The 109,855-nt window shown below is 55.3% G+C and carries 100 protein-coding genes, 1 tRNA gene and 1 riboswitch (1 of these 102 running past the window's edge); of the genes, 42 read left to right on the plus strand and 59 right to left on the minus strand.

The genetic code is table 11. The features are described from left to right. Window positions 1-244, plus strand: partial view of an FRG domain-containing protein gene (locus USG84_RS16980; RefSeq protein ID WP_129318373.1) — the 3' portion only. It extends 539 nt beyond the left edge of the window; only the last 244 of its 783 coding nucleotides appear in the window; its start codon lies beyond the left edge, outside the window; its stop codon occupies window positions 242-244. 248 nt (window positions 245-492) lie between these two features. Here USG84_RS16980 and USG84_RS16985 read toward each other — a convergent pair. Continuing rightward, window positions 493-568, minus strand: a tRNA-Ile gene (locus USG84_RS16985). A gap of 125 nt (window positions 569-693) precedes the next feature. Here USG84_RS16985 and mug point away from each other — a divergent pair. Continuing rightward, window positions 694-1,200, plus strand: a complete 507-nt coding sequence (gene mug, locus USG84_RS16990; protein ID WP_151414041.1) for a G/U mismatch-specific DNA glycosylase — start codon at window positions 694-696, stop codon at window positions 1,198-1,200. 102 nt (window positions 1,201-1,302) lie between these two features. On the opposite strand, the gene rpoD is transcribed toward mug, so the two are convergent. The 3 genes from rpoD to rpsU form a co-directional block, all read right to left on the minus strand. Continuing rightward, window positions 1,303-3,147 (minus strand): RNA polymerase sigma factor RpoD, encoded by a 1,845-nt coding sequence (gene rpoD / locus USG84_RS16995; RefSeq protein WP_028014473.1) that lies wholly within the window; start codon window positions 3,145-3,147, stop codon window positions 1,303-1,305. 150 nt (window positions 3,148-3,297) lie between these two features. Further along, the gene (gene dnaG, locus USG84_RS17000) at window positions 3,298-5,043 is read right to left on the minus strand and encodes a DNA primase (RefSeq protein WP_061097018.1); all 1,746 of its coding nucleotides are present in this window, start codon (window positions 5,041-5,043) and stop codon (window positions 3,298-3,300) included. A gap of 115 nt (window positions 5,044-5,158) precedes the next feature. Beyond that, on the minus strand, window positions 5,159-5,374 hold the full coding sequence (rpsU, locus tag USG84_RS17005) for a 30S ribosomal protein S21 (protein WP_001144069.1): 216 nt from the start codon (window positions 5,372-5,374) through the stop codon (window positions 5,159-5,161). A gap of 236 nt (window positions 5,375-5,610) precedes the next feature. Here rpsU and tsaD point away from each other — a divergent pair, with 236 nt between their 5' ends. Further along, entirely contained in the window at window positions 5,611-6,624 is a 1,014-nt protein-coding gene (gene tsaD, locus USG84_RS17010; protein WP_024906472.1) for a tRNA (adenosine(37)-N6)-threonylcarbamoyltransferase complex transferase subunit TsaD, read from the plus strand. A gap of 48 nt (window positions 6,625-6,672) precedes the next feature. On the opposite strand, the gene ureG is transcribed toward tsaD, so the two are convergent. The 9 genes from ureG to USG84_RS17055 form a co-directional block, all read right to left on the minus strand. Next, a complete protein-coding gene (ureG, locus tag USG84_RS17015) occupies window positions 6,673-7,290 on the minus strand; it encodes an urease accessory protein UreG (RefSeq protein ID WP_014071813.1) in 618 nt (205 codons plus the stop codon). A gap of 9 nt (window positions 7,291-7,299) precedes the next feature. Beyond that, a complete protein-coding gene (locus USG84_RS17020) occupies window positions 7,300-7,974 on the minus strand; it encodes an urease accessory protein UreF (protein ID WP_151414042.1) in 675 nt (224 codons plus the stop codon). Beyond that, window positions 7,974-8,513, minus strand: coding sequence for a HupE/UreJ family protein (locus USG84_RS17025; RefSeq protein ID WP_080328244.1), 540 nt, complete (start codon window positions 8,511-8,513; stop codon window positions 7,974-7,976). The genes USG84_RS17020 and USG84_RS17025 overlap by 1 nt, the downstream gene beginning before the upstream one ends. A gap of 9 nt (window positions 8,514-8,522) precedes the next feature. Beyond that, window positions 8,523-8,981 (minus strand): urease accessory protein UreE, encoded by a 459-nt coding sequence (gene ureE, locus USG84_RS17030; RefSeq protein WP_253543309.1) that lies wholly within the window; start codon window positions 8,979-8,981, stop codon window positions 8,523-8,525. A 9-nt stretch (window positions 8,982-8,990) separates the two neighbouring features. Further along, complete coding sequence (gene ureC, locus USG84_RS17035; protein ID WP_253543308.1) at window positions 8,991-10,694, minus strand: urease subunit alpha; 1,704 nt, start codon at window positions 10,692-10,694, stop codon at window positions 8,991-8,993. Beyond that, window positions 10,687-11,001 (minus strand): urease subunit beta, encoded by a 315-nt coding sequence (locus USG84_RS17040; protein ID WP_061097024.1) that lies wholly within the window; start codon window positions 10,999-11,001, stop codon window positions 10,687-10,689. The genes ureC and USG84_RS17040 overlap by 8 nt, the downstream gene beginning before the upstream one ends. A 10-nt stretch (window positions 11,002-11,011) precedes the next feature. Next, window positions 11,012-11,314, minus strand: coding sequence for an urease subunit gamma (locus USG84_RS17045; protein ID WP_023309221.1), 303 nt, complete (start codon window positions 11,312-11,314; stop codon window positions 11,012-11,014). A 10-nt stretch (window positions 11,315-11,324) separates the two neighbouring features. After that, entirely contained in the window at window positions 11,325-12,152 is an 828-nt protein-coding gene (locus tag USG84_RS17050) for an urease accessory protein UreD (protein WP_253543307.1), read from the minus strand. A 137-nt stretch (window positions 12,153-12,289) separates the two neighbouring features. Then, the gene (locus USG84_RS17055; RefSeq protein WP_061097026.1) at window positions 12,290-13,303 is read right to left on the minus strand and encodes an alpha/beta hydrolase; all 1,014 of its coding nucleotides are present in this window, start codon (window positions 13,301-13,303) and stop codon (window positions 12,290-12,292) included. Between the two features lie 143 nt (window positions 13,304-13,446). Between USG84_RS17055 and USG84_RS17060 the strand changes: the two genes are divergently transcribed. After that, complete coding sequence (locus tag USG84_RS17060; RefSeq protein ID WP_151414043.1) at window positions 13,447-13,869, plus strand: MarR family winged helix-turn-helix transcriptional regulator; 423 nt, start codon at window positions 13,447-13,449, stop codon at window positions 13,867-13,869. A gap of 41 nt (window positions 13,870-13,910) precedes the next feature. Here USG84_RS17060 and USG84_RS17065 read toward each other — a convergent pair whose 3' ends face one another. Both USG84_RS17065 and plsY read right to left on the minus strand, forming a co-directional pair. Next, window positions 13,911-15,377, minus strand: coding sequence for an MFS transporter (locus tag USG84_RS17065; RefSeq protein ID WP_151414044.1), 1,467 nt, complete (start codon window positions 15,375-15,377; stop codon window positions 13,911-13,913). A gap of 92 nt (window positions 15,378-15,469) precedes the next feature. Next, window positions 15,470-16,084: a glycerol-3-phosphate 1-O-acyltransferase PlsY gene (gene plsY / locus USG84_RS17070; protein ID WP_061097029.1), complete on the minus strand. Its 615-nt coding sequence runs from the start codon at window positions 16,082-16,084 to the stop codon at window positions 15,470-15,472. Window positions 16,085-16,191: 107 nt separating this feature from the next. Between plsY and folB the strand changes: the two genes are divergently transcribed. Together folB and bacA are read left to right on the plus strand one after the other, a co-directional pair. Then, window positions 16,192-16,560: a bifunctional dihydroneopterin aldolase/7,8-dihydroneopterin epimerase gene (gene folB, locus USG84_RS17075; protein ID WP_028014460.1), complete on the plus strand. Its 369-nt coding sequence runs from the start codon at window positions 16,192-16,194 to the stop codon at window positions 16,558-16,560. A 106-nt stretch (window positions 16,561-16,666) separates the two neighbouring features. Then, entirely contained in the window at window positions 16,667-17,488 is an 822-nt protein-coding gene (gene bacA, locus USG84_RS17080; RefSeq protein ID WP_028014459.1) for an undecaprenyl-diphosphate phosphatase, read from the plus strand. Window positions 17,489-17,501: 13 nt separating this feature from the next. Here the strand turns inward: bacA and USG84_RS17085 are convergent, their stop codons facing one another. Continuing rightward, window positions 17,502-18,743: a multifunctional CCA addition/repair protein gene (locus USG84_RS17085; protein WP_320738386.1), complete on the minus strand. Its 1,242-nt coding sequence runs from the start codon at window positions 18,741-18,743 to the stop codon at window positions 17,502-17,504. Between the two features lie 60 nt (window positions 18,744-18,803). Beyond that, window positions 18,804-19,424, minus strand: coding sequence for a TIGR04211 family SH3 domain-containing protein (locus USG84_RS17090; protein WP_028014457.1), 621 nt, complete (start codon window positions 19,422-19,424; stop codon window positions 18,804-18,806). A 229-nt stretch (window positions 19,425-19,653) separates the two neighbouring features. Between USG84_RS17090 and USG84_RS17095 the strand changes: the two genes are divergently transcribed. From USG84_RS17095 to hldE, 3 genes are read left to right on the plus strand one after another with little or no spacing between them, the layout of a single operon-like run. Next, window positions 19,654-20,955 (plus strand): inorganic triphosphatase, encoded by a 1,302-nt coding sequence (locus USG84_RS17095; RefSeq protein ID WP_151414045.1) that lies wholly within the window; start codon window positions 19,654-19,656, stop codon window positions 20,953-20,955. 21 nt (window positions 20,956-20,976) lie between these two features. Beyond that, a complete protein-coding gene (gene glnE, locus USG84_RS17100) occupies window positions 20,977-23,832 on the plus strand; it encodes a bifunctional [glutamate--ammonia ligase]-adenylyl-L-tyrosine phosphorylase/[glutamate--ammonia-ligase] adenylyltransferase (protein ID WP_253543306.1) in 2,856 nt (951 codons plus the stop codon). Window positions 23,833-23,872: 40 nt separating this feature from the next. Beyond that, window positions 23,873-25,303 carry a bifunctional D-glycero-beta-D-manno-heptose-7-phosphate kinase/D-glycero-beta-D-manno-heptose 1-phosphate adenylyltransferase HldE gene (hldE, locus tag USG84_RS17105; RefSeq protein ID WP_003862540.1) on the plus strand — a complete coding sequence of 477 codons (1,431 nt, stop codon included), beginning with the start codon at window positions 23,873-23,875 and terminating at the stop codon, window positions 25,301-25,303. Window positions 25,304-25,380: 77 nt separating this feature from the next. On the opposite strand, the gene ubiK is transcribed toward hldE, so the two are convergent. Next, window positions 25,381-25,677, minus strand: coding sequence for a ubiquinone biosynthesis accessory factor UbiK (gene ubiK, locus USG84_RS17110; RefSeq protein WP_045371366.1), 297 nt, complete (start codon window positions 25,675-25,677; stop codon window positions 25,381-25,383). Between the two features lie 121 nt (window positions 25,678-25,798). After that, window positions 25,799-25,949, plus strand: a riboswitch (FMN riboswitch). A 105-nt stretch (window positions 25,950-26,054) separates the two neighbouring features. Between ubiK and ribB the strand changes: the two genes are divergently transcribed. Next, on the plus strand, window positions 26,055-26,708 hold the full coding sequence (ribB, locus tag USG84_RS17115) for a 3,4-dihydroxy-2-butanone-4-phosphate synthase (protein WP_253543305.1): 654 nt from the start codon (window positions 26,055-26,057) through the stop codon (window positions 26,706-26,708). 44 nt (window positions 26,709-26,752) lie between these two features. On the opposite strand, the gene USG84_RS17120 is transcribed toward ribB, so the two are convergent. The 5 genes from USG84_RS17120 to zupT form a co-directional block, all read right to left on the minus strand. Continuing rightward, window positions 26,753-27,814 carry a type 1 fimbrial protein gene (locus tag USG84_RS17120; protein ID WP_151414046.1) on the minus strand — a complete coding sequence of 354 codons (1,062 nt, stop codon included), beginning with the start codon at window positions 27,812-27,814 and terminating at the stop codon, window positions 26,753-26,755. Then, on the minus strand, window positions 27,798-28,559 hold the full coding sequence (locus USG84_RS17125; protein ID WP_320738393.1) for a molecular chaperone: 762 nt from the start codon (window positions 28,557-28,559) through the stop codon (window positions 27,798-27,800). The genes USG84_RS17120 and USG84_RS17125 overlap by 17 nt, the downstream gene beginning before the upstream one ends. A gap of 9 nt (window positions 28,560-28,568) precedes the next feature. Beyond that, entirely contained in the window at window positions 28,569-31,010 is a 2,442-nt protein-coding gene (locus tag USG84_RS17130; protein ID WP_414146791.1) for a fimbria/pilus outer membrane usher protein, read from the minus strand. A 70-nt stretch (window positions 31,011-31,080) separates the two neighbouring features. Then, window positions 31,081-31,641: a fimbrial protein gene (locus USG84_RS17135; protein WP_151414047.1), complete on the minus strand. Its 561-nt coding sequence runs from the start codon at window positions 31,639-31,641 to the stop codon at window positions 31,081-31,083. Between the two features lie 334 nt (window positions 31,642-31,975). Next, window positions 31,976-32,749, minus strand: coding sequence for a zinc transporter ZupT (gene zupT / locus USG84_RS17140; RefSeq protein ID WP_061097039.1), 774 nt, complete (start codon window positions 32,747-32,749; stop codon window positions 31,976-31,978). Between the two features lie 130 nt (window positions 32,750-32,879). Between zupT and ygiD the strand changes: the two genes are divergently transcribed. Next, the gene (gene ygiD / locus USG84_RS17145) at window positions 32,880-33,668 is read left to right on the plus strand and encodes a 4,5-DOPA dioxygenase extradiol (RefSeq protein ID WP_151414048.1); all 789 of its coding nucleotides are present in this window, start codon (window positions 32,880-32,882) and stop codon (window positions 33,666-33,668) included. Window positions 33,669-33,749: 81 nt separating this feature from the next. On the opposite strand, the gene USG84_RS17150 is transcribed toward ygiD, so the two are convergent. The 3 genes from USG84_RS17150 to tolC all read right to left on the minus strand — a co-directional run bounded on the left by USG84_RS17150 (window position 33,750) and on the right by tolC (window position 37,218). Beyond that, window positions 33,750-34,910 (minus strand): glutathionylspermidine synthase family protein, encoded by a 1,161-nt coding sequence (locus tag USG84_RS17150; protein WP_151414049.1) that lies wholly within the window; start codon window positions 34,908-34,910, stop codon window positions 33,750-33,752. 2 nt (window positions 34,911-34,912) lie between these two features. Then, window positions 34,913-35,578: a DUF1190 family protein gene (locus USG84_RS17155; RefSeq protein ID WP_049000611.1), complete on the minus strand. Its 666-nt coding sequence runs from the start codon at window positions 35,576-35,578 to the stop codon at window positions 34,913-34,915. A 161-nt stretch (window positions 35,579-35,739) separates the two neighbouring features. Continuing rightward, window positions 35,740-37,218, minus strand: a complete 1,479-nt coding sequence (gene tolC, locus USG84_RS17160) for an outer membrane channel protein TolC (protein ID WP_151414050.1) — start codon at window positions 37,216-37,218, stop codon at window positions 35,740-35,742. Window positions 37,219-37,422: 204 nt separating this feature from the next. Here tolC and nudF point away from each other — a divergent pair, with 204 nt between their 5' ends. The 5 genes from nudF to parE are packed head-to-tail and all read left to right on the plus strand — an operon-like array spanning window position 37,423 to window position 41,831. Then, complete coding sequence (nudF, locus tag USG84_RS17165; RefSeq protein ID WP_028014443.1) at window positions 37,423-38,055, plus strand: ADP-ribose diphosphatase; 633 nt, start codon at window positions 37,423-37,425, stop codon at window positions 38,053-38,055. Continuing rightward, window positions 38,052-38,474 carry a DUF1249 family protein gene (locus USG84_RS17170; protein ID WP_061097042.1) on the plus strand — a complete coding sequence of 141 codons (423 nt, stop codon included), beginning with the start codon at window positions 38,052-38,054 and terminating at the stop codon, window positions 38,472-38,474. Before nudF ends, USG84_RS17170 begins: the two co-directional genes overlap by 4 nt. A 27-nt stretch (window positions 38,475-38,501) precedes the next feature. After that, on the plus strand, window positions 38,502-39,329 hold the full coding sequence (cpdA, locus tag USG84_RS17175; RefSeq protein ID WP_151414051.1) for a 3',5'-cyclic-AMP phosphodiesterase: 828 nt from the start codon (window positions 38,502-38,504) through the stop codon (window positions 39,327-39,329). Further along, window positions 39,329-39,910, plus strand: a complete 582-nt coding sequence (gene yqiA / locus USG84_RS17180; RefSeq protein WP_151414052.1) for an esterase YqiA — start codon at window positions 39,329-39,331, stop codon at window positions 39,908-39,910. The genes cpdA and yqiA overlap by 1 nt, the downstream gene beginning before the upstream one ends. 28 nt (window positions 39,911-39,938) lie before the next feature. Beyond that, a complete protein-coding gene (gene parE, locus USG84_RS17185; protein ID WP_028014439.1) occupies window positions 39,939-41,831 on the plus strand; it encodes a DNA topoisomerase IV subunit B in 1,893 nt (630 codons plus the stop codon). Window positions 41,832-41,909: 78 nt separating this feature from the next. On the opposite strand, the gene USG84_RS17190 is transcribed toward parE, so the two are convergent. Further along, the gene (locus tag USG84_RS17190) at window positions 41,910-44,048 is read right to left on the minus strand and encodes a TonB-dependent siderophore receptor (protein WP_320738388.1); all 2,139 of its coding nucleotides are present in this window, start codon (window positions 44,046-44,048) and stop codon (window positions 41,910-41,912) included. 384 nt (window positions 44,049-44,432) lie between these two features. Between USG84_RS17190 and USG84_RS17195 the strand changes: the two genes are divergently transcribed. Genes USG84_RS17195 through USG84_RS17215 form a run of 5 tightly spaced genes read left to right on the plus strand, consistent with a single transcriptional unit; the run spans window position 44,433 to window position 49,094 of the window. Next, entirely contained in the window at window positions 44,433-45,245 is an 813-nt protein-coding gene (locus tag USG84_RS17195; protein ID WP_151414053.1) for an ABC transporter ATP-binding protein, read from the plus strand. Further along, window positions 45,242-46,225, plus strand: coding sequence for a FecCD family ABC transporter permease (locus tag USG84_RS17200; protein WP_253543303.1), 984 nt, complete (start codon window positions 45,242-45,244; stop codon window positions 46,223-46,225). The genes USG84_RS17195 and USG84_RS17200 overlap by 4 nt, the downstream gene beginning before the upstream one ends. Beyond that, complete coding sequence (locus USG84_RS17205) at window positions 46,222-47,262, plus strand: FecCD family ABC transporter permease (RefSeq protein ID WP_151414054.1); 1,041 nt, start codon at window positions 46,222-46,224, stop codon at window positions 47,260-47,262. Before USG84_RS17200 ends, USG84_RS17205 begins: the two co-directional genes overlap by 4 nt. A 9-nt stretch (window positions 47,263-47,271) precedes the next feature. Continuing rightward, entirely contained in the window at window positions 47,272-48,222 is a 951-nt protein-coding gene (locus USG84_RS17210) for an iron-siderophore ABC transporter substrate-binding protein (protein ID WP_151414055.1), read from the plus strand. Then, window positions 48,219-49,094, plus strand: coding sequence for a MurR/RpiR family transcriptional regulator (locus USG84_RS17215; RefSeq protein ID WP_151414056.1), 876 nt, complete (start codon window positions 48,219-48,221; stop codon window positions 49,092-49,094). The genes USG84_RS17210 and USG84_RS17215 overlap by 4 nt, the downstream gene beginning before the upstream one ends. A gap of 17 nt (window positions 49,095-49,111) precedes the next feature. Here USG84_RS17215 and lysM read toward each other — a convergent pair whose 3' ends face one another. The 5 genes from lysM to qseB all read right to left on the minus strand — a co-directional run bounded on the left by lysM (window position 49,112) and on the right by qseB (window position 52,664). Then, on the minus strand, window positions 49,112-49,552 hold the full coding sequence (gene lysM / locus USG84_RS17220; protein ID WP_028014428.1) for a peptidoglycan-binding protein LysM: 441 nt from the start codon (window positions 49,550-49,552) through the stop codon (window positions 49,112-49,114). Window positions 49,553-49,637: 85 nt separating this feature from the next. Further along, complete coding sequence (locus USG84_RS17225) at window positions 49,638-49,952, minus strand: putative quinol monooxygenase (protein ID WP_008502984.1); 315 nt, start codon at window positions 49,950-49,952, stop codon at window positions 49,638-49,640. A gap of 31 nt (window positions 49,953-49,983) precedes the next feature. Beyond that, window positions 49,984-50,565, minus strand: coding sequence for an NAD(P)H-dependent oxidoreductase (locus USG84_RS17230; protein ID WP_061097054.1), 582 nt, complete (start codon window positions 50,563-50,565; stop codon window positions 49,984-49,986). A gap of 105 nt (window positions 50,566-50,670) precedes the next feature. Beyond that, complete coding sequence (gene qseC, locus USG84_RS17235) at window positions 50,671-52,008, minus strand: quorum sensing histidine kinase QseC (protein ID WP_253543301.1); 1,338 nt, start codon at window positions 52,006-52,008, stop codon at window positions 50,671-50,673. Next, window positions 52,005-52,664 (minus strand): quorum sensing response regulator transcription factor QseB, encoded by a 660-nt coding sequence (qseB, locus tag USG84_RS17240; RefSeq protein WP_151414057.1) that lies wholly within the window; start codon window positions 52,662-52,664, stop codon window positions 52,005-52,007. Before qseB ends, qseC begins: the two co-directional genes overlap by 4 nt. A 139-nt stretch (window positions 52,665-52,803) precedes the next feature. On the opposite strand from qseB, the gene USG84_RS17245 reads away from it, so the two are divergent. From USG84_RS17245 to ftsP, 4 genes are all read left to right on the plus strand, one after another. Next, entirely contained in the window at window positions 52,804-53,205 is a 402-nt protein-coding gene (locus USG84_RS17245; RefSeq protein ID WP_061097057.1) for a YgiW/YdeI family stress tolerance OB fold protein, read from the plus strand. A 118-nt stretch (window positions 53,206-53,323) separates the two neighbouring features. Beyond that, window positions 53,324-55,582 carry a DNA topoisomerase IV subunit A gene (gene parC, locus USG84_RS17250; protein WP_151414058.1) on the plus strand — a complete coding sequence of 753 codons (2,259 nt, stop codon included), beginning with the start codon at window positions 53,324-53,326 and terminating at the stop codon, window positions 55,580-55,582. A gap of 162 nt (window positions 55,583-55,744) precedes the next feature. Then, window positions 55,745-56,482, plus strand: a complete 738-nt coding sequence (gene plsC / locus USG84_RS17255) for a 1-acylglycerol-3-phosphate O-acyltransferase (protein ID WP_061097059.1) — start codon at window positions 55,745-55,747, stop codon at window positions 56,480-56,482. 58 nt (window positions 56,483-56,540) lie between these two features. Next, on the plus strand, window positions 56,541-57,953 hold the full coding sequence (ftsP, locus tag USG84_RS17260; protein ID WP_253543300.1) for a cell division protein FtsP: 1,413 nt from the start codon (window positions 56,541-56,543) through the stop codon (window positions 57,951-57,953). A 32-nt stretch (window positions 57,954-57,985) separates the two neighbouring features. Here the strand turns inward: ftsP and USG84_RS17265 are convergent, their stop codons facing one another. Next, on the minus strand, window positions 57,986-59,461 hold the full coding sequence (locus tag USG84_RS17265) for a TrkH family potassium uptake protein (RefSeq protein WP_151414059.1): 1,476 nt from the start codon (window positions 59,459-59,461) through the stop codon (window positions 57,986-57,988). Window positions 59,462-59,661: 200 nt separating this feature from the next. On the opposite strand from USG84_RS17265, the gene USG84_RS17270 reads away from it, so the two are divergent. After that, the gene (locus tag USG84_RS17270) at window positions 59,662-61,839 is read left to right on the plus strand and encodes a YgiQ family radical SAM protein (protein ID WP_320738389.1); all 2,178 of its coding nucleotides are present in this window, start codon (window positions 59,662-59,664) and stop codon (window positions 61,837-61,839) included. A 106-nt stretch (window positions 61,840-61,945) separates the two neighbouring features. Here USG84_RS17270 and dkgA read toward each other — a convergent pair whose 3' ends face one another. After that, window positions 61,946-62,773 (minus strand): 2,5-didehydrogluconate reductase DkgA, encoded by an 828-nt coding sequence (dkgA, locus tag USG84_RS17275; protein WP_061097063.1) that lies wholly within the window; start codon window positions 62,771-62,773, stop codon window positions 61,946-61,948. Window positions 62,774-62,877: 104 nt separating this feature from the next. Next, entirely contained in the window at window positions 62,878-64,041 is a 1,164-nt protein-coding gene (gene yqhD / locus USG84_RS17280; RefSeq protein ID WP_061097064.1) for an alcohol dehydrogenase, read from the minus strand. Window positions 64,042-64,236: 195 nt separating this feature from the next. Here yqhD and USG84_RS17285 point away from each other — a divergent pair, with 195 nt between their 5' ends. Further along, window positions 64,237-65,136, plus strand: coding sequence for an AraC family transcriptional regulator (locus USG84_RS17285; RefSeq protein ID WP_151414060.1), 900 nt, complete (start codon window positions 64,237-64,239; stop codon window positions 65,134-65,136). Between the two features lie 45 nt (window positions 65,137-65,181). On the opposite strand, the gene yghB is transcribed toward USG84_RS17285, so the two are convergent. Both yghB and metC read right to left on the minus strand, forming a co-directional pair. Beyond that, entirely contained in the window at window positions 65,182-65,841 is a 660-nt protein-coding gene (gene yghB / locus USG84_RS17290) for a DedA family general envelope maintenance protein YghB (RefSeq protein WP_151414061.1), read from the minus strand. Between the two features lie 143 nt (window positions 65,842-65,984). Continuing rightward, window positions 65,985-67,172, minus strand: coding sequence for a cystathionine beta-lyase (metC, locus tag USG84_RS17295; RefSeq protein WP_151414062.1), 1,188 nt, complete (start codon window positions 67,170-67,172; stop codon window positions 65,985-65,987). A 251-nt stretch (window positions 67,173-67,423) separates the two neighbouring features. On the opposite strand from metC, the gene exbB reads away from it, so the two are divergent. Beyond that, on the plus strand, window positions 67,424-68,155 hold the full coding sequence (exbB, locus tag USG84_RS17300) for a tol-pal system-associated acyl-CoA thioesterase (RefSeq protein ID WP_116342042.1): 732 nt from the start codon (window positions 67,424-67,426) through the stop codon (window positions 68,153-68,155). Between the two features lie 4 nt (window positions 68,156-68,159). Next, entirely contained in the window at window positions 68,160-68,585 is a 426-nt protein-coding gene (exbD, locus tag USG84_RS17305) for a TonB system transport protein ExbD (protein WP_032643392.1), read from the plus strand. A gap of 42 nt (window positions 68,586-68,627) precedes the next feature. On the opposite strand, the gene USG84_RS17310 is transcribed toward exbD, so the two are convergent. Together USG84_RS17310 and USG84_RS17315 are read right to left on the minus strand one after the other, a co-directional pair. Then, a complete protein-coding gene (locus USG84_RS17310; protein ID WP_061097069.1) occupies window positions 68,628-69,077 on the minus strand; it encodes a hypothetical protein in 450 nt (149 codons plus the stop codon). 1 nt (window position 69,078) lies between these two features. Then, on the minus strand, window positions 69,079-69,483 hold the full coding sequence (locus USG84_RS17315) for a hypothetical protein (RefSeq protein WP_014885230.1): 405 nt from the start codon (window positions 69,481-69,483) through the stop codon (window positions 69,079-69,081). Window positions 69,484-69,586: 103 nt separating this feature from the next. On the opposite strand from USG84_RS17315, the gene USG84_RS17320 reads away from it, so the two are divergent. Both USG84_RS17320 and USG84_RS17325 read left to right on the plus strand, forming a co-directional pair. Next, the gene (locus USG84_RS17320) at window positions 69,587-70,090 is read left to right on the plus strand and encodes an ESA_00282 family adhesion-associated protein (protein WP_151414064.1); all 504 of its coding nucleotides are present in this window, start codon (window positions 69,587-69,589) and stop codon (window positions 70,088-70,090) included. A gap of 81 nt (window positions 70,091-70,171) precedes the next feature. After that, window positions 70,172-70,660, plus strand: coding sequence for a TIGR00645 family protein (locus USG84_RS17325; protein ID WP_006811956.1), 489 nt, complete (start codon window positions 70,172-70,174; stop codon window positions 70,658-70,660). A 70-nt stretch (window positions 70,661-70,730) separates the two neighbouring features. Here USG84_RS17325 and USG84_RS17330 read toward each other — a convergent pair whose 3' ends face one another. Continuing rightward, window positions 70,731-71,771 carry an aldo/keto reductase gene (locus tag USG84_RS17330; protein WP_151414065.1) on the minus strand — a complete coding sequence of 347 codons (1,041 nt, stop codon included), beginning with the start codon at window positions 71,769-71,771 and terminating at the stop codon, window positions 70,731-70,733. A 257-nt stretch (window positions 71,772-72,028) separates the two neighbouring features. Here USG84_RS17330 and USG84_RS17335 point away from each other — a divergent pair, with 257 nt between their 5' ends. From USG84_RS17335 to USG84_RS17345, 3 genes are all read left to right on the plus strand, one after another. Next, entirely contained in the window at window positions 72,029-73,576 is a 1,548-nt protein-coding gene (locus USG84_RS17335; RefSeq protein WP_253543296.1) for a methyl-accepting chemotaxis protein, read from the plus strand. 141 nt (window positions 73,577-73,717) lie between these two features. After that, entirely contained in the window at window positions 73,718-74,320 is a 603-nt protein-coding gene (locus tag USG84_RS17340; protein ID WP_151414066.1) for a LuxR C-terminal-related transcriptional regulator, read from the plus strand. A gap of 7 nt (window positions 74,321-74,327) precedes the next feature. Continuing rightward, a complete protein-coding gene (locus USG84_RS17345; protein ID WP_151414067.1) occupies window positions 74,328-74,972 on the plus strand; it encodes a response regulator transcription factor in 645 nt (214 codons plus the stop codon). Window positions 74,973-75,018: 46 nt separating this feature from the next. Here the strand turns inward: USG84_RS17345 and USG84_RS17350 are convergent, their stop codons facing one another. Both USG84_RS17350 and yghU read right to left on the minus strand, forming a co-directional pair. Further along, window positions 75,019-75,351 carry a YMGG-like glycine zipper-containing protein gene (locus USG84_RS17350; protein WP_151414068.1) on the minus strand — a complete coding sequence of 111 codons (333 nt, stop codon included), beginning with the start codon at window positions 75,349-75,351 and terminating at the stop codon, window positions 75,019-75,021. 158 nt (window positions 75,352-75,509) lie between these two features. Further along, on the minus strand, window positions 75,510-76,376 hold the full coding sequence (gene yghU, locus USG84_RS17355) for a glutathione-dependent disulfide-bond oxidoreductase (RefSeq protein WP_061097075.1): 867 nt from the start codon (window positions 76,374-76,376) through the stop codon (window positions 75,510-75,512). 183 nt (window positions 76,377-76,559) lie between these two features. On the opposite strand from yghU, the gene gss reads away from it, so the two are divergent. Continuing rightward, entirely contained in the window at window positions 76,560-78,422 is a 1,863-nt protein-coding gene (gss, locus tag USG84_RS17360) for a bifunctional glutathionylspermidine amidase/synthase (protein ID WP_151414069.1), read from the plus strand. 52 nt (window positions 78,423-78,474) lie between these two features. Here gss and pgaD read toward each other — a convergent pair whose 3' ends face one another. From pgaD to pgaA, 4 genes are read right to left on the minus strand one after another with little or no spacing between them, the layout of a single operon-like run. Then, window positions 78,475-78,909, minus strand: a complete 435-nt coding sequence (gene pgaD / locus USG84_RS17365) for a poly-beta-1,6-N-acetyl-D-glucosamine biosynthesis protein PgaD (protein WP_061097077.1) — start codon at window positions 78,907-78,909, stop codon at window positions 78,475-78,477. Further along, window positions 78,906-80,237: a poly-beta-1,6-N-acetyl-D-glucosamine synthase gene (pgaC, locus tag USG84_RS17370; protein ID WP_028014399.1), complete on the minus strand. Its 1,332-nt coding sequence runs from the start codon at window positions 80,235-80,237 to the stop codon at window positions 78,906-78,908. Before pgaC ends, pgaD begins: the two co-directional genes overlap by 4 nt. Then, window positions 80,230-82,167: a poly-beta-1,6-N-acetyl-D-glucosamine N-deacetylase PgaB gene (gene pgaB / locus USG84_RS17375; RefSeq protein WP_151414070.1), complete on the minus strand. Its 1,938-nt coding sequence runs from the start codon at window positions 82,165-82,167 to the stop codon at window positions 80,230-80,232. The genes pgaC and pgaB overlap by 8 nt, the downstream gene beginning before the upstream one ends. 8 nt (window positions 82,168-82,175) lie before the next feature. Next, on the minus strand, window positions 82,176-84,614 hold the full coding sequence (pgaA, locus tag USG84_RS17380) for a poly-beta-1,6 N-acetyl-D-glucosamine export porin PgaA (protein WP_151414071.1): 2,439 nt from the start codon (window positions 84,612-84,614) through the stop codon (window positions 82,176-82,178). A gap of 673 nt (window positions 84,615-85,287) precedes the next feature. Here pgaA and USG84_RS17385 point away from each other — a divergent pair. After that, window positions 85,288-85,815, plus strand: coding sequence for a helix-turn-helix domain-containing protein (locus tag USG84_RS17385; RefSeq protein ID WP_061097080.1), 528 nt, complete (start codon window positions 85,288-85,290; stop codon window positions 85,813-85,815). A 61-nt stretch (window positions 85,816-85,876) separates the two neighbouring features. Here the strand turns inward: USG84_RS17385 and USG84_RS17390 are convergent, their stop codons facing one another. Continuing rightward, on the minus strand, window positions 85,877-88,879 hold the full coding sequence (locus tag USG84_RS17390) for an autotransporter domain-containing protein (RefSeq protein WP_320738390.1): 3,003 nt from the start codon (window positions 88,877-88,879) through the stop codon (window positions 85,877-85,879). Between the two features lie 113 nt (window positions 88,880-88,992). Further along, on the minus strand, window positions 88,993-89,307 hold the full coding sequence (locus USG84_RS17395) for a lipoprotein (protein ID WP_253543293.1): 315 nt from the start codon (window positions 89,305-89,307) through the stop codon (window positions 88,993-88,995). Window positions 89,308-89,482: 175 nt separating this feature from the next. On the opposite strand from USG84_RS17395, the gene USG84_RS17400 reads away from it, so the two are divergent. The 3 genes from USG84_RS17400 to USG84_RS17410 all read left to right on the plus strand — a co-directional run bounded on the left by USG84_RS17400 (window position 89,483) and on the right by USG84_RS17410 (window position 92,477). Next, the gene (locus USG84_RS17400) at window positions 89,483-90,115 is read left to right on the plus strand and encodes a LuxR C-terminal-related transcriptional regulator (RefSeq protein WP_151414072.1); all 633 of its coding nucleotides are present in this window, start codon (window positions 89,483-89,485) and stop codon (window positions 90,113-90,115) included. Further along, window positions 90,112-91,899 (plus strand): hybrid sensor histidine kinase/response regulator, encoded by a 1,788-nt coding sequence (locus USG84_RS17405; protein ID WP_061097084.1) that lies wholly within the window; start codon window positions 90,112-90,114, stop codon window positions 91,897-91,899. Before USG84_RS17400 ends, USG84_RS17405 begins: the two co-directional genes overlap by 4 nt. 251 nt (window positions 91,900-92,150) lie before the next feature. Beyond that, window positions 92,151-92,477: a hypothetical protein gene (locus USG84_RS17410; protein ID WP_151414073.1), complete on the plus strand. Its 327-nt coding sequence runs from the start codon at window positions 92,151-92,153 to the stop codon at window positions 92,475-92,477. Here USG84_RS17410 and USG84_RS17415 read toward each other — a convergent pair. From USG84_RS17415 to USG84_RS17460, 10 genes are all read right to left on the minus strand, one after another. Beyond that, window positions 92,455-93,273 carry a DUF4225 domain-containing protein gene (locus USG84_RS17415; RefSeq protein ID WP_151414074.1) on the minus strand — a complete coding sequence of 273 codons (819 nt, stop codon included), beginning with the start codon at window positions 93,271-93,273 and terminating at the stop codon, window positions 92,455-92,457. The genes USG84_RS17410 and USG84_RS17415 overlap by 23 nt on opposite strands. Before the next feature lie 683 nt (window positions 93,274-93,956). After that, a complete protein-coding gene (locus USG84_RS17420) occupies window positions 93,957-94,199 on the minus strand; it encodes a hypothetical protein (protein WP_320738391.1) in 243 nt (80 codons plus the stop codon). A 221-nt stretch (window positions 94,200-94,420) separates the two neighbouring features. Next, window positions 94,421-97,537 carry an HsdR family type I site-specific deoxyribonuclease gene (locus USG84_RS17425; protein ID WP_253543291.1) on the minus strand — a complete coding sequence of 1,039 codons (3,117 nt, stop codon included), beginning with the start codon at window positions 97,535-97,537 and terminating at the stop codon, window positions 94,421-94,423. A gap of 116 nt (window positions 97,538-97,653) precedes the next feature. Beyond that, window positions 97,654-98,778: a restriction endonuclease subunit S gene (locus USG84_RS17430; RefSeq protein ID WP_253543290.1), complete on the minus strand. Its 1,125-nt coding sequence runs from the start codon at window positions 98,776-98,778 to the stop codon at window positions 97,654-97,656. After that, entirely contained in the window at window positions 98,775-100,331 is a 1,557-nt protein-coding gene (locus tag USG84_RS17435) for a type I restriction-modification system subunit M (protein WP_253543289.1), read from the minus strand. Before USG84_RS17435 ends, USG84_RS17430 begins: the two co-directional genes overlap by 4 nt. Before the next feature lie 203 nt (window positions 100,332-100,534). Then, window positions 100,535-102,403 (minus strand): DUF262 domain-containing protein, encoded by a 1,869-nt coding sequence (locus tag USG84_RS17440; RefSeq protein WP_253543288.1) that lies wholly within the window; start codon window positions 102,401-102,403, stop codon window positions 100,535-100,537. A gap of 165 nt (window positions 102,404-102,568) precedes the next feature. Further along, window positions 102,569-102,784: a hypothetical protein gene (locus USG84_RS17445; protein ID WP_253543287.1), complete on the minus strand. Its 216-nt coding sequence runs from the start codon at window positions 102,782-102,784 to the stop codon at window positions 102,569-102,571. A 58-nt stretch (window positions 102,785-102,842) separates the two neighbouring features. Beyond that, complete coding sequence (locus USG84_RS17450) at window positions 102,843-103,556, minus strand: helix-turn-helix transcriptional regulator (protein WP_151412655.1); 714 nt, start codon at window positions 103,554-103,556, stop codon at window positions 102,843-102,845. Window positions 103,557-103,658: 102 nt separating this feature from the next. Next, the gene (locus USG84_RS17455; protein ID WP_253543286.1) at window positions 103,659-104,072 is read right to left on the minus strand and encodes a ubiquinol-cytochrome C chaperone family protein; all 414 of its coding nucleotides are present in this window, start codon (window positions 104,070-104,072) and stop codon (window positions 103,659-103,661) included. 41 nt (window positions 104,073-104,113) lie between these two features. Continuing rightward, a protein-coding gene (locus tag USG84_RS17460; RefSeq protein WP_151412654.1) for an IS3 family transposase occupies window positions 104,114-105,288 on the minus strand; the annotation gives its coding sequence in 2 pieces (ribosomal slippage) (window positions 104,114-105,030 and window positions 105,030-105,288; 1,176 coding nt in all). A 190-nt stretch (window positions 105,289-105,478) separates the two neighbouring features. On the opposite strand from USG84_RS17460, the gene USG84_RS17465 reads away from it, so the two are divergent. The 3 genes from USG84_RS17465 (at window position 105,479) to USG84_RS17475 (ending at window position 107,998) form a co-directional block, all read left to right on the plus strand. Beyond that, window positions 105,479-107,404, plus strand: coding sequence for a DUF927 domain-containing protein (locus USG84_RS17465; protein WP_253543284.1), 1,926 nt, complete (start codon window positions 105,479-105,481; stop codon window positions 107,402-107,404). 175 nt (window positions 107,405-107,579) lie between these two features. Continuing rightward, window positions 107,580-107,786, plus strand: a complete 207-nt coding sequence (locus tag USG84_RS17470) for a hypothetical protein (protein ID WP_253543283.1) — start codon at window positions 107,580-107,582, stop codon at window positions 107,784-107,786. Further along, complete coding sequence (locus USG84_RS17475) at window positions 107,783-107,998, plus strand: hypothetical protein (protein ID WP_253543282.1); 216 nt, start codon at window positions 107,783-107,785, stop codon at window positions 107,996-107,998. Before USG84_RS17470 ends, USG84_RS17475 begins: the two co-directional genes overlap by 4 nt. A gap of 127 nt (window positions 107,999-108,125) precedes the next feature. Here the strand turns inward: USG84_RS17475 and USG84_RS17480 are convergent, their stop codons facing one another. Further along, window positions 108,126-109,313 (minus strand): tyrosine-type recombinase/integrase, encoded by a 1,188-nt coding sequence (locus tag USG84_RS17480; RefSeq protein WP_151412651.1) that lies wholly within the window; start codon window positions 109,311-109,313, stop codon window positions 108,126-108,128. Window positions 109,314-109,855 lie beyond the last annotated feature (542 nt).

Consider the following 109,855-nt stretch of genomic DNA (forward strand, 5'->3'; position numbering starts at 1 on the left):
CGCCGCCCAAAGTGCCCAGTTTATGTACAGTATTGTAAGCGATCATAAAATGGGGAGTTTAGATATTGACCACAGGGAGGGCGCTTATCTTCCAATAGCCATCACTGCGGATGTCAAACAAAAATTCCTGAGATCCTTAGAGGGCACTTTCGACATCAGGGCAGTTACTCTGTTTCCTGATCTTGATGGCTTTTGTCATGCGAATACGGAGCACTTCAGACAGTGGGATTCATCAAGATGGTGACTTTTAAAAAATGTCGCCACTTAGTCGCTAAATGTTTGATTTTAATTTAAATCATTGATTTATATTGTTTTTATTTTCGTGAGATAAAAAAAGCATTTTTGCAGCGTTGAAGCCAACGGGCAGTTGATAACTTAGCCTGTCCCCCAGATGCGAAAATTTTATGCGACACTTTTGCGACACTCATGCCGATGTAAACAAAAAAGCCACTCATCTGAGTGGCTTAATTATATGATTCTAAAACCAAAATTTGGTGGCCCCTGCTGGACTTGAACCAGCGACCAAGCGATTATGAGTCGCCTGCTCTAACCACTGAGCTAAGGGGCCGTGGCGGTGAATTATAAAGTAACTCCCCGCAGCAATCCAGCCATTCACTCCTGCTTGCTGTTTTTATAAACAACGCATAATCAATCCTTTATACTTCTCTAACGATGTATCGATCGGGAGTAAAGATGATCAACGATATTCTTGCACCAGGCCTGCGGGTGGTGTTCTGTGGAATCAACCCGGGTAAGTCCTCGGCGCACACCGGTTTTCACTTTGCCCATCCGGGGAATCGCTTCTGGAAGGTGATTTACCAGGCCGGGTTTACCGACAGGTTACTCAAGCCGGAAGAGGAGCAGCATCTGCTGGATACGCGCTGCGGGATCACCATGCTGGTCGAGCGGCCTACGGTGCAGGCGAGCGAGGTCAACCTGCATGAACTGCGCAGCGGCGGGCGGGAGCTGGTTAAGAAAATTGAAGACTATCAGCCCGCCGCGCTGGCGATCCTCGGTAAGCAGGCCTACGAGCAGGCGTTTAGCCAGCGCGGGGCTAAGTGGGGTAAGCAGAATATAAGCATCGGCGTGACGCAGGTGTGGGTGCTGCCGAATCCGAGCGGGCTCAACAGGGCGACGTTGGATAAGCTGGTGGAGGCGTATCGGGAACTGGATGAGGCGCTGATGGTGCGTGGGCTTTAGCTCCTCTGCGGCCTGATACCCTTACCCTGGCCCTCTCCCACAGTGAGAGGGAATAAACAAAAAAAAAGCTCCCGAATGGGAGCTTTTTGCTGTTTACCTGGATTAGTCGTCCAGGAAGCTACGCAGCACTTCAGAGCGGCTTGGATGACGCAGCTTACGCAGCGCCTTCGCTTCGATCTGACGGATACGTTCGCGGGTCACGTCGAACTGTTTACCCACTTCTTCCAGCGTGTGGTCGGTATTCATGTCGATACCGAAACGCATACGCAGCACTTTTGCTTCACGGGCGGTCAGGCCGGCCAGAACGTCGTGCGTGGCAGCACGCAGGCTCTCGGTGGTGGCAGAGTCCAGCGGCAGCTCGAGGGTGGTATCCTCGATGAAATCACCCAGATGCGAATCTTCATCATCACCGATTGGCGTTTCCATGGAGATCGGCTCTTTGGCGATCTTCAGCACTTTACGGATCTTGTCTTCCGGCATCAGCATGCGCTCGGCCAGCTCTTCCGGCGTCGGCTCGCGGCCCATCTCCTGCAGCATCTGGCGGGAGATACGGTTGAGCTTGTTGATGGTCTCAATCATATGCACCGGAATACGGATGGTGCGCGCCTGGTCTGCGATAGAGCGGGTAATCGCCTGACGGATCCACCATGTTGCGTAAGTGGAGAACTTGTAACCACGACGGTATTCAAACTTATCTACCGCTTTCATCAGACCGATGTTACCTTCCTGAATCAGATCCAGGAACTGCAGACCGCGGTTGGTGTATTTCTTGGCGATAGAGATAACCAGACGCAAGTTCGCCTCAACCATCTCTTTCTTCGCACGGCGGGCTTTCGCTTCACCGATGGACATGCGACGGTTGATGTCTTTGACCTGCTCGATGGTCAGGCCGGTCTCTTCTTCAATCTGCTGCAGCTTCTGCAGACCGCGATAGACATCGTCCTTCACGTCGTGCAGTTTTTCAGACCACGGCTTGTTCATCGCGATAGCCGCGTTGAACCAGGTTTCGCTGGTTTCGTTGCCGGTGAAGAGGGTGATGAAGTTCTTCTTCGGCATTTTGCACTGCTCAACGCACAGCTTCATGATGATGCGTTCCTGGGTGCGTACGCGATCCATCATCACGCGCATGCTGTTAACCAGGTAGTCGAACTGTTTTGGCACCAGGCGGAACTGTTTGAACACTTCAGACAGCTTCAGGATCTCTTCCTGAGCGGCGGCATGGCTGCGGCCTTTCGCTTTGATGGTGTCACGCGTTACTTCGTACTGGGTACGCAGCTCGGCAAACTTCTCACGCGCCAGTTCCGGGTCGATGCTGTTGTCATCGTCCGCGCTGTCGTCGTCTTCTTCCTCATCTTCGTCTTCGTCGTCATCCATCTCTTCCTGAGACAGCTCAGAGCCGACGTGAGTGGCGGTAGGCGCCATATCTTCTTCAGCGTTCGGGTCGACAAAACCGGTGATCAGGTCAGACAGGCGCGCTTCTTCCGCTTCAACGCGATCGTACTGCTCCAGCAGATAGGTGATCGCTTCAGGGTATTCGGCAACAGAGCACTGAACCTGGTTGATCCCGTCTTCGATGCGTTTTGCGATGTCAATTTCGCCTTCGCGGGTCAATAGTTCAACGGTACCCATTTCGCGCATGTACATGCGGACCGGGTCAGTGGTACGCCCGATTTCAGATTCCACGCTGGACAGTACCTGTGCAGCAGCTTCTTCCGCATCTTCGTCAGTGTTGTTGGAGGTTTCAGCCAGCAACAGATCATCGGCATCCGGTGCTTCTTCCATCACCTGAATGCCCATGTCATTGATCATTTGGATGATGTCTTCGATTTGATCTGAATCGACGATATCTTCCGGCAGATGGTCATTGACCTCGGCATAGGTCAGATAGCCTTGCTCCTTACCGCGTTGGACAAGAAGTTTCAGCTGTGACTGCGGGTTTTGCTCCATAAGACGGTATCCACACTTAATTCGTTTGATTGGTGTCGGCGATGGGGCTGCCAACCTTTAAAGCGAGGGCGTACTTATATTTTTGCCGCTGCCTCTCAGTGCGGCTGTCGGGGGCTTCCCGATCGATATTCGGCACTTAAGCCGTTAAATTCATTTGCGGGCGCGTGCTTCAGTAATCACACGCACCTCTTCGCGTTCTGCCGGCGTTAACCCATGGGTCCGCGAGCGCGCGATCAATTCAGAGAGTCGCAGCTCAAGCATCGAATCAAACATATGGTTGAGCGAGTCGGTGAACGTTTTTTCTGCAATATCCTTATCTGCTATATCGTCCCACATCGACAGTTTTTCAAGGGTAGCGGCCTCTTTTGTGCCGCGATAATGCTCTAAAAGTTGTCCGGTGGTCAGACCTGGCTGAGACAAACAAGTGTTGACCAGTTCTGAAAATAAGCCAAGCCCGGGCAACTTTTCATGGTTCAAACCCGCCAGCGACGGCACTTGCGGAGCAAGCTCGGGGTTTTGTACCAGCAACCCTATAAGTATACGCATGGTTGTGCGTTTTAGCTGAGGCGCGGGGCGAACCGTGCCGTTTTCAGCCTGTTTAGGCATTAAACGTTCAAGCTGGCTGTCATCCAGAATGCCGAGCTTGTTGCCTAACTCCTGACGCAGGTAGATGCGCAGCGTTTCGCCGGGCACCTGGCTGATTAACGGCAGCGCCAGCGTACTGAGCTGCGCGCGCCCGTCAGGGGTACTCAAATCAACCTGCGGCATCAGGCTGTTAAACAGAAACGTGGAGAGCGGCTGTGCCTGCTCCATCCGCGCTTCAAATGCCGCTTTGCCCTCTTTACGCACCAGCGTATCCGGGTCTTCACCGTCGGGTAGAAACATAAAGCGTAGCTGACGCCCGTCGGTCATATACGGCAGCGCGGTTTCCAGCGCTCGCCAGGCGGCGTCGCGTCCGGCCCGGTCACCGTCGTAACAGCAGATGACGTTGTTGGTCACCCTGAACAGCAGTTGAATATGATCGGCGGTGGTGGACGTACCTAGCGACGCAACGGCGTAGTTAATGTCGTACTGCGCCAGCGCAACGACGTCCATATAGCCTTCGACGACCAGCAGACGCGGAGGTTCCGCGTTGTCCTGCTGCGCCTCATAAAGACCGTAAAGCTGGCGGCCCTTATGGAAAATATCGGTTTCCGGAGAGTTGAGGTATTTCGGCAGGGCATCACCCAGCACGCGACCACCAAAACCAATTACCCGGCCACGCTTGTCGCGGATCGGGAACATCACCCGTTCACGGAAGCGGTCGTAGCTTCGTCCCTGGTCGTTGGTGACCAGCATGCCTGCGTCGATGAGAGATTTACGATCTTCGCTATTGCCGCCAAAACGCTTTAACACGTTGTCCCAACCGGGCGGGGCGTAACCAATAGCGAAACGCGCAATCACATCGTCGCTCAGTCCGCGCTTGTTCAGATACTGACGCGCAGGCTCAGCCGCAGAGTGCTTAAGAGACTGTTGGTAAAACGAATTCAGGCCATCCATCAGTTGATACAGCGTTTGCCGCTGATGGCGCTCGATCTGACTTGGCCCACTGCCTGCTTCATAAGGCACTTCAAGGTTATGCATCGCCGCCAGCTCTTCGACGGTTTCAACGAACTCGAGCTTGTCGTAGTTCATCAAAAAATCGACGGCATTACCGTGTGCGCCACAGCCGAAGCAATGGTAAAACTGCTTTTCACCGTTTACGGTGAAGGAGGGGGTTTTTTCGTTATGGAACGGACAGCACGCATGGTAGTTCTTGCCCTGCTTTTTCAGCTTTACCCGCGCGTCGATGAGATCGACGATGTCGGTTCTGGCGAGCAGGTCATTGATGAAAACGCGTGGGATTCTTCCGGCCATATGCCCCAAAAATTTAAGCGACTTATAAACGAAAACAAGCCGCGCATTCCTTCCGGAAGCACGGCCTTACGACTACTACTCTGTCTGTCAATTGAGGGCGTTGACCCTCAAGAGATTAGTACAGACGAGTACGGCGTGCGTTTTCGCGAGCCAGTTTCTTCGCGTGACGTTTCACAGCGGAAGCTTTAGCGCGCTTACGTTCGGTCGTTGGTTTTTCATAAAACTCACGACGACGAACTTCAGCCAGAACACCTGCTTTCTCGCATGAACGTTTGAAGCGACGCAGTGCTACGTCGAACGGCTCGTTTTCACGTACTTTAATTACCGGCATGTAACTCTCACCTTTAATAAATTCGGTTTGCCGCTGGCATCAACGCCAGCTTATTTCAAAATGGTGCGGAATTTTACTGCAAATGCTGCTGCTTTGTAAAGCACCGATGCGATTTTGAAAGGGACTTTAATAAGGGTGAGGAGTATACACGAGCCTTCTTCCTGGGGCGAACAAAGTTTTACATCAACCCGCCCAGGCTCTACACTGCGCGGTATTGAAACGAGGTAAAACAAGTCATGCGTGTACTGGGTATTGAAACATCCTGCGATGAAACCGGCATCGCCATTTACGACGACGAAAAAGGGCTTCTGGCCAACCAGCTGTATAGTCAGGTGAAATTGCACGCTGACTACGGCGGCGTCGTACCTGAACTGGCCTCTCGTGATCACGTGCGTAAAACGGTTCCCCTGATTCAGGCGGCGCTGAAAGAGGCCGGATTAAGCTCTACCGATATTGACGCCGTGGCCTATACCGCGGGGCCTGGTCTGGTCGGCGCGCTGCTGGTTGGCGCGACGGTTGGCCGTTCTCTGGCGTTTGCGTGGGATGTGCCGGCAATCCCGGTTCACCATATGGAAGGGCATCTTCTGGCGCCGATGCTGGAAGAGAACCCGCCAGAATTTCCGTTTGTGGCGCTGCTGGTCTCGGGTGGGCATACCCAGCTGATTAGCGTAACGGGCATTGGCAAGTACGAGCTGCTGGGCGAGTCGATCGACGACGCCGCCGGTGAAGCCTTCGACAAAACCGCCAAGCTGCTGGGTCTGGATTACCCTGGCGGCCCGATGCTGTCAAAAATGGCGTCACAGGGAACGGAAGGGCGCTTTGTCTTCCCGCGTCCGATGACCGACCGTCCTGGGCTGGACTTCAGCTTCTCCGGGCTGAAAACCTTCGCGGCGAATACCATCCGCAATAACGACGACAGCGAGCAGACCCGCGCCGATATCGCCCGCGCGTTTGAAGACGCGGTGGTGGATACGCTGATGATCAAGTGCAAGCGCGCGCTGGATCAGACCGGCTTTAAGCGCCTGGTGATGGCAGGTGGTGTGAGTGCCAACCGCACGCTGCGCGCGAAGCTCGCCGAGATGATGCAAAAGCGTCGCGGGGAAGTGTTCTATGCCCGTCCGGAATTCTGTACCGATAACGGGGCGATGATCGCCTACGCCGGGATGGTGCGCCTCAATGCGGGCGCAACGTCCGACCTGAGCGTGTCCGTGCGTCCGCGCTGGCCGCTGGCGGAACTGCCGGAGGCGTAACCCCCCTTATCCTTGCCCTCTCCCCACCGGGGAGAGGGAAATTTACGACTACACCCGCAGCATCCCTTTCTCTTCCAGAAACGCAATAATCGTTGCCAGGCCGTCACCCGCTTTAAGATTGGTAAACGTCCACGGACGCTCGCCGCGCATGCGGTTGGTATCGCGCTCCATCACCTCCAGCGACGCCCCCACGTATGGCGCGAGATCGGTTTTGTTGATCACCAGAAAATCGGATTTAGTGATCCCCGGCCCGCCCTTGCGCGGGATTTTTTCCCCTTCGGCCACGTCGATCACGTAAATGGTCAGATCCGCCAGCTCCGGGCTGAACGTCGCGCTGAGGTTGTCCCCGCCGCTTTCCACGAAGATCAGATCCAGATTGCCGAACTTCTCGCTGAGTGCTTCCACCGCCGCCAGGTTCATCGAGGCATCTTCGCGGATGGCGGTATGCGGGCAGCCGCCCGTCTCCACACCCACGATGCGCTCCGGCTCCAGCGCGCCCGCTTCGGTGAGGATGCGCTGATCCTCTTTGGTATAGATATCGTTGGTGACCACCGCCAGATGGTAGGTGTCGCGCATTGCCTTGCAAAGCGCTTCCAGCAGCGCGGTTTTGCCTGACCCTACCGGGCCACCCACGCCCACGCGCAGGGGATGTTTGTAATCAGCCATGTTGACTCCTCAGGAACGGAATAGTCGTGAATATTGTGTTTCGTGGCGCGCGGAGGCGATGGCGGACAGCGGTGTTGCTGCCCCCAGCGCGTCGTCGCTACGTAAAAATGCCTGTTCAAGCCCGGCGGCGAAATGGTCGCTCAGCTCTATAATCAGCTGCTGCGCGGCCTGTTGCCCGAAGGGGACCAGCTTGACGCCCGCCATCACCGCGCTCTCAATCCAGCTGTAGCCGAGGCTCAGCGCCAGCTCGCGCGCGCCAATGCCCCAGCGCACGCCGAGCCACGCCATGCCGCAGAGCTGGCTCTGCGCAAACAGCGGCAGCCACTCTGCCGGGCAGTCCGGCTCCCAGCTTTTAATCAGACGCGTAAAGGCCGCCCCGCGGTTGCGCTCCTCTTCGCGCAGCTCGCGCGTTTCTCTACAAGCGAGCAGGTATGCCGTCCAGCGTTTGGCCGTCGCCAGATCCTGCTGCTCGCAGGCCCGGAAAAGCCGGATAAACAGCGGCACATCGACGCAGAAAAAACTCTGCTCCATCTGCTGGATCTGCCAGCGTCTGAACGCGTCGGCGTTCGTGACCCAGCCCGCCTCCACGGCCCACTCCAGCCCCTGCGACCAGGTAAACGACCCGACCGGCAGGCTGCTGCTCGAGAGCTGCATCAGGCGTAGCCACTGGCGCGTGCGATCCATCAGCTCATCAGCGCCAGCAGGGCGGAGACGATCAGCCCGCCGCCGAAGGTTTTACGCAGGCCGTCGTGACGTCGCAGCAGCAATCCCGCCGCGAAGCTCGCGCACAGCACCGTGGCGCTGGCGAACATAAACCCGCTGGTGAAAAGCCAGAAGCTGTGGCCAGACATCTCCACGCCGTGCGCCCAGCCGTGGAACATCGCCAGGGCAGGTACCGCCAGCAGCAGGCGGTTTTCGGTTTTAAACATCATCACGCCGCAGACCGCCAGCGAGGCGATAATCAGCATCTCCATGCCGCTGAAGCCGCCGAGCAGGCTTCCCGCAATGGCGCCAACGAGCATCATCCCGAGGGTGGCAAACGGCAGCAGGAGCTTGCGGCCGCTCAGCGCCGAGAGCACGCCTGCCCCCGTCAGCATCAGCAGGTGATCGAGCCCGGTCAGCGGATGGAGAAAGCCGGCCTGGAAGCTGTCGGTACCGTGTCCCGGATGCGCGAGCGCCGGAACGGAAAAGGCCAGCAATAACAAAGGCAAATACTTACGCATGATGAATCCTTAATGTGAATGGGCGTGAGAATGATTGTGGGCGTCGCTGGCGTAAGCGCCCGCTTCCGGTTCAAACGGCAGGCTGGCGGAGGTTACCTCCAGCCCGAACTGGCGCAGCATGTCGTCGAGAACGTGGTCGTGGTGATAGCGCAGCTCGCCGGGCATGACCTGCAGCGGCACGTGGCGGTTGCCCAGGTGATAGCAGGCGCGGGCGAGCAGAAACGGATCGGCGCAGCGCACCACGGAAACCGACTCCGGGGCGGCGATCACTTCTATGACCTCGCTGCCGTCGTCGGTGGTTAGCAGGTCGCCCCCGCGCAGCAGCAGGCCGCGCGGCAGCATCAGCCCGGCTTCGCGACCGTCGTTCAGCGACACGAGGGCGCGGCTTTTCACCCGCACGTCAATCGGCAGCGTGACGCTGGCGGTGATCGGGTGCGCGTGGTCCAGGCGTTGGGTTAAGTAGATCATCTTCACTCCTCAAAACAGGAAATAGCGTTGCGCCATCGGCAGAACGTCGGCCGGTTCGCTGGTTATCAGTTTGCCGTCGACGCGCACCTCGTAGGTTTGCGAATCGACGGTGATATTCGGCTGCAGGGCGTTATGGATCATGTCCGCCTTTTTCACCGTCCGGCAGCCTTTCACCACCGCCGTGGCGCTTTGCAGGTTGAGCTGCTGCGGGATGCCGTTCGCACTGGCGGCCTGTGAGATAAACGTCAGGCGCGTGGCGTGGCGGGCGGCACCCATCGATCCAAACATCGGGCGGTAATGGACCGGCTGCGGCGTGGGGATCGAGGCGTTGATGTCGCCCATCGGCGCACAGGCGATCATCCCGCCCTTGACGATGGTGGCGGGCTTGACGCCGAAGAACGCCGGGGACCAGACCACCAGATCCGCCAGCTTGCCTGCCTCAACCGAACCGACCTCATGGGCGATGCCGTGGGTCAGCGCCGGGTTAATGGTGTATTTGGCGACATAGCGCTTCACGCGGAAGTTGTCGTTTTCGCCCGTCTCTTCCGGCAGCGCGCCGCGCTGAACCTTCATGCGGTGCGCCACCTGCCAGGTGCGGATAATCACTTCCCCGACGCGGCCCATGGCCTGTGAATCTGACGAGGTAAGCGAGAACGCGCCGATATCGTGCAGCACGTCTTCAGCGGCGATGGTCTCCCGGCGAATGCGGGATTCGGCAAAGGCCACGTCCTCGGCGATATCCGGGTCAAGGTGATGGCAAACCATCAGCATGTCGAGATGCTCGTCGATGGTGTTCACCGTGTAGGGAAGGGTCGGGTTGGTGGAGGAGGGCAGTATATTCGGGTGCGCGCAGGCGGTGATGATATCCGGCGCGTGGCCGCCGCCCGCCCCTTCGGTGTGGAAGGTGTGGATGGTGCGCCCGGCAATAGCCGCCAGCGTGTCTTCGACAAACCCGGACTCGTTCAGCGTGTCGCTGTGCAGCGCCACCTGAATATCCATCTCTTCGGCCACCTCCAGCGAGCAGTTAATCGCCGCGGGCGTCGCGCCCCAGTCTTCGTGGATCTTCAGCCCGATGGCGCCGGCGGCGATCTGCTCGCGCAGGGCGTCCGGGTTGGAGCCGTTACCTTTGCCGAGCAGGCCAATATTCACCGGCAGCGTATCGGCGGCCTGCAGCATGCGGGCGATATACCACGGCCCCGGCGTGCAGGTGGTGGCGTTGGTGCCCGCCGCCGGTCCGGTGCCGCCGCCGATCATGGTGGTGACGCCGGAGACCAGCGCCTCTTCCGCCTGCTGGGGGCAGATCCAGTGGATGTGAGTGTCGATCCCGCCGGCGGTGACGATCTTCCCCTCGGCGGCAATCACTTCCGTCGCGGCGCCGATCGGGATCGTGACGCCGGGCTGAATGTCCGGGTTCCCGGCTTTGCCGACGGCGAAGATCCGCCCGTTCTTCACGCCGATATCGGCCTTCACGATCCCCCAGTGATCGACGATCAGCGCGTTGGTGAGAACCAGATCCACACAGTCTTTTGCGGTCATCTGCCCCTGACCCATGCCGTCGCGGATCACCTTCCCGCCGCCGAACTTGACCTCTTCGCCGTAGACCGTGAGATCGTCTTCCACTTCGATCCACAGCTCGCTGTCCGCCAGCCGCACCTTGTCCCCGGTGGTTGGGCCGAACATGTCGGCATACGCCCGGCGTGAAATGTCAGCCATGTTTCACCTCGCCCATTACCTCGCCGCGAAAGCCGAAAATGCGTTGCGCGCCCGTGACCTGAACCAGCGTCACTTCCCGCTTCTGCCCCGGCTCGAAGCGCACGGCGGTGCCCGCCGGGATGTTCAGCCGGTAGCCTTTGGTGGCTTCCCGGTTAAACTTCAGCGCCGGGTTGACCTCGTAGAAGTGGTAGTGCGAGCCGACCTGGATCGGCCTGTCGCCGTGGTTTTCGACAACGACGCTTTGGGTTTCACGCCCGACGTTGATCGCAATAGTGCCGGGCTGGATCTGGTATTCACCTGGGATCATCACGCGCTCCTTACACGATCGGGTTGTGGACGGTGACGAGCTTGGAGCCGTCCGGGAAGGTGGCTTCCACCTGAATATCCGGGATCATCTCCGGCACGCCCTCCATCACCTGATCCCGCGTCAGGACGTGGCGGCCCGCCTCCATCAGCGAGGCGACGGTTTCGCCATCACGCGCGCCTTCCATAATAAAGGCGCTGATCAACGCGATCGATTCCGGGTAGTTGAGCTTTACCCCGCGCGCAAGGCGGCGTTCGGCAACCAGCGCGGCGGTGAACAGCAACAGCTTGTCTTTTTCTCTGGGGGTCAGTTCCATAATGGTTCTCTTATGTCTGCCAGATACGCGGCGAACAGGCGGTTTTGGTAGTGAGAAGCGGGCGAAGCGACTGCCAGATGTCGCGCATCGCCCGCTGGCAAATCAGGTTGTCGTGGGCGAGAAAACGCACCGACAGCAGATCGTCGGTGAGCGTTGCCCCCGCAAAATGGCCCAGAGGCGCGAGCAGCGCGCGCGCCGTGTCGAGATGTTCTTCCCGGGCCGGATAGAACAGCAGGGTGCCGATCCACGGGTGTCCGGCAACGGGCGTGAGATCGCCGTCGCTGAGGTGCTGACGCTCAATCAGGCGCGGTTCGTCATCCACCCACACCTCAAGGCGGCTCTCCAGCATGCCGTGGCTGAAGGTTTCGTTTATTACCGGGCGGCCCAGGCAGTACAGCTCCCACGCCAGCAGCGTGCTGGATGCCTTCAGGTGGAAGACGGAACGCAGCGCGGCGTTCGCGCCGGGAAAGATAATGGTGTCCTGCGGCAGCCACTCCAGCGTAGCGTTTTCATCAAGATAAAAGTGCTGGCTCAGACGCGCCTGCGGGCCGCTGCTGCGGTAGAACTTGCTGGCGCCAGGCATGGTGATAAGCGCGTGGCTTTTGGTGTCGAGCCGAACGGAAATGTCCAGCGTATCGCCCCCCACAACGCCGCCGGGCGGGTGCAGCAGGTAAAGGTGGCACGTTTCCCCTTCAGGGTAAAACGGCCGCTGAACGGTAAGCGGCCCGACGTGATGCGCGGAACGCAGGAGGGTTTTCTCAGGGGCGTGACAAAACTGCAGGGCAAGCGACGCCTGCCAGCCTTTATACGTATTATCAGTGACCTGAGCTGCTAACATGCTGCTTCCATCTGCGCATCATCGGGGTCGTTTCAGTATGCCCTGGCGGAAATGAAGGCTGTCATATGAGTCGCTTATGGATAGAGGAAATAAAAAAGCACGGCCCGGGGCCGTGCTCAGCGTGAAGCATGAGGATCCTATTTCAGGTGGTCATGCAATGCTGCACCTGCCTGCTCAAGGGCGACTTTAACCGTTGGCTCCTGGCTCAGCGGGTTAAGCAGGCCGTAATCGTGGATCATGCCGTTATAGCGCGTGACGGTCACCGGGACGCCAGCCGCATCCAGTTTACGCCCGAATGCTTCACCTTCATCCCGCAGAACGTCCAGCTCAGCTGTCTGAATCAGCGTCTCCGGGAAGCCTTTCAACTGTGCAGTGCTGGCGCGAAGCGGAGAGGCAAGGATATTGTTGCGATCGGCAGCGCTGGTGGTGTAGTTATCCCAGAACCATTTCATCATGTTTTTTGACAGGAAATAGCCGTTCTCGAACTGGTGATAGGAAGCCGTATCAAAGCTGGCGTCCGTCACTGGCCAGAGCATCACGTTGTAGCGAATTTTTGGCCCATTGAACTGTTTGGCCTGCAACGCCACGGAGGCCACCATGTTGCCGCCCACGCTGTTACCAACCAGGCCCAGACGGCTGCCGTCCACGCCAATTTCCTGGCCGTGCTCGGCGACCCATTTTGTCGCTTCATAGGCCTGATTGATTGCCACCGGGAAATGGGCCTCAGGTGACGGTGTGTAGTCAACGTAAACCGCCGCGGCACCTGATGCGCGAACCAGATCGCGGATTAAACGTTCGTGGGTTGGAAAATCACCCAACACCCAACCGCCACCGTGGAAGAACATAAATACCGGGAGCGTACCGGCAGCATGTTCAGGCTTCACAATTTTAAGGGCGATCGTCTGGCCATTGACCTGGATCGTTTTTTCAGTCACCTGAGCGGGCGGCAGTTTTGCACCTTGCTGTGCGCCAATAAGTACCTGGCGGGCCTCCTGCGGGGTCATCTGTTCCATCGGTTTCCCTTTGCCCGCATTCAGGACATCAAGAAATGCCTGTACGCCTGCTGTCGGGGCTGGAGTATTGGTGGTTTGAGCGGATGCCGCGGCTGACGCGAAGACGGAAGAAACAAGGATGGCGGTTAATGTTTTCATGGTAGTACCCCTTTTAACGTGTTTGATCGGATAACTAAGTAGTGCGCTACTTAGTTGCTGATATAATACTTGCGTGCAAGATACTTTTAGTCAAACATTATTTATAATTTTTTTTAGACAACAGATTCAGGGTTGAAAGAAAAATGAAAGAAAACAAAACGCTAGATGATTTATTGTGCTTCTCGCTGTACTCGGTCACCAATGCGTTCGTGCGCCAGTATCGCCCCCTGCTGCAGGAGATGGATCTGACCTATCCGCAATTTGTTGTTTTGATGGCGCTTTATGAAAAAGACAACATCCCGCTTCGCGATCTCAGCGATAAAACCTATTTTGATTCAGGCACGTTGACCCCGCTGGTTCAGAAGCTTGAGGCAAAAGGGTTTCTCAACCGTATCGCGGTTTTGGGGGATGAAAGGATGAAAAATGTCGTATTGACCGATAAGGCGAACGAACTGAAAAAGCAGGTGATGGCGCTGCCGGACCAGATTCGCTGCAGCATGCGGATGAATGATGATGAGCTGGAAATGCTAAAAAAACTCTCCCGAACGCTGCTGGAGGATTTATAAGCGCACTTCGGTGGGGGGGAACCCACCGAAGCGATGTGTCGTTACCGGTAGTCCTCCGCATCCACGTCATAGCCGGACGGCTCCCAGCGGATCGCCAGCAATGACGCCAGGCCGATAAACGGCGCCAGCGCAATCACCCAGAACACGGCGGTGTCGAGCGACGCGACCAGCAGCGGGAACAGGAACAGCGACAGCGTGGAGCTGCTGCGCATCAGCGTCTGGTTGAGACCCACGCCCACGCCGCGCAGGGAGGTCGGGTAGCTCAGCGAGGCAAACGTCATGGTATGCGCGCCCGGGCCAAATCCCTGACCGAACAGGAACAGCGCCAGCATCGCCACGGCAAGCACCCCTTCAGAGGCACCTTCCGGTCGGCCAATCAGCGCCAGCCCTAGCAGCGCCACAAGCTGGCAGGCGTAACCCGCCAGCGACATCCGCCACGCGCCGAAGCGCGGCACGTAGCGCACCGCCAGTAATCCGCCGACAAACGCAAACAGCAGGTTAAGCGCCAGCGAGATCAGAATGGTGGTCAGCATCGACTGCACAAAGAAGCTTGAAATAATCACCGGCAGGCCAAAGGCCACGGCGTTATAGGCGAACGAGGAGACGACGGACAGCAGCGTGGCGAGCGTGGTACGCCGCAGGTATATGCCGCGGAACAGGTTCAGATAGTTCGACCATTTGGCTTTATTCACGACAGGCGCTGGCTGGGTGAGCGCATCCTGCGGGACGTGGGCGTTAATATTGTACGACTGCCGCAAAATGGACGCCGCCTCTTTCAGGTTGCCCTGATTCGCCGCCCAAACCGGCGATTCGCTCATGTAGCGGCTGCGGATGGCGATAATCACCAGTGCGGGCACCGCGCCAAAGCCGAGAATCAAACGCCACAGCCAGTCGCTGTGGCTTTCCGGCAGCACGGCGTAGAAGAACAGCACCAGCAGGTAGGAAACGCTGATGGCCGCATACCAGGTGGGACACCACATCGCGACGCTGGAGGCCTTATTGCCCGGACCTTTGAGCCTGGCGAACTCGCTCAGGAACGCCATCGCCACGGGAAGGTCGATCCCCACGCCGAGCCCCATCACAAAGCGCGCGCCCGCCAGCACATATTCGTTCGGGGCCAGCGCGCAGGCGATAGCGGCCACCACGAAGAATACCATATCAGCCATAAACACGCGGTAGCGCCCGATTTTATCCGTGAGATAGCCGCCGAGCAGCGCCCCGACGATGGCACCAAAGGTAATCGCCGAGGCCACCATGCCGGTACCGGCGGGCGTCAGGTTAAATTCGCGGGTGATGTCTTTAATGCCGAACGCCAGCGCCCCCAGATCGTAGGCATCGAGGAAAATCCCGCCCAGCGCGATACCCACCACGATCCGGGCGTTGGCCCGGCCCTGTGAGCCGTCGTTTACGAGACGGGATACGTCCGATGCGCTGCGCACCCACTTGATGTCGCCATCCGGGGCGCTTCCTGCCGTTGAAAGGGGAGTTGTATCTGTGATTTCTGCCATTTTCTTTTTGTGTGGTTGTGTTGTGTCTCTAACAGTTACCACAGGCAGAAGGTGACCAAAATCACATTTGGTTATAAGGCATAACGAACGCTTTATTTAGCGTCTTTCTTCTTACGCTTGAGCTTCGTCCAGATCTTGGTTTCCTGACGACGCCACAGGCGCTGAATATTGTCGTGATGACGCAGCAGGATCAGGCAGGAGAGCATCGACACCGGGAAGGTGAACTGGGGTTTGAACCACCAGACGTAGAACGGGGCGATCAGCGCGCTGACGATGGCCCCCAGCGACGAATAGCCGCTCAGCAGAATGGTCAGCAGCCAGGTCCCGGCCATGACGCCGGTTAAGTCCCAACCGATGGGCGCAATGGCACCAAAGGCGGTCGCCACCCCTTTGCCGCCTTTAAAGCCAAAGAAAACGGGCCAGATATGACCGACGCAGGCGGCGATGGCGATAAGACCGAGCCAGAACGGCGTGACGCCCAGCGCATAGGCGCCCCAGACGGGCAGCATCCCTTTCAGAACATCAAAAATCAAAACCGCTACGGCTGCTCCCTTGCCGCCAATTCGAAGCACGTTGGTCGCTCCCGGATTCCCGGAACCACTTTCACGCGGGTCAGGTAACCCGGCAATGCGGCAGACCAGAATGGCGCTGGAGATTGAGCCGCAAAGATAGGCGAGGAGGATCATTCCAGGCGCGATTGCACTCATAACGCTGTTCCGTTTTGAAAATGTATCTGTATTCTCAGCATCTGTGGATAATACGCATAATTCGCCGGAAGTGGTATCCGGTTTAGCCAAAAAGCAGGCAGGTCGTGATGGATATTGTATTTATAGAGCAACTTTCGGTAATCACCACAATTGGTGTTTACGACTGGGAACAGACCATCGAGCAGAAACTGGTGTTCGATATCGAAATGGGATGGGATAACCGCAAATCGGCAAAAAGCGATGACGTGAATGACTGTCTGAGCTATGCCGACATCAGCGAAGCGGTGATCGGCCACGTGGAAGGGCAGCGTTTTGCGCTGGTGGAACGCGTGGCGGAAGAGGTGGCGGACCTGCTGCTGACCAAATTCAACTCACCGTGGGTACGCATCAAGCTGAGCAAGCCGGGGGCGGTGGCGCGCGCAGCCAACGTGGGCGTGATTATCGAGCGTGGCACAAATCTGAAAGGGAAGATTTAACGTCATAATAGCTAAACCATTTTAGGTTATATCGGTCTTAAGGCTGTATCTTTCACGGTGGTCCGCGTGGACACCGTTTTTTATATCTTTTTTTAGGGGTTTATAGATGAGCGATATGCACTCGCTGCTGGTGGCGGCAATTCTGGGTGTGGTCGAAGGATTGACGGAGTTTTTGCCGGTTTCCAGTACGGGCCATATGATTATCGTTGGCCATCTGCTGGGCTTTGAAGGCGATACCGCAAAGACGTTTGAGGTGGTGATTCAGCTGGGCTCTATCCTGGCGGTGGTGGTAATGTTCTGGCGTCGCCTGTTTGGCCTGATCGGCATCCATTTTGGCCGCCTGCCGCAGCGTGAAGGAGAGGGCAAGGGCCGCCTGACGCTGATTCACATCCTGCTCGGGATGATCCCGGCGGTGGTGCTGGGGCTGGTCTTCCACGACACGATTAAATCGCTGTTTAACCCGATTAACGTCATGTACGCGCTGGTGGTGGGGGGCTTCCTGCTGATTGCCGCCGAAGTGCTGAAGCCAAAAGTCCCGCGTGCGGAAGGCCTGGACGATATGACCTACCGTCAGGCGTTTATCATTGGCTGCTTCCAGTGTCTGGCGCTGTGGCCGGGCTTCTCTCGTTCAGGTGCGACCATTTCAGGCGGGATGCTGATGGGCGTGAGCCGTTACGCGGCGTCTGAGTTCTCGTTCCTGCTGGCGGTGCCGATGATGATGGGCGCCACCGCGCTGGACCTTTACAAAAGCATTGGCTTCCTGACCACAGGCGATATTCCGATGTTCGCCGTGGGCTTTATCACCGCCTTTATCGTGGCGCTGATTGCCATCAAAACCTTCCTGCAGCTGATCAAGCGTATCTCGTTCATTCCGTTCGCAATTTACCGCTTTATCGTTGCCGCTGCGGTGTACGTGGTCTTCTTCTGATGACGGGTTGCCCTCACTCTTTCGGCTGAGGGCAACGCTTTTCCTTCCACGCGGTAACCGCGTCAATTCGCCGTTTGGTCAGCTCCTCGCGAATCTCCGGGCCTTTAAATCCTGCCTCAACCACGTCTTTCGTTGGCACCGCTTTTGCGACTTCCCACGCTTCGCGCAGCAAGCGCCCCTGCGGGTAATCGGACGCTTCAAACCCGGTGCGGCCGCGAACGTCGGCTTCGCTGGTGAGCGCAATCTGCTCCACGCGCTGCGGCTTGCGCCAGGCGTCGATATTATCGAACAGCTTCACGATGGTGGCGGGCTTCAGGATCGGGAAGGTATGGATCAGGTCGTGGAACTCGGCGACCAGCTTTGCCAGATCGCGGATGTCATTCGGCACGCGCAGGCGCTGGCAGAGCCCGTCAACCAGCTTTACGCCCGCCGGACCGTGCCCGTGATGGCGCGGCCAGAACTCTTTCGGCGTTAAGCCTTTGCCGAGATCGTGGCACAGGGTGGAAAAGCGTACGTCCACCTCAGGGCTGAGCATGGCGGCCATGCTCAGGGTCATCAGCGTGTGCACGCCGGTATCAATTTCCGGGTGCCATTTCGCCGGCGCGGGGACGCCAAACAGCGCGTCGATTTCCGGGAACAGCACCTTCAGCGCGCCGCAGTCGCGCAGGACCTGGAAAAAGACCTGCGGGTTGCGGGTGGTGAGGGCATTTTCCGTCTCTTTCCAGACGCGCTCCGGCGTCAGGTGTTCCAGCTCGCCCGCCTCGGTCATGGCCGTCATCAACGCCATCGTCTCATCCGCAATACGGAAGCTCAGATGGGCGTAACGCGCGGCAAAGCGCGCCACGCGCAGCACGCGGAGCGGATCTTCAGAAAATGCCGGGGAGACGTGACGTAAAAGACGGTCGCGCAGGTCATCCTGCCCGCCGTAGGCGTCGATGATATGACCGTTTTTGTCCTGGGCCAGGGCGTTAATGGTGAGATCGCGGCGCAGCAAATCCTGCTCCAGCGTCACATCCGGCGCGGCGTAGCAGGTGAAGCCCGTATAGCCGGAACCGGATTTCCGCTCGGTACGCGCCAGGGCGTACTCTTCCCGGCTTTTCGGGTGCAGAAACACGGGAAAATCGCGGCCTACCTGCTGGTAGCCCGCGTCGAGCATCTCTTCCGGGGTGGCGCCCACCACCACCCAGTCTTTATCTTTGACCGGCAGACCTAACAACGCATCACGTACCGCACCACCGACCAGATAACTCTTCACGCCCAACTCTCCCGTTTTCTCTTTTCCAGAATGATACGTAAGTCTGGCAGAGAAGACGAATTAGTTCATCCAGCGATCTTTACGCTTACGGCTTGGGATCAGATGTGGCAGAACCAGACCCAGCACCAGACCAACGCCCAGCACGCCGCCGCCATACATAAACCACTGCATGATAATGGTGCGCTGTTTGTCATCAAGCTGCAGGTTCGCGGCGTTCACTTTTTTCTGCGCGACGATCAGCTCGTTTTTGAGCTTCTGATTCTCTTCTTTCAGACCGTTGATCACGCCGTCGCTCTGCGCCACTTTCTGCTGCATTTCGGCGGTGCGCTGGTTCCAGGTCCCGTCGATGTTGTTCAGCTTGTCGGTCAGGGTCTTCACCTGGTTTTCCAGATCCGGCACGCGGGTGCGCAGGCTTGGCACGGTGCTCAGCTCTTTCATCGGGATCCAGGAGGTACGGCCGGAACTGTCGCGAACCTGACCGTAATTGGTCTCCGCGTTGGTCTGTAACAGGGTGACTTCCTCGCCGGCATTCACCGTGCCCACGAGGCGATAATTATCTCCGGGGCCACTGCGTACCCAGGTATTCAGTTCGTCAGAAACGTAACGCTTCTCTTCAGCGTGCACTGCGGTTGCGGCGCTAAAAGCGAGTAAAGTAAGTCCAATCAGGCGTAATTTAAGCATCATTAGTCGTTATTTTCATAAAAAGTGGAACGATAGTAGTGGCAACAGTGTCTCTACGCAAAGCATTCATCAGCAATCAGAATCATCTGTGTCACGACTCTACACATTTACGCCCGACAAATTGCTCATTGCATGGCAATTTGGCGCAAAATACTATGTACTGACAAACAAATGGCGAGGAAGTTCGCCCTCATTGACGCGTCTGTGACGCCCGCAAAAGTACAAGGCTATGGCTCAGGAAATCGAATTAAAATTTATCGTCGAAAAAGACAGCGTTGACGCGCTCCGTCAGCATCTGAATACCCTCTCCGGCGAGCACCATGAACCCGTACAGTTGCTCAACATCTACTACGAAACGCCGGACAACTGGCTGCGCAACCACGATATGGGGCTGCGCATCCGCGGCGCGAACGGACGCTACGAGATGACGATGAAAATCGCCGGCCGCGTGGTCGGCGGTTTGCATCTGCGCCCGGAATACAATATCGACATCAGTAAGCCAGAACTTGAGCTGGAACGTTTCCCGGCGGAAGTCTGGCCGGAAGGCGAACTGCCCGCCACGCTGGCAGGGCAGGTGCAGCCGCTTTTCAGCACCGATTTCGCTCGCGAGAAATGGCTGGTGACGGAAGGCAAGAGCCGCATTGAAATCGCGCTGGATTTAGGCGAGGTGAAGGCGGGTGAGTTCCAGGAACCGATCTGCGAGCTGGAGCTGGAACTGCTGGAAGGGGATGCGAGCGACGTGCTGAAGCTGGCGCGCAAGCTGGTGAGCCAGCCGGGTTTACGCCAGGGCAGCCTGAGCAAAGCGGCGCGCGGCTACCACCTGGCTGCAGGAAATGCGCCACGCGCGCTGAGAGAGACCCCGATTCTTCGCGTCGTCCCGAAATCCAGCATTGAGCAGGGCATGGAAGCGGCGCTGGAACTTGCGCTCTCTCAGTGGCAGTACCATGAGGAGCTGTGGGCGCGTAACGTGAAAAATGCCAGGAAACAGGTGCTGGCCGCTATTGGTCTGGTGCGTCATACCCTGACGCTGTTTGGCGGTATCGTTCCACGTAAAGCTAGCGCTCACTTACGCGATCTGCTGACCCAGACCGAAACGCTGCTGCTTTCCGACGTATCGGCGCAAACCGCGCTTTACAGCCCGCAAAATGCCGCGGCAAAACTGGCCATGACCGAGTTTCTGGTGACGCGCGGCTGGCGCGCCTTCCTTGATGCAAAAGCGCAGACCAAAATCGCGGACAACTTTAAACGCTTCGCGGATATCCATCTTTCCCGCCACGCCGCCGAGCTGAGAACCACCTTCGCGCATCCGCTGGGTGACAAGTATGGCGACCAGCTTCCCCGCCTGGCGCGTAACATCGACAGCATGTTGCTGCTGTCCGGTGCGTACGAGGGCGTGAAGGCGCAGGCCTGGCTGGAGAACTGGCAGGGACTTAAGCATGCCATTGAGACCCGTCAGCAGATTGAGATCGAGCATTTCCGCAACGAAGCCATCTCACAGGATCCGTACTGGCTGCACAGCGGAAAACGTTAATTCTGGCAAGGAACCCCTGATATGCCGCTTTCTTCGCAGTTACAGCAGCACTGGCAGACCGTTTGCGAACGTCTGCCCGAGTCGTTACCCGCGTCATCGTTAAGCGAGCAGGCGAAAAGCGTGCTTACGTTCAGTGATTTTGTGCAGGAGAGCGTCAGCGCCAATCCGGACTGGCTGGCCGAGCTGGAAAGCGCGCCGCCGCAGGCTGACGAGTGGCGGCACTATGCCGGCTGGCTGCAAACCGCGCTGGCAGAGGTGGCAGATGAAGCCACGCTGATGCGCGTTCTGCGTCAGTTCCGCCGCCGGGTGATGGTGCGCATTGCCTGGGCGCAGGCGCTGGAGCTGGTGAGTGAAGAGAGCACCTTGCAGCAGCTGAGCGAGCTGGCGCAGACGCTGATTGTCGCCGCGCGGGACTGGCTCTACGCCGCCTGCTGTAAAGAGTGGGGCACGCCGTGCAGCGAAGAAGGGGTTCCGCAGCCGCTGTTGATTCTGGGGATGGGCAAGCTGGGCGGCTGCGAGCTGAACTTCTCCTCGGATATCGACCTGATCTTTGCCTGGCCGGAGAACGGCTCCACGCGAGGCGGTCGTCGCGAGCTGGATAACGCCCAGTTCTTTACCCGGCTCGGGCAGCGTCTGATTAAGGCGCTGGACCAGCCGACGCAGGACGGCTTTGTTTACCGCGTGGACATGCGCCTGCGCCCGTTTGGCGACAGCGGCCCGCTGGTGCTGAGCTTCGCCGCGCTTGAAGATTATTACCAGGAGCAGGGGCGCGACTGGGAACGCTACGCGATGGTCAAAGCGCGGATCATGGGCGACAGCGACGACGCTTACGCCAACGAGCTGCGCGCCATGCTGCGCCCGTTTGTGTTCCGCCGCTACATTGACTTCAGCGTGATCCAGTCCCTGCGCAATATGAAAGGGATGATCGCCCGCGAGGTGCGCCGTCGCGGCCTGAAGGACAACATCAAGCTTGGCGCGGGCGGCATCCGCGAAATCGAATTTATCGTTCAGGTCTTCCAGCTGATCCGCGGCGGGCGCGAGCCGTCGCTGCAGTCCCGCTCGCTGCTGCCGACGCTGAGCGCCATTGAGCAGCTGCATCTGCTGCCGGACGGCGACGCGCAAACCCTGCGCGAGGCCTATCTGTTCCTGCGCCGCCTGGAAAATCTGCTGCAAAGCATCAACGACGAACAGACCCAGACCCTGCCGGGCGATGACCTTAACCGGGCGCGCCTGGCCTGGGGCATGCGCGTGGACGGCTGGTCAACGTTGACTGAACGGCTGGATGCCCATATGGCAGGCGTTCGCCGCATCTTTAACGATTTGATCGGCGACGACGAAAGCGAATCGCCGGACGATGCGCTCTCCGAGCACTGGCGCGAGCTGTGGCAGGACGCGCTTCAGGAAGATGACACCACGCCGGTACTGGCGCACCTAAGCGACGACGCCCGCCACCGCGTGGTGGCTTTAATTGCCGATTTCCGTCTCGAACTGAACAAGCGCGCCATTGGGCCGCGCGGTCGTCAGGTGCTGGATCACCTGATGCCGCACCTGCTGAGCGAGGTCTGTTCGCGCGAGGATGCGCCGGTGCCGCTTTCGCGCATGATGCCGCTGCTGAGCGGGATCATCACCCGTACTACCTATCTTGAGCTGCTAAGCGAGTTTCCGGGGGCGCTGAAGCACCTGATTTCCCTCTGCGCCGCGTCGCCGATGGTGGCCAACAAGCTGGCGCGCTACCCGCTGCTGCTGGACGAACTGCTCGACCCGAACACGCTCTATCAGCCGACGGCGACGGACGCCTATCGCGACGAGCTGCGTCAGTACCTGCTGCGCGTGCCGGAAGAGGACGAAGAGCAGCAGCTGGAGGCGCTGCGTCAGTTTAAGCAGGCTCAGATGCTGCGCGTGGCGGCAGCGGATATCGCCGGTACGCTGCCGGTGATGAAAGTGAGCGATCACTTAACCTGGCTGGCGGAAGCGATTATCGATGCGGTTGTCCATCAGGCGTGGGTGCAGATGGTGGCGCGCTACGGCCAGCCGAAACACCTGGCCGACCGTGAGGGGCGAGGGTTCGCCGTGGTCGGTTACGGCAAGCTGGGCGGCTGGGAGCTGGGCTACAGCTCCGATCTGGATTTAATTTTCCTGCACGACTGCCCGGCGGACGTGATGACCGACGGCGAGCGCGAGATTGACGGGCGTCAGTTCTATCTGCGCCTGGCCCAGCGCATCATGCACCTGTTCAGCACCCGCACCTCGTCAGGCATTCTGTACGAAGTGGACGCGCGCCTGCGCCCGTCCGGCGCGGCGGGCATGCTGGTCACCTCGACGGACGCGTTTGCCGATTACCAGAAGAATGAAGCCTGGACGTGGGAGCATCAGGCGCTGGTGCGCGCTCGCGTGGTGTATGGCGATCCGCAGCTTCACGCCCGGTTCGATGCCATTCGCAAGGCCGTCATGACCACCCTTCGCGAGGGCAGCACGCTGCAAACCGAGGTGCGGGAGATGCGCGAGAAAATGCGCGCCCATCTCGGAAATAAACACCGCGATCGCTTTGATATCAAAGCCGATGAAGGCGGAATTACCGATATTGAATTTATCACTCAGTACCTGGTGCTGCTGCACGCCCACGACAAGCCGAAGCTGACCCGCTGGTCCGATAACGTGCGCATTCTGGAGCTGCTGGCGCAAAACGACATTATGGACGAGCAGGAGGCGCAGGCCTTAACCCGCGCCTACACCACGCTGCGCGATGAACTTCATCACCTGGCGTTGCAGGAGCAGCCGGGCCATGTGGCGCTGGCGTGTTTCGCTGAAGAACGCGCGCAGGTCACCACAAGCTGGCAGAAGTGGCTGGTGGAACCGTGCGTAACAAAACAAGTGTGATATTATCGCGCGCAAATTGTGAATCTTTCTGGAGTCAGGAATGAAAGTAACACTGCCAGAGTTTGAACGTGCTGGAGTAATGGTTGTCGGGGATGTGATGCTGGATCGCTACTGGTATGGGCCTACCAGCCGCATCTCTCCGGAAGCGCCGGTACCGGTGGTTAAGGTCGACACCATTGAAGAGCGTCCCGGCGGCGCGGCAAACGTGGCGATGAACATTGCCTCTCTGGGCGCGCACTCGCGTCTGGTGGGCCTGACCGGTATCGACGATGCGGCGCGCGCGCTGAGCAAGTCGCTGGCGGACGTGAACGTGAAGTGCGACTTCGTTTCTGTTCCGACCCACCCAACGATTACGAAACTGCGCGTGCTGTCGCGCAACCAGCAACTGATCCGCCTCGATTTTGAAGAAGGCTTTGAAGGCGTTGATCCTGAGCCGCTGCACGAGCGCATCAATCAGGCGCTGGGGAATATTGGCGCGCTGGTGCTGTCTGACTACGCCAAAGGCGCGCTGGCGAGCGTGCAAACGATGATTCAGCTGGCGCGCAAAGCCAGCGTACCGGTGCTGATCGACCCAAAAGGCACCGATTTTGAACGCTATCGCGGCGCGACGCTGCTGACGCCGAACCTCTCCGAGTTTGAAGCGGTGGCGGGCAAGTGCAAAACCGAAGAAGAACTGGTTGAGCGCGGCATGAAAATCATCGCTGATTTCGAGCTGTCCGCGCTGCTGGTGACCCGCTCCGAGCAGGGGATGACGCTGCTGCAGCCGGGCAAAGCGCCGCTGCATATGCCAACCCAGGCGCAGGAAGTGTACGACGTGACCGGTGCCGGCGATACGGTGATCGGCGTGCTGGCGGCGACGCTGGCAGCGGGTAATTCCCTGGAAGAGGCGTGCTACTTCGCTAACGCCGCGGCGGGCGTGGTGGTGGGTAAACTGGGTACTTCAACCGTTTCGCCAATCGAGCTGGAAAACGCGGTGCGCGGCCGCGCCGACACCGGTTTTGGGGTGATGACCGAAGACGAGCTGAAGGTGGCCGTCGCCGCCGCGCGCAAGCGTGGTGAAAAAGTGGTGATGACCAACGGCGTGTTCGACATCCTGCACGCGGGCCACGTGTCGTATCTGGCGAACGCGCGCAAGCTGGGCGATCGCCTCATTGTGGCAGTGAACAGCGATGCGTCGACCAAACGCCTGAAGGGCGAAACGCGTCCGGTGAACCCGCTCGAGCAACGTATGATTGTGCTTGGCGCGCTGGAAGCGGTGGACTGGGTGGTGTCGTTTGAAGAAGATACCCCGCAGCGCCTGATTGCCGGCATTCTGCCAGACCTGCTGGTGAAGGGCGGGGATTACAAGCCGGAGCAGATCGCGGGCAGCGAAGAGGTCTGGGCCAACGGCGGCGAGGTGATGGTGCTCAACTTCGAGGACGGGTGCTCAACCACCAACATCATCAAGAAGATCCAGAAAGACAGTCAGTAAAAAACGGGCCAGTTGGCCCGTTCGTTTTTCTCCCTCTCCCTGTGGGAGAGGGCTGGGGTGAGGGCATCAGGCCGCAGTTATGCCTGGTCGTCCACCGGTGGAATAGCCGGTGCCGGCTTCACTTCTTCCGGCGCATTACGGTTTTCCAGCTCGCTCAGACGCTGTTCCAGCAGCGCCAGCTTCTCGCGGGTGCGCAGCAGAACCTGGGTCTGCACGTCGAACTCTTCGCGGCTGACTAAATCAAGGCGAACCAGCTGCGCCTGCAGCGTCTGGCGGATTTTCTTCTCAACGTCATCACCAAATTCACGAATGCCTTTCGGCATGGACTCATGAACCTGACGCGCGATCTGCTCAATTTTTTTCGGGTCAATCATAATGGCTTCCCTTGATAAGTCGGTGTTGATGAACATTGTAGCGCGTCATGACCCAGGATAAAGCAGATTTGTTTGAAGCTTATGCATTGCCCAGGTTAATCAATAGCGTTATAGTTATCTCGCTTATTCTCAGGGCGGGGCGAAATTCCCCACCGGCGGTAAATCAGCTTAACGCTGAAAGCCCGCGAGCGCTTTGGGTGAATTCTCAAAGGTCAGCAGATCCGGTGTAATTCCGGGGCCGACGGTTAAAGTCCGGATGGGAGAGAGTAACGATCCAGTCGGGCATGGCCCGCTCACGTTATTTTTTTGCCGCTTGTACGGCGCTCCTAAGACTGCCCTGATTCTGGTAACCATAAAGTTAATGAGGTTTTATTACCATGAATCAGACGCTACTTTCCTCTTTTGGCACTTCAATTCAACGTGTTGAACATGCACTGGATGCACTGCGCGAAGGCCGCGGTGTGATGGTGCTTGACGATGAAAACCGTGAAAACGAAGGCGACATGATTTTTGCCGCCGAAAACATGACCGTTGAGCAGATGGCGCTGACTATTCGTCACGGCAGCGGCATCGTATGCCTGTGTATTAACGAAGACCGCCGCCAGCAGCTCGATCTGCCGATGATGGTTGAAAACAACACCAGCGCCTTCGGGACCGGTTTTACCGTGACCATTGAAGCGGCGCACGGCGTGACTACCGGCGTGTCGGCGGCTGACCGTCTGACGACCGTACGTGCAGCGATTGCCGATAACGCAAAACCATCCGATCTCCACCGTCCAGGCCACGTTTTCCCGCTGCGTGCGCAGCCGGGCGGCGTGCTGACCCGTGGTGGCCACACCGAAGCGACCATCGACCTGGTGACGCTGGCTGGCTTCAAACCGGCTGGCGTGCTGTGCGAACTCACCAACGATGACGGCACCATGGCGCGCGCGCCGGAGTGCATCACCTTTGCCCGTCTGCACAACATGCCGGTGGTGACGATTGAAGATCTGGTGGAGTATCGCCAGGCGCACGAGCGCAAAGCCAGCTGAAATTGCTGATGTGAAAAAGCCGGGGAAACCCGGCTTTTTTGTCTCTAGTGGTAGTTAATTTTAAACAGCACCACGGTTTCAAACGGGCCGGACTGGATCGCTTTTCCTTCTACGGGTGATAGCTCTGCGGTGTAATCCTGCTGATATTGCAGCGTGCTGCCCGTAAAATCGGCATATTCTTCATAGTGGTTGAAGGTATAAGGCTGAGCGCCATTGAGTATCCGCAACTTCAGGCCATTTCCAATGAGTAATGCCGTGTCCTCAGCGGTGAGCGATTCCGTAGTATAAAACGACGAATCCATTTTGAACCCATCTGAACATTGGGCATCCTGCACCTTGGTCGTTTTCACCGAAAACGTTCGTTTACGCGTCTGCTGATTCACAATATCGCGGGCGCTGAAGGTGCCAAAGTCGATCTCCTGATTCTCCGGGAAAATACTGAAGGTCGCCCCACAGTCCAGCACGGTGATGTTTTGCAGCCCGTTAATGTGGTACTTCAGGTTTTTCGCGTCCGACATCTGGTTCACGCCGCCTTTTCCGTCAAACTGAACGACGATGTAATCGGTCAGCGAGCTGACGTAGCCGTGGGGCGGCATCGCTTTGATTTTTACGTATAAGCGCAGACGAGCAACAAAAGTGCGCGAGGTATGGATATCGTCCGGGTTACCGGAGCAGATAAGGTTTTCCCAGCCCATCTGCCGGATCTGCGCCGGGGTATAAATTGTGATGTTTTGGTTGTCCAGACACTGGCGGGTATCGACGCCGTTAGGCTGGCCTGTTGCATCGTAATCCATCCCTTCATAGGTCACGCCAAGCTCATAATAGGGATCCGATGCGGCAGGGTAAGGGTTCACCCAGGCGAAAACATCTTCCTGTTCAAAACCGCCGACAACGTTGTGGTCGCACGTTACCGGGATTTTAATGTCATCCGACTCCCAGATTTTTTCTCCCACCTGCGCATTGCTGGGGATAGCAAACGGCGAGATCGTTTTGGTCTCCTCAACGGGGCCACCGGAACCGCCCAGATAGCAGTCGAGGGCCAGCGCCTCTTTTAACGGCAACGTAGAAACCAGCAAAATAAACAGGACGTTAGCGAGCTTTCGCATCTTTTTCGATCTTCCGTTCGCTGAGCGTGCACTGCGCCTTTCCTGCGCACTGCACGTCGACTTTTTTCAGGGCACCGTAGTCGTCGATATAGCCGATGCTGTAATAATTCCCGTGGTAGCCGCCAGTGGAGGTCGTCGCCGTCGCGAAGGGGGCAAGCATCAGGCTGTCGAAGCCCGGCAGCATGGTTTTGGCATTCTTACTGAGCCATGCCAGGGTGATGTAGTACGGCGTCGGGTTATGTATAGTCAGCCCTTTCGCGGTGGCTGAAATTTCCATCCGCATTTCCGCCTGCTCGCCGGGCTTTTTGGTAATCGCTTTAGGACGCCAGAACAGTTTGATCCTGCTCTGCATCGCCACCTGCATGACGCTGCGCTCTTCGCTGGCGCTGGCACTTTTTGGCGGCACTTCGCGCAGGTTGAAATAGAACAGGGATTCCCTGTCTTTCGGCAACTGGCCGGTGGCCGCTTGCTTAACGATCCTGACCTGGGACGCGGAACCCGCTTCGATGCGTTGAATCGGAGGCAGCGCCATAAAGTGCGTATCTTCCTTACGGCCTTCCTCATCTTCAATCCAGGAGAGCGCCAGATAGGGCAGCGCTTTGCTCTGGTTTTCAATCTTCAGGCTGCTGGCCTTGTCGCTTTCCGGAAAAACTATGCGCGTGCGGTCCAGGTTAACGGCTGCGTGGCTGGCAAAGGCGGTGCCGATCAACATCAGGCACAGGCTTTTAAGTGGGGTGAATTTCATCATGGTTTCTTACTGACATGGCAGTATCAACTGCATACTGTTTTCAAGGTGTGAAGGTAACGCGAAGCGACACTGCTGATTGTCCCCCCACGTTACGCGGAACTGTTGTTCTGGCTCTACGGCGCCCAGCCAGACGTGGCCATCATCGGCGACCATTCCAATCTGTCGGTCGTTTTCCAGCAGACGAACAACTGCGCCCAGCGGTGGCGTGCCGGACGGGGTGCGTAAGATGCCTGTGATATCGTTGCCCGCGCGGGTGGCAATCTGACGGAACCCGATAGCCCCCTCTGTCCAGGTTGAGGTCACGACGCGGGTGTCCACGTCTACGCCATCGGGCAGATTGTTCATATTGACCTGCACGCTGGAGGGCGAATAGCTGGAAATCGACGGTAAAACGCCGATGCCAAACCGGTTGGTTTCATCCCGCGACATGTTCAGCGGGATGTTGCCTACGCCGTCGGTACTGACCATCACGCGCGGCTCGTTACCGTAGCTGCGACGGTGCAGCGCAGCGCCTTTGGCCGTTGAGGTGAAGGAGCCATTCCAGCTGGCGCTCAGGGAGTTGTATTCATTAGCCTTATAACTCCCGGAGATATTCAGATCGCCATAAGGGGAATAATGCTGATAGTTGCCGCTTACCTGCGCGCCGGCATCTGACTTCTCGCTCTCGGTGCCTGCGGAAACGCCCCAGGTATTATTGCGATCGGAGGTGTCATACCACGAAACGTTCTGGCTCAGGCTGTCGCTGTTGCGCAGGTCATAATTCAGACGATGATCGGGATCGAGCGGGACGCTCAGTGAGAGGTAGAACTGCGTATCGTCGTCTTCGTCCTCATAGTGCGTTTTACTCCACGACACGGTAATGCCCAGGTTTTTCCAGCGACCGATGTCAAAGTTATAGCCCGCGGTAACGCTGCCCGTCGTGGAGGGCGAATCGTCCCACCAGGTCTGGCGCAGCATGTTGACATAGAGGTTGAGCGATAACGCCGAAATGTACTGGCTGGCCGTCACGCTGAGCGTCTGCTTCTCAGACTGGCGGTCACCGTTGTCATCATCCAGAAAACGGGCGTAGCTCAGGAACTGCGGATCGGAGTAGCGATAGCTGGCAAGCGTAAGCTGGCTGCCGGTGGTATCGAAACGCTTACTGTAGTTAAAGCGGTAGCTGTAACCTGTTTGGCTGGCCTGATGAGGCAGCTGGCTGGTTGCCTGGGTCACGTCAAATGAGAGGGCGCCCAGGTACTCCATGTTTAGCCCGATCCCGGCGGCAACGGAGCGGTAACGATCGCCATCGGCGAGCGTGCCGCCATAAAGGGAGGTTTGTGACAGCATGCCCCAGGAGAATTCACCGCTCATAAAGGCGTTATCTTCAACGTCATGAGAGGCATCTTTCCGCGCTTTGCCGGTCGCCAGCTTATAGCGAACCTGACCTTTGCGCGTTAAAAACGGCACCGATTCTGCAGAGACCTGGAAGGTGCTGACGCGCCCGTCTTCTTCCGTCACTTTGACGTCCAGCGTGCCCTGTACCGACTGGTTAAGATCCTGAATTACAAACGGCCCAGGCGGAACTTTACTTTGATAGATCACGCGATCGGCCAGGCTGACCGTAAGCGTAGCGTTGGTTTGCGCTATCCCGGTAATTTGTGGTGCGTAGCCCCGCAGGGACCAAGGCAGCATGCGTTCATCGCTGATCAGGGAGGCGCCGGTATAGGTAAACGCATCAAAAATGGCGGACTGAAAATCCGTTTCGCCCAGGGTCAATTTCGCCCCGAGTGAAGGCAAGGGGCGGAACATGTAAACACGAGAAAAGCGCCCGTCATGCTCAGAACCGGCGTCGGTATGGGTTTGCGTGTACTGAAAATCGCTGCGCAGCCGCCACGCACCCAAATTGGCGCCGGCGGTCCCGTATGTGTTGGCGTTATCCGAGGATGAGCCATTATTGGGCTGGTAATGGCTGGCGAACAGGTTGTAATCCAGCATTACGCCAGGGACGCCGTTATCCCATGTGGAGGGCGGCATCCAGTCTGCTGCGCGGTACTGTAGCCATGCCTGCGGAACGGTAACCTTCAGCGTTTGGGTTGCTTGCTCGAACTTAAAGGTAATATCGGGTCTGGAGGCGAAATCAAGGCATCCGTCTTTTTCGGGTAAGGCGTTACGAATATCATCTTTGAGCGCAAAGGAATCAGCCAGTTCAGGCGGAATACACACCTGAACTGAATGATTGATCTCTTTCCAGTTAAGCTGCCAGCCGTTAGCCAGTGGGACGTCATTAATGGAAACAGTAACAAAATAGCTTCCGGGGATGACGGCAATTTCATCTTTAAAGAGAGAAAGATCGACGCTGCCTCGCTGGTCTTTATCAATAGCATTGATATTAAACTCAGTGGCAGAAGTGAGTTTCGTCATTAACAGGGACGCTATGATGATTATTGATTGTAATTTATATGTCATCATCCTGTTACTCAAAATAATATTGCTAACCGACTGGCTTATTTAGCCAGTCGGTTTATTTTGCTGCGTAATCTTATTTGTACATCAGAACATAGTTGGCGGTGGCTTCAACCTGGCCGGCAGTTGCGGTTTTACCGGCAGGGACTTCCATTAACGCTTTAAAGTGCAGCGTCTGGGTGGTGGAGCCAGCCAGAAGATCAACTTCATTAGCCGCGCCCAGCGTAATGTTGGATTCGGCGTTATCCAGCAAACGAACGCCCACGTTCTGTGCGCCGCTGGCATAGGTGTTGGTCATGAGACTGGTGTCAGTCGCGTCTGTTGCTGCGCTGGTGAACGTGACATCAACTTTGGTAATTGGCGTATCGGTCTCATCAGCAGGATCGTCAAGCTGGCAGTTCTCCAGGTTGATATCAACCGGAACAGCTGTAGACTTTTTATTGGCATTGATAACGGCAGTAGTTACTTCACCCAGGTCAACTTCTTTGTCAACGCTGTCAGGTGCGATGCTGCATGGCGCATCAATAACCACGCCTTTAAATTTGATTTTACCTGAGCCCTGGTCTTCCGCAAAAGCAGAACCCGATACAATGGCAGCCATAGCAACCGCTAATAGTACTTTTTTACCCGTAGACATGAAAATATCCTTTTTCAAATGAATTCATACTCTGAATATTAATTTCAGGAAGCGAATCAAGTATACGGGATGAAGAAGAGAGAATGCGATTACTCTAACTTAAAGCTATTTTAAGATTGCTTTAATATATAACATCTGTTGATTGTAAGTGCGGGCTAATTCTCATGATTTAGGTGATTGTCTGATACGGTTATATCAGTTTTTATTATGGAATAGTGGCCATTAAAAAGGTTGCTATAAATAGTGAATGATGTGTTGTTATAAAGATAAATGATTATATGCATCTTATGCATTTAGTTTACCTGCCGCCGTAGTAAACGGAGGCAGGTAAATTTTAACCAATACCCGCTGATTGCAAAAGTACCAGACTTAACCCCATCACCGACATGCCGCACAGTACGCCATAGCTGGGATTGTTATTGGGATCGATCTCTTTTGCCAGGGGCATCAGCTCATCGACGGAGAGCGCCACCATAATCCCGGCCACGGCAGCCATAATCGCCGCCATCACGACAGGGGACACGAGGCTTCCAAGGATCAGCCACGCCAGCACGCCGCCGAGAATTTCGGCCATCCCGGAAATCCCCGCCCAGAAGACGGCAGTACGTTTTGAACCCGTTGCGGCATAAACCGGCCCGGCCACCGCAAGTCCTTCAGGAATATTGTGCAAGGCGACCGCCAGCGCGACACCAAACCCCATCTCCAGGTTGCTGCTGGCCGTGACGTACGTGGCGACACCTTCCGGGAAGTTGTGCAGGCTGATACCCAGCGTTAGCAGGATCGCCGTGCGCTTGATGTTGCCGGGGATCGGAGTAACGCTTTTTTGCATCAAATCCTGAGGATGCGCGTGGGGCAGCATACGGTCGAGCGCAAAATAGCCCAGCAGCCCGACGATGAACATGCCGTAGCCCAGAACCGGCGACATTCCCTCGGTGTGAAGCGCTGCGGGCAGCATCTCCATCAGCGAGATAAGCAGCATGATCCCGGCGGCGAAGCCCAGCGAGAAGGCCAGCAGGCGATTCGACGGTTTTTGCCCGAGCACGCCGAGGAACGCGCCGATAAAGGTCGCGGCGCCCGCAAGCACGGTCAAAATTAAGGGTACTGACATGCACTCTCCTTAAGCGATATCGTACGTTCAAATTTCCTGATGATGATCTTCACGGTTATCTGCGTTCATCTTCATCTGAATGCGCGTAATGTAGAACCATCAAATTGACACCTTCTCTAAGGATACCACCATGTCTTCTTATCGTATGCCAGCACTGTTTTTAGGCCACGGCAGCCCAATGAACGTTCTGGAAGACAACGTCTATACCCGCGCCTGGCGTCATCTGGGTGAGACGTTGCCGCGTCCGAAAGCGATTGTGGTGGTGTCCGCGCACTGGTTTACCCGCGGCACCGGCGTGACGGCCATGGAAGCGCCTAAGACCATTCATGATTTCGGCGGCTTCCCGCAGGCGCTGTATGATACGCATTATCCTGCTCCCGGCTCGCCTGAGCTGGCGCAAAAGCTGGTGGATTTGCTGGCACCTGTCCCGGTCGCTCTGGATAAAGAAGCCTGGGGCTTTGACCACGGCTCGTGGGGCGTGCTGATCAAGATGTACCCAGATGCGGATATTCCGATGGTGCAGTTGAGCATCGATAGCACCAAACCGGCTGCCTGGCATCTGGAGATGGGCCGCAAACTGGCGACCCTGCGTGATGAGGGCATCATGCTGGTGGCAAGCGGCAACGTGGTGCACAACCTGCGTACGGCGCGCTGGCACGGCGAGAACACGCCATACCCGTGGGCCACCGCTTTTAACGACTACGTCAAAGCGAACCTGACCTGGCAAGGCCCGGTTGAGCAGCATCCGCTGGTGAACTATCTGGATCACGAAGGCGGTTCGCTCTCTAACCCGACGCCGGAGCACTTCCTGCCGCTGCTGTATGTATTAGGCGCATGGGACGGTCAGGAGCCGGTTACGATCCCGGTCGACGGTATTGAGATGGGGAGTCTGAGTATGCTGTCGGTGCAGGTAGGGTAATAAAAGCAAAACGGCAACGTCAGTTTGCCGTTTTTAGTGTTTGCACCCTCTCCCACGGGGAGAGGGCATCAGGCCGCAGTCTTATTCAACAAAAATATGCGGATAGAACCGTGACAGATCCTGCGTAATCAGCGCACGATCTTCGCGAATGCCAATCCCGGCTGGTTGATCGTTGATGAGCCAGCTGCCGATCAGCGTATAGCTGTCGCCAAACTTCGGCAGTTGATAAAACGCCTGGACGATCATCCCTTCTTCGCCGTACGGCCCTTCAACGGCTTCCAGCGTTTTACCGTTTTCAATGATTGAGACGTTCGCACCTTCGCGGGAAAAAATTGGCTTAACGACGTATTTTTCCATCGGCGGGAAATCATCTTCGGCAAAATACGCTGGCAGCAGGTTCGGGTGGTTCGGGAACATCTCCCACAGCATCGGCAGCAGGGCTTTGTTGGAGATAATGCTCTTCCACGCCGGTTCCAGCCAGCGCACGCCCGCGTCTTCCAGCTTGGTGGAGAACATCTCGCGCAGCATGTATTCCCACGGATAGAGCTTGAACAGGTTGCTGATCACCTGATCCTGCATATCCGTAAACTGACCTTTTTCCCCCAGGCCAATATCTTCGATATAGAGGAACTCGGTCGCCACGTCTGCTTCGGCCGCACAGTCCTGCAAATACTGAACCGTACCACGGTCTTCCTCCGTGTCGCGGCAGCAGGCAAGATGCAGCAGATTGAAGCCAAACTGCTCCCGCAGTTCGGCGAAACGCTCAATCAGCTTTTCCTGCAGGCTGTTGAACTGGTCGCTGCCTTCCGGCAGGTTTCCGGCGTTCATCTGATCTTCCAGCCAAATCCACTGGAAGAATGCCGCTTCGTAAAGAGAGGTTGGCGTATCCGCGTTGTTTTCTAAAAGCTTCGGCTCACCCACGCCGTCCCACGCCAGATCGAGGCGAGAGTAAAGCGATGGCTGATTCGTTTTCCATGACTGACGGACGAAACTCCAGGTGTGCTTCGGAATACGGAATTTAGTCATCAGCTCGTCGCTGTCGATGACCTTTTCCACAACCTTCAGGCACATCTGGTGCAGCTCGGCCGTCACCTCTTCCAGTTTTTCCACCTGGTCGAGCGTCAGTTTGTAGTAAGCATCTTCACACCAGTACGGCTCGCCGTACATGGTGTGAAAGTTAAACCCGTATTCAGTGGCTTTTTCGCGCCAGTCAGGGCGCTCGGTAATACCGACTCGTTCCATGATCAGCCGCCCATTGAGCGAGTGGAAGTGCCTGTTGCACTACGCTGCATGCTGGTCTGTTTCGCCACAGACTCACCGAACCCACCGCGGGTGATGGTGCTGGTGGTCGCAGGCTTCGGCGCCATCGCGGTTTTCGGGACGGTCACGGTGCGGCCTGGGGTCGCTGCGCCGTAGCCTTTGCCGCTGGCATCGGTATATTGACCATAAGCCGGGCTGGCCGGATTTTTCGAGCTAAACAGCGGTTGCTGCTGATAGCCTGCACCGCCACCCATCAGGCGGCCCATCATGTAGCCTGCCATTAATGGCATCCAGAAGCTGCCGCTGGACTGCGCCTGCGCCTGATTTTCCGGTGCAGTACCTGCCTGAGCTGGCGTCTGCTGACACTGACCTTCACCAAATTCCGCCACGCAGTCTTCGCGTGAGGCGTATTTCGGCGCGGTGCGTTCCGCTTCTTTCAGCGCGTTGGTGTAGGCGGTTTTACATTCTGCTGTCTGGCCGGTTGCGGCGGAGCAGTCGTCCGCGTTTTGATACAGCGAAACCGTTTCGTCGTTTTTCTCACAGCCTGCCAGCATAAAGACCGCGGTAACGGCCAGCGCAACAGGGGTGAGGTGACGTGCGTTCCAGCTTTTGCGGAACGACGCGTGATTAATCGTTTTTGTCCGTTTCATGTTTGTCTTCCAGGACCCAGTGGTAATAACGCTCAGGATAGTGGATGAGTGGTTGAAAATGAAGCGAAGAGGGGCGGAATCAGGGGGATCTTTACGTTGGCTTACGTTCGGGGGGGATTCAGATGCGCCCTCTCCCGGTGGAAGAGGGCGTGATAACAATCTTAGTTACGGAACGGGTTAGAACCGCCACTTGCAGGTGCCGTGCTACGCGCGGCCGCTGGCTGTGCAGCAGGGGCGCTGCCGTTAGCGTTGAAGTTATCAACGGCGGCAACCTGCTCCGGGTTCTCCGGCGCAACGCTGTCCGGCGAAGTGGAAACCGGTTTGCCCAGCGCGCTGTTCAGCATCTGCAGATCTTGCTCGTTCAGCGTACCCAGCGCCTGCTTGATGTTCAGCTGGTTAATCAGGTACTGGTAACGTGCGCTGGAGAGCTGCTGCTTCGCGTTGTACAGCGTGGTGGTCGCGTCCAGCACGTCAACGATGGTGCGGGTACCCACGGAGTAACCGGCTTCCATCGCGTCCAGTGAGCTCTGGGCAGACACTACGGCCTGTTTATAGGCGTTGATGCTGCTGATGGAGGCATTCACGTTGTTGAAGGAAGAACGAACGGTCTGCACCACGTTGCGGTGCGCGCTTTCCAGCTGCTCGCTCGCGCCAACAAAGTTGTACTGCGCCTGTTTCACCTGGGAGTTAACCATACCGCCCTGATACAGCGGCAGGGAGAAGCTCAGGCCCACTTTGTTCTGACCCATATTGCTGTCGTCATACTGAGCAGAGTTGGTCTTAGAGCCGCTATAGGTAGTATCAGAGACGCCGGTAGACGCGCTCAGGCTCAGGGTTGGCAGGTGGCCATCCTGCGCCTGACGAATTTGCTCGCGGGCCAGGTCCTGGCTCAGACGCGCCTGCAGCAAGGTCAGGTTACGGTTTTCCGCCTCTTTCAGCAGGGCGTTAACGGCCTGCGGCTTATCCGTTTTGAAGCTGTCCACGTTCAGGGAGGCCAGCTCAGGGTAGTAGTTACCGGTCACCTGACGCAGGGATTCCAGCGCGTTGTCGAGGTTGTTACGCGCGGTCACTTCGTTAGCCAGCACGGTGTCGTACTGTGAACGGGCGTTCTGCACGTCGGTGATCGCCACCAGACCCACGTTGAAGCGCTGGGTGGTTTGATCTAACTGGCGGTAGATCGCCTGTTTCTGCGCTTCGGTGTAGGAGAGCGCGTCAATGGCGCTCAGCACGTTGAAGTACGCGGTGGCAGTGTTCAGGATCAGCGTTTGCTGGTCGGTCTGATAGGTCACATCCTGGATGCCCGCGCTCTTTTCCTGCAGGGTCAGGGCGCGCCATTTGGACATATCAAACAGCGTCTGTGTTAATTGCAGTGAGGCGCTGGTAGCATTGGAGTTAACGCCGTTAGCGTCGCGGAAACCGTTGCTGTAGGTATAATCTGCACCTAAACCTAACTGCGGCAGCAGTGGGCTACGCGCTTCGTTAATCTTTTCAAACGCAGCATCACGATCGGCCGCTGATTTACGTAAATCAGGGTTGCCCAGACGTGCCTGCTGGTAGACCTGTAACAGGTTTTCCGCCTGGCTCATTGCACTGAAGCCCGTCAGGCTCAGGCCGATAAGGATGGGGAGCAATTTCTTCATTTGCATTCCTTGTTGTGAAGCAGTATTAGCGCTGATCTAATTAAAAAATAATTGCCGATTCTAACAGAATCATCCACACCAAAAGGTTGGCGTTACGTGCCATCTGGCGGTAATTTGCACCAATCTACCATATAGCCTTACAAACGGCAGCCAAACAGCCTTGAAATTCACAATTTCATCACCATTGCTACCAGGACTCGACTCATGCAAAAACCAGAAAAGTTGCCCGTGACATTCGCCAAAAACGATGTAGAAATTATTGCACGAGAAACGCTTTATAGCGGTTTTTTTTCGATGGATCTTTACCGTTTCAGGCATCGCCTGTTCAACGGTGAAATGAGCGGCGAAATCAGACGTGAAATTTTTGAGCGCGGGCATGCGGCTGTCTTGCTACCCTTTGACCCAGTGCGTGACGAAGTCGTACTGGTGGAGCAGATCCGCATTGCCGCGTATGACACCAGTGAAAGCCCGTGGCTGCTGGAGATGGTGGCCGGGATGATCGAAGAGGGCGAGTCGGTTGAAGACGTCGCTCGTCGCGAGGCGCTGGAAGAGGCCGGGCTGGTGGTAGGTCGCACAAAACCGGTGTTGAGCTATCTGGCGAGTCCGGGTGGCACCAGCGAACGCTTATCCATTATGGTGGGCGAAGTGGACGCCACGACGGCGGAAGGGATCCACGGTCTGGCAGATGAAAACGAAGATATTCGGGTTCATGTGGTAAGCCGGGAACAGGCTTATCAGTGGGTAGAAGAGGGGAAAATCGACAACGCAGCGTCTGTCATCGCCCTGCAATGGCTGCAGCTGCATTATCAGACATTACGAAACGAGTGGAAAAAATGAAGCGCTATACGCCTGACTTCCCAGAAATGATGCGCCTGTGCGAAACCAATTTTGCACAGCTGCGCCGCCTGCTGCCGAGAAACGACGCACCCGGCGAAACGGTAAGCTATCAGGTGAGCAACGCGCAGTATCGGTTAACGATAACAGAATCAACGCGCTACACTACGCTGGTGGACATTGAGCAAACAGCGCCCAGCATCAGCTACTGGAGCCTGCCGTCAATGACGGTGCGCCTCTATCATGACGCGATGGTCGCTGAAGTGTGTTCAAGTCAGCAGATCTTTCGCTTCAAGGCGCGGTATGATTATCCGAATAAAAAGTTGCATCAACGCGACGAAAAGCATCAAATTAACCAGTTTTTAGCCGACTGGCTAAGATATTGTTTAGCACATGGAGCAATGGCGATTCCGGTTTGTTAGCGTCATAAACCTACCTAAGGACACCATTTGGAAAGCCTGTTGAACCTGACTGTTGCTGGTGGGGCGCCAGTCAGGATATTACAAATCACCGATACCCACCTTTTTGCCGAAAAGCATGAAACTTTACTGGGGGTTAATACCTGGGAGAGTTATCAGGCGGTACTGAGCGCCATTCACGCTGAAAATCGCGACTGCGACCTGATTGTCGCAACGGGCGATCTGGCGCAGGACCAGTCCTCCGCGGCCTACCAGCACTTTGCTGAAGGCATCGCGAGCTTTAGCGTGCCTTGCGTCTGGCTGCCAGGAAACCACGATTTCCAGCCCGCAATGTACAGCTCCCTTCAGGATGCGGGGATCTCTCCGGCGAAGTGCGTATTTGCGGGTGAACAGTGGCAGATCCTGCTGCTGGACAGCCAGGTATTTGGCGTCCCGCACGGTGAATTAAGCGAGTTTCAACTCGACTGGCTGGAGACCAAACTGGCTGCCGAACCTGAGCGTTATACGCTGCTGCTGCTCCATCATCATCCGCTGCCGGCGGGCTGCAGCTGGCTGGATCAACACAGCCTGCGTAACTCCGCGGCGCTGGATAGCGTTCTGGTGAAATACCCGCGGGTGAAACACCTGCTGTGCGGACACATCCATCAGGAACAGGATCTCGACTGGAACGGACGCCGCATGCTGGCGACGCCGTCAACCTGCGTGCAGTTTAAGCCGCACTGCGCCAACTTTACGCTGGATACTATCGCGCCAGGCTGGCGCTGGCTGGAACTGCATGCCGACGGCACGCTGACCACGGAAGTCTGCCGTCTGGCAGGCGCAGAGTTCCGCCCGGATACCGCTTCAGAAGGCTACTGATGTCTACGCTCCTTTATCTGCACGGATTCAACAGCTCGCCGCGCTCCGCAAAAGCGACGCAGTTTCGCCAGTGGCTGAGCGAGCATCACCCCCACGTTGAGATGATCATCCCGCAGCTGCCGCCTTACCCGGCGGAGGCGGCGGAAATGCTCGAATCGATCGTGCTTGAACACGGCGGTGAATCCTTTGGCGTGGTCGGCTCATCGCTGGGCGGGTACTACGCCACCTGGCTCTCACAATGCTTTATGCTGCCCGCCGTTGTGGTTAATCCGGCGGTACGGCCATTTGAGCTGCTGAGGGAGTTTCTTGGCGAAAACGAGAACCCCTACACCGGGCAGCAATATGTGCTAGAGTCACGCCATATTTACGATCTCAAAGTTATGCAGGTCGACCCGCTTGAAGCGCCGGATCTCATCTGGCTGCTGCAGCAGACGGGTGATGAAGTGCTGGATTACCGCCAGGCAGTGGCGTATTACGCCTCCTGCCGCCAGACTATAGAAGAGGGCGGGAACCATGCTTTCACGGGCTTTGAGGATCATTTCACCCAGATTGTCGATTTTCTTGGACTGCACAGCCACTGACAATCAATGCGAATTGCTAGTTTAAATCATGACGCAAACCTATAACGCTGATGCCATTGAGGTACTCACCGGGCTTGAGCCGGTTCGCCGCCGCCCGGGGATGTATACCGATACGACGCGCCCAAACCATCTGGGCCAGGAAGTTATTGATAACAGTGTGGACGAAGCGCTGGCGGGCCATGCCAAACGCGTTGACGTCATCCTGCACGCCGATCAGTCGCTGGAAGTTATCGACGACGGCCGCGGCATGCCGGTGGACATCCACCCGGAAGAGGGCGTGCCTGCCGTTGAGCTGATCCTCTGCCGTCTGCACGCGGGCGGTAAGTTCTCCAACAAGAACTATCAGTTCTCCGGCGGTCTGCACGGCGTGGGGATTTCCGTGGTGAACGCCCTGTCCAAACGCGTGGAAGTGAACGTCCGTCGCGACGGCCAGGTCTACAACATCGCGTTTGAAAACGGCGAGAAGGTGCAGGATCTGCAGGTTGTCGGCACGTGCGCTAAACGCAACACCGGCACCAGCGTCCACTTCTGGCCTGACGAAAGCTTCTTCGACAGCCCGCGTTTTTCCGTTTCTCGCCTGACGCACCTGCTGAAAGCCAAAGCGGTACTGTGCCCGGGCGTAGAAATCACCTTTAAAGATCACGTCAACAACACCGAGCAGACCTGGTGCTACGCCGATGGCCTTAACGACTACCTGTGCGAAGCGGTAAACGGTCTGCCAACGCTGCCGGAAAAACCGTTCGTCGGTAACTTTAGCGGCGATACCGAAGCCGTGGACTGGGCGCTGCTGTGGCTGCCGGAAGGCGGCGAGCTGCTCACCGAAAGCTACGTCAACCTGATCCCGACCATGCTCGGCGGTACGCACGTCAACGGCCTGCGTCAGGGCCTGCTGGACGCGATGCGCGAGTTCTGCGAATACCGCAACATTCTGCCGCGCGGTGTGAAGCTCTCGGCGGAAGACATCTGGGACCGCTGCGCCTACGTGCTCTCCGTGAAGATGCAGGATCCGCAGTTTGCCGGTCAGACCAAAGAGCGTCTGTCATCGCGCCAGTGCGCGGCGTTCGTCTCCGGCGTGGTGAAAGATGCCTTTACCCTGTGGCTGAACCAGAACGTTCAGGCGGCTGAGATGCTGGCTGAAATGGCCATCTCCAGCGCCCAGCGTCGTCTGCGCGCCGCGAAGAAAGTGGTGCGTAAAAAGTTGACCAGCGGCCCTGCGCTGCCGGGCAAGCTGGCGGACTGCACCGCGCAGGATCTCAACCGCACCGAGCTGTTCCTCGTGGAAGGGGACTCGGCGGGCGGGTCGGCCAAGCAGGCGCGCGATCGTGAATATCAGGCGATCATGCCGCTCAAGGGTAAGATCCTGAACACCTGGGAAGTCTCTTCAGACGAAGTGCTGGCCTCGCAGGAAGTGCACGATATCTCCGTTGCGATCGGTATCGATCCTGACAGCGAAGATCTGAGCCAGCTGCGCTACGGCAAGATCTGTATTCTCGCAGATGCGGACTCCGATGGTCTGCACATCGCCACGCTGCTGTGCGCGCTGTTTGTGAAGCACTTCCGCACGCTGGTGAAAAATGGTCACGTCCACGTGGCGCTGCCGCCGCTCTACCGTATCGACCTCGGCAAAGAGGTTTACTACGCGCTGACGGAAGAAGAGAAAGCGGGCGTGCTGGAGCAGTTGAAGCGTAAGAAGGGCAAACCGAACGTGCAGCGCTTTAAAGGGCTGGGCGAAATGAACCCGATGCAGCTGCGTGAAACGACGCTGGATCCGAACACGCGTCGCCTGGTGCAGCTGACGATCAGCGACGAAGACGAACAGCAAACCAACGCCGTGATGGATATGCTCCTTGCCAAGAAACGTTCGGAAGACCGACGCAACTGGCTGCAGGAGAAAGGGGATATGGCGGATATTGAGGCCTGATGAGTCCCCTCACCCTAACCCTCTCCCCAAAGGGGAGAGGGGATTGCACGGAGCCGTCTTTTCACCCTCGCACTAAAATCAAAACTCCATCTTCACCGTAAACTGCACTTCGCGCGGATCGCCAATCTGGTTGCCCAGGTTGTTGGTCGCAATCGACGACGTGTAGTAGGTCTTATCAAACAGATTCTTCACGTTCACCTGCAGCGTCACCGGATATTGCAGCTTCATTTTATACGCCGCAAACGCATCCGCCACGAAATAGCCCGGCAGATAATAATCCGCGCCGTTGGTCGCCGAGCGGCGGCTCACGCCGTGCCCGCCGCCGCCGAGCGTCAGGGTATTCCCGGCAAACGCATTGTGAATATCGTAGGTGAGGAACAGGGAGCCGGTATGGCGCGGCACGTTCGGCAGCGGTTTGCCCGCATAGTCCGGGTCTTCCAGCACTTTCGCGTCGGTATAGCCGTAGCTGGCGATAATGTTGGTGTTCTCCGTCAGCGACCCGGCAAGATCCACCTCCACGCCCTGAGAGCGCACGCGGCCCGCCGTTTTGGCGATGGTTTCGCCCCCGATGCTTTCGGTGTACAGCACGTTGCGCTTGTGGATATCAAACAGCGCGATATTGGCAGTAACTCCGTCGAACAGATCGAACTTTGCGCCCACTTCATACGCATTCGACGTTTCCGGCGGCAGATCGCCAATATAGCTCGCAATGGACGACTGCGGCATAAACGTCTGCGAATAGTTGGCAAACAGCGAGACGGCTGGCGTCAGTTTGTAAACCAGCCCCAGCTTCGGCGTCCACTGCTCGTCGCGGCTGTCGGTATTGACGCTAAATGGGCGGCCTTTGCCTGCGTACTGGGTGTAATACTGGTAGCGCAGCCCGGCTACAGCGATCCATTTATCCGTCAGGTAAAGGGCATCCTGGGCATAGGCCGAGTAGCTCTCCTGCTTGAGCGTCTGGTCGCTGTCAGCGGCGGAGACGGTTGTACACTCGTCGAGCTTGCCGTAAACCGGATTATAGATATTAAAACCTTTGACGTTCTTACAGCGCATCATGTCCGTGCGCAGCAGATCGTAATTTTCATACGACACGCCGGTGAGGATCTCATTATAAAAGCCCGCGATATCCACGTTCCCCTGCAGATCCGCACGGGTGCTGTGCATGCGCTGGGTTGAGCCCTGGGTTGCATCCACCCGGCGGGTCAGGGTGCCGGTTTTCGAATCGTAGGCCATGACGCGGGCCTGGTTGTCGCTGTATTTATCCTGGCTGTAGCTGTAGTCGAACTTCGCGGTCCACTGGCTGTTGAGGCGATACTCCGCGTTAAGCTGAGCGAGATCGGACTGCCCGTCGGTCACGTTAAACGGCTCGTCAAAGCGGTTTTTGCGATCGACGTCCACGGCCTTTTTGGTGTTGAGATCGAAGATCGTCCCGCGATCGAACGGGGTCTTATAGTCGCGATGCGAATAGAGCACGGTCACGGTGGCATCGTCGCCAAACCAGGTCAGCGACGGGGCGATAAACGTGCTGCGTTCGTTGCCGAAGTTGCGCCAGTAATCCTCGTCCTGATACTCGCCCGTGAGGCGATACGCCAGGCGCGTGCCGTCAATCGGACCGGTAACATCGACCTGTCCGGTGCCGCCGCCAAAGCTGGAAGAGGTGGCAGAAATCGAGCCGCCGAAGGTCTTCTCCGGGCGCTTCGTGACGACGTTAATCAGGCCGCCCGGATCGAGAATGCCGTACAGCGTTGAGGCCGGGCCTTTCAGCACCTCCACGCGTTCGGTTGCGGCGTTAAAGCTGCGCGGCAGCACGGTGCGCAGGCCGTTGGTCATGATCGAGCCGTCGCGGTTTGCGCCGAATCCGCGGCGCACGAAGGCATCCTGCGTGCCGCCCAGGGTGTTGGTCTGCACCACGTTGCTGACGTTATACAGCGCTTCATCCAGCGTGGTGGCGTGCTGATCCTCCAGCACCTTATCGCTGACGGTATTCACCACCTGCGGGATATCCAGCATCGGCATGTTGGTTAGCGTGGCGGTAGAGGTGTTCAGCGGCTGGTAGCCGTTAGTGGCCTCCGCCGCAGCATTTGGATCGGCGGTGACGGTAAGCGTTTCGCCGTCTTTAGCCGTGGTGTCTGCTGCCTGCACCAGCGGCGCCATAAACAGCAGTGAAAAGAGCGCGTGCCCTTTTACCCCAGAGAGTGAAGGTGTGAACGTAGCCATTACATCTGTTATCCCAAAATATCCGTGAAGCATCTTCACGGAAGAACGTGTGAGTCATTGCCCTTTATGGTCTGCTCGTTAGCCAGAACCGGCATCGAACATGTAATTGAGAATCATTCAAGCATGCGGCAATGTAGTAGTAAATGAAAAAAGCTAAAAATCGGCTACATCTATGAAACGTAACGGAAAAGCGCAGTGGCATCCAATTAACTGATTGAAAATAAAATCTTTATTGTTTTGCAGATAGGTGTAGTAACGCTCCGTTATCCCTGGTTTTTTCAGGGTGTTTCTTCTCTTGACTACTACATGGCGCGGCCTCAAACTCTCAAAAGAGAATGATTTTTATTTATATTTGTTTCCCTTTTTTATTACGTTGGCATGCACGTGGCTCACAACACGACAAAACCGGGGCTGGTTCTGGAGAATCTTTCTGCCGGTTATCAGAAAAAAATCATCGTTGATGATATTTCCCTTGCGATCCCCCAGCAGAAAATCACCGTTCTGGTGGGGGCGAACGGCTGCGGAAAATCCACGCTGCTGAGTACCATCGCGCGTTTGCTCCAGCCGCTTGGCGGCGCGGCGGTTCTCGACGGCAAGGCGATCCACGCGCAGCCGACGAAAGCCGTTGCCCGCCAGCTTGGCATCCTGCCGCAGTCTCCGCTGCTGCCGGAAGGGTTAACCGTCTTTGAGCTGGTCTCGCGCGGGCGTTTTCCCTGGCAAAATTTTATGCGCCAGTGGAGCGACGAGGACGAGCGGGCGGTGGAGGAGGCCCTGCGCCTGACCGGCACGGCAGAGTTTGCCCACATGCCCGTCGAAAGCCTGTCCGGCGGCCAGCGTCAGCGCTGCTGGATCGCCATGGCGCTGGCGCAGCAAACGCCCTATATCCTGCTGGATGAACCCACCACGTTCCTCGATCTCCGCTATCAGGTGGAGATCCTCGAACTGCTGCATACGCTGACGCGCGAGCATGGGCGTACCGTGGTGGTGGTGCTGCACGATCTTAACTTCGCCGTGAACTACGGCGATTCGCTGGTCTTTTTACGCCAGGGAAAAGTCGAGGGCGTACTGCATGAGGGAGATGTCTGCACGCCGGAGCTGATTAAAGCGGTGTTTGATGTCGACGTGCATATGTCCATCAATCCGCTGACCGGTAAACCGTTCTTTATGCCGTTTCGCCAGGTCACAAAACAGCCATGATGCGCACCTCTCTCGCTTTCCTGATTTTCGCCCTGCTGCTGGCAACGGGCGCGATTGCCCATCTGGGGATCGGCGCACGCTTTATCGCCCCGCAAACGGTGGTGGAGGCCTTCCTCCACTTCGATCCGCGCAATTTCGACCATAACATCATCATCAAACTCAGACTGCTGCGCCTGTGCGCCGCGATGGTGACAGGCGCCGCGCTCGGCGTGGCGGGCGTGCTGCTGCAATCCGCGATCCGCAACCCGCTCGGCGAACCGCATATTCTGGGGCTCAACGCCGGGGCGGCGCTGGCGGTGGTGCTGACCAGCGCGCTGGAGTTAACGCTGCCGTTTGGCCGCCCGCTGATTGCCGCAACCGGTGCCGCGGCGCTGTTTCTGCTGGTGCTCACGTTCTCCTCGTCCGGGCGCACCGGGCTGACGCCGATGAAGGTCACGCTGTGCGGCGTGGCGATGTCGGCGTTTGCCTCGTCGATTACCGCCACGGTGCTCATCCTGGATGAACAGACGCTGCTCGCCATGCGCACCTGGCTGGCGGGGGATTTGGCGGGGGTTAGCGGTGACACGATTGCCGCTGCCCTGTGGGTGGCGGGTGTGGGCTTTGTGCTGGCGCTCTGGCTGTCGCCCTCGCTCAACATGCTGGCGCTGGGCGACAGAATGGCGCAGGGGCTTGGCGTATCGCTGCTGAAAACGCGGCTGCTCGCCCTGCTGGCCATTGCGCTGCTCTGCGGTGCGGCAGTCTCCCTCGCCGGGCCGATCGGCTTTATCGGCCTCGTGGTGCCGCAGCTCGTTCGCCGTCTGGTGTCGGTCGATCTCCGCGTGATGGTGCCCCTGTCCGCCCTGTGCGGGGCGCTGGTTCTGCTGCTGGCGGATATCGCTGCCCGCACGCTGTTTTCGCCCTGGGAGCTGGCAACCGGCATCATGACCGCGCTGGTTGGCGCCCCGGTCTTTATCTTCATGGCCTCGAGGATGTTCAAATGAACCGCGCCGGACTGCGTGCGCTACGCGTTGGCGCCTTCTCGGCGCTGGTCCGCCCAAAGGCGCTGGTATGTCTGGTCATCCTGACGCTGGCCGCCTGCCTGCTGACGGGGGTTGGCCTGACGCACGGCTCTCTGCCCATCCCCACTTCCGCCATCGGGCGCGCGCTGTTTTATCCAGAAAGCCTGACGGCGGAGGCGCGCTACATCGTGATGGATATCCGCCTGCCGCGCCTGCTGATGGCGGCGCTGTGCGGTGGGATGCTCGGCATGGCGGGGGCGGCAATGCAGTCTATTACCCGCAATGGCCTGGCCGATCCGGGGCTTATCGGCGTGAAAGAAGGCTGTAGCGCGGCGGTACTGCTGCTGATATTTCAGTTCCCGGCGCTGGGCCTGGCCTGGCGGCCGCTGGTTGGCATGGTCGGTGGGCTGCTTACCGCGCTGCTGGTGGTGGCTCTGGCGCGCGATGTCTCACGTCCGCGATTCATCCTGATCGGCATTGGCGTGTCGTGGGTTTTTGCCGCCGCAATGGGCGTTTTTATGACCACGGCGGACGTGCGCGACGTGCAGACGGCGATGCTATGGCTGGCGGGCAGCCTGCACGCGGCAAACTGGACGCTGGTCTGCATTGCCGCTGTCTGGGCGCTTCCGGCGTTTGCGCTGCTGCTGTTTACCGCCCGCGCTGCGGACGTGGCGCTGCTCGGTAACCATGCCGCAGCGGGCCTTGGCGTGCGTTCAAACCGGCTGGCGCTGCTGAGGGTTCTCGCCCCGGTAGTGCTCACGGCGGCCTGCGTCTCCTGCGTGGGCAGCATTGGTTTTGTCGGGCTGATTGCGCCACATATGGCACGCCTGCTGCTCCGCGGCGGGCAAACCGCGCTCCTGACGGGAAGCGCCGTGCTGGGGGCGCTGCTGGTGCTGCTGGCGGATAACGTCGGGCGGCTGGCATTCCTCCCGCTGCAGCTGCCGGCGGGAATTGTGATTTCACTGATTGGCGGACCGTTTTTCCTGCTGCTGCTCTGGCAGCGTCGGGACAGATTTTAGGGGATTAACATGCGCATACTGTTTTCGATGCTGTTGCTGGTGGGGCTTACGGCGAGCGCGGCCGAGCCGACGCAGACGTTTATTGACGATCTGAACCGTAAGGTGGTGGTGCCGGTGCATCCGAAACGGATCGTCTCGCTACACGACCTGGACATTACCATTCCGCTGATTGAGCTTGGCGTACCGCCGGTGGTGAGCCATGGACGCACCCGGCCGGACGGCAGCCACTTTCTGCGCTCCAGCGGCATGTTGACCGGCGTCGACTTCGATAATTCCGACATCAAATTTATCGGCACTGCGGATATCGATATCGAAGCCATCGCCGCCGCAAAACCGGACCTGATCGTTACCGAGCCGACCCGCAACACCCCGGTGGAACAGCTGGAAAAAATTGCCCCGACGGTGAACATCGATCATCTCGACGGCGGCGCGCCGGAGATCTACCGCAAGCTGGCGCAGCTGACGGGCACGCAGGCGCGGCTCAAGGTTCTGGAGCGGCGCTATCAGGAGCAGATTAAGGCGCTGAAAGCGACTATTGATACCCGCAAGGTGAGCGTATCGGTGATTCAGGCCAATCAGGGGAAAATCAACGCCATGCACAGCTACCACTCGCTGGGCCGCGTGCTGCGTGATGCCGGGTTCACCTTCCCGCCGCTGATTGAGTCTATCCCGGAAGGGGGGCGAATTGACGTCAGCGCCGAGCGGCTGCCGGAGCTGGATGCGGATTTCGTTTTCGCCACCTGGCGCGGGGATACGGGCGGCAAACCGCAGGACGAGCTGGCGGCGATGGATGCGGTAATGCCCGGCTGGTGCCAGTTCCTGAATGCCTGTCGGACCGGACACTACGTGCTGATCTCGCGTGAAGATGCCATCTCGAACTCGTTCGCCTCGTTAGGGCTGATGGTCGCGCAGGTCCAGTCGCAGATTGCCGGACGTCCGCTGCCGGAGGCGTCACGATGAGCCGTAAAGTTGATCTCTTCGGCGACCGCCTGCGCTCCCGGTCGCACCAGCTCACGCCGCGGCTGCTGCAGGTGGCGCGCTATATCAATGAAAATCGGGAAGCGGTGATGGAGCAGACGGCCATGGAGATTGCGACGCTGCTGAAAACGTCGGACGCCACCGTCGTTCGCGCCATCCAGGCGCTGGGTTTCGCCGGGCTGCGCGATCTCAAGCAGACGCTGGAGCAGTGGTTTGGCCCGGTCGTGACCTCCAGCGAAAAGATGTCCACTACGGTGAATACGCTGACCAGCGACGTCAATGCGAGCATTGATTTCGTGCTGGAGGGGCATCAGCACACCTGTGAAGTGTTGTCTGCACCCCATAACCGCTTCGCGATGGCTCAGGCGGTCTCGCTGCTGGCGCAGGCGAGGCAGGTCGCCATATTTGGGATTGGCGCGTCCGGCATTCTGGCCGAATACACCGCCAGGCTGTTCAGCCGAATGGGGCTACCCGCCACGCCGCTTAACCGTACCGGAATAGGGCTGGCCGAGCAGCTGATCGGGCTCCAGCGCGGGGATGTGCTGATCATGATGGCGCAAAAATCCGCGCACCGGGAAGGGCAAACCACGCTGCGCGAAGCAAAACGTCTGGGTATTCCCACGATTTTGCTGACCAATGCCACCGACTCGCGATTCAGCAAAGAGGCCAGCGTGGTGATCCACGTCCCGCGCGGCGGCGAGAAGGGCAAAATTCCGCTCCACGGCACGGTGCTGCTGTGCCTGGAGATGATTGTTTTATCCGTCGCCTCCACCGAGCCGCAGCGCACCATCAAGTCGATGAAGCGTATCAACGAGTTACATCGTGGGTTAAAGCCGGGGAAGAAGAGCAGCTGATTTCCCCGACTCGCGGATCACGCTTTCGGAATACGCAGCGTCTGGCCGGGATAGATTTTATCCGGGCTGGAGAGCATCGGGCGGTTAGCCTCAAAAATCTTGTTGTACTGGTTGGCATCGCCGTACACGGTTTTGGAGATAGCGCTCAGGGTATCGCCAGATTTCACCGTGTAGTAGGTGGCTTCATCTTTGGCATCGGTCGTGGTGATGTTGTTTTCCACCTCGCTGACGCCCGCGATGTTGCCGACGGCGACCTGGATTTTTTCTTTCTGCTCCTGGGTCAGCCCGTCGCCCGTCACGCTGGCCTTGCCGTCGGTAACGTTAACCTGAACTTTGTCTGAACCGGGAATGTTGAGTTTCTTGAGATGCTCGGTGATTTTGTCGCTCTGACCTTTGTGGTCGGTCAGGTTATCCCATAGCTTTTCGCCTGCTTCTTTCACGAAGTTAAAAAGACCCATTCCATCCTCCTGTTAATCATGAAGTCAGAATAAGCATAGCAGGTCAGAGAGAATTCCCTCCCCGGAAGGAGAGGGAAGGCAGGTTTTAAACCCCTTGCTCCAGAATACGGATGTGGGTCTCCAGCACGTCACCCTTCACCGCGTCGCTCCACGCTTTCATGTGCGCGGTCTGCAGGTGTGCTTCAAGGTGCGCGACGGTTTCCCACTGCTCAACCATGATAATGGAGTCTGGCGCGGTGGCCTGGAAGCTTGCGTCGGTAGCGGCGTCCACCATCGGCGCGTAGCCGTGGCAGCCTTCTTCTTTCAGTACGGTTGGGATGATTTTCGCGAACTGATCCAGCACCGCCTGGCGGTGATGTTGACCTGGACGAGTACGGATTTCTGCGATTACTGTAAGCATGGTTACTACTCCTTTAATTCCAGGCTACCAGTTAAGCAAAAATTTTCGCGAGATGCTTGCGATATTCTGCGATATAGCTCGGGACGTCAGGCATTTTAATCACGTCGTTGACGATAAAGGTCGGCAGCGGATCCATCCCCAGGAACTGGTTCGCCTTGTGGAACGGCAGATACGCGCCGTCTACGCCCACGCCTTCGAAGAACTGATCTTTTTCGGTGAAGGCTTCCAGAGGGGCGTTCCAGGTCAGGGAGAGCATGTACTTTTTGCCCTGAATCAGGCCGCCGGAGCCGTATTTTTTAGACGCGTCTGAGCGGGTGCGTCCGTCGCTGGCATACAGCGAACCGTGACCTTCGGTGAAGACGTCGTCCATGTACTTTTTCACGGTCCACGGCGCGCCCATCCACCAGCCCGGCATCTGCCAGATAACCACGTCGGCCCACAGGAAGTTCTGCACTTCGGCCTTCACGTCATAGCTGCTGTCCGCGCGCACGACCTTAACATCATGCCCGGCGTCGCGCAGGAAACCGTCCGCGACCTCGGTCAGGGTGTCATTCAGCTGGCCTTTAGAGTGCGCGAACTCTTTCGCGCCGTTGATAATCAGAATATTGCTCATTTTTTGTCCTCGATGCTGAGAGTATGCCGGGTATTCTACGCGCGAGGACGGAGCGGAAAAATGAGCAAAATGTGCAAAGTCTTTTGCGCTAAATGCAATAATCCCTTACCAGCTAACCTTCACTTCAAAGCCGCCTTCTGGCGCATTGCCGAGCGAGACGCGCATGCCGTGCAGGGTGGCAATGCGTTTCACAATGGATAACCCCAGCCCGCTGCCCGTGGCGTCCTGACCCGGCGGGCGATAAAAGCGCTCGCCGAGACGCGCCAGCGCATCGGGTGAAATGCCCGGGCCGTTGTCGCGCACGGTAAAGCTACGGGTGTTCAGCGTCACGTCTACCACGCTGCCGCGTGGGCTATAGCGGGTGGCGTTATCCAGCAGGTTACGCACCAGCAGGCTCAGAAGCAGCTGCTGACCCGTGCGGGTCACCTCCGGCGCGTTGATGTGCAGACGAACATCAATACCCGCCTGCTGCGCCGGAGGGTAGATATCCATCACTGCAGACTGCAGCAGGTCGGCCATCGCTATTTGTTCTACGCCGTCCAGGCTATCCAGCGAGTCCAGGCGCGACAGCGTAAGGAGCTGATCCACCAGCCGGGAGGCGCGGTCGATACCCGCGTGCAGCTGCGCCAGCGCTTTTTCCTGCGCCTGCGGATCGTCCTGAGAAAGCTGCGCCACGTCGGTTTGCACCTTCAGCGCCGCCAGCGGGCTGCGCAGCTCGTGGGCGGCGTCGGAGGTGAAGCGGCGCTCGCGGGTCATCATCTCCTGGGTTCGGGCAAAGAGATGGTTCAGCGAGTCGAGCAGGGGGCGCACTTCCGCCGGCACGCCCTGCGTGGGCAGGGCGTCGGTGGCATCCGGCGAGCGGGAACGCAGGGTCTGGGCCAGCTTTTTCAGGGGCTTCAGCTCCCGGCTCAGCAGGACAATAAGCAACAGCAGCATCACCGGCAGCGCCACCAGCCACGGCGTCAGCTGTGAGCTGACCACGTCCAGCGCCATATCCTGCCGGTACTCCCACTCCTGGCCGACCACCACGCGGTATTTTCCGTCTGGCGACGTCAGCCATAAAAAGCGCCATTCGTCGCTGTCATCCTGAAGCCGTCCGTCATCAAAGCCGTCACGACGATAGTGATACGGGATATCGCTCCCGTTTTCGCCGTCGTTAAGGATCATCGTGCCGTCTGCAGCGTAAATAGCGAAGGCCAGCGCGTCATCGTCCAGATGCCCGTGTTTGGCCTTTTTCGGCACCTCGCGCATGCGCTCCGGCGCGCGGATCTCGTCCAGATCCATCGTCAGCAGCCGTTTGGCAAACAGCATCTGCTGCGTGTCGAACAGCTTATCGAGCTTGTCGGTAGTCTGCTGCCACGCCACCAGGCTGGCGGCAAACCAGGCCGCCAGGGACAGCGCTAAAAAGAGGAGCGTCAGGCGCAGCTTCAGGCTCAGCTTCATGCGTCACCCAGGGTGTAGCCGATGCCGTGCACGGTGCGGATAAACTCGCTCCCGAGCTTGCGGCGTAAATGATGAACGTGGACTTCCACGGCGTTGCTTGAGACGTCATCGTCCCAGGTATAAAGCTTTTCCTCGATCAGCTTGCGCGGCAGCACCCGGCCCGCGTTACGCATTAACAGCTCCAGCAGGGCGAACTCTTTCGGCTTGAGCGTCAGCGTTTCGCCCTCCAGCGTGGCGACGAGGCTTGCCGGGTCGAGCGTCACCTTGCCGTGACGCAACTCGCTGCGCGTCTGGCCGTGGCTGCGGCGCACCAGCGCTTCCAGGCGGGCGGCCACTTCTATCAGCGCGAACGGCTTGCAGAGATAATCGTCCGCACCGAGGCGCAGCCCTTCAACGCGCTGGTTCAGCGCATCCCGCGCCGTCAGGATCAGTACCGGCTCGCTGCGCCCGCTTTCACGCCAGGCGCGCAGGATCTCCAGACCGTCCATTCCCGGCAGGGTCAGGTCGAGCACGACGGCATCATAGGGCGCTGAGGCGAGCGCGGCCTGCCCGGTTTTCCCATCGGTAAACCAGTCCACGCTAAAGCCCAGTTTGCTTAAGCCCGCTTTGATGCCATCGCCAATTAACCCGTCGTCTTCTACCAGTAAAATGCGCATGTTCCCTCCTTGATGCCGTCAGTAAACCCTCTGCAAGCGCCTGCTGTACAGTAAAAATAAATAAATTTTCCCCTTAAGAAGTTGTTAAGGTTTACCCTGTTTAATGGATTGTGAAACGACATTAAAGGGAGAGATTACGATGAAAAAATTCGCTGCAGTTGCTGCCATCATGATGATGACCACCGCGCCGGTCTTTGCTGCACAGGGCGGTTTTACTGGCCCATCTGCGACACAAACTCAGACGCAAACCCAGCAGGGCGGCTTTGTTGATAACAACGCCAACCTCACCACCGCGGCTAAAGTCAAAGATCTGAAGGACGATGCCTGGGTGAAGCTGCGCGGTAACATTACCGAGCGCCTGTCCGACGACCGCTACACCTTCCGCGACGAGTCCGGCACGGTGGTGGTCGAGATTGACAACAAGCGCTGGAACGGCGTGACCGTCACCCCGCAGGATAAAGTCGAGCTGCAGGGTAAAGTCGACAAAGACTGGAACGAGTTTGAAATCGACGTGAAGCAGGTTATCAAGCTGAACAAATAACCCAAAAAGGGCCGCATACGCGGCCCTTTTTCTTTGTGACTCAATTCGCCAGATGAGGTAGTATCTGCGGCAATATTGCCTGAAACCCTTCGGTTTCTGAGTTGAGGAATCACACGTAATGAGCGATATGGCAGAGCGCCTCGCGCTACATGAATTCACGGAAAACGCCTACCTGAACTACTCCATGTACGTCATCATGGACAGGGCGTTGCCGTTTATCGGGGATGGCCTGAAGCCCGTTCAGCGCCGCATCGTCTATGCGATGTCCGAACTGGGGCTGAACGCCACCGCCAAGTTCAAGAAATCCGCCCGTACCGTGGGTGACGTACTGGGTAAATACCATCCGCACGGCGACAGCGCCTGCTATGAAGCGATGGTATTGATGGCCCAGCCGTTCTCCTACCGCTACCCGCTGGTGGACGGGCAGGGGAACTGGGGTGCGCCGGACGATCCGAAATCCTTCGCGGCGATGCGTTATACCGAATCCCGCCTGTCCAAATACGCCGAAGTGCTGCTGGGCGAGCTGGGTCAGGGAACCGTTGACTGGGTGCCAAACTTCGACGGTACGCTGCAGGAGCCGAAGATGCTGCCTGCGCGTCTGCCGAACATCCTGCTGAACGGTACCACCGGTATCGCCGTCGGCATGGCGACGGATATTCCGCCGCACAACCTGCGTGAAGTGGCAAAAGCCGCCATCACCCTGATTGAGCAGCCAAAAACCTCGCTGGACGAGCTGCTGGATATCGTCCAGGGGCCGGACTACCCGACCGAAGCCGAGATCATCACCTCGCGTGCGGAAATCCGCAAAATCTACCAGAACGGTCGCGGCTCCGTGCGCATGCGCGCGGTGTGGAATAAAGAGGACGGCGCCGTGGTGATCACCGCGCTGCCGCACCAGGTTTCCGGTGCCAAAGTGCTGGAGCAGATCGCCTCCCAGATGCGCAATAAAAAGCTGCCGATGGTGGACGACCTGCGCGACGAATCGGACCACGAGAACCCGACCCGTCTGGTGATCGTGCCGCGCTCCAACCGCGTGGACATGGAGCAGGTGATGAACCACCTGTTCGCCACCACCGATCTGGAAAAAAGCTACCGCATCAACCTGAACATGATCGGCCTCGACGGCCGCCCGGCGGTGAAAAACCTGCTGGAGATCCTCTCCGAATGGCTGACCTTCCGCCGCGATACGGTGCGCCGTCGTCTGAACCATCGTCTGGAGAAAGTGCTTAAGCGCCTGCATATCCTCGAAGGTTTGCTGGTGGCACACCTGAATATTGACGAAGTCATTGCGATCATCCGCACTGAGGATGAGCCGAAACCTGCACTGGTAGCACGTTTTGGTCTCAGCGAAACCCAGGCTGAAGCGATCCTCGAGCTGAAGTTACGTCACCTCGCCAAGCTCGAAGAAATCAAAATTATCGGTGAACAGTCCGACTTGATGAAAGAACGTGACCAGATACAGGGTATTCTCGCGTCCGAGCGCAAGATGAACACCCTGCTGAAGAAAGAGCTGCAGGCGGATGCAGACGCCTTCGGCGACGACCGTCGTTCTCCGCTGCACGAGCGCGAAGAAGCGAAGGCGATGAACGAGCACGACATGCAGCCGTCCGAGCCGGTGACCATTGTGCTGTCTCAGAGCGGCTGGGTGCGCAGCGCCAAAGGCCACGATATCGACGCGCCGGGTCTGAGCTACAAAGCGGGCGACAGCTTTAAAGCGGCGGTGAAAGGCAAGAGCAACCAGCCGGTGGCGTTTATCGACTCCACGGGCCGCAGCTACGCTATCGACCCGATCACGCTGCCTTCCGCGCGCGGCCAGGGCGAACCGCTGACCGGCAAGCTGACGCTGCCGCCGGGCGCAACGGTTGACCACATGCTGATGGAGGCCGACGACCAGAAGCTGCTGATGGCGTCCGACGCGGGCTACGGCTTTATCTGTACCTTTAACGACCTCGTGTCGCGCAACCGTGCCGGTAAAGCGCTGATCAGCCTGCCGGACAACGCCCACGTGATGACGCCGCTGGTGATTGAGAACGAGAGCGACATGCTGCTGGCAATCACCTCTGCCGGGCGTATGCTGATGTTCCCGGTCAGCGACCTGCCGGAGCTGTCGAAAGGCAAGGGCAACAAGATCATCAACATCCCGTCGGCGGAAGCCGCGAAAGGTGAAGATGGCCTGGCGCACCTCTTCCTGCTGCCGCCGCAGAGCACGCTGACCATTCACGTCGGCAAGCGTAAGATCAAGCTTCGCCCGGAAGAGCTGCAAAAAGTGGTGGGCGAGCGCGGTCGCCGCGGTTCGCTGATGCGCGGCCTGCAGCGTATCGACCGCGTGGAGATTGATTCGCCTGCGCGCAGCGGTGCGGGCGACAGCGAAGAGTAATGTCGTGACACCCCCCTCTGTCCGGAGGGGGATTTCAATAAAATTTCCCGTAAAATCGTTGTTAATTCGTGCGTTGCGATTAACAATACGCGCTCGTAATAAAGTCCTTACCTGGCCACAGGTGAAGTATAATTGTCAGCTGTTGGGGCTTCAGAGGTCGCTATGCTATATATTGTTCGTCTCATTCTTACCGTTATCTACTGCATTCTGGTCTGTATTTTCGGCTCTATTTACTGCCTGTTCAGCCCGCGTAATCCGAAGCATGTTGCTACCTTTGGCCATATGTTCGGCCGCCTTGCGCCGCTGTTTGGCCTGAAGGTTGAAAAACGTCTGCCTGAAGGGGCGGAGAATTTCGGTAACGCCATCTATATCGCTAACCATCAGAACAACTACGATATGGTGACGGCCTCCAATATCGTTCTGCCGCCGACCGTAACGGTGGGGAAAAAAAGCCTGCTGTGGATCCCGTTTTTTGGCCAACTGTACTGGCTGACCGGTAACCTGCTGATCGACCGTAACAACCGTGCAAAAGCGCACGGCACCATTGCGGAAGTGGTGAACCATTTTAAAAAGCGCAAAATATCCATCTGGATGTTCCCGGAAGGGACGCGCAGCCGCGGTCGCGGCCTGCTGCCGTTTAAAACCGGCGCGTTTCATGCCGCAATTGCGGCAGGTGTTCCAATTATTCCCGTGTGCGTTTCCAATACTTCTAATAAGATTAATCTTAACCGCCTGAATAATGGTCTGGTGATTGTCGAAATGCTGCCACCCGTCGATACCAGCAAATACGGTAAAGACCAGGTGCGCGAGCTGGCAGCGCACTGCCGCGAGCTGATGGCTCAGCATATTGCGCTGCTGGATAAAGAAGTCGCAGAAAGAGAAGCCGCCGGTAAGGTTTAATCCGGCGTTAAAGGGAAAAAGAATTCCCGCGTTGTTAGTCGTTTCAGATGGAGCTTATATGTCACTCAGTCGGCGTCAGTTTATTCAGGCTTCGGGGATTGCCCTTTGTGCGGGTGCGATGCCGCTGACAGCCAGCGCCGCCGGGCAGCAGCAGCCGCTGCCCATTCCGCCGTTGATTGAATCCCGTCGCGGGCAGCCGCTTTTCCTCACGCTTCAGCGCAGCCACTGGTCCTTTACCCAGGGCACGCGCGCGCAGGTATGGGGCATTAACGGACGCTACCTCGGGCCGACCATCCGCGTGTGGAACGGCGATGACGTTAAGCTGATTTACAGCAACCGGACGACTGAAAATGTCGCGATGACCGTCAGTGGATTGCAGGTTCCTGGCCCGCTGATTGGCGGCGCGGCGCGAATGATGTCCCCCAACGCCGACTGGGCGCCCGTCCTGCCGATCCGCCAGAGCGCGGCAACCCTGTGGTATCACGCCAATACCCCTAACCGTACGGCGCAGCAGGTCTATAACGGCCTGGCCGGCATGTGGCTGGTGGAAGATGAGGTCAGTAAATCGCTGCCGATCCCGAACCACTACGGCGTGGATGATTTCCCGGTCATCATTCAGGACAAACGTCTGGATAACTTCGGCACGCCGGAGTACAGCGAGCCGGGGAGCGGTGGCTTTGTCGGCGATACTCTGCTGGTTAACGGCGCGCAGAGCCCGTACGTGGAAGTGTCCCGCGGCTGGGTGCGCCTGCGCCTGCTCAACGCCTCTAACTCGCGTCGCTATCAGCTGCAGATGAGCGATGGCCGCCCGCTGCACGTGATCTCCGGCGACCAGGGCTTTTTACCCGCGCCGGTCTCCGTTAAACAGCTGGCGCTGGCACCGGGAGAGCGCCGTGAAATTCTGGTGGATATGACCAACGGGGATGAAGTCTCCGTCACCTGTGGTGAAGCCGCGAGCATCGTTGACCGTATTCGCGGGTTCTTTGAGCCGTCGAGCATTCTGGTCTCCACGCTGGTGTTAACCCTGCGTCCAACCGGCCTGCTGCCGCTGGTCACCGACAGCCTGCCGATGCGCCTGCTGCCGCAGGAGATCATGAGCGGTTCGCCGGTGCGCAGCCGCGATATCAGCCTTGGGGACGACCCCGGCATCAACGGTGCGCTGTGGGACGTGAACCGTATTGATATCACCGCCCAGCAGGGCACCTGGGAGCGCTGGACGGTGCGTTCAGATATGCCGCAGTCGTTCCATATTGAAGGAGTGTCATTCCTGATCCGCAACGTCAACGGCGCAATGCCGTTCCCGGAAGATCGCGGCTGGAAAGATACTGTCTGGGTGGACGGCCAGGTAGAACTGCTCGTCTACTACGGCCAGCCCTCCTGGCCGCATTTCCCGTTCCTGTTCCACAGCCAGACGCTGGAGATGATGGACAGAGGCTCCGTAGGGCAGATGCTGGTTAACCCCGCGCCGTAACCCCCTTACATTCCCGGTTCGCCGGGAATGTTTTATGCCCGCCAGAAAAAGCGCGAGAACAGAATCAGCACCGGGTAAATTTCCAGACGCCCTAAGATCATCGCCGCGCACATCAGCAGTTTCGCTCCCTCTGTTAACGTGCCAAACGTCGACGCCGTCTCGCCAAACCCCAGCCCCATGTTGTTGATACAGGCGGCAACCGTTGCGAATGACGTAAACAGGTCATAGCCCATCAGATTAAGCGCCCAGACAAAAAAGCCCGTAATCATCACGTAGAGAAAGAAGAAGCTCCATACCGAGCGCAGGACGCGTTCATTCACCACGCTTTTGCCCACCTTAATGCTCAGCAGCGCTCTCGGATGCGCCAGCTGGTTCATCTCCTGAATACTCTGCTTGAACATAATGAGAAAACGCAGGGCTTTGATCCCGCCGCAGGTCGAGCCTACGCAGCCGCCAAAAAAGCTGGCGCTCAGCAGCAGGAAGATGGTGTGCGCGGGCCACTGGGCGTAGTCGGCGGTCGAAAGGCCGTTATCGGTCATCATCGAGCTGGCAAGGAAGAAGGCGTGCACCAGGCTATCGACAGGGTTGTACATTCCCGCGTGCCAGACCTGCCAGGCGGTGATGATGATAATCACCGCGGCGGCGCTCAGAAAGAATCTCACCTCCGGGCTGCGGCGAATCGGCTTCAGGGTGCGGCGGACAATGGCGACGTACCAGAGGGTGAAGTTAAACGCGGAGAGCAGCGAAAACGCCCCGGCGACCAGCTCAATCGCGTGGCTGTCATAAAACCCAATGCTCTCGCTGCGGGTGGAGAACCCGCCCAGCGACACGGTCGAAAGCCCGTGACAGAGGGCATCAAAAAAGGACATCCCCGCCAGCCAGTAGGCCAGGGTACAGGCCACGCCCAGCGCGAAATAGGTCATCCACAGGGTGCGCGCGGTATCGGCAAGGCGGGGCGTCAGGCGCTCCTCCTTGAACGGGCCCGGCATCTCTGACTGATAGAGCTTCATGCCACCAATGCCCAGCAGCGGCAGAACCGCGACGGCCAGCACGATGACGCCTAGCCCGCCGATGAAATTGAGCTGCGCGCGATAATAAAGGTACGACTTCGGCAGGGCGCTGACGTCCCCGATCACCGTCGCCCCGGTGGTGGTGATCCCGGAAACCCCTTCAAAAAGCGCGTCCGCAAAGGAGAGGTGCAGGCCATCGTCCATCCATAGCGGCATGGCGCTTATCAATGAAAACAGCAGCCAGAACAGCACGATGATCACGAAACCGTCGCGGGTGCGCAGCTGTATGCCGGCGTAGCGGGTTGCCCGCCAGGTTAACCCCCCGAGGCTGAAAAAGGTCAAAAAGGTGGTCAAAAACGCAAAGTAGGTTCGCTCTTTATTGAGCAGGGCGATGACCATCGGCGGCAGCATCGAGAGGCTGTACAGCAGAACCAAAAAACCGCAGAGGTGGAGCACAACCCGCAGCTGAGACACATGTAACGAATCGTTGAACTTCACAAAGCAACTCCACGCCAGAATTCCTCCCGGCGGCTGAGGACCGGGAGAGTCAGGGGTAATTATGATGCAAAATTAACAGGGCGCTGTATTTTAACGACTTCCACGAATATCTGCCCGCTTCCTGCATCCTTTTCTTCAAATTGGGCGGATGAACAGCGTATAATCCCGCTCCTTTTGTCTATTTTTTCTTCGGAAGCATTATGAGCGCAATCTCCCTGATCCAGCCGGATCGTGACCTCTTCTCCTGGCCCCAGTACTGGGCGGCCTGCTTTGGACCGGCGCCGTTCCTGCCGATGTCCCGGGAAGAGATGGACCAGCTGGGCTGGGATAGCTGCGACATCATTCTGGTCACGGGCGATGCCTACGTTGACCACCCGAGCTTTGGTATGGCGATTTGTGGCCGCATGCTCGAAGCGCAGGGCTTCCGCGTGGGGATCATCTCCCAGCCCGACTGGAACAGCAAAGACGACTTTATGCGTCTGGGAAAACCGAACCTGTTCTTCGGCGTGACCGCCGGCAACATGGACTCGATGATCAACCGCTATACCGCCGACCGCAAGCTGCGCCATGACGACGCCTACACGCCGGATAACGTGGCGGGCAAACGTCCGGATCGCGCGACCCTGGTCTATACCCAGCGCTGCAAAGAGGCCTGGAAAGACGTGCCGGTGATCCTCGGCGGCATCGAGGCGAGCCTGCGCCGCACCGCGCACTACGACTACTGGTCAGATACCGTGCGTCGCTCGGTGCTGGTGGACTCCAAGGCCGACATGCTGATTTACGGTAACGGCGAACGTCCGCTGGTGGAAGTGGCGCACCGCCTGTCGCAGGGCGAGCCGGTAAGCAGCATCCGCGACGTGCGCAATACCGCGATCATGGTGAAAGAGGCGCTGCCGGGCTGGAGCGGGGTGGATTCCCGCATCATCGATATGCCGGGCAAAATCGACCCGATCCCGCACCCGTACGGTGAAGATCTGCCGTGTGCCGACAACAAGCCGGTTGAGCCGAAGAAAGGGGAAGCGAAGGCTATCGTTGTGCAGCCGCCGCGCCCGAAGCCGTGGGAAAAGACCTACGTGCTGCTGCCGTCCTACGAGAAGGTGAAGGCCGACAAGGTGCTCTACGCGCACGCGTCCCGTATTCTGCACCACGAAACCAACCCGGGCTGCGCCCGCGCCCTGATGCAGAAGCACGGCGAGCGTTTTATCTGGATCAACCCGCCGGCGATCCCGCTTTCCACCGAAGAGATGGACAGCGTCTTTGCGCTGCCGTACAAGCGCGTGCCGCACCCGGCGTACGGCAACGCCCGTATCCCGGCGTATGAGATGATCCGCTTCTCGATCAACATCATGCGCGGCTGCTTCGGCGGCTGCTCCTTCTGCTCCATTACCGAGCACGAGGGGCGCATCATTCAGAGCCGCTCTGAAGATTCGATCATCAATGAGATTGAAGCCATTCGCGACTCGGTGCCGGGCTTTACCGGCGTGATCTCCGATCTCGGCGGCCCAACCGCGAACATGTATATGCTGCGCTGCAAGTCGCCGCGCGCGGAGCAGACCTGCCGTCGTCTCTCCTGCGTCTACCCGAGCATTTGCGAGCACATGGATACCAACCACGAGCCGACGATCAACCTCTACCGCCGCGCGCGCGATCTGAAGGGCATCAAAAAGATCCTCATCGCTTCCGGGGTGCGTTACGACATCGCCGTGGAAGATCCGCGCTACATCAAAGAGCTGGCGACGCACCATGTCGGCGGCTATCTGAAGATTGCGCCGGAGCACACCGAAGAAGGCCCGCTGTCGAAGATGATGAAGCCGGGCATGGGCAGCTACGATCGCTTTAAGCAGCTGTTCGACACCTACTCTAAACAGGCGGGTAAAGAGCAGTATCTGATCCCGTACTTCATCTCCGCGCACCCCGGCACGCGCGATGAAGACATGGTGAACCTGGCGCTGTGGCTGAAGCAGCGTCGCTTCCGTCTGGACCAGGTGCAGAACTTCTATCCTTCTCCGCTCGCCAACTCGACGACCATGTATTACACCGGCAAAAACCCGCTGAGTAAGATTGGCTACAAGAGTGAAGAGGTGGTGGTGCCGAAAGGGGATAAACAGCGCCGTCTGCACAAGGCGCTGCTGCGTTACCACGACCCGAAAAACTGGCCGCTGATCCGCCAGGCGCTGGAAGAGATGGGTAAAAAACACCTGATCGGCTCGCGCCGCGACTGCCTGGTTCCGGCCCCGACGCTGGATGAGATGCGCGAAGCGCGCCGCCAGAACCGCAATACGCGCCCGGCGCTGACCAAGCACACGCCGATTGTCCATCAGCGTTCGAACGGTGGGGCTACGGGAACGAAAAAAACGGGAAAACGTAAGATCGGATAACGATGAGGTCATTGCCCCTCACCCTAACCCTCTCCCCAAAGGGGAGAGGGAACTTGAACACCCTCTCCCCTTTGGGGAGAGGGCAGGGTGAGGGGGAGGGGGAAAACTACCCGCCAAACTGATCCGGGTCCGGCCCAAGCCGCTTGCCCTTATCCAGCTTCGCAATCTCACCCAGCTCGTCTTTGTCCAGTCGGAAATCCCAGACGTCGAAGTTCTCGGCAATGCGCGACGGCGTAACTGATTTCGGAATGACCACCAGGCCGTTGTCCAGATGCCAGCGAATGACGATCTGCGCCGGGGTTTTGCCGTATTTATCCGCCAGGTCGCGGATAATTTTCTGGTCGAACACGCCTTCACCGCCCTGCGCCAGCGGGCTCCAGGACTCGGTCTGGATCTTGTGGGTGGCGTTCCAGGCGTGAAGCTGACGCTGCTGCAGCAGCGGGTGCAGTTCGATCTGGTTAATCACCGGTGCGACGCCCGTTTCGTCAATCAGGCGCTGCAGGTGATGCACCTGGAAGTTACAGACGCCGATGCTTTTCACCAGCCCCTCTTTCTGCAGGTCAATCATCCCTTTCCAGGCGTCAACGTAATGGTCAATGGCCGGAACCGGCCAGTGCATCAGGTACAGATCGACGAAATCGAGCTGAAGCTTCTCCAGGCTCTCCTGCAACGCTTCACGGGGGCGCTTTTGATCGTCGTTCCACAGTTTGGTGGTAATGAATAGCTCATCGCGGGGGACGCCGGCGCTGGCCAGCGCGGTCCCCACGCCGTCCTCGTTTTTGTACGCGGCGGCGGTATCAATCGACCGATAGCCAACTTCGAGTGCTTTATGAATGGCGGAGACGACCTCGTCGTTACCGGCTTTCCATACACCTAGCCCCAGCTGGGGCATCACGTTGCCGTCCTGCAGCTTGATTACGGTTTGGTTTGCCATTTTTCCTCCTTCAGGTGCGCATCGTCGGAGGGGGACTCCGACGATGGGGTGTGCATTAAGTCTGGACGAAATGTCAAAAAACGAAAGTCGCGAGACAAAAACGCTTAGCGTGCCGCTTCGTAGATACGACGGCTCACGTCAAGCGTAATGTCGCCGTGCTCGCCCAGCTGGGTCATGCCGTGCTCTTCGAGTTTTGCCAGCAGGGCAGGGATGGAGCTGCCGTCCAGGCCGTAGCCGGAAAGACGCGTTGGCACGCCCAGGCTTTCAAAGAAGTTACGGGTTGCTTCAATGGCGGCATCAATACGCGCATCGTCAGAACCCTCGGTGATGTTCCACACGCGCTCGGCGTACTGCAGCAGTTTGGCGCGCTTGGTATCCCGTTTTTCGTTCCACAGGGCAGGCAGCACAACGGCCAGCGTCTGAGCGTGATCGAGGCCGTGCATCGCCGTCAGCTCGTGGCCCAGCATATGGGTCGCCCAGTCCTGCGGCACGCCAGCGCCGATCAGGCCGTTCAGCGCCTGCGTCGCTGCCCACATGACGTTGGCACGCACGTCGTAGTTTTCCGGCTCTTTCAGCGCTTTCGGGCCGTCTTCAATCAGCGTCAGCAGAATGCCTTCCGCGAAGCGATCCTGAATTTTGGCATTTACCGGGTAGGTCACGTACTGCTCAACGGTATGAACAAAGGCGTCGACCACGCCGTTCGCGACCTGGCGCGCGGGCAGGGTGTAGGTGTACACCGGATCCAGAATAGCGAACACAGGCTGAACGTGTTCGTTCATAAAGGCCTGCTTGTCGCCGGTGGTTTTGCGGGAGATCACCGCGCCCTTGTTGGATTCAGAGCCGGTGGCCGGCAGGGTCAGCACGGAGCCCATCGGGATTGCGCTTTTAATGTCGCTGCCGCGGGTTTCCAGAATGTGCCACGGGTCAATGCCGTCAGCGTAGTGCGCTGCCGCCGCGATGAACTTAGTGCCGTCCAGCACGGAGCCGCCTCCGACCGCCAGCAGGAAGGTGATGTTTTCTTCACGGGCGATTTTCACCGCGTTCATCAGCGTTTCGTAAGACGGATTTGGCTCAATGCCGCCGAACTCACGCACGTCCAGTCCGTCCAGGGCGCTGTAAACTTGGTCCAGCACGCCGGTTTTTTTCACGCTGCCGCCACCGTAGGCGATCAGCACGCGGGCGTCAGCAGGGATCTGCGCGCGCAGGTCGGCGATGGCGTCTTTACCAAACAGAATGCGGGTTGGGGTGTGAAGATTAAAGTTGTTCATTGCTCGTTCCCTTTAGTGGGTGAAAAACCGTGGTGGCGCTGATGGCTACCTGATGCTGCTCATTGTGGCCGTCCGGGGACAGGCTCTCAATGCACATTCCTGCCGATGTCTTGCCCATTTCTACAGAGCGCTGGAGAAACTTCGTAAAAATGCGCAGACTGTGAGGGTCGGAAACCGTACCCGGAGTAACGTAAAATGAACCGCGAAGCAATCTGCCATCAGCTCACGGCGCAGATTAAAAGACTGATAGATAAAGAAAATAATGTCATCGACCTGCTGCCGGACATTCGCCTGCTCTACGGCACGCAGCCCGGCACGCGCACGCCGGTGATGTACCAGCCGGGCATCGTTTTTCTCTTTTCAGGCCATAAGATTGGCTATATCAACGAGCGCGTGTTCCGCTACGACACCAATGAATATTTGCTCCTGACGGTACCTTTACCCTTCGAATGTGAAACCTTCGCGACAGAGGCGGTCCCGCTGGCGGGTATTCGCGTCAACGTTGATATTCTTCAACTGCAGGAGCTGCTGATGGAGATTGGCGAAGACGAGCTTTTCCAGCCGTCGATGGCCTCCAGCGGGATTAACTCGGCGACGCTGTCCGAAGAGATCCTCTGCGCCATTGAGCGCCTGCTGGACGTGATGGAAAGGCCGCTGGACGCGCGTATTCTGGGCAAGCAGATTATCCGCGAAATTCTTTACCACGTGCTGCTGGGGCCGGGCGGCGGGGCGCTGCTGGCGCTGGTGAGCCGACAGACCCACTTCAGCCTGATCAGCCGCGTGCTCAAGCGTATCGAAAGCCAGTACACGGAGAACCTCAGCGTTGACCAGCTGGCGGCGGAAGCGAACATGAGCGTTTCGGCGTTTCACCATAACTTTAAGTCGGTGACCAGCACCTCGCCGCTGCAGTACCTCAAAACCTACCGCCTGCATAAGGCGCGGATGCTGATGATCCACGACGGCATGAAGGCCAGCGCGGCGGCCATGCGCGTCGGGTATGAGAGCGCGTCGCAGTTCAGTCGGGAGTTTAAGCGCTATTTCGGCGTCACGCCGGGAGAAGATGCATCACGCATCCGAACCATGCAGGGAGCTTAGGCTTTTTTCCCTCTCCCTTGTGGGGAGAGGGTCAGGATGAGGGGGTTATGCACTGCAATACTTTTTCTTAATCACCACCGCAATAGTCCCTACCAGGCCAGCAACCAGCAGGAAGATCGGCAGCACCATCAGGAAGGTCATCACCTGATCTTCGTGATGTTTCACAAACGGGATCATATTCAGCGCGTAGCCTAACGTGGTCACGACACCGACCCACAGCAGGCCGCTCAGCCAGTTGAAGAACTGAAAGCGGCGGTTAGACAGCCCGGAAATACCCGCCATGGTGGGCAGAAGGGTGCGAACAAACGCCAGGAAACGCCCGGCCAGCAGCGCTAGCAGGCCGTGTCGGTCAAACATACAGGTCGCGCGCTGATGGTATTTATGGGGTAACTGCGCCAGCCAGCCTTTCACCACGCGCGTGTTACCCAGCCAGCGGCCCTGCAGATAGCTCAGCCAGCAGCCCAGGCTGGCGGCAGAGGTGAGGATAACCATCGTGGGCGTAAAGTCCATGACGCCTTTGCCGATCAACGCCCCGGCAAGCAAAAGCAAACTGTCACCGGGTAAAAACGAGGCTGGCAGTAATCCATTTTCCAGAAACAGCGTCGCGAACATCACGAAATAGACGACGCCTACAACGTGGGGATCCGCCAGGGCGGCAAAATCATGTTGCCAGAGCGCCGCGATAATATCTTGAATAACAGCCATGGACTTTCCTGTGGAACAGCAGAGATAACGCTATTGTACTCCCAATTTCACCTGTCGGGATTGATCGCAGGCGCAACTCATGCAGACTTTTCTGCTTGCAGTGTTCACAAAAGCGTCCGGGGAGTAAATTTTCAGCCCGCACTCTACACGATACGTTCAAACCCTGCAGATAAATCCGCAATTAAATCGTCCACATTTTCTAAACCGATATGCAATCTAATGAGGGTGCCGCTGAAGTCCACTTCACCGCCGGGGCGCAGGGCCGCGATCTGCTCCGGCTGATTCGGCAGGATCAGGGATTCAAAACCGCCCCAGGAGTAGGCCATGCTGAAGAGGGTAAAATTATCCAGATAGCTTGCCAGCTCTTCATTACTCAGCCGTTTTTTAAGCACAAACGAGAACAGCCCGCTGCTGCCCGTAAAGTCACGTTGCCAGAATTCGTGGCCTTTACTACCCGGAAGCGCCGGATGGTTCACGCGCTCAACCTGCGGATGCTGCGCCAGCCATTCAGCAATTTTCAGGCTACTTTCATGATGCTGACGCAGGCGAACCCCCAGCGTGCGGATGCCTCGGCTGGTCATGTACGCCGTGTCTGCATCCACCATCTGGCCCATCAGGTAGGCATTTTCCCGCAGCTGGTCCCAGCAGCGCGCGTTGGAAACCGCGGTGCCAATCATCCCGTCAGAGTGGCCAATCAGGTATTTGGTTGCCGCCTGAATCGAGATATCAATGTCGAATTCCAGCGCCTTAAACAGCACGCCTGCCGCCCAGGTGTTATCGATCATGATGATGGCTTCTGGCGCTTTGCTGCGCACGGCCTTCACGATAGCCGGAACGTCGTGCACTTCCATGGTGATGGAGCCGGGAGATTCCAGGAACACAATGCGCGTGTTTGGCTGGATAAGTTCAGCAATGCCTTCACCAATCAGCGGGTCAAACCAGCCGGTGGTCACGCCGAGCTTGCTGAGAATTTTGGTGCAGAAATCCTGGCTGGGTTCATAGGCGGTGTTGGTCATCAGGATATGGTCGCCCTGTTCCACGAATGCCAGAATAGTGTTGGCAACCGCTGCCGCCCCGCACGGGAACAGCGCGCAGCCCGCGCCGCCTTCCAGCTCGCACATCGCTTCCTGGAGTGAAAAATGGGTTAGCGTGCCGCGACGACCGTAGAACAGCCCGCCTTTTGCGCGGTTACGCGTGGCGATTTTCTTCTCCTCAACGGTATCAAACACCAGCGAGGAGGCGCGTTGAATCACGCTGTTGACCGATCCCTGAGTGTATTTCTTGCTGCGTCCCGCCTGCACCAGCGTGGTATCAAGATGCTTCTTCGTCATGTTCGCTAACCCTGTTTTTATACGTCTGGACGTCCAGACTACCACGATTGTAAAAAACTGCACCCGCATGCTTATCGAATAAGCAGAAAATATTAGCAAAAAAGCGCATAAGAAATTTTTACTGCGTAAGCGCAAGGAAACTGAGCGAAAATTACGGCACCATGTAAATACTAATGAGAACGACTATCAATTCGACGACTTTTTGATATTATTACGTTCAGATTTTGTGATTTGCGTCCTGGAGATACAGAGTGGGTAATAATTTGATGCAGACGGATCTCTCCGTTTGGGGCATGTATCATCATGCTGACATCGTGGTTAAGATTGTGATGATCGGCCTGATTCTGGCGTCCGTTGTCACCTGGGCTATCTTCTTCAGCAAAAGCGCCGAGCTGCTTTCGCAGAAGCGTCGCCTCAAGCGGGAACAGCAGCAGCTGGCTGAAGCCCGCTCTCTGGATCAGGCTTCTGAGATGACCTCATCCTTCCACGCGAAAAGCCTGACCACCCTGTTAGTGAATGAAGCTCAGAACGAGCTGGAACTCTCCGCCGGCAGTGAAGATAACGAAGGCATTAAAGAGCGTACCGGTTTCCGTCTGGAGCGTCGCGTTGCGGCCGTTGGCCGACACATGGGACGCGGCAATGGGTATCTGGCGACCATCGGCGCGATTTCACCGTTCATCGGTCTTTTCGGTACGGTCTGGGGCATCATGAACAGCTTTATCGGCATTGCCCAGACCCAGACCACCAACCTGGCGGTAGTTGCGCCGGGTATCGCGGAAGCGCTGCTGGCGACGGCAATCGGTCTGGTCGCGGCAATTCCGGCGGTAGTTATCTACAACATTTTCGCGCGTATGATTGGCAGCTACAAAGCCACGCTCGGCGACGTTGCCGCCCAGGTTCTGCTGCTGCAAAGCCGCGATCTCGACCTGAATGCCAGCGCCGTGAAGCCGGTGCATGCGGCGTCTAAACTGCGCGTAGGTTGATTGTATGGCAATGCGTCTAAACGAAAATCTGGACGATAACGGCGAAATGCACGAAATCAACGTGACGCCGTTTATCGACGTCATGCTGGTGCTGCTGATTATCTTTATGGTGGCAGCCCCCCTGGCGACGGTCGACGTGAAGGTGAATCTGCCTGCCTCCTCCAGCCAGCCGCAGCCGCGTCCGGAAAAGCCAATCTATCTGTCGGTGAAAGCGGATAAATCCATGTTCCTGGGGAACGACCCGGTAACGGATGCTTCCGTTATTCCGGCGCTGGATCAGCTTACCGGCGGTAAGAAGGACACTACCGTCTTCTTCCGGGCGGACAAAACCGTCGACTACGAAACCATGATGAAGGTAATGGACACGCTGCATCAGGCGGGTTATCTGAAGATTGGGCTGGTCGGGGAAGAAAAAGCGGCCTCGAAGTGATAAAGAAGCTGGCGAAAGCCGGCTTTTTTTATGCCTGTCGGTTTATGCGCTTTTGTTGTCCGTCGGTGCGGAAGAGGGGGCTGCCAGCGCGTCTTCATCGAGCGCAACGCAGGTGACGTTGGACGTACGGTACTCACCGGCTGACAGTTTGCGCGTCAGGCGCAGGGTGGCGACTTCTCTGGCAAGCAGATACTGATAGTTAGCCTCAAGACGTCCCAGCAGTTTCTCTTTCAGTTCCGGAAGCTGTTCAATGATGGCGTTCATCACGGCACCGTAAATCTCTTCTTTGACCTGTAGCGGATAAATCTCGCGGCGATTCTGCCATTTCAGACGCACCAGCGTTGCCGGAATCGATACCAGGTCTTGTGTAATACGCGTCATCTCGGCATTTTTTGCATTTCTCAGCGCCTCGATATTTTGCTTTAAGATAAATTCATCACTTTTTTTATCATCTAAAGTCAAATAAACGTCATTGTCTTTAACTTCTTTCACGTTAATCTTCCCCCAGGGTATAAAAAATAGGGTTGTTTTTTTCTCGCGTAATTAGATTAAGCCAAATTTCATTGCCGGCCTCATTTATTTCTTTCGTTTTTTCGGCCATTATTTGACTTAGTTTCTGGGCATCTATTTCGCCTTCTGCCTGCAGGTCATTCAGCAGGTGGACAAAAGCTTCAATTTTTATAGCCCGAAATAAGCGGTCTTTTATATGGCGATCGTGCTCTTCCAGCAGCATATTACGGGATTTGCCAGTGCGGGAAACGCCAATTAATATATCAGGCTCGAAATCAGAGAGCTTTCTTTTCCCCTGAGTGAAACTGGCCTTTTTTTCTTCTTCCGTCGGTTGCTGTTCCACAGGCGTAATGTGGTACTTAGCCGGGACGAGATAGTCGGGCAGCATTTTTAATTTCCTTTAATTTCAACAGGGTGGGGTTGGTAAAGGCGTGAGATTCGTTGACAATATCATGAGGCAATTTTAAAATCAAAAAAAATGGAGCCAACCCATGAACAGCATCTTTTTTACGGTCATCACATTACTATTACTGACCGCTGGTGTGCTTTTATTGATGCAGGAGTTCAATAAAACGAAAGTGTCGAAAGACACCAGTGAACTGCCACAGCCTGAACTGATGACAAAAGAGGAAGGAGAAGATCATTTCTCTGTTTTGATGAACTCCGTTACGCCTGTCTGGTACTGGCGGGTGAATCATGAATATATCGATTTCTTACATGCGACAATTAAGCGCATGAAAATGTCGGAAATTAACGACACGCCCGGTCTGTTTGAGGCGCAGCGTCGCTGTAGCGATCTGAATTCAGCGGTTTATAAATATTACGACAACATCAAAAAGCGCTGTCTTAACGGTGAGAAGGTCTCATATTCCGACCTGGACGTATTAAACCTTCGCCAGTGTTTTCGCGAGTTTAGCCTGGAAGCCTACCCGGAGCTGGTGGTACTGGTCTGGCCGGAGTATGCGCGTCCTGAGGTTAACCCGGACGACGTCTGAGTGACGTACTGGTTAGTTCTTGCAAACAGTCAGCGCCGTTGAGATATACTGAGCGCTGGTTTCGTTTGCAGACAGGATTTTATGGAACGCTTCTTTGAAAACGCAATGTATGCCTCTCGCTGGCTGCTCGCACCCGTCTATTTCGGTCTTTCCCTGGCCCTGGTCGCCCTGACGATCAAGTTCTTCCAGGAGATTTTCCACGTATTGCCTAACATTTTCTCCGTGGCGGAAGCCGATTTAATTCTGGTTCTGCTGTCGCTGGTGGATATGACGCTGGTGGGCGGCTTACTGGTGATGGTGATGTTCTCCGGTTACGAGAACTTCGTCTCTCAGCTTGATATCGCCGAGCATAAAGAAAAGCTCAACTGGCTCGGGAAAATGGACGCGTCATCGCTGAAGAATAAAGTTGCGGCATCTATAGTGGCGATCTCCTCTATCCACCTGTTACGCGTGTTTATGGACGCGAAAAACGTCCCGGATAATAAGCTGATGTGGTATGTGATTATCCACCTGACGTTTGTGCTGTCGGCGTTTGTGATGGGGTATCTGGATAAGATCAGTAAGAAATAGAGTAGACATTTCCACTCACCCTCCCCTCTGGGGAGAGGGTTAGGGTGAGGGGCGAAAGCATCGGGCTACACTATTTATCCGACGACGCCTGCCACAAATTCAGTTCCCCATCCGCCACGTGCTGGTCAATCCGCGTCAGTTCATCTTCCGTAAAGCGCAGGTTATCCAGCGCCCGAACGTTCTCAGCAAGCTGTTCAGGGCGGCTCGCGCCAATCAGCACTGACGTCACGCGCGAATCTTTCAGCAGCCAGCTTAGTGCCATCTGCGCCATCGTCTGCCCGCGCGCCTGCGCCATCTCATTGAGCAGACGAAGACTGTTCAGGTTAGCTTCGGTCAGCATTTTCTGCGTCAGGCCGCGCACTTTGTTCCCTTCGCGCTGCATGCGTGAACCTTCCGGAATACCGTTCAGGTATTTTCCGGTCAGCAGACCCTGCGCCAGCGGGGTAAAGGCGATACACCCCGTGCCGTTTGCTTCCAGCGTATCCAGCAAGCCGGTCTTATCGACCCAGCGGTTAAGCAGGTTATAGGACGGCTGGTGGATCAGCAGCGGGATCTTCCACTCGTGCAGCAGCGCGGCCATTTTTTGTGTGCGCTCGGTGGAGTAGGAGGAAATGCCTACGTACAGCGCTTTCCCACTCTGAACCGCGTGAGCCAGCGCGGAGGCCGTCTCTTCCATGGGCGTATTTTCATCCACGCGGTGAGAGTAGAAAATATCCACGTATTCCAGACCCATGCGCTTCAGGCTCTGGTCAAGGCTGGCGAGCAGATACTTGCGTGAGCCGCCTGAACCGTACGGGCCTGGCCACATGTCGTAACCGGCTTTGGTGGAGATAATCAGCTCGTCGCGATACCCGGCAAAGTCCTCACGCAGCAGGCGGCCAAAATTCTCTTCCGCGCTACCCGCAGGCGGGCCGTAGTTGTTGGCAAGATCGAAATGGGTAATCCCGAGGTCGAAGGCTTTACGCAGCAGCGCGCGCTGGGAGTCGAGGGGCTGAACGTGGCCGAAGCTATGCCACAGGCCCAGCGACAGCGCGGGCAGGCGCAGGCCGCTCTTGCCACAGTAGCGGTACTGCATATTCTCGTAGCGGGTAGCGTCAGGGTACCAGGACATGATGTCTCCTTTCTTATTTAATGAATTTTCGAAACAACGTTTTTATTCTGTGTTTATCAAATCATAAATCATCCGGATAAGCGACGACATGCCCAAACCCTGTGATGTTGAAAGGGAATGCTTAACCGTGGCTGTGCTACCTGTGAAGCCACGCTAACGAAAAATAATCACAAAAGGTTATAATTTCCCCGCACCCTGCCGATAACGAGAGTAGCACTCGCCTCTGGGCGAATTCACCCTCACGGCAAGGAAGACTTATGAATATGCTCCGTAATTTCACGATCCGTTTCGTCATGCTGACGATCCTCGGGATTTTTTGTTTAATGTGGGCGGGCGTCGGGCTGTACAGCACCTGGTCCCTTTCACGAGTATCAGACGGTAATGAAGTCGATCGCCAACTGGTCAAACAGATGATGGTGCTCAGCCAGGGCAACGATCAGTATTTCCGCTTTGTCACCCGGCTGAGCCGCGCCATGGAGGTCAAAGCCGCTGGCGGCACGCCGGATTTATCCTCTGCCCAACAGGCGCTGGACAACATGGGTAAGAAACTGGCCGAGATGAAGGCGATCTCGCCTGGCCCAATGGATGAGCAGATCTCTGCGCAGGTAATAGGGGCCTGGCAGGCGCTGCTCGATCGGGGCGTGACGCCGCAAATGGAGCAGGCGAAGCAGGCGACCCTGGACGGCTACCGCCAGCAGGCCAACAACGTTACGCCGCCGCTGAGCCGTGCGTTCGGTGCCGCCGCCGAGGAGTTCAACAATGCCGCCGCGAAGACGCTCGACAGCACCCGCGTGGTGGTCGACGGCCTGACCAGCATGACCCGCACGGTTATTATCGTCGCCACCATTATCGGCCTGCTGATCCTGCTCTTTACCGACCGCTACCTGGTGGCGATGCTGGTCAAACCGCTGGAGCGTATTCGCCAGCAGTTCCGCCAGATTGCCCAGGGCGATCTCAGCCAGCCCATTGCGCCTTTCGGCCGCAACTGCGTGGGACAGCTGGTGCCGCTGCTGAGCGCCATGCAGGACAGCCTGCGTGAAGCGGTCAGCACCATTCGCTCCGGCAGCGAGAATATCTGGCGCGGCGCGACGGAGATCTCCAGCGGCAACAACGATCTCTCTTCCCGTACCGAAGAGCAGGCTGCCGCACTGGAAGAGACGGCTGCCAGCATGGAACAGCTGACCGCGACCGTGAAGCTGAACGCGGAAAGCGCGCGTCAGGCCAGCCAGCTTGCCGATGTGGCCTCAACCACCGCCAGCCGCGGCGGCTCGCTGGTGGAAGAGGTGGTTACCACCATGAGCGGTATTTCTGAAAGCTCGAAGAAAATTGCTGAAATCACCAACGTCATCAACAGCATCGCCTTCCAGACCAATATTCTGGCGCTCAATGCGGCCGTAGAAGCGGCGCGCGCGGGCGAGCAGGGGCGTGGTTTCGCCGTGGTGGCGGGTGAAGTCCGCAACCTGGCAAGCCGCAGCGCCAACGCGGCAAAAGAAATTGAAGGGCTGATCGCTGATTCCGTTACCCGCGTCGAGCAGGGGGCGCAGCTGGTGAGCGACACGGGCACCACCATGGACGCGATTTTGCGCGACGTGACGGAAGTGACGACCATTATGAAGCAAATCGCTTCCGCCTCTGAAGAGCAAAGCAAGGGCATTTCGCAGGTCGGGATTGCCATTACGCAGATGGACGGCGTCACCCAGCAGAACGCCTCGCTGGTTGAAGAGGTTTCCGCGGCGGCCGCGGCGCTGGAGCGCCAGACCGAAGAGCTTCAGCGCTCGGTGCAGAAGTTCCGCCTGACGGCCTGACCTTCCCTACTAAGGCCGCTTCGTGCGGCCTTATTGTCGACGTTGGTGGGTACCGCAATGTCCAATATTGTACCTCATCCAAATTGAATAAATCCGTCTGAGAATTATCCTGTACAAAAAAACATAGTCAGGAAATTTGCGATGGACTGCTTTCGCCCGGTTAACCGGGTCATTCTTTTCGAGCCTCGGGCATTAGTACACAAAGGGATATGTCTCTTTTTACGCGATCAGCAGTGTGAAATTGTTCACTGCTGGTCTTTGGAACAACTTTCCGCAGCGCTTTACGATCGTACCGATGCCAGAAAAATTCTCCTTGCAGGTATCGGCGGCCTTGGAAATATGCTTCCTGGCTTTATCCGCACTTTGCATTATCCCCGGGCAATGCTTTTGACCTCATTTGTTTATTTGTCCTCCCGGGATGCGTTACTGGCAAAGATGCTGTTGGGCGCAGGCGCCGATGTATGCCTTGACGAGGCTGAGCTTGAAAGCGCGCTGCTTGCACAGCTTGCTGCGCCTGTAACCGCTCAACGTCGCGATGAGCGGCTTACCGCATCAGAGCTTAATATACTGCTGGATTACGCCTGCGGCATGCAGGCCCGGGAGATTGCGGCACACCGCAAGTGTAGCTACAAAACGGTGTTCACTTTTAAGCGTAATGCTCGACTGCGGCTCAATATAGAGAACGGCTTTGGATGGAGACGTTTAATGCTGCATCTCTCCCTGCTCATCTCACGGTATGAATGAGGCATCCATGTTTACATTTCATATTCGCTATATTGCCCATCCGGGTATTTATCTGTCAGGTATACGAGGATGTCTGGACAATATTGTCCACAATCAATCGCACCGGGAGTACTGTTTTTCTCCATATGTTTTTAACAAAAAGGAAGAGATACACCTTCTGGTTATTGATGCCACGTGCCACGAAACGATTAATGATTTTCCGGTTGCCGTGTTGGATTTATTAAAACGAAGATCCACGTTAATGCTGGTTAACGCGTTACAGAAAACCCTCATAGAACAGCTTGAGAAGGCGCATTGCTGCTCTGTGCTATGTGTCGATGAAATGACTTTCGACATGCGGGACATCCTGGAAATGACGATGCATAACAAACGATACCTGAGCCCTTTGGTGATGCGTATCGGGCAGCAACGCGATTCGGAAGATGAGATTGCGCTTACGCCTTCTGAATACCAGGTCATGAAATATTTCGGCAATGGATTGAGTGGCGTAGAAATATCGAAGCGCTTGTTTCGCAGTGAAAAAACGATCAGCAGCCATAAGCGCAGGATCATGAAAAAGCTTGGCGCAAGGAGTGACGTTGAGCTTTGCCAAAAAATTGATTCGCTGAAAAATAAGCTACGTTTTGCGAGCGTCAGAGCCGGAGAGAAATAGCGAAGGTGGGAGCGCCGGGTAACTTACTGCCGCCCGGCGCCGTTAATCAGTGGGTCGCTTCACCAATCAGCGCGCCCGTGCCCGCGCCAACGGCTGCACCTTTCAGCACGCTGTTGCCCGTCACCGCAGCCGCGCCCGCGCCAACGACGGCACCCACGGCACCGCCCTTACGCGCGTCTTTGCCTTTTTCGCCGTTTTTGAACATTGCCCCCGTGCCTGCGCCAACCACGGCACCGCCCACGGTTGATTTCATATCTTTGCCCGTGGCTGCGCCAATAGCGGCGCCTGCTACCGCGCCGGCAGCGGTTTTGTCGATGGCCATTCCCGAGGTGGAAAACATGAGGGCGCTGATAACCAGCGTTGTTTTAATAAGTTTCATAACAGATCCTTTGTGACTGCTGTCAGTTGATACGTCGTTTCTCACGCAGAGGCGAGAAAAACGCCCAGATAGTGCCAGCAATAGCCACTCAACCTTTAGGCTAATCATGCCCTGGTCAAGGTTCCTTATTGCCGGGCGGGGCTCCGCCCGGCGAAACGTTACGCCTGACGCTTGTCTTCCGTATTGGTATCGAAGTCGCTCGCCGCGTGGCGTTCGTGGAGCTGCTCGTTCAGCTCGCCGCTGGTGCGGTTAACGATGCGACCGCGCTTAACCGCATGGCGGTTCGCCACGTCCTTCGCCCAGCGCTGGACGTTGGTGTACTTCTCCGCGTCCAGGAACTCGGCGGCGTTATAGACGCTGCCCAGCGCCACGCAGCCGAACCATGGCCAGATCGCCATATCCGCGATGGTGTACTCCTCACCCGCCACGTAGCGGCCGCGCGCCAGCTGTTTATCCAGCACGTCGAACAGGCGCTTGGCTTCCATGGTGAAGCGGTCAATCGCGTACTCGATTTTTACCGGCGCGTAGTTGTAGAAGTGGCCAAAGCCGCCGCCGAGGAACGGAGCCGCACCCTGCAGCCAGAACAGCCAGTTCAGGGTCTCGGTGCGGCCAGCCGGATCTTTCGGCAGGAAGTGACCAAATTTTTCTGCCAGATAAAGCAGGATGCTGCCGGATTCAAATACGCGCGTTGGCGGGTTCGTGGAGTAGTCGCGCAGCGCCGGAATTTTCGAGTTCGGGTTCACGTCAACAAACCCGCTGGAGAACTGATCGCCCTCGCCGATGCGGATCAACCACGCGTCGTATTCCGCGCCCGTCACGCCCAGCGCCAGCAGCTCTTCGAGCATGATGGTGACCTTCTGGCCGTTCGGTGTCCCGAGAGAGTAGAGCTGTAGCGGGTGGTTACCCACGGGCAGATCTTTCTCGTGCGTCGCGCCGGAGATCGGGCGGTTGATGTTGGCGAACGCGCCGCCGCCGTTCTTTTTCCATTCCCACACTTTTGGTGGCTGATACGTGTTGTCTGACATGTTGGCCTGCCTTTTCGGTGTTGTGTTGAGGCAGTGTAGCAGGAGATGAATGAACCGTTTAACGATGTGAGCGTAATGGACAGGGCAGGTGTATGATAACCCCACCTCTGTCAGGTTAATTACAACGTGCAGACGACGACAACCCTTCAAAAAATTGCCGCCTGCCTGTTTTAGGTTGGATACATGCGTAAAGGAAAGTTAAGCAGTGATGCGCCATTCGGGACGTTGTTAGGCTATGCGCCGGGTGGCGTGGCGATTTACTCATCAAATTACGGCAGTCTGGATCCGCGAAAATACCCGGAAGAGGCGGATTTTCGCAGCTATATCGGCAACGAATACATGGGCCACAAGTGGCAGTGCGTTGAGTTTGCCCGCCGTTTCCTGTTCCTCAACTATGGCTTCGTGTTTACCGACGTCGGCATGGCGTGGGAGATCTTCTCCCTGCGCTTTTTACGCCAGGTGGTGAACGATAACATTCTGCCGCTACAGGCGTTTGCCAACGGCTCAAAACGCGCGCCGCGCGCCGGGGCGCTGCTGATCTGGCAGAAGGGCGGCGAGTTTCATGAGACCGGCCACGTGGCGGTGATTACCCAGCTTCTGGACGATAAGGTGCGTATTGCGGAGCAGAACGTCATTCACTCCCCGCTGCCGCTCGGGCAGCAGTGGACGCGCGAGCTGCGCATGACCGTGGAGAACGGCTGCTACACCCTTCATGACACCTTCAACGATACCGAAATTCTCGGCTGGATGATCCAGACGGACGACACGGAGCACAGCATTCCCCAGCCTGAACCGGACGGTGAACTGCTGAAAATCCGCGGCGCGCGGCTGAAAAACAAACGTCAGTTCGACGGGAAATGGCTTAACGAGGACGATGCGCTTCAGCAGGCGTATATTCGGGCAAACGGGCATGTGATCAACAAAGATCCCTGCCAGTATTTCACCATCACCGAAAGCGCCGAGCAGGAGCTGATCAAGGCCACCAACGAACTGCACCTGATGTACCTCCACGCCACCGACAAAGTGCTGAAAGACGACAGCCTGCTGGCGCTGTTCGACATCCCGAAAATCCTCTGGCCGCGCCTGCGCCTCTCCTGGCAGTGGCGTCGCCACCACATGATCACCGGTCGTATGGATTTCTGCATGGATGAGCGCGGCATTAAGGTTTACGAATACAACGCCGATTCCGCGTCCTGTCACACTGAAGGCGGGCTCATTCTTGAAGAGTGGGTGAAAAACGGCTATCGCGGTAACGGGCACAACCCGGCGGAAGGGCTGCTGGAAGAGCTGACCGGCGCATGGAAGCACAGCCACGCGCGGCCGTTCGTGCACATCATGCAGGACAATGACGTCGAAGAGGACTACCACGCCCTCTTTATTCAGCGCTCGCTGATGCAGGCCGGATTCGAGACCAAAATCCTGCACGGTCTGGAGGCGCTCAGCTGGGATGCCGCCGGGCAGCTGATTGACGACGAAGGCCGCCACGTCAACTGCGTGTGGAAAACCTGGGCGTGGGAGACGGCGATAGAGCAGATCCGCGAGGTGAGCGAAACCGAGTACGCCGCCGTGCCGATCCGCACCGGGCATCCTGAGGGTGAAGTGCGCCTGATTGACGTCCTGCTGCGCCCGGAAGTGCTGGTCTTTGAGCCGCTGTGGACCGTTATTCCCGGCAACAAAGCGATTCTCCCGGTGCTGTGGCAGCTATTCCCGAACCACCGCTACCTGCTCGACACCGATTTTGAGGTTAACGACCTGCTTAAGCAGACCGGGTACGCCGTCAAGCCGATTGCCGGACGCTGCGGCAGCAATATCGATCTCATCAGCGCCCAGGACGAACTGCTGGATAAATCCAGCGGCAAGTTTGTTGACCGCAAAAATATCTACCAGCAGCTGTGGTGCCTGCCGAACGTCGACGGCAAGTACATTCAGGTTTGTACCTTTACCGTGGGCGGAAACTACGGCGGGACCTGCCTGCGCGGCGACGATTCGCTGGTGGTGAAAAAAGAGAGCGATATCGAGCCGCTGATTGTACTGAAGGATAAGTAACGTCCATTTGCGGTAAAAAAGCCCCCGCCGGGCATCCAGCGGGGGCTTTTTGTTATTGCGCTTCCTCGTCCTGCTGCGCGCTGGTTTTCAATTCGATAATGCGTCCAATCTGGTCATGATAAACCGTCAGCAGGTTGTGCTGGCTCATCTCCGAGATGAGCTGCGGTGAGACGTTAAAGCTGCGGGCAAGTTCGTCATGAGGCAACAGGCCCGGCTGACGCCGCCTTGCGTGCGCGCGGCGGCGGTTGTACTGATACCACAAAATCAGCAGCCAGCCGTTGAGCGCGGCGAACAGCAAATAGATTAACACCGTATTAAAGGAGGCAATAATCACGCTCCACCGATGGTCGCTCTCCTCGGTTAACTGCATCCACAGCCTGGCATACAGGAAAAACAGAAATCCGCCCCAGGCCACCACGGTTAACGCGGCATCAAAAAGACGCGGCAGCAACCGATGTTCAGTCAAAATTAAGGTATTTTCGTTCATTGAAGGCTTCCTTTTCCCCGGTCCGGACTGATCCAGCGCGCGCGGGCACGCTGACGTTTAAGCATGACTTTTGGAAATGCGACGAGGGTGGTGAACAGGCCAATCATCCAGTAGACCATCGGGAACCAGATCACCCAGAAAAGCGAGCTTGCCACCTTGCGCTCATAGCGCCGCTCAATGTACAAGCTGACCAGGAACTGCAGCAGGCACATCACGCCCAGCAGCAGCCCGGTGAACGCCGGGGGAAACAGGGTTTCAACGGTGAGCCTGGCGGGAATGGGCGCGACGTGGCTGATGATGTACAGCAGCACCGTTATCGCATACGCGAAGGCCCACAGCGTTGACAGCGCGTACTCCAGAAACAGGGGCCACATGCGGTGATGCTCCCAGCGCACCATCTTGCGCAGGTTAACCAGAAACACCTCCGCGCCGCCCTGGGCCCAGCGCAGGCGCTGCTTCCACAGGCCCTTCAGCGTCTCCGGCATCAGGATCCAGCACAGCGCCCGCGGCTCGAAAAAGATATCCCAGTGGCGCAGCTGGAGCTTCCAGCTGATGTCGATGTCTTCGGTGATCATGTCCGGGCTCCAGTACCCGACGTCCGCCAGCGCCTGTCGGCGAAAGGCGGCGATGACGCCGGAGACGGTAAAGACCCGGCCATAGATCCGCTGCGTCCGCTTGATGAGCCCAATGATGGACGAAAACTCGCCAACCTGAATGCGGCCAATCAGCGTGGAGCGCGTGCGAATGCGCGGGTTCCCGGTCACCGCCCCAACGTGGGGATACTGAATCAGCGGCGCTACCAGATAGGCCGCGGTGTCGCGGTCGAGCAGGGCGTCGCCGTCAATGCAGACCAGCAGATCGCCCCGGGCCGCCGCCGCCCCGGCTTTGAGCGCCACGGCTTTTCCCTGGTTCTCCGCGAGGTTAATCACCCGCAGGCGCGGCTGCTCCAGCGCCAGCTGCTGCAGCACCTGCGCGGTGTTATCAGACGAGCCGTCGTTGATGGCGATCACTTCAATATTCTCGTACCGCTGAGCCAGCGCGGCGCTGATGGTCTCTCTGGCGTTTCTTTCCTCATTGAAGCAGGGGATCAGAATAGAGATGAGCGGCTCGCCGGCGAGCGTCGGGGCAGGCGTGTCTTTATCCCACGACCAGCGGCGTTCAAGCTGAAACCAGAAATAGAGCCCGCCGGTGACCCAGAGCACGGACATAAACAGCGGCCAGAAAAAGACAAAATCCAGAATCAGCTCGCCGGTAAAGAGGGCGGCCACCCCTAACGGCAGCCCGAATACCAGACATAAAATTGAAAAGGCGATTATGCGATCAGTCATTGTCAGGGTACCAGTAGGAAGAAAATACGGGCCTGATGCGTGAGATATCAGGCTGGTTGTTGATGAAATCGTCAGGGTAGTAGCCGTAGTTTTTGATGCCGTTCAGCTGGAGGACGCGCATCCACGCCGCAAGCTGGCTGTCGGAAACGGCGCGCTGCGGCTTCTGCTCCCAGTCTCTGGCCTGCAGCTCGAAAATGGTTTTATCCAGCGCGCCGGGCCGCGCGGCGACGGCTTTGATCAAGCGCGTCAGCCACGCGTTGCTCTCGTTCGCCGGAACGGACTCCATCAGCGGCATCGCCATGGGCACCGTCCAGTCATAGGCCGCCAGAAAATCATCGAGATTCTGCGCAAACCACGCTTCGCTTTCGGGCTGCAGAATGGGCAGGACGAACATATTGCGTGCGGTTTTTATCTGCGGGCCGCGGATGTGCTTCACCGCCTGGCCCAGGGCACGGGTAAACCCGATAAGCCTCCGGCTTTTCTGACGCATCGTGTCCTGCCCGGCATCGTCAACGTCCGTCAGCACCGCATCGTCATGGAACAGGATCCCGTTGAAGCTGGCGTAGCGGGCCAGATCTTCATAGATTTCCGTCACCTGCTGGCGAACCTGCGGGTCCCACGGTGAAAGCCTGATGTAGGGCTCATTGGCCTCGCGCAGCTGTCCTGTCCGATCGTCCCGGCGCTGCACGCGCGGCAGGGCAGGATCGAGATCGAACGAGAGCACCGGCATCCACGCGAAGACCTTCACTCCCGCGCGGGTTTGCAGCTGCCAGGAGACGAAGTTAAAGAGATCGGCCCGGACCGGAAGCCGGCGGTTGGGGAAATAAAGCGCCTTGATCCTGCCGTCGCCCTGCGGGTCGGCAAACGCCTGCAGGAAGACGTGGCTGATCTTCATGTCGTAGACCCGCTGGATCAGCCTGTTGATGTTTTGGGTCTGCTGCGCCGGATCGGGATCGTAAACGTAGTCAAGATCGACATGCATCACGCGCACGGGATCGCGCTCCTGAACCCGGCTGACCGTACTGGCAAACGCTTTGAGCGAGGGATTCCCGGCAATCAGCAGACGGGGAATGTTGCCCAGTTGATGCACGTCCCCCAGACCGTCTTCCAGGGTAAAGGCCAGCTGGTAGCCCTGCTGCCTGGCGATGGCGAGCGACGTACCGCTGGCGGCACCGTAAGGCCAGACCCAGGCGCGCGGCGCTTTGCCCGTCACCTGCGCGATTTTCTCTGTCACCTTGCGGACGTCATCGCCGATCCGCTGGCTGAACTGCTGGTCAGTTTCATAGCGCCCCGTCGCTTTATCATAAAAGCGGTTGGCAATGGCCGGTTCGCGGCTGCCCTGCGGGTTGGCGACGATGCCGTAATGCGAGGCCCAGGTATGCGATCCGATCTCAACCAGCGGAGACCGGCTGAGCTCGCGCACCATGTCCCAGGTCGCGAAGCGATCCCGGGGCGTCATCAGGCCGCCAAAGTTCACCTTCTGGTTTGCTGGTGTATCTACCCAACTGCCCACCGGCGCCCAGAGCGCAGGCACGTTCCAGGCCTTAAGCAGCGGCCAGACGCGGGTATAGAAGCTGCTGTAGCCATCGTCAAAGCTGAGCAGAACGGCTTTCGGCGGCAGCGTTTTTTTCCCGTCACGCGCGTCCAGAATGTCCTGCACGCTGATGGCGTGATAGCCGTTGTGCAGCAGCCAGCTAATCTGCTCGTTTAGCGCGCTGGTTCGCACGGAGAGGTAGCGCTGATCGGCGGCATCGTCTTCGACGTCGTGGTAGGCCAGCACCAGAAACTGGTTCTGCGGCCAGGGTTTGCTCGCCTCCGGCTGCGGCCGCTCGTTGGGCGCAACGAACGAGATCGCCTGCGCCCAGACGCTCGCGCTGAGGCAGAGCCAGCCGATGAGTATCAGGCTCACGGAAAAACGTGTGTTCAGCATATTCATCCTTAAAAGCGTAAAGTCGCGTCAAGCGTGACGGAGAGGTTGCTCTCGCGTTTGCCGTCGTAAGGGCGTTTGTCCCAGTTCAGCATCACGCCGGTATCAATGACGTTATTCCACTGGACGCGTTGCCCGTAGCCCAGCAGGGCGATGGCGCCAGCGGACTGGTTTTTCTGCCAGTAGCTGCCGCCTCCCGCCACGAACTGCTGGCTCCAGAGGGTGTCGTAATGGCGGTACATCTCATGGTCCACGGACAGGGCGGCCGTCACGGACAGGTCCCGCGCCGGGTTGTAATAGAGCGTGTCCCGCAGGCTGTTTTTACTGGCGGCGATCCCCGGTTCAAGATCCAGCGTCAGGGTCGGGGTCTGCCAGAGACGCTCCTTACCCGTAAGGGTGTATTCCTGTCGGCGGTTATGGTCTGAGAAGCGGCTGACGGCGGCGCTGAACTGGTACTCGCGGCGCTCGTTTTGATACCAGCGGATCCCGCCTTCACCCCGGTTGGCGCTAATCCCGTTGCGTAATGCCCGGAGCGGCGTGGTGCGGGATAAGCGTTCAAGGCTGCCGCTGACCTGCCAGTTATCATTGAGAAAGTACGTGGTTGAGAGGCGAGCACCCGGCTTGTTTTCACCGTGATAGCGGTTGCTGGATACCTCGGCTTCGAGCTGAAGGTCGCGAGGACGCCACTCGACGCCGCCCAGGAGATGACGGCTGGTGCCTTTGCCTTCATCGAAATTACCCTGCGCGTAGCGGGTACCCGCAAACAGCCGCCAGCTATCCGCTACCGGGGGACCATAGAGCGTGGCGTCCCCGTTCAGGTCGTGCGTCCCGCTGATGGGGTTATCGGAGTGCAAACCCTTGCTCGCGTTAAGGCGCAGCTCGGACATGTGGTGCACCGTTCTGAGCCTGTCCAGACGCCTGGCGCTGCGAGCGGTGGGCGCGCGGGCAAGCACGTCGTCGGCCAGTAAATCCATCTGTCGCCACTCCTGCAGATCCATGGCGACGTAAGCCTGCTGCTGCTCCAGCTCCAGGTTTGATGGCTCCAGCGCCTCCGCCCTTTTTAACGTTTGCTCCGCCGCACGCGGCAGGCCCCGGGCCTGAAGCAGGGTGGCATAGTCAATCTGCAACCCCTGATTGCCCGGCGCCGTTGTCGCCAGACGGTGCGCCAGCTTTTCCGCGTCCGGCAGGGCGTTGGTTGAGAGCAAATAGTTAAATTTGAGCGACTGCCCCGTAAGCCACCGATCGTTGGGCTGCGGAGTGGGCGAGCCGAAATCGTAGCGGGTCCACGGAACGCTGCGGGTCTGGCGCTCTACGTACTGGCGAGCGGACTGATACTGTCCCGTGTCCAGCCAGGCGTAGAAAAGTGCGTGCTCCTCGTCCTGCGGGTCGGCGGCGTATTGTGGATAGCGTTGCAGAAGCGCGAAGGCGGCAGCCGCGTTTTTCTCCTGCAGATACGCGGAGATGACCCAGCCGATGGCCCAGCCCGGCACCGGATGCTGGGCTGCCGTAAGATCCTGATATTCGCTAATCACCCGTGGGTAATCAGCATGGGCGTACAGCGCGCCAAGCCTGTCGATACGCGCAAGGATGACGTCTTCCGCCGCCTGCGGCTCGTTTTGCCAGCGAGCAAGCAGGGCGTCGTAACGATTCAGTGCCGTTTGCGCCAGCTGAAGGCGCTCTTTTTCCGTTCTGCCAGGCACGTCGGCAAGGCGAACCCATTCGGCGGCGGCATTAAGCTCAAGACGACGGCGCTGCGCGGGAGTCAGCGTTACCCTTTGTGACAGCATCAGCGCGGGAGTGCTCACCCGGTTATCCGTTAGCGCGTCAATCTGCTCGCTAAGGAGCGCTTTATTTTCCGGCGCGAGGGCCAGCGCGCGCGTGTCCGCTAAAAGCCGATCCCAGCTTTTTCCCTGGCGAAACCAGACGTACGACAGCGCCTGAAGATGCGCCGGAGAGGGATCCTCCGTTACCAGCTGACGGGCTTCATGCAGAGCGAGCGTATCCATGCGGGCATCGGCCAGGGTTTTGATATAGCCGATACGATAATCGTCATTATTTGGCGCAAGGCTACGCGCCTCTTTCCAGAGCGACAGGGCAGGCTGCCACGCTTTTTGATTTCTTCTGGCCTGCGCGACAGCCGCAACGCCGCGAGCGGGCAGCGGCATATAAATGCCATAGCGCTGCCAGACCTGAATCACCTCGTCATCACGACCTGCCCACGCAGCCACCTGTAACCAGTCCGCCACTTGCTCGGGCGTCAGAGCATGCTGTTGCTGATAACGCTGAAGGTAATTGAGGAACGGCGCGTAATTGCCGTTACGTGCCTGTTGAATCTGTTGCTCATAAACGGATTCCGTTGCCTGAACGAGAACAGGAAACAGAAATAGCAGAAACAATAATCCTGGGACGCGATAAAAGAATAACGTATTGAAGCGAAGCGATCTTTCCATATCTATTTGCCATTTGTTTATCATGAATCCATTGCATAACACGGCCGCCTTTTAACTCTGCGTTAAAGGCCATAAATGAGAACATTAAATCTGAATGCAGTAGCGTTATGGGGTACTTACTTTAAGGTAATTATGGATCCTCCTCGTTGTGGACTGAATGGAAGGTAATGTACACCTGATATGTTGCCGGATAAATATGGTGAAAAGCGGATGGGTGGTTTTGGGATAATTCTGGAATGAGATGGCTTTGATGATTATTTTGAATTGAGAAGGTATTTGCAACTATATGATATTAATGCTTTTTGTTTATATTTTTTTGGGTTTGCTTATATTTTAAATGTGGTTTGATTGTAGCAATTAAAGTACTTTCTGGTGCATGTTTGGGAAGTTTCATGACAAAAAGTCTTAATGTTCAGCGAAGTGACTTTTCTGCGATTGTTTTTTATTTATAATTAACGCCAGCCATTGAATGAAAGTCTACAGGAAGTCTTACTCATCAATGTCAGTATTGAGGGATGTTCAACGCCAGAATACATATTGTCGTTAATATTACAGCGCTATAAAACGAAGGCGGCCTTCTTTCTGAAGGCGCGTTCTTGCTTTAATCTAAAAGGGATGGTTAGTGGCAACTTCAATAGTGTTAGTGACCCAGGATCGCTATCTTGTCAGGGGGATGAGGCTATTTTTCCCGGATATTATCCTGCTCGACTCGATTGACAGAAACATATTTGATAACGGCGCAGATGAATATTCTGTGTTGATTGATAGTCGTTCTCCGCTCCGTTTATATGATTACCTCATACGCCATCCGGCCAGAACGAAAAAAACAATCTGCTGCGTTATGCTTGATATGCGACACCGCGAGGAGAATCTGCTCAGTATGAAGTTATTTATGAACGCGTCGCTTACCGCGCCGGACATGGCCTCGCTGTTTAACCTGGTGCTCAATATGAAGGGCAGGCGTCTGACCACCAAATGGCTGCTTAACTTACGGCTTAGCACGCACGAAGCGATCATGCTGCGGTTGCTGAGGGCAGGGATGTCGATGGAAGCGATTGCCGATGAGCTGAACACGTCGGTGAAGAGCCTCTATCGCAAACGTACAGCGCTGTCGGAACGCCTGGGGGCGGAGAACTTCAACGAGGCGTGTTTGTTTATCTTTAAAAACAAACTGCTGGACGCGGTTGGGAACGATCCCTGACTTTGTCTGAAGCCAAACGCGAAAACCCGCCACGAGGGCGGGTTCATTAAATGGATATAATTCAGAATGACCAGCGCAGATTCGCGTTAACCGAGTTGACGCGGGTATCCGCTCCATATTGCCCCTGATAACCCACATCCAGCGTTGCAGCACGAGAAAGCTGTACGCTCACGCCGATATCACCCACCATCACGTCCTCATCCACGGCCTGACCCTGAGTAATGAACGCGTCGCTGCCCGCAAACGCCATGCGCGAAGAGGTATTCTTATCGCCATAGGCGTGCTGCCAGCCCAACGAACCGTAGAGGTTAACGTTCTTCGGCAGCTCGGTCACACCACGAACCCCGAGGGTGGAGTAGAAGGTGTTCATCGTTTCGTTACGTACGCTCAGCGCTGCGGCGCCGCCGTCTTCCCTGAAGCTGTCGGTATGCAGTCGAACGTACGATAAATTGACGAACGGCTCGATATTCATATCAGGCTGGCCGAAACGGTAGCCCGCTTCGGTGAACGCCAGCAGCGAGTTGGCGTCGTAATCTGACTTCAGCCGGTCAGAAAAGCCGCTGAAATCAACGCTGCGCTCGCCTTCAATCTTGTGCCAGGTGTAACCCAGCGCGCCGCGAAGGGAGAACGCATCCTGTTGACCCGCCGCATACAGGCCGAGGTGGTAGTTGTCGGTATCCGTTGAGGAACGACGGCTGTCGATGTCGTAATCACCGCGGCTGTAGCCGAAGTAGCCGCCGACACGCACGTTATGGTCCGCCAGCTTGCGATCGGCCCCCAGCAGGAAGCCGGTGGTGTTGCCGTCCAGCTTGCCCACGTTACCGTCGCCGCTGTTTCGGCTCCAGGAGCTGAAGGTCTGGCCCCAGACGCCGTTGTTTTCCGGCTCCGGCTGCTGCACCAGCGACATCGCCAACGGTGGTATCGGCAGGCTGTCGTTATCAAACGCGCGCTGCATGCGCTGGTTTAACACGTTAAACACCTGCGTGCTGCCGGCGATCAGGTTGGACTGTACTGATGGATAAACTTCACCGGAAAGCTGGTTGAACGCCTCGCGCGCTTCCGGCGCGCTCAGCACCAGCAGCGAGTTGTACAGCGCCAGCGACGGGCCGCTTTGCGTCAGCGTGGAGAGCGCGCCGGCGGTATTCCACTGGTTGCTGCTTTCGGCGACGGTCTGGAAAATCCCCGGCTTGCCGCTGCCCGGGTTCTCACCGCCAGGGTTTCCTCCGCCCGGGTTCTCACCGCCTGGGTTTCCTCCACCCGGATTCTCACCCCCCGGGTTTTCGCCTCCCGGATTCTCGCCGCCGGTCTCTTTCTGCGCGATGGTCAGATCGACGGCGTTGGTGCTCTGGTTGAGCGCCACGTCCAGGAAGGCGGATTTAGATATCGCCCCTGCGAACTGACCGTCAATTCCCCCGTCGGAGGTTAAAATGCGGTAGCTTTGGCCCGTTTTGTAGCTGGTTTGCGGATCCAGCGCGGTGACCAGTACCTGAGCCCGATCGCTGATGGTCGTTTTGCCTGCTACCAGCAGCTGGTCGCTGCGGCCATCACCGGCGATGTCGACGTCATAGAAAGATTCGCCCACAAAATTCAGATAACGCTTCAGCGTCAGCGTGCCGATATCGCCATCCCCGGGTGAAATATGCCCGCCGGACAGGATCTCGGTCTGGCCCAGCGTGCCGTTCCCCCCCAGCGTGCCGCCGGCCTTGATTGACGCGGCGCTGCTGTAGCCCAGCCCGTTGCTAACGTCGGATCCCGCCGTCGCGTTGAGGATCAGCGTCCCGCCGTTCTCGGCGCTAAGCGTCTGAATATCAAAGATATCGTCTTCTGGCTGGGTGTTGATGTTGCTGGCGATAATCACTTTGCCACCGCGCGCGGTCACGTTCGCCTGAAGGGCTGAAAGATCGCCGTTCAGCGTTGTCTGCCCGGAGGTATTGATCACCTCACCTTCGCCGCTCATCGTGTTGCTGAAGACGTAATTTCCGTCGGTATGGTTGAAGTAGACATAGCTGCCGAACAGCCCGCCGCGCAGGCTGATTGCCGTATTCGCATCGAGAGTACCCGCGCCGCCCGCCGCGCCAAGCGTTGGCTCAGTTAAACCGGTGCCGGTGTCCATATTGCCGCGGCTGCCGATGATGAGCGCACCCCGGTTAGAGCCGGAACCCGAGGTCCCCACGATCAGCGTATTGCTGCCAGCGGAAAATGAACCGCCGTCAATCACCGACAGCACGCCATTGCCATAATCGCCCACGCTCACGCTGCTGCCGCTGGTAAAGCGCGAGTCTTTGCCCGCAATAACCAGCTCGGCGGTTTTACCTGCCCCGGAGACGCCGGCTACCTGCACGCCGCCAACGTTAACCGCACCGCCGTTCAGCACGTCCAGGTCGCCATAAAGCGTCAACGTACGGCCAACATTCCACTGTGAGCCGCCCCCCGTGACGGTGGCTTTCGGGCTCAGCGTGTCGGTTTCACCCGGCCCGGTACCGTTGCCGATGCGCGCATCGTAGGCGGTGCTGAGCGCCGCGCCGTCCTCAATCGCCAGCGTGGAGCGTGCCCCCAGATCGGTGCCTACGCTGAGAAAATTACTGGTCACGCGAGAGCCGGCGCCCGTGGCGATAAGGTGGCTGTCGTAGCCGCGGGTGGTGCCGACAACGATCTCCTTTGCGCTGGCCAGCGCGCCCTCTTCGACTCGCAGGGTGCCGAGGCCAAGATTCAGGTCGCCGCGCAGGACGTACTGATCGTTCACCGCGTTAAGCTCGGCGTTTGGCCCACGGACCGTGACCACGCTTTCATAAATTTGGCCGTCGAACAGCCGACCGATGTTGATGTTATAGGCGGTGATTTTGCCATTATCGATCAGCAGGTTTCCGGCTTGATTACGCCCAACGTAAACATCTCCGGTGTAACCCAGCGTTTCGGTAATACGCGAATCGCCATCAAAAATTGCATCGGCTGCGCGTGCGAAATCGGCAGGTGAAAGCAGTAACAGCGGCGCGGAAAATAGAGCGAGGTAAAGTCTGGAAAGCGGAGTCTTAACCGCTAAAGCATGCGATGTAGAGTTATTCACGGGCTATCTCCGTACTCATTAGCGTGATGTCTGGAAAATCGTTTTTATGAAAACTCAAATACGTCAGAAAATATAAAAGGCGTTATTTATGTACGCCTTTTATTTGCCGTTAATTATTTATGAGTGACAACAGGGGTACAGGTTGGCGCGCTCAGCGTCGGGGCGGATCCTAAAATCCCGGGCATCATCATTGATGAGCAATCGAAAATACGCCCTTTTTCCGTCGTCGCGCGATAAGACAGTTTTTGCCCTCCCAGTGCGTCCGGCTGGGCACCATTAACATTGGTCACGGTTATTTCATCCGATGAGCCCAGCCCCAGCATTTTAGCGGTTTCGGCCTGCAGGAGTGGAATAGCCTGATCGGTTTTTAGCGTGGAACAACCGGCTAGCATCAACGTAACGCTTAAAAAGACGAGAGGTTTTTTCATAAATTATCCTTGATATCCAATCAGTTAATTTCACTGATTGTATTTATGTTTTCAATTACCCAAATCAGCGAATAATATATTTCCCTTTCCTAATCGATAAAACCCTCCTAAAGTAGGGTGGGTAGATAATAATTCATCTGTACTCTCAGATATGCGAAGGTAAAAGGAGGATCCTTTGGGGCAGAATTATGCGTTGGTCGTTGATGACCATCCATTGGTAGCAAGCGGCATCGCCAATTTTCTGATTTCACATTGCCAGTTTAAGCAGGCGTGCGTGGTGACGAATGAGGAAGATTGCTACCGTCAAATTAGGGATAATGGCGCACCGCGTTTGCTGGTAATCGATTTTTGGCTTTCGTCCGGAACGGCATTGAAATTACTCAAAGAAGTGAAACAACTTTACCCACAGGTACGGTTCCTGGTGGTCAGCGGAGATGACAATAATGACATCTGGCAGAAAGTTCACGCCGCCGGGGGACACGGTTTCGTATTGAAAAGCGAGCCACCTGAAATGTTCTCACGGGCCGTTTGTGCACTCCTTGATAATCTGACCTGGTTTCCTGAGAGAAACGAATTTTCCGCTGAGGCGAATAATGAGAAGTTAAGTAAATTTAACTTAACGCCGCGACAAATAGACGTGTTAAATATGATTATGCGCGGCCTGCCAAATAAACGAATCGCCGCGCAGCTTTCAATTTCTGAGCCTACGGTCAAAGAACACATCAGCAATATATTGAAAAAGATAGGCGTTAACAGTCGGGTCGAAGCCATCACGCTTCTGCATGGCAAACGGGAATCATCAGAATGAAGTTTTTCCAGAGCTTACAGAAAGATGGCATCTCTTCTCCCGCGCAGATCCGTTTGCTAAACAACACTTTTTTGCGGCTGGTGTTTAGCTTTAGCGCGGTACCATTTGTTGGTATTCCTTTCGCCATCTGGATTTATTTGTTGGGCGATAAACTTGGCCCAACCATTACCTGGATAATTATTTACCTGTTATGTGCCGTGGCAATTCGAATATTGCACCGACGCTACCAGCGCGAAGTGAAAGAGCATGATGAAGAGGACGTCCTGCGCCGCTGGCTTCCGCGCATAAATAAGATCGCTTTTATTCACGGGCTGGGAATTTCATCTCTCTATTTAATTACTCCGCAGACGCAGAACTTTGACTTCTTCCTGCTCCTTAATATCAGTATTGCCGCCATCGTCGCCGCCAATGCGACGCATCTGACGCCGGTCATCAGCACCTTTACGTGTTTTTTCTTCGCCTCCTGGGGAGTATTGAACATCGGCATCATCTGGCGGCTGGACGATCTGATATTCATTGTGCTGATGCTAAACCTGCTGTACGGCTTCGCCATTTACCGCCATGCGTTAACGTCGCACGCGTACTTTATTCAGCAAGCGCTGCTTGAGGAAAAAAGCTCACGCCTGGCTGAACAGTTTCGCCAGGCCAAAGAGGAAGCGGAGCAGGCGCTGCTGGATAAAAACCAGTTCCTGACAACGGCCAGCCACGACCTGCGTCAGCCGGTACACGCCATGGGCTTTCTGATTGAAGCGATTATCCACCGGAACCGGGACGACAGCCTGACGCCCCAGCTGCTTGACCTGCAGCAGAGCGTGCGCTCGGTGCATTTGATGTTCAATTCTCTGCTCGACCTCAGCAAGATTGAATCCGGGAAAGTGCTCACTGCCCCTACCAGAGTGGACATCGGCGCTCTGCTCGATTCGGTGATCACGCTGTTTCGCGAAGAGGCCAACAGCCGCGCACTCAGGCTGTCCACCCGTCGGCCCAAGCGCCGCATCCACGTGATGGGCGACCCGCTGCTGGTGCGACAATCGCTGATTAACCTGATCCAAAACGCCCTCCGCTACACGCAGCAGGGCGGCGTGCTGGTCGCCATCCGACCGCGCGGTGACGAGTGCCTGGTGGAGGTGTGGGACACGGGTGTCGGTATCGCCGATGACGAAAAAGGTAAAATATTCTCCCCTTACTACCGCCCCGAACTGGCCTGGAAGATCGATAGCGCCGGACACGGGCTGGGCCTGGCCGTAGTTGCCCGCTGTGCCAGGCTGATGAAGGTGAAGTACGGAATGCAATCCATTGAAGGTAAAGGCTCACGCTTCTGGATGCGCTTTACTCAATATGCTGGCGAAGAGATCGCGACGGACACCCCGCCCGCCGATACCAACACCTCTGCGCCGGTACGCTATGCGCCGCTTTGCGGTTCTTGCCTGGTCGTCGATGACGACCCGCTGGTGACGTCTGCCTGGGAGAGCCTGATGAGCGTTTGGGGGATCAACGTGCGCTGCGCGGCCTCCGCTGAAGAAGCGTTCGCCATCATCGACGACGGCTTCACGCCGTTCGCCGTGCTGTGCGACCAGCGCCTGCGATCCGGCGAAAGCGGCTTCGACATCCTGAAAGCGCTTTTTGAACGTCTGCCGGACATGAGCGGCGCTATGGTCAGCGGCGAATTTAATTCGCCGGTTCTGCTGGAGGCGGAGCAGGAAGGGTATCTGGTGCTGCGCAAGCCTCTGGAGCCGGCTAAACTGCATGCGCTGCTGACGCAGTGGTCGGGGTGTCGTGGATAGGGGAATAGATAACAGCAGCAGCGTTGCGCTTCACCGCCTGCTCCCGGTCGCCAGGCTGTAAGGCCAGATAGTTCGCGGTGTCCTGCACGTTTCTTGCACTGGGTAGATGTCAGTTTTCGAGCGTGTACTCTAAGATATCTTCAACTAGTTGATATATATAAATTTGACGAATATCGTCAGGTAGCGATTTATCCGTCAAATTAAGTTAAACTTCGTCACAGGTTTCAGTGGGTTATGGGACGGATAACAAAATGACCAGCGAAGAGGCACTTTTAAAATCAGGTTTTAGCAAACGAGATCTTCAAAAGCTAAAAAACAATATTGAAAATTACGGTGGTTCGTTTGATAGCGTAACTCATGATCTGGCCAATCGTTTTAAAGCAATGAAGTGGATAACTATTATTGCCTTCATCATATTGGCTTTAACTCTTGTACTTGCATCCAGGGATACAAGCCTGACGCTTGCGCTCACGTTATTGATTGTACTACCTTTCATCTGGTATATAACGCCAGCAAAACTTGGCTACAAATCCTGGCGTTATCGTAAAATGCTGACTAATTCTGGGACGGGTCGCTGACGGACAACAAATCAAAAATAATCTTAGCTTTCACGCCATAACTAGCTATTTTCATTGTAAGCTGCGGGCGGCTCAGTGTGCTTACCTTTCGGTAATAGTCAGCAGGCAGATAACGAAATAGTCGCCAGGTACCAGGTCGTCGTAACAAGCCAAAAATGGTGTACGCATTAGCGGCCAGTGAAATTGATTTATAGACACCTAACCCATTCTCACGACTAAAGCCCATAAACTCAGCTGTAGACATCGCGGCATTCGCGACCAGCCCTTCACTGGTAGTGTTGTGAGTTGCGTAGCGAGCCACTTCTTTACTGATGCTGTTTGCCCCGTCAGTAACCAGAATCGCACCAGCAAGAACCCCGAGAGGGGTCATAGTGCCAATGAGGGTAAATCCTGCGGCTATTTCAGCGCCGGCCAGGACAACACTAACAGCCGAGATCACATACCCAACAATTTTGTTATTCTCTCGGATGAACTCGACTTTAGCGTAAAGCTTCGCCGCCTTCGTTCGTAATAAACGAGCTTGTTCCAGGAGGTTACAGTTTTCTTCTCTCAGAATTTTAACGCATTCCATGCATTCTTCATCTGATTGAGCCCGACGTGCTAACGTAAACTGTTGTTCTATGAGGTCACGAATTTCCTGAACAAACTTCATTCGAGTCAGACTATCGCTGAGATGAAAAGCCGACAGAGTGTTGGCTGTATTTACCAGTTTCCTGGCTTCCATATTCACCATAGTTTCCGCCCAGGCTTTATTTCTTCCACCTGAGTGCATCATGTTAAGTAATGCTGCATCCATTGTAATTTCTCTCCATTGCTTTACCGGCCACTGCTTAGACTGATAAACGACCCCCTGACAGCCATGCGAGCCAATGCACTATATAGTAGCAATGTGGTTACGTGGTCTGAAGCAGAAGTCACTTCACGTATACGCGACGCCGCTTTGTCGGGCTTTGTGGGGTTGATATGTGCCTTACAATACTTGAACAGATCGGTGAAGGTCAGGTTTTTCTGTTTCTGTGTGGCGGTAAACACGCCAATTGCGTACCACCGGGAAGTGGGCCGGAGAAAAGATAAGGGCGGTAACTACTGTTCAACCAACAAGTTGCTGACTCAGAAAACAAAAACCCCCGCCGAAGCGAGGGTTCAAAATAAGTGGTGCCCGGACTCGGAATCGAACCAAGGACACGGGGATTTTCAATCCCTTTAAAAGGGGCCAAACGGCCCATCAGCACTGACAGTTTTTTACTAGTTTACCTTGAGAAAAATGTTTAAGTTTGGTTATACGTGACTTAAGTAATGCTTAAATACGGCGTTTCGAAGCTACCAGGATCCTACCATTATGAGCCTATCCTCATAGTAGAGAAATTATTTCCCGTTCTCACGATTCAATGACTAAAAATCAGACGGTGCAGGCTTTTAGAAACTGATATTATATCTTTCGGGTGAAGTATTAATCTCTGTTGAGATAGGCTCTAAACCTTAAAACAGCCTAGCAGCAAACGCCAAAACACCAATACTGACATTACCATTAACTGTCGCGATGGTTCTGAGTCGATCGTCTTTAAGTGTTTTACCATCAAATGTTGCGATGGTGCGGAGTCGATCGTCTTTCAAGGTTTTACCATCAAATGTTGCGATGGTCCTGAGTCGGTCGTCTTTCAAGGTTTTACCGTCAAAGGTAGCGATGGTACGGAGTCGATCGTCTTTTATAGTTACGCTCATAAGTATTCTCCTGTGATACATCCATTCAGCACTTTACCATCCAAAATCAAGCAGTGGTTTCTGTGAGTTCTGGACGCTAATTGTCTGAATGAGCGTTTAAAACTCATCCAGTTAGCATTAACATTAACCAACGCCTCATCGATCATAACAGGTCTGATGCAGGTTAAAGGATACAATCTTACCTATAAATTGCGGTAGCGCATTGTTCTTTTATCTGGCATCTAGAGGTGTCCTCCTACCCCTTTAAATTTTTCGATAAACGCCCCAATTTTCTGGAATACAGTCTGCTTTTTCGTTTTGTACTGAGGATTCAGCGGACTGAGCTTTGGTAGCGTCTCATTTAGCTCAGTGCCATTTTCGGTAGCATACTCCCGTTTGAGTGATGTGCGGATGTAACGCCTTGCAGCCTCTTCATTGAGGTTTTCTTCCTTAATCAACGCTTCCGCTTCACGCTGCTGTTCACGCTGAGCATAGGTGAAGAATGCATCAATGATACTGGCCTTGTCCGGCATGTCATCAAGGTTAGTTTGCTGAATAAAGTCAACAATCAGACCTTCTTTGGCACGGTTGCCCAGACTTGACCGGATTAAGCGTCTGACCTCTTCAGTCAGGGCTTCTTTACCTTTTTTCTGACGATTGTGGTCGAAAATCAGACCAAGGATGTAGTCCAGGTTAATCTCCTGCGACTTAAGCAGGTCAATTTCAAACACCACGTCATCCCAGTCTGTGGTTGATTTATCTCTGTCGTTTGCTGCTTTTTCGCGTCGCTGCCAGTCCCGGATATCATTGTAAGCTGAGCGATAGTCCTGAACTTTACGTTCGGCAGGGAGGCGAATGGTTTGTAATTCAGCAAATTTTTCATCATCCAAATAGTGCTCTGCTTTAAAGGTTTCTACCGCTTCCGGGTCACTAATATCAACCTTCTGCAGGGCTTTCAGCGTGGCAAATTCATCATAGTTTTGAAGGATGTTTTCTGCCCGCAGATATTCACCAAACAGTTTGACGAAGGCTTTTTTCTCTTTTTCACTATCGATACTGGCAGGGTCAGGGAAGCGCTGCTCCAGCTCCGAAACAACAGCCATAAAACCTCGTTTAGCCTGACCGGTTGCCGCATCGGTAAAGCCCTGCATGTACTCTTCGTAGCTTTTTTCCAGCACCACATTCTTGGTGTTTTTGTCGCCAAAAAGTGTGATGGCATCAATGGTCGGACGCTCCAGGTCCCTGAAGGTCACGATATTGCCGAAGGTTTTGGTTGCATCATAAATACGGTTGGTGCGTGAGAATGCCTGCATCAGACCGTGATAACGCAGGTTTTTGTCAACGAACAGAGTATTGAGCGTCGGAGCATCAAAGCCGGTTAAGAACATTCCCACCACGATGAGAAGGTCAATCTCCTGATTTTTCACTCGTAGAGCTAAATCGCGGTAGTAGTTCTGGAAACCGTTACTATCGGTGCTGAAATTGGTTTTAAAGTGGTTGTTATAGTCATCAATGGCTGAATCCAGGAATTCCTTCGCGCTGCTGTTCATTGCACTGGTATCAAAGCTTTCGTCAGTAATATCACCAATAGCGCTTTGCTCTTCGTTAGCTGCAAAGGAGAAGATGGTTGCCACCCGAAGACGTTTATTGCTGCCTGATTTTTTCGCTACCTCTTCCTGTAGCAATTTGAAGGTCGTGTAATAAGCTTTTGCCGCATCCACGCTGCTCACTGCTAACATGGCATTAAAGCCTTTTGCTCCCGGGAAGGTACGATGCGTTTTCTGACGGAAGTTATTGAGAATGTATTGCGTTATTTCCTGGATACGCAGGGGGTGCAAAAATGCCTGTTGGTTTTCAGCCGCGCTGAGTTTTTTCTCATCAGTTTCCGTTTCAAGAGACTTAAACTGTGGGCGGACATCGTTATAGTCCACCTTAAACTTCAGCACTTTTTCATCACGAATCGCATCAGTAATTACGTAAGAATGTAATTCACGTCCGAAGACGCTGGTTGTGGTTTCTGCTCCCAGCGCGTTTTCCGGGAAAATAGGCGTACCGGTAAAACCAAACTGATAAAAGCGTCTGAATTTCTTTTTGAGGTTTTTCTGGGCCTCACCAAACTGGCTGCGGTGACACTCATCAAAGATAAACACCACCTGCTGCTGATAGACGGGCAGGTCAGCTTCGGCTTTCATCAGGTTATTGAGTTTCTGAATGGTTGTGACGATAATTTTGTTATCGTCCTTATCCAGGTTTCTTCTGAGGCCTGCTGTATTATCCGAACCATTGACACTGTCCGGAGAGAAGCGCTGATACTCCTTCATGGTCTGGTAATCGAGGTCTTTCCTGTCGACCACGAAGAAGACTTTATCAATAAAGTCCAGCTCCGTAGCCAGACGTGCGGCCTTAAAGCTGGTCAGGGTTTTGCCTGACCCGGTGGTATGCCAGATAAACCCGCCGCTTTCGGGTTTTGACCAGTTCTTCGCTTTAAATGAGCTGTTAATTTTCCAGAGGATTCGCTCAGTGGCGGCAATCTGATAGGGGCGCATGACGAGCAGAGTCTGGCTGCTGTCAAACACGCTGTAATTAAACAGAACATTCAGCAGGGTATGCTTCTGGAAGAAAGTGGCGGTAAAGTCCTTCAGGTCCTTTATCAGGGTGTTATCCGATTTCGCCCAGTTCATGGTGAAATCAAAGCTGTTTTTATCCCGCTTAGTGGTACTGGCAAAGTACCGGGTATCGGTTCCGTTAGATATCACAAACAGTTGCAGGTATTTAAACAGGGAGTTGTCGCTGTTAAAGCTTTCCTTGCTGTAACGGTGTACCTGGTTAAAGGCTTCACGAATCGCCACGCCACGCTTTTTGAGTTCGATTTGCACCAGCGGCAGGCCGTTAACCAGAATGGTGACGTCATAACGGTTAGCGTGTGAGCCGGTCTGCTCAAACTGCTGAATGACCTGCACCTTATTGCGAAGCAGGTTCTTTTTATCTATCAGATAGATGTTTTCCAGACGACCGTCATCAAACGTGAAATCACAGATATAGTCGATATGGATTTTACGGGTTTTGTCCAGGCTGCTGTCACTGGGGCTGTCCAGATACTGCTCTGCGAAACGCCGCCATTCACTTTCGTTAAACACCACACCATTAAGACGCTGAAGCTGGTCCCGCACATTCGCCAGCATCGCTGTCGGTGACTTAACTGAGATAAATTCGTAACCCTGATTAAGAAGGTCCTGAATCAGCTCCCGCTCAAGGTCCAATTCGCTCTGGTAGCTGTCACCGGTATCCATAACTTTTGTGTATTTATCAAGGACGATAAAGTTATTGGATTCAGCAATGGTGTGTGTCTGTTGTGTCATGGTGCATCCTGTACGTTATCTGGCAAAGCCCGGAAGGGTATCAGAAGCATCTTCCGGCGTTCGTAAAGCCTGATACCAGGTGGGTGAAAACATACCCTACCGGTATCTATGGCCTGTCAATTGCTGGCAGCTTCCGATGTCGGGAAGCTGAACAGTAAATCGCGATAGTACTCGTACTGCTTCTGACGTAGCTCGATTTCACGAGGAAGCCCTTCGGTTATTGAACTGGTCAGTGTATCGAATTTATCGAGGATGGCGACGATACGAGCTTGCTCTTGTAAAGGGGGAACCAAAACAATAGGAGCATTTAATATGTTATATGAAACAAAAGGCTGTGATGCACTATTAGATTTTGACCCGAAATCTTGTAAAAGTAATAAATGGTAGGCGTATTTTTGAAGAACTTCCTTCGATTTGTGCCTACAAATAACTCCATTGTATGTAACAAAATGCTTACCCTGGCCCCAATTAACGATTCCTGCGTAAGCACCTATATGGCCAATAACAGGCGAGTCTTCGCTGTTATATTTGTCATGGGAGCCTACAATCCCGTTGCTACCATAAACAGGATATTGCCCTCCAGATTTAGGAATTGTATTGCCTGTTCCATACTGAAAATCATAAATATCACCTATACTCATTTCTCGAGTATCTTCCCTTTCCTCAAGATTCATTAACTGGTCGCGATAGTAGTTATACTGTTTTTTTCGCATGGTAAGCTCAGCTATAAGCTCAGCTGTAAGGCTGTTAAACTTATCCAGAATCCGGACGATTTCAGACTGGATGGCGAGAGACTTTTCCGGCTGGTCTGGGCAGGGTATTGGCACTTGAAATCCTTCCAGCATGGGTTTTCTAATCGAAATGGCTGTTGCTCCCACACTCTTCATCAAAATGTACTGCTTAAAGCTGGATAACATGAAGTGATATACGAACTTCGTAATCAAGGAGTTCGATTGAATACTAATCCTATACGCCCTCTGATGTAGAGCATACTTACCCTCAACATAGTGAAAGATGTCGCCAACTCCGCCCTCACCGGGAATCACTATGGCTACTTCATCAAATTCAAAAGTATCTGACTTTAATATGTTCTTTGAACGAACAAAGAATGGGTAGGTTCCATTATCACTTTCATCTTGGCGATTTGAACTGCCCGTACCAATATCTGCTATTGAACCTAGTGTAACCCACTCAACATCAACCCCATCCAGCAATTTGTTCAGAAAGTTCAACCCACTCATGATTGCGCCTCGTCACCTTCAATCTCTGCCACAATTGAGTCGATATCCTTACGTAACTGTTCGATTTTGGCGACGGTGATTTTCAGTTCAGTATTCAGTTCGGAGATATCAATTATTTCGCGAGTATTCAAGGCTTCGACGTAGCTACTGACTGACAGGTTATAGTTATTGGCAGCAACTGTTTCTTGAGGTACGGTTTTCGCTAAATGGTTAATGTCTGCTTTGCTGGCAAAGACCTGCATAACCTGTTCAATATGACCATCAGTCAGGATATTGTTATTGTTTTCTTTCTTAAACAACCCGCTGGCGTCAATAAACTGAACGCGGGTATCTGTTTTGTGCTTTGACAGCACCAGAATGTTAACGGCAATGGTGGTGCCAAAGAACAGGTTTGGAGCGAGTGAAATCACAGTTTCAACATAATTGTTGTCGACCAGGTACTGGCGGATTTTCTGCTCTGCACCGCCACGGTAGAAAATACCGGGGAAGCAAACTATTGCTGCACGCCCTTTAGCAGACAGGTAGTTCAGCGCATGTAGCACAAATGCAAAGTCAGCTTTTGATTTCGGGGCCAGTACGCCAGCAGGAGCAAAGCGCTCATCGTTAATCAGGGTCGGATCATCACTACCAATCCACTTAACCGAGTACGGCGGGTTAGAGACAATCGCATCGAACGGTTTTTCATCGCCAAAGTGAGGCTCTGTCAGGGTATTCCCCAGTCTGATATCAAATTTGTCGTAGTTGATGTTGTGCAGGAACATGTTCATACGCGCCAGGTTAAAGGTTGTATGATTTATCTCCTGACCATAAAAACCTTCTTCAATGATATGGTTATCAAAGTGCTTCTTCGCCTGAAGCAGCAGTGAGCCAGAGCCTGCTGCAGGGTCATAGATTTTGTTGACGTGAGTCTGACCGTGCATCGCAAGCTGAGCAATCAGCTTAGAGACGTGCTGAGGAGTGAAGAACTCCCCGCCAGATTTACCGGCATTCGCCGCATAATTAGAAATCAGGAACTCATAGGCATCACCAAACAGATCAATCTGGTGCTCGTTAAAATTCCCCAGCTTCAGCCCCTCAACGCCTTTAAGAACGGCGGAAAGACGGCTGTTTTTGTCTTTAACTGTGTTACCCAGTCGATTGCTGGTCGTATCGAAATCGGCAAAGAGGCCTTTGATGTCGGCCTCAGACGGATAGCCGTAGGCAGAGCTTTCTATAGCGACGAAGATACTGTTTAAATCAGCATTTAGCCTGTCGTTGGTGTTCGCTTTAGCGGCAACGTTGCAGAACAGCTGGCTCGGGTAGATGAAATAGCCTTTAGTCCTGATGGCATCGTCTTTGATGTCATCGGTAATGATGCTGTCATCAAGTGCTGCATAATGTATGCTCTCATCCCCTGCTTCCATGTAGCTGGAAAAATTCTCACTGATGAAGCGGTAGAAAAGGGCACCGAGTACATACTGTTTAAAATCCCATCCATCTACTGAGCCCCTGACATCATTGGCAATGGCCCAGATTTGACGGTGTAGCTCTGCACGCTGCTGAAGGCTTGTCATCTTGTATCCTGTTGTATGATTCTTAAGTACTGTTATTGGCCCGATTTTATCGCAATTTCATATGGATGACAGGCTTTGTATGTCATGCGTTGCACTGAGAGTTCGTTTGCCCGGTTGTGTAGCCAACACTCTTTCAGTCAGGCCAGTAGAAACGTTGTGCTGACGATAAATACTGAAGCCCCAATACTATCGGGGCTGAACGTTCAGTCGGTGAGAATTTCTTCATCCGTATCCATTGTGGATGGTGATGAATCTATTTTTGATGTAAGAAATACCCGATTCAGCAGTCTTTGCTTCAGGGCGTTTCTTCGCTCATTGTAGAATTCCGGGAAGCGACTGAACTCAATATTGTCATCTGAAACTAACAACATTGATGGCGTATAGTTGTTTGATGAATGAGATAGCCATTGTTTCAGGGATGTATCCTGTTTACTTATATTCTGAGAGTGATTCAGTAAATGAAGATTCGGTATGGTGTCCCAGTGTTCCGGGTTTTCATAAAAGCCTGGATTCTTTGGTGAATTCGCAACATAATCTAATTTTTCAAGATATTTATTTGAAAAATGATTTCTTGGGTGAAGGTGATCAATATGAAACACCTCGGTCGGATTCATTTCAGGGAACAGAAGATGCAATAGTGCACGGCAACGACCTTCGCCATATCTGATATTCAGAAGGCTTTCGATGTATTCGTCGTCAAATCTGAGGTCCTTATTCGAGCCTTTATATCTGGCAATAATCTTCTCAAGAGGAAAATGAATATCTGAAAGACTATTTTTCATTACATCTCTGATGCTCGTGAGTAGCGCATCGGCCTGGCTTCCAAAGATCCCTTTCAGAAGTACCATGTAAAACCACTGGCTAATTACTGAGCGTTCATTGTGGTTCTTATTCAGGAGATTAATCGTTGTATATAATGGATGTCCACTGGTTTGCTTTTTGTAAAGCCAGTAGGCCACAGGAATGACTGCATTTTTAGATATCAAAGACTGTGGATTGATGCCGAATCGCCTGATAAGAATAAAAGTCTCCTTGATACAGGATTTTATTTCAGACCATTGTTGTTGTATCTTACCGACCTCCTCTGAAGTGAAGTTTTTTACTTTGAACCGGACGTCAGAGTCAATAAGCATCAGGCTGGTTTTTAAGAACCAGTCTCTTTCAATATAAAAACCCATTTCATTATTCTGATAAATATTTTTTGTCAGTTCATCCAGTTCTCTTCTGAAATCCCCCTGCCAGTGCGCTACCGCTATTGACATCAGTAAGTCGGAGAACTCAAGTTTTGTCCCCCCGCTGTTCGTGCGGATGAAAACATCCAGCACATGATCAATATCCTGACTGCTCTCATTGAAGTAGTGAATGATGTTCTCAGTTCTTATCTTTGTATAAAGTCTCAGTAATGTTTTTCTGGAAAATTCACTGGAAATGAGTCCTCTTTTTTCGAGTTCTGGTACGACAACGTTAAATAAAATATCATCAGGAGAATCATGTTGTTCGTATTTGAATATTTCGTGCAGGCAGAACCAGTGATGTTTGTTATCGGTAAGTGAATCAGTATATTGCTTCTCGGTCAGGAACCTGAAGTTGTACTTCATCATGAGTTCGTCGTCTGACTTAAGTGGCGCTGTTAAATCGACGTAAAGCTTTCTGGGCGGCAGGATGCGATCATCCTGTGCCGAAGGCCACCACACCCGGGGCCGTTTATACGCATACGTTCCACACAATCCAATATATAATGATGTGAGACGCTGCTGACCATCAATCACCGCCTTGAAATCATGAAATCCAGCATTTGTTGCTACGCAGGGGTTTTCTTCATTAAATCGCTGACAGTATTCTTTCAGGAATTCATAGAATTTGTAATCATTTTTAATACTGGCACTACGGATATCCCACATCATGAAAGAGTTTATCGGGTAGTCTCGCATGATGGAATCAAACAGCAGGCATATCTGCCTGCTGCTCCAGACGAACTTCCTCTGAATTGCAGGCAGAAGATAGTGGCGTAAATTAATCGAATCTATCGCTTGTTTTATCGTTATTGCTTTTTCATACTGGCCAGCCATCATAAACCTCATATGTTATATTAGCTGGCCTATTTTAATTTATTGCGTGTCGGTAGTACAGTCTTTGCACAAACTAATTTATGCAATTGAAAAGCTGACGGCTCGGTTTGTGTTTTTCATTCGGGTAGACTCGCATTGCGGATGCACAAAGAGATGAAACCTGTCTTGCTATGTTTTCCCGAAGTTAACAAGAAGACCGTGCTTTATCTTCTCACCATCTGTTTTGACACTGATGATAAAACTGAACTGATATACGATTACATCAATGAGGTCATTGCCAAATGTTATAATGGCGGCGTTGTTTATTTCATGTTCATAATCCCTCAGGTCAGTGTTAAGTCTTGCTGTTGCATCTACAAGTGCATATTCTTTATCGATAATCATAACTTTCTCACTTATCATGTTAATGTGATTTAATCATCACTAATAATATGTTGTGATTTTAATTGCGATTATTCGGTTGTTTTGCCCCGTAATCCATTATCTGATGAATAATGTTCATGTGGGGTAACGCTTCCATAAAGTCAGACTGTTCAATCAGCGAAATGAGTGTGTTATCGATCTCAAAAGTTGTATCTGGTATAACCTCTACTAGCCTGATTCGGGACAGGGAAATAACGAACACGCCCGATAAAGCACATCCGGCAAGAAACCACTCTGCATGGCTGCAAAGCAGACGATAGGGATGAACGGTATGGCTGACGTTTTCGTCGGTTCTGATACGTACCTTGGTCTGGTTAAGTATGGCGAGGGTTAGTCTGCTGAAATCACCGAACAGCGTTGGTTTCTGGCGCGGCTCCGGAAGCATAATTCTGTAGGGCGAGGGGCGTTCCCCGTCAAGCATCAGGCTCAGCAGTTTGGCGTCCATCGCGGGTAACAGACGGTCAAGATGTAGCAACCTCGCCAGTATCTTCATATCCCGTTCCGTGCGGCGGCGAAAGTAATGCGAAGCAAGCTGATACACGCCGTTGCTCTGTTCAATATCAAGGTACGTCAGACGGACATTGAAATCCCGCCGCAGCGTTCGCGTTGTCACCCCGAATTCTTCTGCCAGCGTCCCGATATGCAGCTTTTCACCCTGAAACAAACGGCTCAGGATGATGGAAAGGCGGGTGGCCAGTCTGTCATGTTCGTTTTCTTGTGTTATCAGTGTCATACATCGTTCCCGAATTTTGCCGGGAAATGATGCCAGCAGTAGCGGACAGGATTTGTCCGCCCTCTGAAGTTTTTTAAAGCCTGAAAATCTTAAATGTAAGTGCTAAACGTCAGTATTCTCAGGTGAATAAAGATGCTTCTGGCGCATGTAGGCAATAAAAATGCAGGATGGTAGCGTCACCCGGTATGCGGGACCGGCTAAATCAATCAGCAGCCAGAGAGAACTGAGCACCCAGCCCACGGGACCGGCAAAAGCGCCCATGGTGCGTGTTAGCATGGCATTTCCTGCAACGGTCAGCCCTCTGCCTAACAAGGCTTTCGCCACGCCATTCGTTACAACAAGTGCCATCTGATAGGCCGCAAACCCGGATGTTTTTATCCCCGCCTGTATTGCCATGGTCAGCAGCTCCGGTGTGGGATTGCTGTAGCCTGTCTGCAATTCTTCCGCCACAGTCTTTAGCTGGTCGGGCGTCATCTTCTTAAGGCTTTTCTCCAGAATCTTCATCAGCAGATTCATTTCAATCGTCTCGACGCTGGATTTGCTGTTGTATGTAGTGGTCAACAAAAACTGGCCACAGCGTTAGAGTTTTTCCAGAACAATCGTTCTGATTCATTCGGCGTCAAACCACCATTATATTGATGGGGTCTGAGCTGGCTGTAATATTCCGTGATGTAGTTCGTTATCGCTGCGCTGGCTTCACTAAAGTTGGCGTATCCATTATTCGGCACCCACTCTGTTTTCAGGCTTCTAAAAAAACGTTCCATCGGGCTGTTATCCCAGTAATTCCCCCGGCGACTCAGGCTTTGCTTTATCTGATATCTCCACAGTAACTGTCTGAAATTTCTGCTGGTATAGTGGCTACCTTGATCCGAGTGATACAGCAAATTAGAGGGGTTTCCTCGCGCTTCCCAGGCCATGGACAGCGCTTTCGTTGTCAGTGCAGAGTCCGGGAAAAATGACATCGCCCAGCCAACTGGTTTACGAGAAAACAGATCAAGCACAACGGCTAAATAAGCCCAACGTTTACCTGTCCAGATATACGTCACATCACCACACCAGACCTGATTAGGTTCTGTTACTGCGAACTGGCGCTCAAGATAATTGGGGATCTCTACGTGTTCCTTAGACGCCTTCTTATATCGATGGCCGGGCTGCTGACAGCTGATGAGATTAAGTTCTTTCATCAGCTTTGTTGCCCGCCAGCGACTCAGTTTTACGCCTTTGGTTGTGACCATCGCGGCAATATTACGTGCACCTGCAGAACCATTACTTTCGCGATAGCTTTCACGAACAAGACTGAGTAATACCACATGTGTGGCATCAGGTTTCTTTGGTTGCCGCCAGTATTTATAGCTGCTGCGATGAACCCCAAACACATTGCACATAACGGCAACGGGAAACCGCGCCCTGAGTTTCTCAACTAATGAGAATTGTTCAGGGAGTTTGACATCAAGAGCGCGGTAGCCTTTTTTAATATATCCCTTTCCATTTCAACACGTTGAAGTCTTTTCTTCAGCTCGCGTGTTTCAATCTGCTCAGGTGTCATGGGTGAAGCTATGGGTGATTTTCCCGCTCGTTCTTCTTTCAACTGGCGGACCCACTTATCCATCGTGGATTTGCCGACATTCATTGCCGTGGCAGCGGCGGCAACAGTGTAGTGCTGATCGAGTACAAGCTGGGCAGCTTCAAGGCGAAACTCAGGGCTAAAATTGCGTCTGTTACGTCCGGTCATAATGTCACCTGTTTTTGACTATGAGGCGATGATATCACCTCTATTCAGGTGGCCAAATTTAGTGTGCCACTACACGAGGCCATTAACAAGGCGATGGATACGTTCCAGGTATAAGCATAACTATCCATAGGCAGGTTAGTTCCTTTTTTCCCTGCACGCGATTTATCTGTTTTTAATTGAGGATTAGATAATGAATAACATAGTGACACCCTCCCCCTTAACGACAATGCCGCGTTTTGCCTGTTCAAAACTGAATGGATTTCTGGCTCGTCGGGCATTGCATCAGGCAAATGCGAAGAAAATCCTTAAAAAGGCAATTGCAATCAGCATTGCGGTCGATGAGATTTCGGCAAAAGGGGGTCGTGATGGTCTGCCTGATGGGTTTGTTAACTCACCGCATGGGCTTTTTTATGATGATGGCAAAAAAGTGTTTCAGCTCAGTTCTACTGCTATTGTTCCCGTCAGCAGGCATTATTCAGCGTGTAAGAAGCGCAATATGGGTGTCGAACTCATGACCATTAATCATGCGGGTCAGTATGTCTGCGCTGAAATTTCACTGAGCAACGTTACGCTAAACCCCGATAGTGTGATTGGCTCCCTGACAGCGCAAGGTTTCGGTATCACTATGACGGTAAAGACGAAAGAGCTGTTGGCGCAGTTCTTACAGGCATGTATGAAGCAAGCGCTGGCTCTCCCTACCTACCTTGTCGCTGATTCAATGGGATTTGTACCCGGCAAGAAAGCGTTCTTACATGGCAATATGCCTTTAGCACAGAACATCCCTGGGTTTGATTACCTTATTTCCGTTCAGCGTACACCCGCAGGGATCGTTGAGTCCGGCACGCTGGATGCGTGGAAGGCTCTGGTGAAAAAGAATGTCCATGGATGGCCACAGATTTTTGCATTGTGTTCTGCCTTTGCGTCCATGCTGGTTGCATTGTGCAAAATGGATGTGGCGATGTTTCACTTCTATGGTGGGTCAACGACTGGAAAAACGATCCTTCTCCAGCTTGCAATGTCAGTTCATGGTCATGGCGGGGAGCCGGGAGGTGGAAAGCTTGTCAATGTTCTTTGCTGGAATACCACGGTGAATGCGCTAGAGAAGCGACTGAGTCAGTTCTCAGGCCTACTGGCATGTGTGGATGAGTTGGGGGCTTATAAACAAAAGGACTTCGCTTCGCTCCTGTACAACATTACCGCCGGTCAGGGTAAAAGCAGAATGGACAAGAATCTGGATATACGTGAGCTTTATACATGGGAAATGTTAATTCTCTCCGCAGGTGAAATGTCCATTCCTGAGAAGCTAGCGACGGAAAAAGAACATCTTCAGGGTGGACAGGAACATCGCGCCATTAGCCTCAATGTTTTGCCTGAAGATGCCCGTAAAGAGGGCGAATCATCAGAAAGGGTACGCTGCCGTGCTGATAGTCTGAAAAATGGCCTGAGTGAAGTTTATGGTACGGCGGGTAAGGAATTTATTGCTAATTTGCTGGCACTGGATAATGACGATGATGAACCGCAGTCCTGGGATGAAATGTGCCTGTCTATTCAGGGGGCAGTAGAAGAACAGCGTGACAGTCTTGTCGGTGAGTTGCAGGAAGAAGGTTATGCACTTAGTGACATTCAGCTGCGCGCATTAAAACGATTTTCCCTATGTTCGTGTGCCGGTATCCTGGCAGCATCATGGAATATCCTTCCGTTCAGTGAAGATGTTATTGAGGATGCGGTAATGAGCGCGGCTCGTCGCTGGCTGGATGATAAACCAAACCAGTATAGCCCACTAAAGCAGGTGCTTACGGCTATCCAGCACGATCCTCTCACAACCAGAGCGTCCCATTTAATGCCGTTGCTTGATGAGGATGCGCATACCCCATACAACCACTGGGGGTACACGGATAAGAACGATAACATGATGATTTTCGCTCCTGTTTTTGAAGGCTGGTGTGCCAAAAAAGGCATTAAACCTGCTGATGTGGCAAAAGCATTGGCAAAAAAAAATCACCTCAAACCAGAAAGTCAGGGCCACTACAAAAAACGTCCTCAGAAGGGAGTTCAGCAACCTTTTTATCTGGTTATGAATACATTTCTTGGCTGTAACATTGGCGCTGACTTTTAAGAGGGAGCAGGAATAGAGATTAAATAATATAAGGTTAATTAAGATTTTTCGTGCCGTAATTTAAATTGTAGGATCCGGAAATATAATCTGAATGCTCAGAGGGCAGGTTGTGCACAAAATGGGCATTTAATTTTTTAATTATTCAATGTATATATCAACTAAAGGTAATTTTAAAATGTATCATACAACTCCTGATGAATGTCCTGAGTTTCCACAGGCGATTAGTTCCGAAAATGTGGGGAAAGTAAAATTTACACGTTACAGGCTCTTAATGACACAGGCTCAATGCAATTTTTATGGTATTCAACGAGAGATTTTTGATGGCGAATTTCCTGCTCTTAGAGCAATTGTTAAAGGTGATTTTCAAATCGAATTTTTGTGAAATATAAGTGTAGAGGGCTGGATTACTATGGTTCTCTTGGTGATTGGCCTCATATGACAATTAGTGATGCAAAAGAAATCGCAGTGGGAGTTTTCAATAACTGCGATGACTCCCGCCGTAATAACTGGGAGGGTGAAAATGATAGCGATAGTATCGAAGAAGACATGATGAGCTATTTTGAAAATGGTATTCCATTCGGCAATAATTCATAGGTTTATACTGGATTTTCACGTCAGTAACGAAATCGAAATTCGCACATGAAAACATCTATATCTATGAGGTAGTTACTTATCGATAAACGGCTGTGAATGCAGAGGGGCGGCCCCTCTGCATTTTTTGCTACAACGTATCGGGTAACTGAGCGCAGATACGTTCCGCCAGTAACTGACTGGTGTTCTGTAAGCGCTGAGGATGAAGATGTGCATAACGCTGTGAAGACTGACTGCTACGGTGCCCCAGTTGAGCCTGAACGTCATACAGCGTACCGCCGTAGGACACGATGAGGGCGGCAACCGAATGGCGGCAGGTATGGATACACACTTCCTGGTCGAAAATTCCCGCCCGACGCACGATACGCTGAAAGGCTTTAACCGGGTTACTCAGCGGCATGCCCTGTTTTTTACCGATAAACAACCACGTATTTCCGCGCTGCGTTGGCAGCGTTCTGATTACGCCCATCGCCAGTGAGTTAAGGTGCACAATCCGTCCATAGCCATTCTTGGTTTCAGGGAGCCACAGGGTGCGTTTAACCGGGTCAACATGCTCCCACCTTGCAAGACGCAGCTCATCACGACGAAGGCCGGTCAGTAACAGCAGTTTGACATAGCGGGCAGCTACGGGGCTGGTATCGTTATCGGCGGAGAGAAAAATACGACGAATTTCGTCCTCGGTGAAATAACGCTGTCGGGCGTTGTTCTCCCTGAGAAGCTGTACCACCCTTGCCGGATGAACAGAGGTCATGCTTTGCCTTCCGGCCCATGTAAAGACGGCTTTAATGAGTACGATGACACGGTTACAGGTCGCCGCTGACAGGGAAGTACTTAACGTCTGCTGAAGGCGCAGAATGCTGGCTGGTGTGATATCGCTCAGCAGCCTCTGACCAATGGCGGGGCGGATATGATCGCGGTAGCGCTGAACATCCTTTCCCCAACTGCGTTTAGCGGATTTTGCCCATGGCAGATAATGCTGATTAAAGAGTTCATCGAACGTCAGCTCCCTTCTCTTGTTTTCACGTTCCTGCTTAGGGTCAGTGCCGGTGGCAAGGGAGCGTTTATGTTCTATGGCAATCAGACGAGCAAGATTGACGTCCACTTCAGGCCAGTGACCAATGGCGATGGCGCGTTTTCGTCCATGATAGAGGTAGCGTAGCAAAAACTTTTTACGACCTTCTCTTCTGCTGACCAGACACTTGAGGCCGGAAATCTCGGTATCGCTGTATTCGGCATCGGTGCTGCGTGCATCTGATGTGTTAGGGGGCAGTGATTTAATGAGCTGATTAGTAAAACGGAAGCGTTTGGGAGTGGACATATAACCTCTTGTGACTGGTGTAAAGAACGTCAGGGTTGACCCATCCCCGGCACGGCGTTGTTAATGGCTACATTGATTTTCTGGCGTGGAGAAGGGAATGTAAGTACCACATGAGCTGAATGAAGAAGAGAAATGCAGAAGGACAGACTTTACGGTCAAACTCTGGTCTCAAGGGTAAAGGTGCCGTGCGAGATGGGGTCGCAAATATAATATGTGTTTGAGTTTGATATGACTACATGACATGGGATATTATATGCAGGCATACAAAAATTGCCATTTATACACTAAACCGGAATTTGGCTTTTTAATATGTTGTAGAAAGAAGATTCGACCTTGTTCTTTAGTTAAGGTTTATTTTGATATTTATCAACTATTTTAGCGTATAAGTCACATAGAAGATTGATAAAACTGGAGAGTTAAGCATGAATAATGTTGTTAAACCACCGGTGGAAAATATATTTGACGTTATTCAAGGGGAGTCATACACTGAAACGCTGTATAATATCCAATAGATATCTAAATGTAATGATTCTCTAAGAGAT

Source organism: Enterobacter sp. 168J2 (assembly GCF_034107265.1).
Lineage (GTDB): Bacteria > Pseudomonadota > Gammaproteobacteria > Enterobacterales > Enterobacteriaceae > Enterobacter > Enterobacter nematophilus.

Bases quoted from the DNA above. Each gene is read 5' to 3' on its own strand.
- mug (WP_151414041.1), top strand. From the start codon at position 694: ATGATCAACGATATTCTTGCACCAGGCCTGCGGGTGGTGTTCTGTGGA.
- rpoD (WP_028014473.1), bottom strand. From the start codon at position 3,147: ATGGAGCAAAACCCGCAGTCACAGCTGAAACTTCTTGTCCAACGCGGT.
- dnaG (WP_061097018.1), bottom strand. From the start codon at position 5,043: ATGGCCGGAAGAATCCCACGCGTTTTCATCAATGACCTGCTCGCCAGA.
- rpsU (WP_001144069.1), bottom strand. From the start codon at position 5,374: ATGCCGGTAATTAAAGTACGTGAAAACGAGCCGTTCGACGTAGCACTG.
- tsaD (WP_024906472.1), top strand. From the start codon at position 5,611: ATGCGTGTACTGGGTATTGAAACATCCTGCGATGAAACCGGCATCGCC.
- ureG (WP_014071813.1), bottom strand. From the start codon at position 7,290: ATGGCTGATTACAAACATCCCCTGCGCGTGGGCGTGGGTGGCCCGGTA.
- USG84_RS17020 (WP_151414042.1), bottom strand. From the start codon at position 7,974: ATGGATCGCACGCGCCAGTGGCTACGCCTGATGCAGCTCTCGAGCAGC.
- USG84_RS17025 (WP_080328244.1), bottom strand. From the start codon at position 8,513: ATGCGTAAGTATTTGCCTTTGTTATTGCTGGCCTTTTCCGTTCCGGCG.
- ureE (WP_253543309.1), bottom strand. From the start codon at position 8,981: ATGATCTACTTAACCCAACGCCTGGACCACGCGCACCCGATCACCGCC.
- ureC (WP_253543308.1), bottom strand. From the start codon at position 10,694: ATGGCTGACATTTCACGCCGGGCGTATGCCGACATGTTCGGCCCAACC.
- USG84_RS17040 (WP_061097024.1), bottom strand. From the start codon at position 11,001: ATGATCCCAGGTGAATACCAGATCCAGCCCGGCACTATTGCGATCAAC.
- USG84_RS17045 (WP_023309221.1), bottom strand. From the start codon at position 11,314: ATGGAACTGACCCCCAGAGAAAAAGACAAGCTGTTGCTGTTCACCGCC.
- USG84_RS17050 (WP_253543307.1), bottom strand. From the start codon at position 12,152: ATGTTAGCAGCTCAGGTCACTGATAATACGTATAAAGGCTGGCAGGCG.
- USG84_RS17055 (WP_061097026.1), bottom strand. From the start codon at position 13,303: ATGAAAACATTAACCGCCATCCTTGTTTCTTCCGTCTTCGCGTCAGCC.
- USG84_RS17060 (WP_151414043.1), top strand. From the start codon at position 13,447: ATGAAAGAAAACAAAACGCTAGATGATTTATTGTGCTTCTCGCTGTAC.
- USG84_RS17065 (WP_151414044.1), bottom strand. From the start codon at position 15,377: ATGGCAGAAATCACAGATACAACTCCCCTTTCAACGGCAGGAAGCGCC.
- plsY (WP_061097029.1), bottom strand. From the start codon at position 16,084: ATGAGTGCAATCGCGCCTGGAATGATCCTCCTCGCCTATCTTTGCGGC.
- folB (WP_028014460.1), top strand. From the start codon at position 16,192: ATGGATATTGTATTTATAGAGCAACTTTCGGTAATCACCACAATTGGT.
- bacA (WP_028014459.1), top strand. From the start codon at position 16,667: ATGAGCGATATGCACTCGCTGCTGGTGGCGGCAATTCTGGGTGTGGTC.
- USG84_RS17090 (WP_028014457.1), bottom strand. From the start codon at position 19,424: ATGCTTAAATTACGCCTGATTGGACTTACTTTACTCGCTTTTAGCGCC.
- USG84_RS17095 (WP_151414045.1), top strand. From the start codon at position 19,654: ATGGCTCAGGAAATCGAATTAAAATTTATCGTCGAAAAAGACAGCGTT.
- glnE (WP_253543306.1), top strand. From the start codon at position 20,977: ATGCCGCTTTCTTCGCAGTTACAGCAGCACTGGCAGACCGTTTGCGAA.
- hldE (WP_003862540.1), top strand. From the start codon at position 23,873: ATGAAAGTAACACTGCCAGAGTTTGAACGTGCTGGAGTAATGGTTGTC.
- ubiK (WP_045371366.1), bottom strand. From the start codon at position 25,677: ATGATTGACCCGAAAAAAATTGAGCAGATCGCGCGTCAGGTTCATGAG.
- ribB (WP_253543305.1), top strand. From the start codon at position 26,055: ATGAATCAGACGCTACTTTCCTCTTTTGGCACTTCAATTCAACGTGTT.
- USG84_RS17120 (WP_151414046.1), bottom strand. From the start codon at position 27,814: ATGCGAAAGCTCGCTAACGTCCTGTTTATTTTGCTGGTTTCTACGTTG.
- USG84_RS17125 (WP_320738393.1), bottom strand. From the start codon at position 28,559: ATGAAATTCACCCCACTTAAAAGCCTGTGCCTGATGTTGATCGGCACC.
- USG84_RS17130 (WP_414146791.1), bottom strand. From the start codon at position 31,010: ATGATGACATATAAATTACAATCAATAATCATCATAGCGTCCCTGTTA.
- USG84_RS17135 (WP_151414047.1), bottom strand. From the start codon at position 31,641: ATGTCTACGGGTAAAAAAGTACTATTAGCGGTTGCTATGGCTGCCATT.
- zupT (WP_061097039.1), bottom strand. From the start codon at position 32,749: ATGTCAGTACCCTTAATTTTGACCGTGCTTGCGGGCGCCGCGACCTTT.
- ygiD (WP_151414048.1), top strand. From the start codon at position 32,880: ATGTCTTCTTATCGTATGCCAGCACTGTTTTTAGGCCACGGCAGCCCA.
- USG84_RS17150 (WP_151414049.1), bottom strand. From the start codon at position 34,910: ATGGAACGAGTCGGTATTACCGAGCGCCCTGACTGGCGCGAAAAAGCC.
- USG84_RS17155 (WP_049000611.1), bottom strand. From the start codon at position 35,578: ATGAAACGGACAAAAACGATTAATCACGCGTCGTTCCGCAAAAGCTGG.
- tolC (WP_151414050.1), bottom strand. From the start codon at position 37,218: ATGAAGAAATTGCTCCCCATCCTTATCGGCCTGAGCCTGACGGGCTTC.
- nudF (WP_028014443.1), top strand. From the start codon at position 37,423: ATGCAAAAACCAGAAAAGTTGCCCGTGACATTCGCCAAAAACGATGTA.
- USG84_RS17170 (WP_061097042.1), top strand. From the start codon at position 38,052: ATGAAGCGCTATACGCCTGACTTCCCAGAAATGATGCGCCTGTGCGAA.
- yqiA (WP_151414052.1), top strand. From the start codon at position 39,329: ATGTCTACGCTCCTTTATCTGCACGGATTCAACAGCTCGCCGCGCTCC.
- parE (WP_028014439.1), top strand. From the start codon at position 39,939: ATGACGCAAACCTATAACGCTGATGCCATTGAGGTACTCACCGGGCTT.
- USG84_RS17190 (WP_320738388.1), bottom strand. From the start codon at position 44,048: ATGGCTACGTTCACACCTTCACTCTCTGGGGTAAAAGGGCACGCGCTC.
- USG84_RS17200 (WP_253543303.1), top strand. From the start codon at position 45,242: ATGATGCGCACCTCTCTCGCTTTCCTGATTTTCGCCCTGCTGCTGGCA.
- USG84_RS17205 (WP_151414054.1), top strand. From the start codon at position 46,222: ATGAACCGCGCCGGACTGCGTGCGCTACGCGTTGGCGCCTTCTCGGCG.
- USG84_RS17210 (WP_151414055.1), top strand. From the start codon at position 47,272: ATGCGCATACTGTTTTCGATGCTGTTGCTGGTGGGGCTTACGGCGAGC.
- USG84_RS17215 (WP_151414056.1), top strand. From the start codon at position 48,219: ATGAGCCGTAAAGTTGATCTCTTCGGCGACCGCCTGCGCTCCCGGTCG.
- lysM (WP_028014428.1), bottom strand. From the start codon at position 49,552: ATGGGTCTTTTTAACTTCGTGAAAGAAGCAGGCGAAAAGCTATGGGAT.
- USG84_RS17225 (WP_008502984.1), bottom strand. From the start codon at position 49,952: ATGCTTACAGTAATCGCAGAAATCCGTACTCGTCCAGGTCAACATCAC.
- USG84_RS17230 (WP_061097054.1), bottom strand. From the start codon at position 50,565: ATGAGCAATATTCTGATTATCAACGGCGCGAAAGAGTTCGCGCACTCT.
- qseC (WP_253543301.1), bottom strand. From the start codon at position 52,008: ATGAAGCTGAGCCTGAAGCTGCGCCTGACGCTCCTCTTTTTAGCGCTG.
- qseB (WP_151414057.1), bottom strand. From the start codon at position 52,664: ATGCGCATTTTACTGGTAGAAGACGACGGGTTAATTGGCGATGGCATC.
- USG84_RS17245 (WP_061097057.1), top strand. From the start codon at position 52,804: ATGAAAAAATTCGCTGCAGTTGCTGCCATCATGATGATGACCACCGCG.
- parC (WP_151414058.1), top strand. From the start codon at position 53,324: ATGAGCGATATGGCAGAGCGCCTCGCGCTACATGAATTCACGGAAAAC.
- plsC (WP_061097059.1), top strand. From the start codon at position 55,745: ATGCTATATATTGTTCGTCTCATTCTTACCGTTATCTACTGCATTCTG.
- ftsP (WP_253543300.1), top strand. From the start codon at position 56,541: ATGTCACTCAGTCGGCGTCAGTTTATTCAGGCTTCGGGGATTGCCCTT.
- USG84_RS17270 (WP_320738389.1), top strand. From the start codon at position 59,662: ATGAGCGCAATCTCCCTGATCCAGCCGGATCGTGACCTCTTCTCCTGG.
- dkgA (WP_061097063.1), bottom strand. From the start codon at position 62,773: ATGGCAAACCAAACCGTAATCAAGCTGCAGGACGGCAACGTGATGCCC.
- yqhD (WP_061097064.1), bottom strand. From the start codon at position 64,041: ATGAACAACTTTAATCTTCACACCCCAACCCGCATTCTGTTTGGTAAA.
- USG84_RS17285 (WP_151414060.1), top strand. From the start codon at position 64,237: ATGAACCGCGAAGCAATCTGCCATCAGCTCACGGCGCAGATTAAAAGA.
- yghB (WP_151414061.1), bottom strand. From the start codon at position 65,841: ATGGCTGTTATTCAAGATATTATCGCGGCGCTCTGGCAACATGATTTT.
- metC (WP_151414062.1), bottom strand. From the start codon at position 67,172: ATGACGAAGAAGCATCTTGATACCACGCTGGTGCAGGCGGGACGCAGC.
- exbD (WP_032643392.1), top strand. From the start codon at position 68,160: ATGGCAATGCGTCTAAACGAAAATCTGGACGATAACGGCGAAATGCAC.
- USG84_RS17315 (WP_014885230.1), bottom strand. From the start codon at position 69,483: ATGCTGCCCGACTATCTCGTCCCGGCTAAGTACCACATTACGCCTGTG.
- USG84_RS17320 (WP_151414064.1), top strand. From the start codon at position 69,587: ATGAACAGCATCTTTTTTACGGTCATCACATTACTATTACTGACCGCT.
- USG84_RS17325 (WP_006811956.1), top strand. From the start codon at position 70,172: ATGGAACGCTTCTTTGAAAACGCAATGTATGCCTCTCGCTGGCTGCTC.
- USG84_RS17330 (WP_151414065.1), bottom strand. From the start codon at position 71,771: ATGTCCTGGTACCCTGACGCTACCCGCTACGAGAATATGCAGTACCGC.
- USG84_RS17335 (WP_253543296.1), top strand. From the start codon at position 72,029: ATGAATATGCTCCGTAATTTCACGATCCGTTTCGTCATGCTGACGATC.
- USG84_RS17340 (WP_151414066.1), top strand. From the start codon at position 73,718: ATGGACTGCTTTCGCCCGGTTAACCGGGTCATTCTTTTCGAGCCTCGG.
- USG84_RS17345 (WP_151414067.1), top strand. From the start codon at position 74,328: ATGTTTACATTTCATATTCGCTATATTGCCCATCCGGGTATTTATCTG.
- USG84_RS17350 (WP_151414068.1), bottom strand. From the start codon at position 75,351: ATGAAACTTATTAAAACAACGCTGGTTATCAGCGCCCTCATGTTTTCC.
- yghU (WP_061097075.1), bottom strand. From the start codon at position 76,376: ATGTCAGACAACACGTATCAGCCACCAAAAGTGTGGGAATGGAAAAAG.
- gss (WP_151414069.1), top strand. From the start codon at position 76,560: ATGCGTAAAGGAAAGTTAAGCAGTGATGCGCCATTCGGGACGTTGTTA.
- pgaD (WP_061097077.1), bottom strand. From the start codon at position 78,909: ATGAACGAAAATACCTTAATTTTGACTGAACATCGGTTGCTGCCGCGT.
- pgaC (WP_028014399.1), bottom strand. From the start codon at position 80,237: ATGACTGATCGCATAATCGCCTTTTCAATTTTATGTCTGGTATTCGGG.
- pgaB (WP_151414070.1), bottom strand. From the start codon at position 82,167: ATGCTGAACACACGTTTTTCCGTGAGCCTGATACTCATCGGCTGGCTC.
- pgaA (WP_151414071.1), bottom strand. From the start codon at position 84,614: ATGGAAAGATCGCTTCGCTTCAATACGTTATTCTTTTATCGCGTCCCA.
- USG84_RS17385 (WP_061097080.1), top strand. From the start codon at position 85,288: ATGAGGCTATTTTTCCCGGATATTATCCTGCTCGACTCGATTGACAGA.
- USG84_RS17395 (WP_253543293.1), bottom strand. From the start codon at position 89,307: ATGAAAAAACCTCTCGTCTTTTTAAGCGTTACGTTGATGCTAGCCGGT.
- USG84_RS17405 (WP_061097084.1), top strand. From the start codon at position 90,112: ATGAAGTTTTTCCAGAGCTTACAGAAAGATGGCATCTCTTCTCCCGCG.
- USG84_RS17410 (WP_151414073.1), top strand. From the start codon at position 92,151: ATGACCAGCGAAGAGGCACTTTTAAAATCAGGTTTTAGCAAACGAGAT.
- USG84_RS17415 (WP_151414074.1), bottom strand. From the start codon at position 93,273: ATGGATGCAGCATTACTTAACATGATGCACTCAGGTGGAAGAAATAAA.
- USG84_RS17420 (WP_320738391.1), bottom strand. From the start codon at position 94,199: ATGAGCGTAACTATAAAAGACGATCGACTCCGTACCATCGCTACCTTT.
- USG84_RS17425 (WP_253543291.1), bottom strand. From the start codon at position 97,537: ATGACACAACAGACACACACCATTGCTGAATCCAATAACTTTATCGTC.
- USG84_RS17430 (WP_253543290.1), bottom strand. From the start codon at position 98,778: ATGAGTGGGTTGAACTTTCTGAACAAATTGCTGGATGGGGTTGATGTT.
- USG84_RS17435 (WP_253543289.1), bottom strand. From the start codon at position 100,331: ATGACAAGCCTTCAGCAGCGTGCAGAGCTACACCGTCAAATCTGGGCC.
- USG84_RS17440 (WP_253543288.1), bottom strand. From the start codon at position 102,403: ATGATGGCTGGCCAGTATGAAAAAGCAATAACGATAAAACAAGCGATA.
- USG84_RS17445 (WP_253543287.1), bottom strand. From the start codon at position 102,784: ATGATTATCGATAAAGAATATGCACTTGTAGATGCAACAGCAAGACTT.
- USG84_RS17450 (WP_151412655.1), bottom strand. From the start codon at position 103,556: ATGACACTGATAACACAAGAAAACGAACATGACAGACTGGCCACCCGC.
- USG84_RS17455 (WP_253543286.1), bottom strand. From the start codon at position 104,072: ATGAATCTGCTGATGAAGATTCTGGAGAAAAGCCTTAAGAAGATGACG.
- USG84_RS17465 (WP_253543284.1), top strand. From the start codon at position 105,479: ATGAATAACATAGTGACACCCTCCCCCTTAACGACAATGCCGCGTTTT.
- USG84_RS17470 (WP_253543283.1), top strand. From the start codon at position 107,580: ATGTATCATACAACTCCTGATGAATGTCCTGAGTTTCCACAGGCGATT.
- USG84_RS17480 (WP_151412651.1), bottom strand. From the start codon at position 109,313: ATGTCCACTCCCAAACGCTTCCGTTTTACTAATCAGCTCATTAAATCA.